Here is a 112017-nt window from a genome sequence, read left to right on the forward strand (position 1 = left end):
TACCCGCGCCCCCACCCGGGGCCGTGCGCGACGGCGTGCCCGACGGCATGACCGCGCCCTCGCCGTCGAGAGGTTCCCGCACCGCGCGAGTACGCAGGGACGCGAGGTCCGTTCCGGCCTCCGGCTCGGTGTAGCCGATCGCGAAGACCGTCTCGCCGCTGAGGATGCCGGGGAGGAACCGCTCCTTCTGCTCCGCGGTGCCGTACCGCATCAGCGTCGGCCCCACGGTGTTCAGGGTGACCATCGAGACCGGGGCGCCCGCGCGGTACGCCTCGTCGAAGAACACGAACTGCTCGTCCGGGCCGCGCCCCTGACCGCCGTACTCGACGGGCCAGCCCAGCCCGAGCCAGCCGTCGGTGCCGATGCGGCGCAGCAGCCGGCGCTGCTCGTCGGGGGCGAGGGCGCCGGGGGTGCGGGCGCCCGGGGGCATGACCGCGCGGAAGTAGGCGCGCAGCTCGGCGCGGAGCGCACGCTGGCGCTCGGTCGGTGCGAGACGCATTTCCTGACTGTCCGTCAGATTCCGAACGCCTGTCAAGGCACGGGAGCGACCCCGCGCACGGACAAGCGGCCGACTCCGCACGGATACGGAGGTGCCCGCGCACGCAAAAGCAGCCGCGCGTCCGCACCAGGTGCGGACGCGCGGCCTCAGCCCATCCCCATGAACGCCCGGCTCCTAAGGAGCCGTCAGTCGAACCCGTCGGTCTCAGTCGATGTTGCTGAAGACCACGGTGTAGGTGACCGTGTTGTTCGTGGTCTCGTTCGACTGGTCGACCACGGCACCGTTGCCGTTGACGGTCGCGTTGTTGGCGTTGTTGGTGTTGTTGCCCTTGCCCTCGGCGTTCTGCGCCTGAACGCTGGAGCTCGACTGCGAGTTCGAGGCAGAGCCGTCGTCCGCAAAGGAGCCGTTGTCAGCGTGCGCCACGCCGCCGAGGACAGCGAAGGCCAGCGGGACGGAAGCGGCCGCTGCGATGACGCGGGCGGTGCGGATGCTTGCCATGTTCATTCCTCCAGGAAGTAAGTGCTGTGTTGCGCAAGGCAGTTGGCCGTACTGCCTCGGTGTCGCTACGACGTCGCGGATCCAGAGTTGCCCACCGAATCCCCGGCGAACCACCCCGACCGGTGCGATTCGCTCGCAAGCATGACGACGTGTCGATAAACCTCCTACACGCCCGCGATCCCCCCACAGCACCCGTTTCACCACAGGCATCGCCCTTGCCCCGCAAGCGGTAAAGCGTTCCTGCATCTTTTCGGCCAAATTCACGTGCACGGCCGGTACGGGCCAATCCACCCCTCCCGGCCACTTTTCGACCCCGAACCCGCGTACGAAGCTGGCGTCATGAGCATCGCCGCTCTCGATCACGCGCTGGCCGCCGCCAGCCGCGGACTGCCCGTGCTGCCGCTCTCCCGCACCAAGCTTCCGGCCGTACGTTCGCCTCACCGCGCACGCGAGACCGCAAGCGCCCCTCCAGGCTCCCCCGCACCCCCCGCACCCCCCGCAGCCCCGGCGCCGCCCGAGGAACCGGTGTGCCAGGGCGAGTGCGGGCTGCCCGGGCACGGGGTCCACGACGCCACGACCGACCCCGACGCCATCCGTGCCCTCTTCGCCGCCGCCCCCTGGGCCACCGGCTACGGCATCGCCTGCGGCCGCTCCCCGCTCCATCTCGTCGGCCTCGACCTCGACGTGAAGAACGGGACCGACTCGCTCGCCGCGCTGGAACGCCTCGGGGCGGAGCACGGGTTCACCATCCCCGAGACGACGACCGTGCTCACGCCGAGCGGCGGGCGGCACCTGTGGCTGCGCGGCCCCGGCGACGTCACGATCCCCAACTCCGCGGGACGCCTGGCCCCCGGCATCGACGTCCGCGGCCTCGGCGGCTATCTCGTCGGCCCCGGCTCGGTGACCGTACGCGGCACGTACCGCCTCGCCCCCGGCTCCCGGACGCGCGCGCCCGCCGCCGTGCCCACCCGGCTGCTCCCCCTGCTGCTGCCCCCGCCGCCGGTGCCGGCGCCGCGGCCGTATCCGCACCCGTACGCGCGGGAAGACGAGGACGGCCGGGCGCGCGGCGGCACGGCGCTCGTCCACTTCGTACGCGGCGCCCGCGTCGGCCAGCGCAACGCCCGCCTCTTCTGGGCGGCCTGCCGCGCGTACGAGACGGGGCACGGCCCTGAGCTGGCGGACGCGCTGGTCGAGGCCGCCGTCGCGACGGGGCTGCCCGCGCGGGAGGCCCGCGCGACGCTCCTCTCGGCGTCCCACCGCGCGGCCCGGCTCAGCCCCCGCTCGGGCTGACCCCGTCCGGATCCACGTTCCAGGTCTCCGGCAGGTCCATGCCGCAGAAGACGCAGACGAAGTCGCCCTCGCGCACGATGGCCCGTTCCCGGCAGCGAGGACAGCGGCGGAAGACCACCTCGTACGTGAATCCGTTCGGCCGTCCGAGCCCGGCGCGGTCCAGGGCCTCGGCGACCGCGTGCCACGAACTCACGTCCGGGCAGTACCCGGTCGACTGGTTGCTGACCTCGTCCACCGTCCAGCGCCCCGCCTCGCGCGCGAACGCGATCTCCCCCGCGCCCCGCACCGGCCCGCCGTCCGCGCACGCCACGTGCTCGCTGCGGCGCGGGGCCAGCCGCAGCACCCCGTCCACGCCGACCACGAACGTGAACGACTCGGCCAGCTCGGCGTCCGTACGCTCGCCCGCCCAGGCGTCGAAGTCGGCCGGCGAGCCGATGCGGCGTCCGCCGCCGCCCTGGCCGGGCCGGACGGCGGCGCGCAGCAGTTCGGGCGGGCCCACGTACCGGTAGCTCCGTACCGCGCGCTCATCCCCCTCGTCCTTCTCGTGCCTCTCTTCCGTCATCCGGGAAAAGCTAGCCCGCCTTCGGGGGCTGCCAGTGGGGATCGCGGCCGCCGAGGCCCACGACCTGGTCCAGCAGAGGCGCGTCGGCGGCGACGGGTACGGGCGTCCCGAACAGCCCGGCGCCCTCCCCGCCCTCCGCACCGTCCTCCCCACCTTTCTCGCCGCCGTCTTCCGCGCCCTCCTGCGGGGAGAGCAGGCCGCGGACCGCGTGCAGGCTCGCCTCGTCGGGGGCGAAGTCCTGGCCCGTCGCGCGCGCGAGGTCCCAGCCGTGCAGCACCAGCTCGTCCAGGGCGATCAGCCCGGCGATCTCGCCGGGGAGGTCCACGCCGCCGGCCCGCGTCATGCCCGTCCACGCGTCCGGGGCGCGCCACGCCTCGGCGAGCGCGTCCAGCTCGCGCGGCAGCCGTTCGCGCCAGTCCGCTTCGAGCGGCCGGATGCCGCGCTCGTCCGGGCTGGTGTCCGTCGTCTCCCCGAGATCCTTGCGGGCCGCGTCACGGAACGCGACCGACAGATCGCTCACGTGCCGGAGCAGATGGCGCACCGCGTACTCCTCGCACGGCGTCGGCCCGTCCAGCGCCCCGTCCCGCACCCCGCGTACGAGGACGGCCATCGCGCCCGCCGCAGGTCCCAGGTCCACGGCCGGTACGGCCTGGGCGCCCTCCGCTCGCGTCGTCTCGCTCATGTCCCCACGCCTCCGATTCCGGTCCACGGGCCCTTCTCCCGTACTGACCGCATGGGCGTACGAAACTCATCGGTCGCCGGAGGCGGCTTCGGGCAGCGATCGCCGCAGATAGTCCGCCGTGTGCGAGTCCCCCTCGCGCGCCATCCGCTCCGGCGTCCCGGCGAAGACGATCCGCCCGCCGTGCCTGCCCGCCTCGGGGCCGATGTCGATGATCCAGTCCGCGCGCTTGACCACGTCGAGGTCGTGCTCGACGACGACCACCGTGCTGCCGCCGTCGACCAGCCGGTCGAGCAGCGCGAGCAGGGTGTCGATGTCGGCCATGTGCAGCCCGGTGGTGGGCTCGTCGAACACGTACACGCCGCCGCCGTGCGGGGCGTTCCTGCCGCCGTCCCTCAGGTGGTTCGCGAGCTTGATGCGCTGCCGTTCGCCGCCGGACAGCAGGGAGAGGGGGCGGCCGAGGGTGAGATAGCCGAGGCCGACGTCGTTCAGGGGTACGAGTCCGCGGCGGATGGCCGGATCCGTGCCCAGCGGCCCGTTCTCCACGACCGTCAGGGCCTCCTCGACGGTCAGCTCCAGCAGCTCCGCGACATCGAGCCCGCCGACGCGCAGTTCCAGCACCTCCGCGCGGTACCGGCGCCCCTCGCACACCTCGCACACGGTCGTCACCGGGTCCAGGAAGGCCATGTCCATGGTGATGACGCCCCGCCCCTGGCACGCGGGGCACCCGCCCGTGGAGTTGAAGCTGAACAGCCCCGGATCGACGCCGTGCTCCCGGGCGTACGCCCGCCGCACCGGGTCCCAGATCCGGGTGTACGAGGCCGGGGTCGAGCGCGGCGAGATCCCGACGGCCGACTGGTCGAGGACGATCGCCTCCGGGTACGCCTCGGCGAACACCCCCGACACGAGCGTGCTCTTGCCCGAGCCCGCCACCCCCGTGACCGCCGTGAGCACCCCGGCCGGGATGCCCACGGTGACGTCCCGCAGGTTGTGCCGCGTCGCGTTCCGTACGGGCAGCGTCCCCTTCGGCGTACGGACCTCCGCGTCCGACTTGAGCGGGGGCAGCGCGCGGTAGCGGCGTCCGGTCCCGCTGTCACCGGCGGCCAGCTCGGCGACCGTACCGGCGAACACGACGTCCCCTCCGTGCGCCCCCGCGCCCGGGCCCATGTCGATGACGTGGTCGGCGACGGCGATGACGTCCCGGTCGTGCTCGACGATCAGCACGGTGTTGCCCTTGTCTCGCAGGGCGAGCAGGAGTTCGGTGAGCCGGTCCACGTCGCGGGCGTGCAGCCCGACGCTGGGCTCGTCGAAGACGTACGTCATGCCCGTGAGGCTGCTGCCCAGGTGGCGCACGGTCTTGAGGCGCTGGCCCTCGCCCCCGGACAGCGTCCTGGTGGGCCGGTCCAGGGTGAGGTAGCCCAGCCCGACCGACTCGACGCGGCGCAGCGCGGTGAGCGCGGCGGCGAGCACGGGCCGGGCGGAGTCGGGAAGCACGAGCCCTTCCAGCACGCGGATCAACTCGCCGATCTCCAGGGCGCACAGCTCGGCGATGTTCGGCCCTTCCGGGCCTCCCAGGCGCGAGGCGAGGGCACGCTCATTGAGCCGCGCGCCCCCGCAACGGGCGCACACCTGCTCGGAGACGACGCGCTCGGCCTGCTCCCGCTCGCGGTCGTTCAACGATTCCAGCCCGGGCTTGAGGAAGCGGCGCGTGAAGCGCGGCACGATCCCCTCGAAGTCGTTGACGGCCACGGAACCGTCCCGGTGCGGCCGCCGGGTCCGGAACCCCTCGCCGTACAGCAGCAGTTGCCGCTCCTCGGCCGTGTAAGCGCGCAGCGGCTTGTCCGGGTCGAACACGAGCGGGCCCGCGGGCGCGTCCAGCGGTTCGCCCCTCCCGTAGCGGCTGATCTCGGCGTACCGCTTCCAGTAGTTGGTGCCGACGGCGAACGAGGGATGCTGGATCGCCCCCTCGTTCAGCGAGCGGTCCTCGTCCAGCAGCTTCTCCAGGTCGAGCTGGAGCATCCGCCCGAGGCCCTCGCAGTCCGGGCACATCCCCTGCGGATCGTTGAACGTGTAGACGTGGGAGAGCCCGGCGGCGGGCTGCCCGTACCGCGAGAACAGCACCCGCAGCACCGGGTTGACCTCCGTCATCGTCCCCACGGTCGAACGGGAGCCGCCCCCGACGGGCTTCTGGTCCACGATGATCGCCGGGGCCAGGTTCTCCATGAAGTCGAACTTCGGCCGCTCGTACTGCGGCATCCGGTTCCGTACGAACAGGGGGTACACCTCGTTCAACTGCCGCTGCGACTCCACCGCGAGGGTCCCGAACACCAGCGACGACTTCCCCGACCCCGACACCCCGGTCACGACCGTCATCCGCCCCACGGGGATCCGCACCGTGATCCCCTTCAGATTGTTCTCCCGCGCCCCACTGACCACGATGTACTCACCCGGCACCCGTCGCTCCCCTCTCTCACTGCGCACGGGCTCCACTTTTCCCGGAAATCCAGACACCAACTGTCGAGTTTTCCCATGACCACACACGGTCACACCGCCGCGCGCTCAGAAGGGCCCCGCAGCCCTTGCGACGTCCCTTCTCCTCCGCGGCGCTCATTGCGTACGCGGAGGCGGCAGGCTTTGAGCCCACGGTGACATCGCCGTCACGACGGCTTTCAAGAGGTACAGGATGCAGAGATCAACATCCGTGTGACCAGGAGCGGACGGCGACCGGTAGTTTCTCGGACTCCGGCGTGGGCCGGACATGGGCCGCAGAGGCTCTGCACGAGTCCGCCAGACCGTCGACGCCCCACACGCGGACACTCCTTGGACCTGCACGGAACGACCCATCAGCCGCACCGTAGCCACGAGCCTTATGCCCGGCTGCGTGGATCATGAACGACCGCGCCTCGTACTTCCGACTGCGTGCCCGAGACCAGGCCCCGAGGTACTTCCAGCTTCCCAACGGCCAGCTCCGACTTCGCCGCGCAGATGTCGACGCCTGGTTCGCAAAGTGCGAGCGGTCGGAGCCTGAGTGCTGAGCTATGACGTGACGGTCTATGAGATCCGCTCCCGTCCCGACAGCCACGGCCGCATCGGCCCAGGTGGATCGTCGGGGGTAGGGAGCACTCTCGAAGCTTCCGCCTCAAGCCACAAGCGGAAGGACGTCAGTCAGAGCTCCTGGCTGCGCTGCGCAACCGCGAGCCGTTCGACATCGAGAGCGGGCTACCGCTGTCAGAGTTCCACGAGCTGAACTCCCCGACCTGGTTCGAGCACGCGCGAGGCTACGTGCTCATGAAGTGGCCACAAGCGGCAGCGAAGCATCGCGCCAGCATTGCCGATTCTCTGGCCACAGTGACGCCGGTATTCGTCTCGTCAACGCGTGGCATGCCTGACCCGAAGGTCTTACGGCGGGCCCTCTACGCATGGGCCTTCCGCGTGGCCGTCAGCCCAGAGGGCAAGCTCATCACCGACTCCAACGGCGAGCCGATGACCCGTGCCGAAGCCAACTCACCGCCAGAACACCTCGCCTCCACCCTGGCCTGGCTGGCCAAGCACTCGCTGAAGGTCAGCGAAGCAGCTCAGCCGATTCACATGCGACGGGCAGTCACGGCTCTGTCGCTGAAGCTCAACGGCGAACCAGCCACCGAGAACACCGTGAAGCGCAAGGTGATGGTGCTGAGCAACGCCATGCGCTACGCCATCGAGACAGGGGTGATCACCCGCCACCCCTTGCTCGGCATTGACTGGACTCCCCGGGAGCCAGATGACGAGGTCGACTTCCGCTACGTCCTCGGGCCGCGGCTCGCTCGCACCCTCATCCAGGCGGTGCACGACCAAGGGCCGCGGGGCAAGCACCTGACGGCCTTCTTCGGCTGCATCTACTACGCTGCCACACGCCCCGGCGAGGCCGCGGCACTGAAAGACACCGACTGCGTCCTGCCGCCGGAGAGCCAGCCAGAAGAATGGTGGCGAGTTGCTCCTGGAGGAGAGCCAGCCAGAGGTCGGAGCTGACTGGACGACGGCGGCACGTCGTACGACAAGCGGGGCTTGAAGCACCGTGCCCGTCGCACTTTCCGCTCAGGCCCCATCCCGCCTGTACTGGTCCGCATGATCCGCACTCACCTCCGCACCTACGGCGCGGCCCCCGACGAGCGCCTCTTCTGGGCACCGCGCGGCGGACGTGTCCGATCGACCGAATACTCCGAACTGTAGGCAGCAGCGCGGGAGGCGGTGCTCACGCCACAAGAAGCAGAATCGCCGCTCGCTGAGGTCCCGTACTCGCTACGGCATGCGGGCATCTCCCTGTGGATCAAGGCCAGAGTCGCCCCAGCCGAAGTCGCCCGCCGCGCCGGCCACAGCCTCGCCGTCCTGTTCCGCTTCTACGCCAAGCTTCTGCGAGGAGGCCAAGCCCAGGACAACAAACGGATCAGCCTCGCGCTAGAGAACGAAGAGTAACGGCCCCCGAGACCGTGCCGGGTCCGTAGAGACTACGCATGCCAATCGCCCACTTCCCTGGGCCACCGGGGGCAGGCGAGGGTGGGGCATCGGTGGCCATGCACGTGGCGCGACTCTCGGCCGAGTGTCCATCCCCCGCCACACCGATGCCGAGCGGTCCACCGCAACCTTGACCGCTCGGCACAGTGGCAGGCCGTTTCGGCCCCCCTACTCCCACACCAGGCGCCCACTGAGTGAATAGTTACTCCACATCTTCAAGGTTCGCTGCACTCCCGTTCGCCTGGGCGGCCGAAAGCGCCTATCGTCCAGCGCTTCGAGAATTCAATCGGTGACACAGATAGGCCCGCGAGTCTCCCCCGCCAGGATCCGGCCTATGAGGGAAAATCCGGCAGCAGCCGTAGAATCACAGGGCACACGCGCACAGAACGCCCCTTCAGAGCCCCCGCATCCGGGCAGTTCGCAAAGGGATTGACCCGCAGGCGATGGCCGCACACGCGCGGCGGCCACGGGGACTGCCGCACCATAAGGTCACAGACACTTTGGGTCACCGAACAGGCCGGATCGTGTCGGCGAGGCTCGCGGACTCGCCCGCTACCTGGGCGACACCCTGGCGGCGACCGCCGCCGCTGACAACCACGCCCGACCTCAAGCCCCCTCGAACACTGGTGGCCGCAGGCCAACTTCACAGGCTCCAGGGTTGAAACATACCCACAAGCAATCTGCACTGTCACACAGACGACACGGAGCAGAGAAACAATTCCGTTAGCCGCGATATTCCAGGTGGGGCGCCATCGTGAAACTCCGCACTGGATTGCACGTGCGACTAAGCTAGCATTCGTCCGACAATCCAGGCATGCAAGGAATCAACAAGTTCCTTGTAATTGGCAACGTTCATCTTGCCTCCGCTGTAGCTACGCCCATGCGCAACTCTATTCCGCACAGCGAGTAGCAATCCGAGGTTGTTTCGACGTTCGTCATCATCCAAGACTTTTTTTAGAGATCCGCTTTCCACGACTCACCAAATCTTCCGATTAGAGCCACCAGGGCGTCCGGTGTCAGATTGGGAGATTTCTTGAACCATGACATAGCAAAGCTGCCGGCAGGACCACCGGATGCACTTGCTATGTAGCCCGTGACAGCCTCAAACATGAGCTGTTCCAAATACCCAGCTAGCCTGATACACATGTACTTGTGGAGATCTTCCTGAATCTCGATCTCCACGGCGCTCAAGCTTCGATTGTATCTGTCATACGTAGCATCCAGTTCCGACTTTATGGATTGAACCTGCTTCCTCGCGGCTTCACGACTCGTCGGCAAGAGGGTTCCCCTCGAAGGCTGCAATCGTATACCTGATGCGCGCCTTCACCTGATCCGCATGAGAAGTGCTCTCGGAAACCGCCTTGCGGTACTTTTCATTGCCCATCAGGGACTCAAGTGAGCCTCTTACTTTAGCCACATCAAGGTTTACCCCATTACTGATTGCCACCATCAACCCTACAAGCACCGCATCCGTATGGGCAGCGTTCACCTGTCGCCCGCCGAGTTTCAGCGCCCCTGGATTCGCTTCTTTCAGTAGTCGGCAACCTTCAGAAAAATCTTGCTTAATTTCATCCACATCAGAGGGAAGCGCATCTGAATGAACGGAAAGATATTCGTTTAGGAATTTAGCCATGGGCGGCTTGAAGATCCTATCCGTCCAAACTGTTTCAAGCAGTGCGAGCGCACGAAGGATGAGTTCATGGTCCTTCAGGTCGCGAGTATGCGGCCCGAACAGATCTCTCCAATCAGAGTTTGAGTTCAGCTCCCGTACGAAGTTCACCGCTTCACCGGCAAACAGTGCCACTCGGATCTGCTGGGGCCTGAGATTCGTGCCGCCACTATTGATGCGCTCAAAGAGCGCATACACAGCCTTCTTTCCGGCCTCACCTTTTGGCACTACGATAGTCGCCTGAATGAAGGTGTTATCGAATAGAAGCCGCAACTCCGAGGGGAGATCTGCGTAGGTGAGGCCCTTGTAAGCATCGCCGACATAGCGCAGCGAGAACTTACGAGTTCCCCCCTTGACAGGATATTTTCCATGCCGAAAACTGTGGAGTGTCGTCATGCGCTGCTGCCCGTCAAGCACCAAGTACCGTCGACTGGGCAGTTCAACGAGAAAGATTCCAGGAACTGGATAGCCCAGCAGGATAGATTCAACAAACCTGTCCATCTGCTTCTTTTTCCAGACCAGCCCACGCTGAAATCCTTCATATCCCTCTGTCTCGGCCTCAGCCAGCGGCTCGAATGTGGGGACTATGAATGTTTCATTCTCCAGACGACGCACAAGCCCGTCCACGTCGAAGTCCGCACCAAAATATCGGAGTGCTTCTTCGGCCCGAGCCGGATCGGCATCCACGTCGTCAGTTTCCGGATCAACAACATCCGACACCTCAGCGACGGTGCTCTCTTCGGGATCTTCAACATCATCCGGAGCTGGACCGGAGCCTTCTGATACCGCATCAGTCATGAGAAGAGCTTATAGGCGAAAGCCCCACAGGGAGCCCCGATTGGCAAGCAACACCAACGACAGCTTACGTTCAGTGGGTCCCGCTGGGTTCAGCGCAGTACCGCAACCGTCCCTGAGAGCCTGGGCGTCCAGCGCAGCAGACCTCGGGCCCCTACGCTTAGTTCGCATCTGGAGGAGCGGCCTGCGAGCGGCGAACTATCCATGGGCAAGGACTGACCTACAGCTCGCCCTTGCAGCCGTGATCTGTACATTTGTGCGGGACCGAAGCGTCCTCCGGGACCGTATGCGAGTAGCTGTCCTTGAAGTCGACTGACACCTCCGTGAGGTACCAACAGCGCACAGCCACTTTGAAACATGATCATGCGAGTGCACCGGAGTTTCCGGGAGGCACGCCTGCGCGGAGGCCGAGCGCAGGACAAGGAATGGACCAGCCTCGCGCCCCAAGACGGAGAGTGGCGCACCCCTCTGGACCGCACATGGCCCGTAGAGGCTGGTCAAACCTGGGGCACCGGCGAGAAATCGTGAGACAGTTCGAATGCAAGAGGGGTACCGCAGCCAGTGCGGTACCCCTTCTCATCTGCGGCTCTCTCACCAACGCGGAGGCGGTGGGATTTGAACCCACGGTGACATCGCTGCCACGACGGTTTTCAAGAGGGTGCGGGATGATCAAGGCTGCAAGGCTCTGGCCTGCCCACATCCGTCACTGTCGGCTCACGGGTGCGGACACTGGTCCACCGTGGGTCCATGCGCGCCGGTTCGAGTCCGTGCCCTCTCTGGGATGCTGGTCGCATCAGTCGAGAGGGGCAGCGTTTCATGGAATGGAAGACCTTCGGCGAGCGGTCGCTCTACAACAACCAGTGGCTGAACCTGTCCCTCATCGACGTCCAGCAGCCAGACGGCCGCCGCTGGGAACACCACGTCGTGCGCCTGCGGCACCTGGCCGTAGCCGCCGTGGTCAACAACCGCCGCGAAGTCCTGATGATCTGGCGCCACCGCTTCATCACGGACGCGTGGGCCTGGGAACTGCCAATGGGCCTCATCGAGGACGGGGAGGAACCGGAGCACGCGGCGGCCCGTGAGGTCGAGGAAGAGACCGGCTGGCGCCCCGGGGCCATGAAGCCGCTGATCTACGGGGAACCCGCGAACGGCATCACGGATTCGCAGCACCACGTGTTCCGGGCGGACGGGGCAACGCACATCGGCCCGCCGACGGAGAAGAACGAGGCAGCCCGCATCGAGTGGGTTCCACTCGACCGCGTACGCGGCATGATCGACCGCCGCGAGATCGTCAGTAGCGGCTCGCTGGTCGGACTGCTCTACGTACTCATGGACGAGGGGATCCGCTGAGGTCGGCGGACAACACTTCCCGCAGTCGGGCCTCGAAGGTCATGGCTGCGGGCTCCTGGCGGTGGGGCTCCAACTGAGCATGGAATTCACGCAGATGACCCGTGACGCGCTCTGAGGTGACAGCCGAAGCCGAGGTCAGGGCGCCCATCGCTGTGTGGCATGCCTCGTCCAGCTTGCCGCGCTGAAGCTGCGTACGGGCGAGCCAGAAGGAGTGGAAGGCACGCCCCCGGTGGTTCGCTCGGTCCTCGCGGTGCAATGCATCTGTGATCAGGGGCTCGGCAACTTCGGCCTCGCCGAGGCGGGCGTGTGCGATGCCGGTGTCCACGATCAGCTTGGGCTCATCGAAGTAGGCCACCCACTCCGGGTCCGGATCGTCGGCGGTGATCTGCTCGAACTGCCGTTGCGACTCCGCGAGTGCCGCGTGGGCCTCCCGCCTGCGGGTAAGGGTGGCGTGGGCGAACGCCTCACGCATGGACAGCATCGCCATCACGCGCGGCGTTCCGGCTGAGGCTCGGGCATGGTCCTGAGCGGCCGTCGCGAGTGCGACCGCATCACCTGGGCGGTCCTGGTACGTGGCCTGGAGGCTCATGCACGCCATGACGTTGGCCATGAATGCCTGGTCGTCCACGGTCTTCGCAAGCCGCAGCGCTTCGGTGAAGTAGGTCCGGGCCTGGCTGTACTGCCGCGCGTCGAAGTACGTCCAGCCCGTGAGGCGCGCAAGCTCGGCAGCGACCGCGTACAAGTCGCGCTTGGCCTCCTCGTGTCCTGCCTCGCGAAGAAGGCTCATGGTGTACCGGAACTGGCCGACCACGGCGGGCCTGAGCGCTTCGCCGCCGTGCTCGTCGTCGCGCTTCCAGTAGTCCTGGATGGACGAGCGGAGGGCCTGGAGGGTGGACGGGTTCGGGCTGCCCGTTGCGGCTGCCGCGAGGATGCGATCCACCTCTGTCCCCGGCAGGGTGCTGTCCTCGTCGGGAGGCTGCTCCTCCTGCTCCGGTTCCCTCTCGCGTGCCGCCAGCACCGGCGGTGTCTCCCAGTCCCGCCGCGCCAGTCCGAGCAGATGTCCGGGGATCCGCAGACCGTCAGCGATGCGCTCGATCACGTCCATGTGTCGCAACTCGCGTCGCCCCGCCATGACTTCACCGACACGGCTGGGCGTCAGCCCGCATCGCCGCGCGATCATCGACGGATAGACACCCGCGTGCCGCTGGACCAACCGGAAGACCCGCGCGAAGTCGCGGACACCGCAGGCGTCCACCATCTCCGGGTTGTTGAGCAGTCGCACGGGAAGTTCCGGCGGGCTGCTGGAGTGCTCGGGCATGAGGCACGCTCCGGGCTGCGCGGGATCGGGGTCAACTGATCGTCGCTGAGTCGCTGCGTTCCGTGATGTTACCCAAGTTGGGTAATCACCTGGGCCTTTCTGGGCTACTGCCCGTCCCGGGACGCTGCTGCACACGGGGCAAGCAACCAGAAGCCACCACTGGAGAGGTGCAGCGGCATGACGGCGAGAAAGGTGGGGACGGCAGCCCTCGACGACTGCCGGGGCGCACTTGTGGAGGACATCGCGACGGGATTCGTGGGCGTCCTGGTGGATGTGATCCACGAATTCGTGGATCCGGCCCAGCCGCGCACGGACCGACCCCGCGACATGGTCTTCATCCGCCCGCGCGGTGGCGGAAGGGAGCATACGACGGCCCCGGACATGGTCTGTCTGGTGGAGGTCGCCCAGGGCCGGTCGTGCTCTCACCCGCGCACGGAAGAGCGGGGCGGCAAGATCTACTGCTCGTCCTGCGGCGCACAGCTCTACCTCTGAGCCTCGCCCCCTCAGCCCTCCGCCCGTGTCCGAACCGGACTGGTCACCGGTTCCCCCCAGACACGTGCGGGGAAGGCGGTCCGGCTCGCCCCTGATGGTCGCTCAAGGGTCGGGGCAGCCGGGCCGCGCATCACCGAGACTCCCGCCCGGATCGGCGGATCGGTGCCGTGGACAGGTCGGGCGCCGGTCGGGGCGGGATTGTCCGTACGGCTGTCATGCGTGACGGCGGACAGCCGTACGGGCCTGCCACGCACACAACCGCGAAGGAGAGTGCAGCAGTGAACGCGACACTGGAGCGCCCGGCCCCGGAGAAGGCGGCGGAGCGCGCGAGGGAGATGCTGGCGACGCTGGAGGCGGACCCGGAGTTCGAGCGGTTGGCGAAGTCCTGCAAGTCCTACGACGAAGCCTGGACGGACTTCACCGGCTACGCCCTGCTGGACGGCTACGACGTCCGCAAGGACACGGACCCGCTGTTCCCCGAAGCCATCCGCGCGATGATCATCAAGTCGGCCGTGTACGAGCTGACGGACGGCAACGAGGATGCGGCCGAGGTCGCCGTACCGGTCCCGGTAGACGTGATGATTCACGCGCTGGCCGCGCAGTTCACCGTGCTGAGCCGGATCCAGGAGCGGACGGGGATCAAGTTCGTGCACGCCACGGACCGTGAATCCATCGGCGCATGGGAGCCGGGCGACTACACGCATCAGGTGTACCGCGCGGCCTGGGGCCCGGTGAACGACCGCTACTGGCTCGGCAAGGACGAGACGGAGCGACGGACAGCCATCGTCACCAAGAAGTACGAGCGACTGGGCATCTACGAAGCGGGACGACGCATTGCCCCGGGCTTCGCCACGGTCGCTGATGTGGCCGCTGCCTAGGCCATGAACGCACGGCGCAGCATCGCGGTGGAATCCACCTTCGGGAACCGCTCGTTGATCTCCCGGCTGGCCTGCTCAAGCAGCGATTCCAGCACCCCGGGCGCTGCGCCGTGCACCATGTCGCGGAGATACGTCTCCAACTCGGCCACATCGGCGGGCAACTCCAGATCCGCGACCAGCGGCACCCCATCCGACTTGTACCGCCCGGCCGGCACTCCCACCTTCTCCGGATGGACGCAGACCGGCACGCCCGCGGCCGTGTAGCGGTGCCCATCCTCCGGGCTGAAGGGGAATTCACGGCTCGGCCGCTCTGCGATGTCGAACTCGCCCAACGGCAAACGGCGCGACGGACAGATACCGCACGCCCAATGGTCCTCGCCCCTGACGAACGCCTCAGCCATGACCGAAGGCTAGGGCCTGGACAGCCCCGCCCGTGCACCATTGCCGCCCCTCAACACACGGGCGGGTGAGCGCCTGTCTGACGGCCTGGTGCTCCGCATCGATGCCGCTGTCCCGCCCGGTTGGAACGGTCACCACAGACAGCGCGCCACGGCGAGAGGGAGAGCCGTACGGGCTGGCGCGCGTGTGGCTCGCCGTACCACCGGTCACATCAGCCACGCCGTTTGATCGTCAAGAGGCGCGGTGCTGGATCGCGTGCCGTGGGAGTCTCGCGGGAAGTTCTGCGGGTGCGTGGAGCGGGGAGGGTGCGTGCTGCCGGTGGGATTCGGGCGTCCTGCCTGGGGCTGCTGGCCTTGCGGCGTGTGCTCGTTGTGGCCGGTGCCCTTGTCTGTGGTGCTGTGCGCGTTGCCAGCGGTCGCGTGCTGCCCGCTGTCTTGATTGTGCGGCGCGAGCGGCGGGGGCGTCGCGAAGTGGGGCGGCAGACAGGAACAAAGCGGCGACACAGCCGCCGCGCCGCGCGGCCCGCGCCAGCGGGCCGCCTTGATCCAGTAGGGAAACTTTGAACAGCCCCGATTGCGGGGCTTCGGCTCCTGTCGAGCATTGCTCCGGGATGCCTGCTCGCTTTGAAGCGACGCTCTGTGGCTCCCCCGCGTATCACGCCTGCCTGAATCCGACGCTATGCACCAGATTGAACCTCTCTGCTCCTGCGGTCGCAATACTTTATCCACAGGTTCATGATGCCAGAATCCTTCCATCTCACGTGATGAACCGTCAGAGCGGAGAAATGGGAGGAACGTGCGCAATGCGACCGGTGAAGTTCTGTGATCTGTGCAACTTTTCTCGGCGAGGGCGTTGTTGGCATGCCGAGCCCACGCGGCCGGAAACGGATCCAACAGGATGGAAACGGGGTCGAGAATGATCGAGCCCTATAAACGCGGGGTACCGATCGCCTCGGCATGCGTCTGCACCGAGATTCGCATTGGCTCCAACGTTCCCCGCAGGCTTGTCATGCGACGCCGGGGCAACCATCGGGGCAACTACTCGCGCGCGATTGCCCTTGCCTCGTTGTGGATTCGTGACCAGTGGCAACCCGCTGGGGCAAACATCCGGGCAACCCCGCTCTGCTCTGCTGGTGCTCACGGCACGGCTTCCGTGGCCGGAGAAGGAGAGTGAGCGACGTGGGTGGTCTCATCTGTCTGATGGCGGCGAAGCTGTGCCGTTTGGTGCGGCCGGGATTTCTCCGGATAGTGGCCCTCCGGCCAGTACCTACTCGGCGCTATATAACACGGGGTCGCCGGTTTTGCGAACCGGCCGTCAGACCACTAATGGAAGGCATGCCATCGCACGCACGAGAAATCTTCGCTGGCGCTGTCACACCGCGCCGACTGCACGCACCTGTAGCAGGTGAGCCCCGAGGGCCCGCTTCGAAGATTCCGGGCCTGGGGTCACATCCGAGGCTCGCGGGGGCCCTTGGGCCAGGTGTACGGGGAAGTCCGTGGAAGGGGAGAGCACATGCGCAGGAGCCAGTCGGGCAGCCGCCGCATGTTGGTCGGGCTCGTGGTCGCCCCGACCATGACCACGGTGACCGGAACGTGACCGTGGTCGGGGCTGCGTGGTCGCCGGTCTGGACGGGGCTGGCGGGTTGTGTCGAGGCGTGAAGACACGAAGCCGTGAGGAGTCGGGCCGATGATGCGCAGCGCATGCGAGCGAAGTACGGCCGCGAGGAAGAGGCGCTCCTCTCCAGCACCGGGCACGGACCACTTGACCGCAATTTCCCGCCTCGCGGGACCGGGGAGTGCAGCGCTGGCTCTCCACGCGGGACGGCCACCCGGCATTTCGGGGGGTGTCCGCTTCCGGGGGTGTACTTACCACCGCGCTTACCACCAGTGCCGTTGCCGAACCGTGCCCAGAAAAGCCGGATTTGGTGAGCGGCTTGGAAAGCGCGCACGGCATCACTGGAGCAACGACAGCGCGAGGCACCAGAACAAGGAGACGGGACAGTGAGCGAGGAATCAGGGCTCATGGCCGAGATCGCAGCCATGCTCGCCCGTATGCGGACCGAAGTTCGTGAGGTTCGGGAGGAGCTGACGGAGCTGACGGAGTCGGTTTCTACTCCGCCTGCGGCTTCGCCGCCTTCAGCTCGGCGACTTCCCTCTTGATGTCCTGGAGGTCGGCGCTCATGATTCTGAGCTGCTCGCGCAGAGCGCGTAGCTCGTCCGCGGAAACGCCACTGCCGGGGTCGGACTGGTCGCTCGTCTTCGAGCCCGGTTTGATCCCGGCAGCCGGGGCCGCGTCGGCGACATAGCTGCCGCGCCCCTGAACCGTGTAGATCAGCCCTTCGTCGCGCAGGACGCGAAGGGCACTGCGGGCGGTCATGTTGGCGATATCGAATCGCTCTTGCAGCTCCCGGTATGAGGGGACCTGCTCCCCCGGCTTGATCTTGCCGCTCTCGATCTCGCGCCGGATGAGGTCGGCTGCCTGCTGGTAGGGCGGGCGTGGATCACTGGTCGACAAGCTCATGCCTCAAGCGTAGCCCGCGTTAGCAGACCTAACCCACCCCACAGACCAAACGGCACAGCTAGCCCTAGTTGACACTGCTAGCTGGGCGAGGTACTAATTGATCTCCCGCCTCGGCTGGTCCCCAGCCGGGCAACGCAGAAAGGAATCCACCCATGGCTAAGCCGTTTGCCCGTGTCGACGTCAGCGCGTCCACGTTCATGGTGGCCACGATGCCTGTACCGAAGATCCGCAACATGGAGACCGGAGAGGCTGCCACGGACCGGGCCACCGGGGAGACCCTGCACACCGTGCAGTTGGTCGAGACCCTGGAGGAGCGCGTCCAGGTCATCAAGGTCACTGTTCCCGCGAACGGCCTCCCGGAAGGGCTGGCTCAGGGCGCGATGGTCAAGCCGGTGGCGTTGATCGCCAGCCCGTGGGCCAACAGCTTCGGTGACCAGATCAACTCCGGCCTGTCCTACCGGGCCGAGGGCATCAAGGTGGCCAAGTGAGCGTGCTGGAGGTCGGGGAGTTCGTCTCCCGAGACGGCCCCCGGGTCGTGGTCGCGGTGGGCGTCTTGGCGGCTGTGCTGCTGCTGGCCCGAGCTTCGGTATGGCTGGTGCGCTATGCGCGTGCCGCTGGTGAGGTCCGGGCGAGTATGCGGCAGGAGATCCGGATCAATCGCGGGTGGCGACGGTTGGCGCGGCTGTCGGGACTGTCGGTCACCGACCGCACGCCCACGCTGATGACGTCGCTGTCCACGGAGCAGGGCCGCGAGCCCAAACCGCGCGTGCTGGTGCCGAAGATTCACACGGTGCCGGATGAGTTCGGGGTGCAGGTCACGGTCAAGGCGTTGCCGAAGGTCGGTCTGGAGGAGTTCCAGCGAGCTGCGCCATATCTGGCGGACGCGTGGGGATGTACGCGGCTGTCGGTACGGCAGCAGTCTCCTGGCGTCCTGGTGCTGCGGGCTGTGCGACGAGACCCGTTGATCTCTCCGACGTTCCACAGCCCCACGGGGCAGGCGCCGCAGGAGGTGAGCATCTGGGACGTGGGGCTGGATGAGTACGCGGAAGCCATCCGCTGCGAGCTTGCCAACGTTCCCGGCATCACGGTCGCGGGGCTGCCCGGCTATGGGAAGACCTCGCTCATCAACCGCCTGATCTGTGACCTGGCGCCCTCGGGTGCGGTGCAGTTCGCAGTGGCGGACGGCAAGGTCAACGGGGCGCATGAGGGCGACTACGCGGACATGCAGGATCGCCTCTTCGCCTTCGCCGGGGATGATCTGGAGACCGCCAACACCCTGTTCAAGCGGCTGGTCGCGCTGATGCGCAGCCGGTCGGCCCTGGCTAGGGAGTATTTCGGCACGACGAACATGTGGCACAAGGGGCCGTCGCCGGATTGGCCGTTGGTGGTGCTCGTCATCGACGAAGCCCATACCTTCTTCCGTGACCACAAGGGCAGCGATCGGGAGACCAAGCGGCTCGCGGCGCTGGCGGCGGAGAACACCCGGCTGGTCGAAGCATTGGTCAAGATCGGCCGTAGCTTCGGGATGCTCACCATCGTGGCCACGCAGAAGGCGACCGGGGATGCCATTCCCACCTTCATCCGGGACGTGTGCCCGGTCGGGCTGTCCTTCGCGCAGAAGACCGCCGATGCGGCCGTGGCCGCCTTGGGGGACGACATCCGCGAGTACCCGGATGCCAGTCCGGTCGCGTTGCAGGACCCCCGCTATGTCGGTGTCGCGGTCATGTCCCAGTACGGCCGAGAGGGCTTCGTCCGGGTCCGCACCCCCTACGTGGAGCCCGAGGACGCCGCTCGCGTCGCGGCCTCTACGGCGCATCTGACCCGCGATCCGGCTGACCTGCTCAGCGCCGTGCGCGGGCCCAGCCTCCTCAAGCCGCCCCGCGCCGCGTGATCCCCGCGCCTGTCTCTCAGCGCTCGTCCGTGGAAGGAGGTGATTCCCCTTGATGGCCGGTGAACAGCTCACCCAGCGCACCGTCACCGCCGTGATGGCCGTGATCGCCACGCTCGCGTTCGTCTTCTCCTTCGGCAACGTGTGGGCCCTCGCCCTCCGCCTGGGCGTCCCCCGCCCCATCGCGCCCCTGATCGCGCCGATGGTCGACCTGTCCGTCCTCGGCCTCCTGGTCGGCCTGCGGCACCTGGCCCTGCGCGGCGTCCCCGCCAGCGAGCTGCGCGCGGCCGTGCGGCTGATGCACGCCTCCGGCCTGCTCACCCTTGCCCTGAACGTCGCCGAACCGCTGCTCGCCGGACACTACGGCAGAGCCGCCCTGGATGCGGTCGCCCCCGTGCTCCTGCTGGGCTGGGGCGCCGTCGGCCCCGGGCTCCTGCGCCACCTGCACGCTTCTCCGACCGCCGAACCCGCCCCGGCACCATCTCCCGAGCCCGCTGCGGCGCCTGCCGTAGAACCCGCTCCTGTGCCCGAACCACTCCTTCAGGCCGCGCGCAACATCGCTGCCGCTCATGAGAGCGAGCACGGAGCACCCATCACCCCCGACCGGCTCCGCGCACGCCTGGGCATCGCGCCCGCGTTGGCCGAGACGCTGCACGCGCGTCTGACCGTCTGAGCCGCCAACCCGTCACCCCTCTGCGCCGCCCCGGCCTGGCCTAGCCCTGCCCTCGTGCGGCATGCCCCGGCCGGAACGCCGATCGCCTGGCAGCTACCGCGTTCCGGTCCGGGGTGCCCCTACCGATCCACTCGGAAGGAGACTCCAGCGTGACAGCCACGCCGCCTCCGCGTCACAAGCTCAGCCCCGCTCTGCGGGATCTGCTCGCACTCGGACGTCATGACGGTGATCTCGACCGTGTACGCAACCAGGTTGAACGCGTCCGCGGCTGTACCCGACCCGTCCAGCTCACCGGCTACAGCGCCACCCTGGACGCCGAAACCGGCGAGCCCCTGCACGTCTTCACCACCCTGGACGAGCCCACCGGCCGCCTCCTCATCCCCTGCGGCAACCGCCGCGCAAGCCGCTGCCCGTCCTGCTCCCGCCTCTACGCCGCCGACACCTTCCATCTCATCCGCGCCGGACTCACGGGCGGCAAGGGCACCACGGAAGCGGTCCGCTCCCACCCGCGTGTCTTCGCCACCCTCACCGCGCCCTCCTTCGGTCCGGTCCACAACCGGCCCGCCACGCCCTCCGGCCGGCGCCTGCCCTGCCGCTGCGGAAGTCACCACCGCGAGGACGACCCGGCGCTTGGCACCCCCGTGCACCCGCCGACGTACGACTACGCCGGAGCGGTGCTGTGGAACGCGCACGCCTCTGCCCTGTGGGCCCGGTTCACCACCTACCTCCGCCGCGAACTGGCCGCCCTCCTCGGCCTGACACAGAAGGAGCTGCGCACCGTCCTGCGCGTCTCCTTCGCGAAGGTCGCCGAGTACCAAAAGCGCGGCCTGGTCCACTTCCACGCCGTTATCCGCCTCGACGGCCCGGACGGTTCCGGCACCCACCCGCCTGCCGGGGCGACTGCCGATGTGCTCACCTGCGCGCTGCGCCGCGCCCGCGAACGCGTCTCGCTCATCCTGGACTCCGATGTCCTGGGCCCGCGTGAACTGTGCTGGGGCGAGCAGCTAGACGTCCGCGAGATCGCAGCCTTCGCAGCGGGCTCGGACCTGACCGACGAAGCTGTAGCCGCGTACATCGCCAAGTACGCCACCAAGGGCGCCGAAGACGCGGGCGCCCTCGACGCGCCGCTTACCTGCGGCTCCTGCAAGGGCACCGGAGATCGCCACGGCACCGGCTGCGCCCACTGCGACGGCACCGGCTACCACCAGGACCCCGCACGCCTCCCCCTCGCCCAGCACGCCCGCCAGATGGTCCGTACTGCCTGGGACCTCGGCGCCCTGACCGAGCTGGCTCACCTCAAGCTCCGCAAGTGGGCCCACATGCTCGGCTTCCGGGGCCACTTCTCCACCAAGTCCCGCCGCTACTCCACCACCCTCGGCGCACTCCGCGACACCCGCCGCGCCTGGCGGGCCGACCAGTCCCGCGCTCGCCTCGGCCTGGCCGACCGCGACGAATCCACCCTCGTCCTCGAATCCGCCTGGACCTTCCACGGCACCGGCTACACCCCCGGCGAACGCCTCCTCGCCGAAACGGTCCGCCAACAACAGGCCCTCGCTCTCCAGCTCAAGCACGAAGGGGCGGAGGGCCGATGAAGACCACACCGACACAGGGAGGCACCCTCACCCTTCCCGAAGTCCTCGCCGAGCTGCGTATGTCCCGAGCCGCGTTCTACCGCCTCCGCGCCCGGGGTCTGGCACCTACATGCCTCAAGCTGCCCAACGGACAGATTCGGGTCCGCCGCTCGGACCTCGACGCCTGGTTCGAGGGCTGCGAGCAGGTGATCGCGTGCTGACCTACGACGTGAAGATCTGGAGCATCCGCAAGCGCGCGAACCGCGCACGCCCCTTCCAACTGCGCTGGCGCGTCGGCACGCAACCGCATTCCAAGAGCTACACCCTCAAGGCTCAGGCGGACGGCCGCCGTTCCGAGTTGATGACGGCGCTGCGCAACGGCGAGCAGTTCGACACGGAGACCGGGCTACCGGCGTCCGAGCTGCACGCCCAGCGTTCTCCCTCCTGGTTCGCGCACGCCTGCGCCTACGCCCGTATGAAGTGGCCTGATGCGTCTGCCAAGCACCGTGCGGGCATCGCTGACGCCCTGGCCACGGTCGCACCCTCCCTGGTGTCCGACACCCGTGGTGCCCCGCCGCTGCGGCTCCTGCGGCGTGCGCTGTATTCCTGGGCATTCAGCTTCCGCACCACCGAAGACGGCACACTCGTGCCCCGCCACGAACACGAAGAGGCCCCGGCCGAGATCGTCTCCGCGCTGGAGTGGATCGGCCGCAAGTCCGTCAACGTCAACGAGCTGGACACCCCGGCCGTGCTCCGCACCGCCCTGGACGCGCTCAAACTCAAGCTCGACGGAAAACCGGCCGCCGCGAACACGGTGCACCGCAAGCTGCCCGTCTTCACCAACTGCCTCCGGTACGCGGTCGAACGGGAACTGCTCCCCGCCCTCCCGCTCCACAAGGTGGACTGGAAGGCGCCGCAGACGGATGACGAGGTGGATTTCCGCTTCGTGCCCGGCCCCAAGCTGGCCCGAAAGCTGATCGCTGCGGTCCGCGCCCAGGGCAGGCGCGGCAGGCACCTGCACGCCTTCTACGGCTGCATGTACTACGCCGCCATGCGTCCGGCCGAGGTCACCGACCTGCGCCTGTCGGCCTGCCACCTCCCGGAATCCGGCTGGGGCGAACTCGTCCTCTCCGGCACCACACCCCGGGTCGGCTCCGCTTGGACCGACTCCGGCGAGTCCTACGACTCCCGGGGCCTGAAGAAGCGCGCCCGCAAGTCCACCCGCTCCATCCCCATCCCGCCCGTCCTGGTCCGCATGCTCCGCGCCCACATCGAGGAATTCGGAGTCGCCGAGGACGGCCGTCTCTTCCGCGCCGCCCGCGGCGGTCATGTCCTGTCCAAGGAGTACGGCGAGATCTGGCAGGCGGCCCGCCTGGCCGTGCTTCCCGAAGCTGACGCGTCCTCCCCGCTCGCCGAGGTCCCCTACTCACTGCGGCACGCGTGCGTCTCATTCTGGCTGACTTCCGGCGTAGCCCCCGCCGAGGTCGCCCGCCGTGCTGGCCACAGCATTGCCGTGCTCTTCCGCTTCTACGCGAAGGTCATCCACGGCAGCCAGGACAAGACCAACCAGCAGATCGAAGACGCCCTCAACGAAGCGGAGGACGCGGACACAGCCGAAGACTGACCCACGCGCATCGTGGCTCCTGGCCGCTGGCACCCGTTCCCAGGGCGTCAGCGGCCCTTATGCGCGGTAGTTATCTAATGGTGAATGACCTTCCCAAGGTCACGGCGTTGCAGGGCTTTCAGGCACGTGAGGAACGATCAGGCGCCCGCACCCGAAGTTGATGCCCCTGCTCCGCCGTTCAGACTGGGGGGCCAAATCATGTCAATCTTCCATGGTTCCACCAACGGCTCCAGCCGTTCGGCGAACGGGTCGCCTCCGCCTGCCGCCTTGTCGGCCGCCCACTGCCGCAAGGCGCCCGCCGCCCAATCGGCAAGCTGCAACTGCGGATGAGCCTTGCTGTCCGCGAAGTTGATCTGAGAGACCGGCAACTGCTGCATGAATCCACCGGGATTAGCCGGGTCGGGGAAAAGGTGCGCCGTACGCAGGGGCACGACCCACTGGTGAACCACCTTCGATGAGTCGTGCACAACCCGGAACCGGCCGATGGAAGCGCCGAAGTTCAGACACAGCCGGTAGAGCACGGGCACCGCAGGGTCCAGCACGTCCCGTGTCTCGCCCGAGGCGATCTCTGAGGCCATCTCGTCAGCGAACGGCCGACAGTGCTCCAGCATCTCGAAGAACCCAGCCATGCCCTCGTGCTTCACGGTCTGCCTGAATGCCTCGATGGCGCCGAACAGGTCGTCCGTGGAGGTCCGCTGCCTGACCCAATCCACGAACGTCAGGAGCATCCGGTCGTACGCCGCCTTGTCCCCGAGACCCGCCGTCCCACATACATGCATCATGTCGGCCAGCGCCAGGTGCTGCTGCCCCTCGTACAGGTTGAACCCGGTCACCGCCGCCAGCGGCTCCATCAGAAGGTCGACCATCTTGGTCATCACCATGAACGGCTTGTGCACCGGCATCGCCCGGACGCTGCCGACAGACAACTGCGCGAACGCCCACAGCAGTGCCTCACGGCCCCGCGTTGCCTTCGCTAGGGAGCCGTACTTCGGCTCGCCCTGCGTGGCTGGCAACCGGGAGCAGACCTCGGCCACGATGTCCGCCGCCGTCTCATCCTTGAGATGGACACCCGCCAGGGCGAAGATCGGCTGGCCTGGGTCGAGCAGGTTCTGGCCCGAGTTGCCGGTCTCGTCCATGTAGACCACGGGCTCTCCGAGAGCATGCATTCCCCAAGGATGCCGAAGCACAAGGCGACGCAGCGGAGGATTTTCACATGCCGAACATTCCTGGAGAACCAGCGGATACCTATGAGGCATGTGCTCCTGGTGCTACTTGCCTGACATACCTTCTCCGAATTATTGCGAGAGAGGCCATCTAACGTCCGATCTCCCTCCCTGTCAGTCCGTCTTCGGGGGCAAGGAACATCGGCGTCAGATCGTGCGCCTGTACTGTCCGGACGATGCGCGGCGCTCGCTATCCGAGGGCATCCGCATCTGCGATCACCACGATCCCCCCTAATCTGTCGGTCACCCCGGCCGGAGGGGTTCGCCCCGCCATGATGTCGCGTACATAGTCGGGAACCCTTGTACGCAGACCGCGCAGCACGTGGTCGAGGTACGGCACCGAGAAGTAGCCATGGTGGGCCGGGACGTCTCTCAAGAGGGCATCGGCCGTTGATGCCACATGCTCCAAGGTCTTCGCGCTGGAGAACACGCCACGCCTGACCCGCTCCAGCGGCCGAAGCAACTCCTTGGCCACACGCCGAGCCCCCCTCTGCGGCTGCCGGAGGAACATCGCGAGCTCCTCGTTCAGTTCCTTTACGGGGCGGACCGGCTCGTCCAGACCTTCGACAGGGCTCGCGATGTCCTCCACCGGGACCGCGTCGTGGAAGACCTCCACGCCAGACTGCGCCCTGTACGCCAGCAGAGCGCACGCCACCGACACTCCCACACGCTCACGATCGCGGCATAGGACACCGTCGTGGCTGCGGCTGCACTCCAGGGTTCTCCTGTACTCCCGATCGCCGCAGTACAGGACGTAGGCTGCGGGTACGGAGTACGGCTCGGCTGCCGCGATGAGTTTGGTGATCTGCGACCGGGAGTGACCTCTGGTTGTGTACCCGAAGTCGACAGTCCACCGACGGCCGCTTACCTTGAGGATCTTCGCCTGGGTCAGAAGGCCGAAGCAGGTGCCATCGCGGTCCACCCACCACCACATCCAGTCCGCCCCGGTCTTCGCTTCCTCGGCTGAGGTGAACTCCTCGAAGAGCACTCGCGGGCTTGCCCCTGCCAGCAAGACCTGGGTTGCGGTCACCTCGCGTAGGGTCCCGCCGCTGGCGGCGAGGTCTGCGGCCAAACGGTCCACAGCCTTGCGGCCTCTCTGCAAGGCTTCGTAGGGGCCGGTTCCGTGGCTGTGTAGGCCGCTCATGATCACCTTTCATGGAAAAACAGGCACGTAACTGGTCCACATCTGGTCCACACAGGCTGATCCATACGCGAGATCCGGGCGTCCAAAGTGAGACACGCGCCATGCAGAAGGGGCGCCCCTGTTGGGACGCCCCTTAGCTGACCTGCTGGCCTTCTGACCTCTGCGGAGGCGGTGGGATTTGAACCCACGGTGACATCGCTGCCACGACGGTTTTCAAGACCGTTCCCTTCGGCCGCTCGGGCACACCTCCCCGCGTCGTCCCTGGGGACGGCGCGGGGACAGCCTAGCGTGTGGTGGCCTGCGGAGACGAAGGACTACTGGTCGCCCTTGCGGGAGCCCAGGGTGACGTCGGTCGTGCGTTCCTTGCCGTCGCGCTCGTAGGTGATCTTGACCTTCTCGCCCGGCTTGTGGGTCCAGATCGTGCCGATGAGGGTCTGGCCGCTGTCGATCGCCGTGTCGTTCAGCTTGGTGATGACGTCGCCCGCCTTGAGGCCCGCCTTGTCGGCCGGGCCGTCGGGGGTGACGGCCGGTTCGCCCTCGCTCTGGCCGGTGCGGGAGATGGTGGCACCGTTCCCGTTGCCGCCGCCCGTCTCGACTGTGGCTCCTATCACCGGGTAGACCGGCTGGCCCGTCTTGATGAGCTGGCCCGCGACGCGCTTGGCCTGGTTGACGGGGATCGCGAAGCCGAGGCCGACGCTGCCGCCCTGGCCTCCGCCGCCGCCCATGCCGTCGCCGCCACCGCCGGGCTGGATGGCGGAGTTGACGCCGACGACCGCGCCCTGCGCGTTCAGCAGCGGGCCGCCGGAGTTGCCCGGGTTGATGGACGCGTCCGTCTGGAGCGCGCTCATGTACGAGGAGCTGGCGCCCTGGCCGTCGCTGGAGGCGACCGGACGGTTCTTGGCGCTGACGATGCCGGTGGTGACGGTGCCCGACAGGCCGTACGGGGCGCCGATGGCGATCGTGGCGTCGCCGACCTCGACGTCCTTGGAGTCGGCGAGAGGGATCGGGGTCAGCTTGCGGTCGTCCGCGCCCTTGAGCTTGAGGACGGCGATGTCGTACCCCTGGGCCTCGCCGACGACCTCCGCGTCGTACTTCTTGCCGTCGGAGAAGGTGGCCTTGAGCTGGCCTCCCCGCGCCCCGTTCGCCACGACGTGGTTGTTGGTGAGGATGTGGCCTTCCTTGTCGTAGACAAAGCCGGTGCCCGTGCCCTCCTCACCGCCTCCCGACGACTGGATGGTCACGACGCTGGGCAGCGCCTTCGCCGCTATCCCGGCCACCGATTTGGGCGAACGGTTCAACGTCTTGGGGTCGGCGGACGAGCTGATCGTCGTCGAGTCCCCGTTCGAGCTGCGGTCCGCGGCCCAGAAACCGAGACCACCGCCGACACCGCCCGCCACGAGCGCGGCGACGACGATCGCGGCGACGAGACCGCCCCGGCGCCCGCCGCCGTTCGGAGCCGGTACGGGCGCGGAGGGCATGGCCCACGGGTCGTGCGGCGGAGGCGTCCCCGGACCGCCGGGGCCAACCGGGCCGCCGGGGCCCGCCGGACCGCCGCCGTACGGGGGAGGCGGGGGAGGAGTGCCCGCGCCCCCTGCCGCGCCCGACGCGCCGTACCCCCAGCCGCCGCCGGAGGCGGGCGGGGGCGGCGGCTCCGCGGAGTGCTTGCTCAGATCCGCACCACCCTGCGGCTGGGACGGCTGGGACGGCTGCGTCGGCTGGGCTGACTGAGCCGACTGGGGCGGCTGCGTCGGCGGGGACGGCTGCGTGGGCTCGGGAGCCCGCTCCGTCGCCGTCGGAGCCGGAGCCGGAGCCGGGGCCGGGGCCGACGCCGGAGCCTTGTCGGACGGTGCGGCGTCAGCCGGAGCCGCGTCGGACGCGTCCGGTGAGGCCAGCGAGAAGTCTTCGTCCTCCGCGCGCGTCGAGGCGCCGGCCGACGGCGCTTCGTCGGCCGCCGGGGGCGTGGGATTCGGCCCCGCCGCAGGCGTCACGGCAGCGCCCTCGTTCTCGGTGCTCACAACTTACTCCTCATCAGGTGCACGACATCGCAAGGACGGGGTGTTCATATATTTGGGTATCCACGCACAGCCTTTCCCATGACGCGTCAGACGGACGTAAGCCGCCGCACGCATCCACCGGCCCGGCGCTTACGCCCCGCCGACGGACGGCCGGCGTGCGTCCGCTCCGGGCGGCCGGAAGACACCGCTCGCTCCGGATCAAGAGTAGGCCGGGCCCCCGCGAGCCGCCCCCGGGCGGGGGCCAGTGGCACGATGACCCGGTGAGCTCTGAGATCGACACCGGTCCGCGCCCGTCCCCCGCGCGCCCCCTGTCCGTCATCGCCCACCGGGGCGCCTCCGTCGCGGCCCCCGAGCACACGCTGGCCGCGTACCGCAGGGCCATCGAGGAGGGGGCCGACGGCCTGGAGTGCGACGTACGGCTCACCGCCGACGGGCACCTCGTCTGCGTGCACGACCGCCGGGTCAACCGCACGTCCAACGGCCGCGGGGCCGTCTCCGCACTGGAGCTGGCCGATCTGGCGGCCCTCGACTTCGGCTCCTGGAAGGACCGCGACGCGGATCCGTACGAGTCGCCGGACACCGTCACCGACGTGGACGCCCGCGCCGACGACCCGGAACGGACCTCCGTGCTCACCCTCGAACGGCTGCTCCAGCTCGTCGCCGAGGCCCCGCGCCCCGTCGAGCTGGCCATCGAGACCAAGCACCCCACCCGCTGGGCCGGCCAGGTCGAGCAGAGGCTGCTGGAGCTGCTCGACCGCCACAGGCCCACGACACCCGTCCGGGTCATGAGCTTCTCCGCGCGCTCCCTGCACCGCGTACGGGCCGCGGCGCCGCACCTGCCCACCGTCTACCTGATGCAGCTCCTCCTGCCCCGCCACCGCGACGGACGGCTCCCGCCCGGCGTACGGATCGCGGGGCCCAGCATGCGCATCCTGCGGGCCCACCCCGACTACGTGGACCGGGCCCACCAGGCGGGGAACCAGGTGCACGTATGGACGGTGGACGACCCGGCCGACGTCGAGCTGTGCGCCCGGCTCGGCGTGGACGCCGTGATCACCAACCGGCCCCGCCAGGTGCGCGCCCAGCTCGACGAGCTGGGCTGATCGTCCTCCGTCCGCCCCCCGTCGCCCCTACCGGGTGTGCACCGGCGCATTCACCGCGTAGGGGAAGGTTGCGAATGCGTCAAGACAGGAGGGGCGGCCGGTTTCCTGCCCGCTCACTTGGGGCATTCATCCCGTGGCGTGGGGCAAAGGAGGTCTCGGGGGTGGCGTTGGTGGTGGCACAGGAGGTGCCTACTTCGTCGACCATGACCGTGCCCCATGGGCCGGCGGGCGTGGGCGTCGCACGGCGCAGGATGCGCGAGGAGCTTCTCGCGAGCGGGGCGCCGGAATCCGTGGTCGATGACGCGGTTCTCATTCTTTCCGAGCTGCTCAGCAACGCGTACCGGCATGCCCGGCCGTTGCCGAACAGCCAGTCCGTCAGAGCGTCCTGGAGCCGGGACGGCCAGGGCGAGCTGACCATCGCCGTCACGGACGGCGGCGGTCCCACCCGTCCCCTTCCGGCCACGCCCTCCGTGAGCGCGAGGGGCGGGCGCGGGCTCTCCATCATCTCGGCGCTCGCGCGCGACTGGGGCGTCAGGTCCGGCCCGCCGTGCGAGGACGTGACCGTATGGGCGGTGCTCCCGGCGGCCAGCGGTTTCAGCGACAGACTCGCCGCGAGCCTGGCCCTGGACCTCGCCGGGATCGACGAGCTGGCGTAACCACGAGGGCGTGACCCCGGGGGCATCACCACGAGGGCGTGACCACGGGTGACCACGGGGCTCCGTCGTCACAGGGCGCGTCATCACGGGGCGCGCGCGGCGCGTCCCCGGGCGCGCAGCTCCGGGACCGCGCCCGTGCGGCCCCGGACAGCGACTAGGATCGCGGCCCCAACCACTGCCGCAGACCTGGAGTACCGCTCGTCATGGCAAAGAAGCGCCGACCTCAGACCCCGGCCGCGACGGCGAAGGAAAGCGAGGGAAGCTACCCCGTCGTCGGCGCGCGCCAGCCGTGCCCGTGCGGCTCGGGCCGCCGCTACAAGGCGTGTCACGGGCGGGCCGCCGCCCACGCCGTCACCGAGCTGGTGCGCCGCCCCTTCGAGGGCCTGCCCGGCGAGAGCGACTGGGTCGCGCTGCGCGAGCTGGTGCCCGCCGCCACGGCGCGGCTGACCCTCAAGGACGGCCTGCCGGACGACGTGCCGTCCGTGACGCTCGCGACAGTGCTCCCCATGGCCTGGCCCGCGCTGCGCCGCGACAACGGCGAGGTGCTGCTCGGCCTCCAGAACGACACCGCGTCCGGCGACCTCAGCCGTGACCTCGCGAGCACCCTCCAGCGGGCGCTCACCGCGCGGCCCGGCTCGCCGGTCGAGGGGCAGCGCCCGGAGCCGGAGGGTCCGCGTCTCCAGGACCTGCTCGACCTCGACGCGCCGTTCGTCCCCGAGGTCCACAGCGGGTTCGAGTTCTGGCTCGACGGTACGGACAGCGCGGAGCAGCCCTCGGGGGAGGTCGCGGCGTCGCTGGAGCGTGCCAATTCAGCCGCCATCCCGACGGCCCGTCTGGCGGGCGTCGAGGGTGCCTACTGGTGCGACGCGGGCGACAAGAACCATTTGCGCTGGGTCATGACGCACCCCGAGGAGCAGCTCCTCGACGCCCTCGCGCGGCTTCACGCGGCCGGGGGCTCTTCGCTCGGCGACGGCCCGTCCGCCGCCGAGGGGGAGGGGTCGCGCCTTGTCGGATCCTTCCGCGCGCACGGTCTGACGGTGCCGGTGTGGGACCTTCCGGTCGGTATGACCTCGGAGGACTGCGAGAAGCCCGCCGCGGCCTTCGCCGAGCGGCTGGCCGAGGCGCTGGCCGTCACGGCACCGCTCACCGCCGACGAGCGCCGGGCGCGCAGCGGTCTCACCAACCGTCAGGTGACGCTGAGCTAGCGGACGTCGAGGAGGACGCCGGGGGATTCGGCAACGGCCTTGCGAAGAAATCGTGACCGTGACTCGCGTCACACTGGGCGCCCAACTACCCGTACTCACAGGTAAATCCGCGTCCGGATCTGCGCGATCGAATTTGCGAACAGCCGATCTCTTGTTACCGTTCTAGGAGCCCGGTCGCTGGTGCATCCCCCGTCGCCAGCGACCGGGTTCTTCTATGTCCGGCTCAGGGGGCGCGAGTTGCCGCCCCCGGGACCGCCGGGAGCGCTCCCGGCCCGCAGCAGGAGCCGCTCCCCGTCCGCCGAGGCGACCTCCGCCACCGCCGTGGCCTCCTCACCTTCCGCCGCCGGTACGCGCGGCGTCTCGCACAGCCCCGGCTCGCTCGCCGCGGGCATCGCGCACCGCACCCGCATCGCACGGCCGTCGGGCCGCATCAGGGTGAGGACGGTCGCCAACTCGCTGTTCGTCGCGTTCCTGTAGTACGTCCTGGCCCAGGTGGAGTCACCCTGGGTCAACACGCAGGTCTGGGCCTCCACCCCTTCGGGTGAAGTGATTTCGGGTCCGCAGACGGAGTCCGGGCGCCCTTCGTCCGCGAGTCGACGCGAGAGCGTGCCACCCGCGCCGCCTGTTTCCGGCCCCGATTCCGACGCCGACCCCGGCGCCGCCCCCGGCTGCCGCCCCGGTCCCGCCTCACGTCCCGCCTCGCGCCCCGCTCCGGGCTCCTGGCCTGCTCCGGGCTCCTGGCTCGCTCCGCCGCCCGGCGCGGGCGGGGACCCGGGCCGTACGGGCGCGTCCTGGCCGGCCGTGGCGGCGGCGAGCGGCAGCGCGACGGCGAGCGCGACCGTACTGGCGAGCGCGACCACGCGGAGACGGGAAGCGCGCTGCGACTGTTGCATGGAGGGGCACACCTGCGAATCGCTGGGGAGAGACGGGGGAGAGGGGAGAGAGCGGAAGAGGCCGGACCGGCCGGTGAGGTGAACATATCGGGGGAAAGGGGCCGGTGGGAGCCGCCTGGCCGTCCGTTCCCGTACTCGCCCGGCAGCTCCTACCCGTACGAGTGAAGCCCCGAGGACGTGCGGCCTTCAGCCCTCCGGGGAAGGGAGGCCGCGGGGAGACCCGGGCGCGGGGCCCGGGGTCTCAGTACGCGAGCCTGCTGCCGCTGCCCGGCGTCGCCGCGCTCTCCTCGACGAGCACGTCCAGCAGGGTCTCCATACGCGGCAGCCAGGGCGCGTCCTCCCCCATGCGGGCCCCGCCGCGGGCCCCGTCACGGGCACCGTCGGACTCGGGCTGGCGCTCCCAGCGGACCTTGCCCGCACCGGTCTCGGAGGGGGGCAGCGCGACATAGCCGCCCTCCCCGTGGAAGCGCAGCGAACTGGGCACCCAGTCCTGGGCGTAGAGCAACTCGCCCAGCTCCTCCAGTCCGTACGGCTCGACCAGAACGGAGAAGCGGGTCGGGGTCGCGACCACGGGGCCCAGGCGGACACCCGTCCTGTCGAACGTCGCCAGGGCACGCGCGCCCGCGACAGCCGGGAGGCTGATCGCGCAGGGTGCGCGGCCGCCGGTGGCCAGGATCACGGGAGCGCCCGGGCGGTTCGTCCACCACCAGCGGACCATGGACTCGTCGGTCGTCGCCGCGAGCAGGACCGGGTCGAAGGGGTGCGCGCCCGGGACCACGCAGTCCGGGTCCGGGCAGGAGCACACCGCCGCGGCGGCCTTCCCCGACGCCTTGCCGGAGACGGCGGCGCCCGGGACCACGGGCCAGTGCCATCGGGTGGCACAGGCGAGCGCCGCGTTCCGCAGCGATGACCTGTGGGGAGACCTCCGAGAAGTCCCCCACAGCCTTCGGCCCGAGAGGTGCTCCCAGGCCCAGGTGAAGCGTCGCCTTCCGAGGATCTCGCGCATGAGCGCTCGTTCCTTTCCGTCAAACGCCAACTGACCGTCTCGTCGGAGATCTAGCCCTACACACCGAGTGGATCGTTCGTGACCGCGCGTACAGGACAGCGCATCATGCCGCGGGCCGAGCGTGGAACGTGGCGGGGGGTGGCGCGCGCCTGGCGCTTGCGTGACGAACTGCCGTGCGGCCACCTGTGCCGGTACTGCTCTGACTGCGCCCGTTCGTACAGCGACTGTGCCGCCTGGTGCATTCCCGCCGAGGAAGAGGGCGGGACGCGCTCGCTGGTTCCTAAGACGCTGTGGTTCCCCACTGGGTTCCGTACCCGCAGCAGCCATGCCAACGCGCTGCCGGATGGCCTCAGTCGACAGCAATATGCACTCCGGGAGGGCTGTTTTCCGCCATTCTTCACCAACCCCGGCCAGCCCCCGTGAAATCAGCATGCCACCACGGACACCATCAACCCTGCTGGCACAGTGCTGGACATCACGTCAACGGTGTGTGTACATGTAGTGCCATTGATAGCGGAGCAGCATGACATGGGGGTTTGCGATGCTATTGAGAGAGTTCCTCCGCAGTCAGAGCCGCCTCCCATGACGGCCCCGCGCTCGCCGAAAGTGGCTGGAATCCAACCGGCGATTTCGCCACCGTCGCAAACTCCGCCCTCCGAGTCCCGAGCTGCCTCCTCGACCGACACGGCGGACCAGGCGGACGCGTCGGAGCGGCTCTCCGACCTCACCGCCCTTCACGAACTCACCGCTGAACTCGCACGTACGGAATCCCTCGACGCCGCCCTGCGCGAGACCCTGCGCGCCGGTGCCGCGCTCCTGGGCGCCCGGCGCGGACTGATCGCGCTCGAACCCGGGGCGGCGCCCGGCACCGCGCCGGAGCGCACCATCGGGCTGGGTCTCGGGCACGCCGATCTCGGCCAGATCGAGACGGTGCCGCGTGCCTCGGCCGCGTACGCCCGCATCCTCGACGGAACGGCCGACACCGAGCAGTCCGCCGGTCCGTCCGTGGGGCAGCCCGCCGGACCGTCCGTGGCCCCCGCCGTCGCCCCGCCCGCGCCATCCGGCCCGTCCGCCCCGTCGTCCGCCCCGTCCCCCGGGCACTCCCGCGCGGCCGAGCACGAGGAGGAGGCAGCCGAGCATCCGCACCCGGAGTCCCCGGACGCCGATCCGGCCGGGATCACGTACCCGGACATCGCCGCCGACGAGGCCCTCGACCCGCGGCACCGCGAGGTCGCGGCCCGGCTCGGCTTCGCCGCGAGCTACGCGGTGCCGCTCGACACCCGCGACGGCACCCGCCTCGGCGCCGCCGTCTGGCTCTACGACGACCCCTCCGAGCCCAGCGCCCGCCAGCGCCATCTGCTGTGCCAGTACCTGCGGTACGCGACCGAGCACGCGGCCCGTATCGGCGAACTCGCACGGGCGCGCGCCGAGATGACGGCGCTCCGCGAGGAGCTGCTGCCTCCGGCGCTGCCCCGCGTCCCCGGCGTCCGGCTCGCCGCGCGGCACCGGACCGGGCCGCGCGGCGGCGGCGACTGGTACGACGCGCTGCCGCTGCCCGACCGCGCGCTGGGCCTCGCCGTCGGCGGGGTGACCGGGAGCGGTCCCACGGCCGTCGCCGCGATGGGCAGGCTGCGGGCCTCGCTGCGCGCGTACGCCGTGATGGAGGGCGAGGACCCCGTCGCCGTCCTCTCCGACCTGGAGCTGCTGCTGCGGCTGACGGAGCCCGCGCGCTCCGCGACGGCCCTGTTCGCGTACGCCGAGCCCGCGAGCCGTCGTGTCCTGATCGCCGGGGCCGGGCACTGTCCGCCGCTCGTGGTCGGGCCCGAGCGTGTCGAGCCCGTCGAGACCACGCTCTCGGCGCCGCTGGGCATGCTCGCGTGCTGGGAGGCGCCCAGCGTCGAGGTGACCCTGCGGGAAGGCGAAACGCTCCTCTTCTACAGCGACGGGCTGCTGCACCGCACCGGCGATCCCATGGACCGCGCCTTCGCGCGGCTGCACGGGGCCGCTGCGGGGGCGCCGCCCCAGGCGCGCGACGATCCGGACGCGCTCGTCGAGCACGTCCTGCACACCCTGCTCCCCGGCCCTCTCGCCGACCAGACCGACCATCCCGAGGACGTCGTCCTCCTCGCCGCCCGTTTCTGACGTCTTCGTTCGACGACGTCAGAAACGGCTCCGGCCCCGCCACCGGATTCAGCTCCGGGTCCAGGCCTCCGAATTCGGCTCCGACTTCGTTCGACGACGGCTTCCGGCGTCCGTTCCCGACGCTCGCCGTCGCCCGGAGGGTTGCCTCCGCGGCGGGGGCCGAAGGTCACATCCGCACGCCTCTGGACCACGCCTGCCCCGGCCATACGATGGAAGACGGTCTTATCCATCCAAGAGGAGGCACACGTGGCAGACGCCGCTGAGGAGCAGCCGATCAAGCAGCGGAAGAACGGCCTGTACGCGGGCGTCTCCGACGAACTGGCCGCGAACATGAAGTCCGGCTGGGCCGACACCGAACTGCGCGATCTGGAGCCGATACCGCAGGCCGCCGAGACGGCGGCCCGTCGCGCCCGGCTCTCCGAGCGCTTCCCCGGCGAGCGGCTCGTCGTCCCGGCGGGCAACCTCAAGACGCGGTCGAACGACACGGAGTACCCCTTCCGCGCCTCCGTCGAGTACGCGTACCTCACCGGCAACCTCGTCGAGGACGGCGTGCTCGTCCTGGAGCCCACGGGCGAGACCGGCCACCGGGCCACGCTCCACCTCCTCCCCCGCTCCGACCGCGAGAACGGCGAGTTCTGGCTCGACGGGCAGGGCGAGCTGTGGGTCGGCCGCCGCAACAGCCTCGCCGAGAGCGAGCAGCTCTACGGACTGCCCTGCGCGGACGTCCGTACGGTCGCCGACGACCTGCGCAAGGCCACAGGCCCGGTGCGCGTGGTGCGCGGGTACGACGCGGGGATCGAGGCGGCGCTCGCCGACAAGGTCACCCTGGAGCGCGACGAGGAGCTGCGCGGCTTCCTCTCGGAGATGCGCCTGGTGAAGGACGACTTCGAGGTCGGCGAGCTGCAGAAGGCGTGCGACTCGACCGTGCGCGGCTTCGAGGACGTCGTGCGCGTCCTGGACAAGGCCGAGGCGACCTCCGAGCGGTACATCGAGGGCACGTTCTTCCTCCGCGCCCGCGTGGAGGGCAACGACGTCGGTTACGGCTCGATCTGCGCCGCCGGCCCCGACGCCACCCATCTGCACTGGATGCGCAACGACGGCCCGGTCCGCTCCGGCGAGCTGCTCCTGCTGGACGCGGGCGTGGAGACCCACACGCTCTACACGGCCGACGTCACCCGCACCCTCCCGGTCAGCGGCCGCTTCACCGATCTCCAGCGGAAGATCTACGACGCGGTGTACGAGGCGCAGGAGGCCGGCATCGCGGCCGTCAGGCCCGGCGCGAAGTACCTCGACTTCCACGAGGCCGCGCAGCGCGTGCTGGCCGCCAAGCTGGTCGAGTGGGGCCTCATCGAGGGCCCGGTCGAGCGCGTGCTGGAGCTGGGCCTCCAGCGCCGCTTCACGCTGCACGGCACCGGCCACATGCTCGGCATGGACGTGCACGACTGCGCCGTCGCCCGCCGCGAGACCTACGCCGAGGGCACCCTGGAGCCCGGCATGTGCCTCACCGTCGAGCCGGGGCTGTACTTCCAGGCGGACGACACGACCGTGCCCGAGGAGTACCGCGGCATCGGCGTCCGTATCGAGGACGACATCCTGGTCACCGAGGACGGTAACCGGAACCTGTCCGGCGCCCTGCCCCGGACCAGCCAGGACGTCGAGCTGTGGATGGCGAAGCTGAAGGCGTGAGCCGCAGCACACGGTAGAGGGGGCGCCGAGGCGCCGTACCCGACGAGGAAGAGAGCACGCTTTGGTATCCCGGTTGCGCACCGGACTGCTGTCCGCGTTCCCCTTCCTCGCCATGGGCTGCGTCACCCTCGTCGACCTGATGGGCGGTCCGGGGATCGGGCTGCTGCCCATGATGGCCCTGGGGCCCGCCTTCGCGGGCCTCATCGGCGGCATGCGGCGCACCGCCTTCGTGGGGGCGCTCGCGGTGGCGCTCTCCATCGCCCTGAGCATCTACAACGGGCAGTTCGGCGAGCGGCGCGGCGACGCGACGCTGATCTCGGTCGGCGGCGTCGCCGTCGCGGCGCTGCTGGCCACCTCCATGCGGCAGCGCCGCGAGGCCGAGCTGGCCAGCGTCCGTTCCATCGCCGAGGCGGCACAGCGCGTGCTGCTGCGCCCCGTTCCGCGCGGCGCGGGACGGCTGCGCGTCGCCGTCTCGTACACGTCGGCGGTGGCCGAGGCGCGCATCGGGGGCGACCTGTACGAGGTCGTCACCTCCCCGCACGGGGTCCGCGTCATCGTCGGCGACGTGCAGGGCAAAGGGCTGGAGGCGGTCGAGACGGCGGCCGTGGTGCTGGGCGCGTTCCGCGAGGCGGCGTACGACGAGCCGGACCTCGTGGCCGTGGGGGAGCGCCTGGAGCGGGCCCTGGACCGGCATCTGCTGGGCGAGAAGTTCGTCACCGCCGTCCTCGCCGAGGTCCGCCAGGCGTACCCGGGGAACGCGGGGACGGAGGGCGGCGACCGCGCCGTCCTGCTCAACTACGGGCATCCCGCGCCCCTCGCCATACGGCACGACGGCACCGTGCGCTACGCCGAGCCCCCCGAGCGCACGCTCCCGCTCGGCCTGGGGCTGCACGGGACGGAGCCGCCCCGGCCGCACGAGGTGCCGTTCGCGCCGGGCGACCAGATGCTCTTCTACACGGACGGCGTCACCGAGGCCCGGGACAGCTCGAACACCTTCTATCCCCTGGACGAGCGGTCCCATCTGCTCAAGGACACCGATCCGGACGCCGCGCTGGAGGCCGTCCGCCAGGACATCGAGGAGCATGTGCGCTCCCCGCTCAACGACGACGCGGCGATGCTGCTGCTCCGCTACCGCGACTGCGCCGAGCCGGTCACCGCGTCATGACGCCGAGGCGAGTTCGTCCGCGGGGACCGGTTTGAGGAGCTTGTCGAAGCTGACTACGGCGCCGCCCCGCCCCGGGCGGTTCCGGAACCGGACGTGGTCGGCGAGGGACTCGATGAGGAAGAGCCCCCGTCCCGTCTCCGGCACCGCGCCGCCCCGCCCGGCGCCCTCCTCCGGCTGCTCCCCCGCGGCGTCCGCGCAGCACCCGGCGGGGAAGCCCGGGCCCGAGTCGGCGACCTCGATACGACAGCGGTCGCCCTCCAGATAGGCCGTGACGCGGTACGCGCCGCTGCCGTGCTCGACCGCGTTGGCGCACGCCTCCGTCAGCGCGAGCGACAGTTCGAAGGAAATCTCCGGATCGGCCCCCGCCGCCTCCATCGCCCCCAGCAGCAGCCGCCGCGCGAGGGGCACACTGGCGGCCTCGCGCCGCAGCCGCAGAGACCACCACAGGCTGCTCATGCTCACCCTCCACCCGGCTCGACGGGGCCTACAGGGCCTGGCCACACGGGTTACGTATTGCCTCACCGGCCACGCCCTACGCGGCGCCGGGACGATGACGCCCGTACGGCGGATGCGCGCGCCGCCAGGTGTGTGTAGTGCGACCCCCACACGCGTACCGCGCGTCACACACGGACCCGGGGCGGACGACAGGGACGCAGAGCGGACCAGAGGGGACCAGAGGGGCACCCTGCCCGGAATCGTCGGGGAGGGCCAGTGCGACAATGAGGCCGCCATGACTGCCGGGCTGGATCTCAGAGCGCTGCGGGCCGCGGTGTTCGCCGCGGTCTGCGTCTCGGTGTCCGCCGCCGGTCACATCCTCGCCGCCGGTACGGGCGTGCCCGCGGTGACCCTGGTCCTCGGCTTCGCCGCCGCCTTCGCCGTCGCGCTGCCGCTCGCCGGGCGCGAGCGGACCCTCCCCGGCATCGCCTCGCTGCTCGCCCTCGGCCAGCTCGGGCTGCATCTGCTCTTCTCCTGCGGCCAGGGCGCACAGGGCCACATGTCCGCCGCGGGCGGCCATAGGCCGGGCGGCTCCGGCGGGGGCGGGAACGTGCGGGACCTCGCCCGCTCGCTGCTGTGCGGCGACGCGGCGAGCGGGATGACCGACGCGCAGGCCCACCGCGTCGTCACGCAGGCCGGGCTCCCGGCCGACGGCGCGGGGCACGCGGCGCACGCGTCCGGGCAGGCGGCCGGGGCCGGCGCGCTGCCCGACACCCCGCTCGACTGCCTGCGCGACGCCGCGCGTGCCGCGCTCGGCCTGCTCGACGCCCCCATGCTCCTCGGCCACCTGCTCGCGGCCCTCCTGCTCGGCTGGACGCTGCGCCGGGGCGAGGCCGCGCTGTGGCGCCTGGTGCGGCTCTCCGCGGAGCTGGCGGCCTCGGCCGACGAGGTCGTCGCCGCCCGCGCGCTGCGCGCCGCGCTGGCGTACGTACGGGCGCTGCACGCCGGGCTGCTGCCCCACGCGCCGGTGTCCGTGGCCTTCACAGCGGAGCGGGACGCGCGTACGCCCTGTTCCGTGACGCTCCAGCACTCCGTGCACCGCAGGGGTCCGCCCGCGGTCCGGGCGGATTCGCTCACTCTCGCGGCCTGACGTACACGAACCGCGCGTACGGGGCCGCCGACCGCGTGTGCGCGCGTGCCTCGGCGCACGCCCCGCGCGGGTCTCCACGTCCCATGCCACTCCGTCCTGTCCGCACAGGAGCCCACACTCATGAAGAACGCACACCGCCGCGCCGCACTCGTCGGCGCCGTCGCCGTCGCCTCGGTCCTCACGCTGGCCGGTCCGGCCTCCGCGCACGTCAGCGTGGACCCGCAGGAGGCCCCCAAGGGCGGCTTCGCCACGGTCAACTTCAAGGTCCCCAACGAGCAGGACGACGCCTCGACCGTCAAGCTCGAAGTCACCTTCCCGACCGACCATCCGCTGGCCTCGGTCATGCCGCAGCCCGTCCCCGGCTGGGACATCAAGGTCACCAAGAGCAAGCTCGACAAGCCGATCGAGATGCACGGCGAGAAGATCACCGAGGCCGTCTCGAAGGTCACCTGGAGCGGCGGCAAGGTGAACCCGGGCGAGTTCCAGCAGTTCCCCGTCTCCATGGGCCAACTGCCCGAGAAGGGGGACCAGCTCGTCTTCAAGGCCCTCCAGACCTACGACAACAAGGACGTCGTACGGTGGATCGAGGAGCCGGAGGAGGGCCAGGAAGAGCCCGAGAACCCGGCGCCCGTCCTGAAGCTCACCGCCGCCGAGGGCGAGCACGGCGACGCCGAGAACGGCGCGGAGAGCGCCGCGAGCAAGGCGGACTCCGGCTCCGGTGACGGTTCCGGCGGCTCCGACAGCTCCGACACCACCGCCCGCGTGCTCGGCGTCGTCGGCATCGTCGTCGGCATCGCCGGTGTGGCCTTCGGCGTGCTCGCCGGACGCCGCCGCTCCGCCTGACCCTGCCCCATGGCGGCGCGGCCCCCGGGCCGCGCCGCCCGCACCCACGGGAACGCACTATGCGCACTACCAGAACCGTCACCACGGCCGCCGCCTTCGCCGCCGCGGCCGCCCTCACGCTCACCGCCTGCGGCGGCTCGGGCGACTCGGACGACGACGCGGGCGCCACCAAGCCCGCGACCATCGAGAAGGAGCAGAAGAAGGGCGGCTCCGTACTCGACTCGCCGTTCGAGAAGCCGGACCTCACGCTCACGGACACGCGGGGCAAGCAGTACGACATGATCGAGGAGACCAAGGGCCACCCGACCCTGCTCTACTTCGGCTACACGAACTGCCCGGACATCTGCCCGCTGACGATGAGCAACATCGCGGTCGCCAAGTCCAAGCTCCCCAAGGACCAGCAGAAGAAGCTCCGGGTCGTCTTCGTCACGTCCGACCCCAAGCGGGACACCCCCAAGCAGCTCGGCAAGTGGCTGAAGGGGCAGGACCCGTCGTTCATCGGGCTCACCGGCGACTTCGAGACCATCCAGGCGGGGGCCCGCAGCGTCGGCGTCTCCATCGAGCCCTCGTACAAGAAGAAGAACGGCGACATCGTCTCCACCCACGGGGCGCAGCTTCTGGCCTTCTCCCCGAAGGACGACAAGGCGCACGTCCTCTACACGGAGCGCAACACCACGCCGGAGGTCCTGGAGAAGGAGCTTCCGAGCATCATCAAGGGGGAGAAGCCGTGAGCCCCGCCCGCCGCAGTGCTGTGGTCCTTCCGGTCGCCGCGTCCGTCGTGACCACCCTGGCGCTCTCCCTGGTCGCCTGTTCCTCCGACGGGGAGGGCGCGAAGGACGGGAAGGGCGAGGAGAAGAAGGCCGCCGCCGCGGGGTCCGTACCGAAGCTGAAGATCGAGGGCGCGTACGTCCCCCAGCCCGTGGACGACAAGATGGCCGGCGGTTTCCTCACCGTCCGCAACTCCGGCGGTACGGCGGACAAGCTGACCTCCGTCACGAGCGACATCGCCGCGGACGTGACCATGCACAAGACGGTCAAGCAGCAGATGAGCGCGGTCAAGTCGTTCCCCGTTCCCGCCGACGGCGCCCTGAAGCTGGAGCGGGGCGGCAACCATCTGATGCTCATGGAGCTGAAGCGGAAGCCGAAGAAGGGTGACAAGGTCACCTTCACGCTGCACTTCGCCAAGTCGGGCGCCGTCACCGTGAAGGCACCGGTCGAGGCGACGAACCACACACCGGACAAGTGAGGTGCGCAGGCGTGCTGCCCACCACCGCCGCTGAACGGTCCGCGATACCCCGCGTGCTGCTCGCCGTCCTCCTCGCCGCTCTGTGCGCCCTGGGAGTCGTCGGTACGGCCACTCCGGCCTCGGCCCACGCCGCGCTGACCGGCAGCGATCCGGCCGAGGGCGCGGTGGTGGACAGTGCGCCCCGTCAGGTCACCCTGACGTTCTCCGAGGGCGTCGCCATGTCCGACGGCTCCATCCGTGTCCTCGACCCGGACGGCAAGCGGGCCGACAAGGGCACCGTCAAGGACGTCGGAAAGGGCGGCTCCGTCCGCCGCGCCGCGGCCCTCAAGTCCGGCCTGGCGGAGGGCACCTACACGGTGGCCTGGCAGGCCGTCTCCGCGGACAGCCATCCCGTGGCGGGCGCGTTCACGTTCTCCATCGGCAAGCCCTCCAAGACGACGGCGAGCGTGCCGGGGCAGGACACCGAGGCGGGCGGCGGCACGGTCGGGGTGCTCTACGACATCGGGCGGTACGCCGCGTACGCGGGCTTCGTGCTGCTCGTCGGCGCCGCCGCCTTCGTGCTGGCCTGCTGGCCGCGCGCCGCCGCCGCGCGCTCCGTGCAGCGCCTGACCGTCGCGGGCTGGACGACGCTCGCCGCCTCGACCCTCGCCATGCTGCTGCTCCGCAATCCGTACACGAATTCGGGCGAGCTGGCCGACGCGTTCGACCTGGGCGGGCTGAAGTCCGTCGTGGAGACCAAGCCGGGCGCGGCGCTCGTCTCGCGGCTGCTGCTGCTCGCCGCCGCGGCGCTCTTCGTCTCCGTGCTGTTCGGCACGTACGCCAAGCAGCGCGAGGACGACGACCCGAAGGGCGCCCGGGACCTGCGTTTCGGGCTCGCCCTGGGCGGCACGGTCGTCGCGGCCGGGCTGGGCGCCACCTGGGCCATGGCCGAGCACGCCTCGACCGGCATCCAGACGGCGCTCGCCATGCCCGTCGACGTGCTGCACCTGCTGGCCGTCGCGCTCTGGCTCGGCGGGCTGGCGGCCCTGCTCACCACGCTGCGCTGGGGCCCGGTGCCCACCCGCGCGGCCGTGGACCGCTTCTCCCGTACGGCGCTCGTCTGCGTGACCGTCCTGGCGGCCACCGGGCTCTACCAGTCCTGGCGCCAGGTCGGCTCCTGGAACGCGCTGGGCAGCACCTCCTACGGGCAGCTCCTGATCGTCAAGGTCGGGCTGGTCGCGCTGCTCGTGTCCATCGGCTGGATCTCGCGACGCTGGACGCGCCGCCTGGCGGACGTGCCGGAGGAGCGCGCCCGGCGGGAAGCGGAGGCGGAACCGGAGGAGGAGCCGGAGAAGGAGCCGGAGGAAGCACGCGTCACCGTGGGCGCCGGGAGCGGCGATCCCGTACGTGCCGCGCAGCTCGCCCGGCAGCGGGCCGCCGCCAACGCCGCGCGCCGCAGGAAGGAGCGCGACGCCGACCCCGACCGGGGCGGACTGCGCCGTTCCGTGACGGCCGAGACCGCGATCGCCGTCGTCCTCCTCGCCGTCACGACCGTGCTCACCAGTACGGAGCCGGGGCGCACGGAGGAGCAGGCCCGCGCCGCCGGGTCCGGCGGGGAGCAGCGCGGGAAGGCGAGCGGGCCCGTGAGGCTGACGGTCCCGTTCGACACCGGAGGACCCAAGGGCAAGGGCACGGCGAAGCTGCGCATCAGCCCGGGGCGCAGCGGCGACAACACCCTGGACCTGCGCACGACCGCGCCCGGCGGCGAGCCGCTGGACGCGCCCGAGGTGAAGGTCTCGCTCACCCTGCCCGCCAAAGACGTGGGCCCGCTGCCGGTGAAGCCCGCGCCCGTCGAGGGCGAGAAGGGACACTGGAAGGCCACGTCGGTGCAGCTCCCGATGGCCGGGAAGTGGAAGATCGCGATCACCATCCGCACCTCGGACATCGACCAGACCACGGAGACGAAGACCGCGAGAGTCGGCTGAACCACCATGACGCAGCACACACCAGAGAAGACGTCGGAGAACGCACGCGACGAGGAGCGGGAGGGGACCGGCGTCTCGCGGCGCCGCCTCCTCGGCACCGCGTCGGCCGCCGGTGTCGCCGGGCTCGCGCTCGGCGGCGCGGGCGGCGCCTACGCGCACGCGGCCACCCGCGAGGATCCCCCCACCGCGCTGAGCACGCTCGGCTCGCGGAGCGTCCCGTTCCACGGCGCCCACCAGGCGGGCATCACCACGCCCGCGCAGGCCCACGGCCATCTCGTCGCGTTCGACCTGGCGCCGGGCGCGGGCCGCAAGGAGGCCGCCGCGCTGCTGCGCCGCTGGTCGGACGCCGCGCGCCGGATGATGGCGGGCGAGCCGGTGAAGGGCGGCCGCGGCGGCGCCGACACGGGCATCGCCCTGGACGCGGGCCCGTCGTCGTTGACGGTCACCTTCGGATTCGGCCGTACGTTCTTCGGACGTACGGGCCTCAAGGACCGGCTCCCCCGCGAGCTGGCGCCGCTGCCCGACTTCTCCGCGGACGTGCTCGACAAGAAGCGCTCGGACGGCGACCTCTGGGTCCAGGTAGGCGCCGACGACGCGCTGGTCGCCTTCCACGCCCTGCGCGCCCTCCAGCGCGAGGCGGGGAAGACCGCGAAGCCGCGCTGGCAGATGAACGGGTTCAACCGCTCGCCCGGCGCGACCTCGCACCCCATGACCGTCCGCAATCTGATGGGCCAGGTCGACGGCACCAACAACCCCAAGCAGTCCGAGAAGGACTTCGCCGAGAAGGTGTTCGTCCCCGAGGGCGGCTCCCCCGAGTGGATGGCCGGAGGCTCGTACGTCGTGCTGCGACGCATCCGGATGCTGCTCGACGACTGGGACGAGCGCTCCCTGGCCGAGCAGGAGAAGGTCATAGGGCGCCGCAAGTCCGACGGCGCTCCCCTGTCGGGCGGCAAGGAGCACACGAAGCCCGATCTGGAGAAGCGCGCCAAGGGCACGCTGGCCATCGCCGCCAACGCGCACATCCGGGTGGCCGCGCCGGAGACGAACGGGGACGCGGCGATGCTGCGCCGCCCCTTCTCCTTCCACGACGGCTTCCGCGACGACGGCGCGCCGGACGCCGGGCTGCTCTTCCTCGCCTGGCAGGCCGACCCGCTGCGCGGCTTCGTCCCTGTGCAGCGGAAGCTCGACAGGGGGGACGCGCTGTCGCCGTTCCTGCGGCACGAGGCGAGCGGCCTGTTCGCGGTGCCGGGCGGTCCGCGCGAGGGCGAGTACGTGGGGCAGCGGCTGCTCGAAGGGTGAGATCGCGCCGACGCGCCGTCCCGCCCGCGACTACCGTGGCGGCATGTCACCAGCGAGCCGCTATACGTATCTCGGTCCCGAAGGGACCTTCACCGAAGCCGCCCTGCACACCCTTCCCGAGGCCGCCACCCGCCAGCTCACGCCCATGGTCTCGGTGCCCGCCGCGCTCGACGCCGTGCGCAGCGGCGAGGCGCAGGCCGCGTTCGTCCCGATCGAGAACTCGGTGGAGGGCGGGGTGACCGCGACCCTCGACGAGCTGGCGAGCGGCACCCCGCTGATGATCTACCGCGAGGTCCTGCTGCCGATCGCCTTCGCGCTGCTGGTCCGCCCCGGCACCGCGCTGGGCGACGTCAAGACGGTGACGGGCCACCCGGTGGCGCAGCCGCAGGTGCGCGGATGGCTGGGAGCGAACCTGCCGGACGCGCTGTGGGAGTCGGCGGCCTCGAACGCGGACGGGGCGCGGCTGGTGCAGGAGGGGCGGTACGACGCGGCGTTCGCGGGCGAGTTCGCGGCGGCCACCTACGGCCTTGAGCCGCTGGTGACGGACATCCACGACGCGGAGAACGCGGTGACGCGGTTCGTGCTGGTGGGCCGCCCCGCGCGCCCGGCGGCGCCGACGGGCGCGGACAAGACCTCGGCGGTGTTCTGGCTGCGTACGGACCATCCCGGTGCGCTGCTGGAGGTGCTCCAGGAGTTCGCGGCGCGCGGGGTCAACATGATGCGGATCGAGTCGCGGCCGACCGGCGAGGGCATCGGCCGCTACTGCTTCTCCGTCGACTGCGAGGGCCATGTGCAGGACCGCCGCGTCGGCGACGTCCTGATGGGCCTCAAGCGCGCCTGCCGCGAGGTGCGGTTCCTCGGCTCGTACCCGCGCGCGGACGAGCAGGCGCCGACGCTGCGCGAGGGCACGGCGGACGGCGACTTCGTGGCGGCGGCCGACTGGCTGACGCGGTGCCTGGACGGGCGGGGCTGAGGACAACCTCCGAGTTATCCACAGGCCTGGGGGTGCGGCTGTGGATTAGTCGACAGGCAAAGCGGACGTTGTCGACAAAGAGGCATGCAGACCGCATCTCCATCCACAGCGGCTCACGTCACCCCCGTCAGCACAATTCCCTTGATCGACACCATGGAGTGAGCAAATCCCGCTCGATTGAGTGTGTATTTCGGGTTTGGGGCGGGAATTCTGCGCCAGCCGAACAGACGGCGGAACGATCACGTCCAATTTCCACAGCCGGAGGAAAGAGCCTGTGGACAACTCCGTGGGCAACTCTCCGGCTGTGGATAAGTTGGTGGATGACGCGTCCTCAACTCGCCCCGTGCGACGCGCAGATCGGCGCGCGGTCCCGTCAACGCGCGACAGCGGAATTCCCCGAAAGTGGCCCGGGGATAAACAACCCGCAATACGGACAAAGTGCCACTAAAGCCATATCGAGTCGAGCGCCCTCCCCGCCCACCGGTAGGCTGGCCGCGTGATTGACCTTCGCCTGCTTCGTGAGGACCCCGACCGTGCGCGCGCCTCGCAGCGCGCCCGTGGAGAGGACGTCGGCCTTGTCGACGCGGTGCTCTCCGCCGACGAGCGGCGCAGGTCCTCCAGCGTCCGCTTCGACGAGCTGCGCTCCGAGCAGAAGCAGCTCGGCAAGCTGATCCCCAAGGCCGAGGGAGACGAGAAGGCCGAGCTGCTGCGCCGCGCGGGCGAGCTGTCCGCCGCCGTGAAGGCCGCCGGCGCCGAGCAGGACGAGGCCGCGGAGGAGACGCGCCGCCTGCTGCTCCAGCTCGGCAATCTGGTCCACCCCGAGGTGCCGGTCGGCGGCGAGGAGGACTTCACCGTCCGCGAGACCATCGGCACCCCGCGCGACTTCGCGGCCGAGGGCTTCGAGCCGAAGGACCACCTGGAGCTGGGCCAGATGCTCGGCGCCATCGACGTCGAGCGCGGCGCCAAGGTCTCCGGCTCGCGTTTCTACTACCTGACGGGGGTCGGCGCGCTCCTGGAGCTCGCGCTGGTCAACGCCGCCGTCGCGCAGGCCACCGCGGCGGGCTTCACACCGATGCTCACGCCCGCGCTGGTCAAGCCGCAGGCCATGGAGGGCACCGGCTTCCTCGGCCAGGCCGCGCAGGACGTCTATCACCTGGAGAAGGACGACTTCTATCTCGTCGGCACCTCCGAGGTCGCCCTCGCCGGGTATCACATGGACGAGATCCTCGAAGCCGACCGGCTGCCGCTGCGGTACGCCGCGTTCTCCCCCTGCTTCCGCCGCGAGGCGGGCTCGTACGGGAAGGACACCCGGGGCATCTTCCGCGTCCACCAGTTCGACAAGGTCGAGATGTTCTCGTACGTCGCACCGGAGGACTCCGAGGCCGAGCACCTGCGGCTCCTGGAGTGGGAGAAGGAGTGGCTCCAGGGCCTGGAGCTGCCGTTCCAGGTGATCGACGTGGCCACCGGCGACCTGGGCTCCTCCGCCGCGCGGAAGTACGACTGCGAGGCGTGGATCCCCACCCAGGGCAAGTACCGCGAGCTGACCTCCACCTCCGACTGCACCGAGTTCCAGGCCCGGCGCCTGTCGATCCGGATGCGCGACGGCAAGCAGGTGCGGCCGCTGGCGACGCTGAACGGGACGCTGTGCGCCGTGCCGCGCACGATCGTCGCGCTCCTGGAGAACCACCAGCGCGAGGACGGCTCTGTGTGGGTGCCGCCGGTCCTGCGGCCGTATCTCGGGGGCCGGGAGCTGCTGGAGCCGGTCTCCAAGTGAGCGACGCACGCGCGGCTGCCGGGCCGCAGACCGCCACGAAGGCCGCACGCAGCCGCGCGGGCGGAGAAGCGAACGGACAAGCACAGTGAGCGACGCACGCGCGGCTGCCGGGCCGCAGACCGCCACGAAGGCCGCACGCAGCCGCGCGGGCGGAGAAGCGAACGGACAAGCGCAGTGAGCGACGCGTTCCCCTACAGGCTGGTCGCCACCGACCTCGACGGCACGCTCCTGCGCCCCGACGGTTCGGTGTCGGCGCGTACGCGGGGCGCGCTGGACGAGGCGTGCGCGCGGGGCGCGGCGCACATCGTCGTCACCGGCCGTGCCGTGCCCTGGACCCGGGACATCCTGGACGACCTGGGCTATCGCGGCCTCGCGGTGTGCGGACAGGGCTCGCAGGTCTACGACGCGGGGGCCGGGCGGCTGCTGACGTCCGTCACGCTCGACCGGCGGCTCGCCGGGACGGCGCTGGAGCGGATCGAGGCCGAGATCGGCCCCCTCGCCGTGGCCGCCTCGCGGGACGGCGTGGACGGCGAGGTGCTGGTCGGCCCCGGTTACGACATGGGGGACGGCGGGCTCGCCTCCACGCCCTTCACCGACCCCGCGGCGCTGTGGGCGGAGCCGCTCAACAAGCTCTACGTCCAGCATCCCGGCGGCCTGGCGGACGACACGCTCGCGGAGGCCGCGCGGCTGGCAGCGGGCGACCTGGTGGGCGTCACGGTGTCGGGGCCCGGGATCGTCGAGCTGCTGCCGCTGGGGCTGAACAAGGCCAGGGGCCTCTCGCTGGCGGCCCGTCGGCTGGGCGTGCACGCGTCGGACACGGTCGCCTTCGGGGACATGCCGAACGACATCCCGATGTTCGCCTGGGCCGAGCGCGGCATCGCGATGCGGAACGCGCACCCCGAACTGCTGTCGGTGGCCGACGAGGTGACCGGGTCGAACGAGGACGACGGCATCGCCCAGGTGCTTGAGCGACTGCTCAACGACCAGTCACGCCCGTAGGCACCCGACAGACGCGCTGACAGGCACTCGATAGGCACGTGATGTGCGGCCTGTCCTATACGGGCGGAAGAAAAGGCCCCGGGCCCTTGATGGAGCGGATCATCGGATACGTCTCCACCTGCCGGACGGCGGGCAGTTCGGCGATGGGGCCCGTCAGGTACGTGTAGAGCGCGGCCGTGTCGCGGACGACGACCGCGAGGAAGAGGTTCGCGGGGCCCGTCATCGCGCAGGCGAAGCCGACCTCCGGGTGCTGGGCCACCGCCTTGCCCGCGGCCTCCAGTTCGGCCGGCGGGACGGAGAGCCAGAGGGCGGCGCGGACGCGCAGGCCGAACAGGTCGTGCCCGTAGTCCACGTCGAAGTAGAGCGCGCCGCACTCGCGCAGTTCGGCCACCCTGCGGCGGGCCGTGGTGAGCGACCACCCCGCGGCGTCGGCGAGTTCGACGTAGGACGCCCTGCCGTCCCTGGCGAGGACTTCGAGCATCCCGTGGTCGTCGGCGGCGAGCCGGACGGGCTCCTCCGGCCGTACGGGCTCGGGCGGCGCGAGCGCGGCCACCTGCTCGGCGGTGAGCATCCCGGTCTTGAGGACGAGCCCCTGGGCCCCGCCGAAGTACGAACGGAGCTGGAGGTGCGCCGTCACCCCCAGGACGCCGGGCGTGCGGGGAAGCTGGCTCAGCAGCACGTTGTCGGCTTCCAGATCGCTGTACGGACGTCCCTCCGGCGGCGGCCGCACGCCGGAGCGGACGACGGCGCTGACCTCCGTGCCGCCCGCCAGGAGGGCGACCCAGGAGGTGTCGGTCCTGCGCGCCAGGGCCTGCGCGAGGGGCACGGCCGCGTCGGGGGTGGTCTGGACGCGCATGCACCAGATGGTCTCGCCCAGCACCTCGGGCTCCGTCAGGCCCAGCACCCGCATGGTGCCGCTGGAGCGGAGCTTGGCCCAGCGGCGCGCGACCGTCTGGTCGGAGACGCCCAGCACCTCGGCGACGCGCGAGAAGGGCGCCCTCCCGTCGAGCTGGAGCGCGTGTCCGATCTTCCGGTCGAGGTCGTCGAGCGGCGGCCCTTCCCGGCGCACCCTCCGTTCCCGCGCTCTCATGCCTCCCGTGCCTCCCGTGCCCCGCATTCCTCCCGTGTCGGATCCCATTTCTCCGAGGCTACTCGGCGTCGGAAAACGCCGCCCTTCCGGAGCTGGCTGGGGAATCCCACGGGGCGGCTCGCAGCCTGACGGGCATGAGGAACAAGTGGTGGCCCCTTACGGCCATATGTCTCGGCGGCTTCATGCTGCTGATCGACGTGACGATCGTGACCACGGCCCTTCCGGACATGGCGCGGTCCCTGGACGCCTCGTTCACCGCGCTCCAGTGGGTCGTCGACATCTACGCGGTCGCCCTGGCGGCGCTGCTGATGGCCGCCGGTTCGGTGGCCGATCTGTACGGCAGGCGGCGGGTGTTCGTGTGGGGGCTGGCGCTTTTCGCGCTGTCCTCGCTCGCCTGCGGCCTGGCGCCCGGGGAGAGCGCGCTGATCGCGGCCCGCGCGGTGCAGGGGATCGGCGCCGCGGCAGTGTTCGCGGCCAACGCGCCGCTGATCACCGCGACGTACCACGGGAAGGACCGCGGGGTCGCCTTCGGCGTGTGGGGGGCCGTGATCGGCGCGGCGACCGGCTTCGGGCTGGCCCTGGGCGGGCTGCTGACCGAGTACGTGAGCTGGCGCGCGATCTTCTTCGTCAACCTGCCGCTGTGCGCCGTGGCCCTGTGGATCACGCTGCGCACGGTCCCGGAGTCCAAGGCGCCCGCGCCGGCCTCGGGGCGTGCGCGGATCGACTGGCCGGGTGCGGCCCTGTTCACCCTGGCCGCGGGCGCGCTGACCTACGGGCTGGTGCGCGGCGGGGACGCGGGCTGGACGGACCCGCTCGCGCTGGTGTCGCTGACGGCCGCCGCCGTCGCGGCCGTTGCCTTCGTCCTGGCCGAACGGAACCGACCGGTGCCGTTGTTGGACCTGGCGCTGCTGCGGCGCCCGTCGTTCGCGGTGCTCATGGGGGCGGCCCTGCTGGTCCAGGCGGCGGCGTTCGCGCACTTCGTCTACAGCTCGCTGTGGGTGCAGTCGGTGCTGGGCATGAGCCCGCTGGAGGCCGGTACGGCCATGCTGCCGATGGCCGCCGCCTCGTTCCTGGTGTCGGGCCTGGGCGGACGGTACTTCCTCCGGATGCGGCCGCAACTGCCGCTGGGCGTAGGGGTGATGGTGATCGGCGCCGGAGTGTTGGCGATGACGCTGGTCGGGCCCGGCTCGTCCTGGACGGCGCTGCTGCCGGGCTGCGTGCTCACGGGGTGCGGCGTCGGGCTGGCGATGACGGTGCTGGTGTCGGCCGCGCTGGGGGCCGCTCCGCCGGAGCGCGCCGGGATGGCCAGCGGCGCCGTCAACACCTTCCGGCAGCTCGGGTACGCGCTGGGCATCGCCGTGCTGGGCACGGTCTTCGCCTCGCGGGTGAAGGACTCGCTGGGCGCGCACGGGGTGCCGGAGGAGACGGCCGACGCGGTCGGCAGCGGCCGGGCGATGGGCTCGGGTGTCCCGATGGGCCAGGTGCGCGAGGCGTTCGCCTCGGGGCTCGACCTGATCTTCGTGATCAGCGGGGTGACGGCGCTGCTGGTGGGCCTCGTGGTGCTGCTCGTCGTACGCGAGCGGGCGCCCGGCGCGGACCACGGCCCGCGCCCCCCTCCGGCACCGCTCCCGAGGGGCCTCAGGGCGCCTCTGCGGCTCCGGGAGGCGTCGTGGGGGCCACCGCCGGGGATGCGGGCGGTGCCGGGGACACGGGCGGCGCGGGGCCCACGGACGGCGCCGGGTCTGTCGGGGCCGGAGTGGCGTCGTAGAGGGCCTGGACGGCGGCGGCCCGGCGTGCCAGTTCGGCCCGGGCCTCCGGCGGGTCCAGGACCTCGACCGAGGTGGAGAACTGGAGGAGCTGGTTGACGGCGGCGAGCAGGGGAAAGGCCAGCCGGACGGGGACCCACTCACCCGGCTCCTCCTCGGACACGTCCGTCACGTTGGAGCCGAGGACCCGCAGGAACATGTCCAGGCGGACGCGCCGCACCCGCGCGGTGACGTGCACCGGGTCGGGCCACTCCTCGACCCAGCGGCGCAGTTCCTCCCACACCTGCGCCAGTTCCACGCCCTCGCGGCGCCTCACGGGCGTGTCCGTGACCGTCGCCGCGGCGACACGGTCCGCGCGGAACGGATAGGGCTTCCCTCGGCGGTCGGCGACCAGGTACCAGGAGTCGGCCTTGTGCACCAGGCCGTACGGATCGACCGTGTACGTCCTGTGCTCCGTCGTCCCTCCGTGCCGGTAACGGATGCGCAGCCTGCGATCCGCGAAGACGCCGGTGTGCAGCACCTCCAGATCGACGGCGCGCTTCGAGCCGGACCGCCAGGCGCCGGGGTCGACGAGGATGCGCCGGCTGGTCAGCTCGGCGGCGGGCCTGTGGGGCGCGGGCAGGGCGGCCATCACCTTGCGCAGGGCCGAACCGAGCGCGCCCTCCAGGCCGAGCGCCGTATGGGCGCCCTCGGCGGCCAGCACGAACAGGGCACGCGCCTCGTCGGCGGTCAGCCCGGTGACGTCCGTACGGAAGCCGGGGAGCAGGGAGATGCCGCCGTTCCGGCCGCGCTCGGCGTAGACGGGCACTCCGGCGGTCGAGAGGGCCTCGACGTCGCGGTAGATCGTGCGGGCGGACACCTCCAGGCGCTCGGCCAGTTCGGCGGCGGAAACGCGGCCCCGGGTCTGGAGAAGCAGCAGGATCGACAGGAGACGGTCGGATTTCACGTTCTCCAGGGTGCCGCGAAAACTTGACGGCCGGTGTCCAGTTATCCGGTGAGACTTCTTCCTGTCCGGGCCCGTGGGCGGCCCGGACGGACCGAAGGAGTGAGACAGCGTGAGCGAGACATCCGTGGTGACGGACCAGCAGGACCCGCGCCCCCGTCTGGCCCGGGCGACAGCGCGGTTCGGCGCGCTGGTCGAGCGGGTGCGTCCCGGGCAGCTCGGGCGGCCGACGCCGTGTGCGGAGTTCGACGTACAGGCCCTGGTGGGGCACATGGTCGGCGTGACGCGCCGGATCGCCCACGTCGGCGAGGGCGGCGCCTTCGCCGACGCGCCCCCGTCGGCGGACGACGTCCGGGACGGTGACTGGGCGCGGGCGTACCGCGAGGCCAGGGAGCGTGCCCTCGCCGCCTGGGAGGACGACGCCAAGCTGACGGAGGCCGTCGGGGTGCCGTGGGGAACGGTACCGGGCAGTTCCGCGCTGGAAGGCTGGACGATGGAGGTCGTCACGCACACCTGGGACCTGGCGCGCGCCCTGGGCCTGGACGGTGAACTGGAGGGCGAGCCGGAAGGGACGGACGGGTCGGACGGCGCGGGCGTCGGGGGCGTCGGGGATGCCGGGGCTGCCGAACTGGGCGCGTTCGCCCTGGAACGCGCCCGGACGGTGCCCCGCGAGGGGCGGGGCGGCCCGGTCCCGTTCGGGGAGGTGCGCGAGGCCCCGGAGGGCGCGGACGCGCACACGCGGCTGGCCGCCTGGCTGGGCCGCGACCCGGAGTGGCGCCCGGCGCGCGGACCGGTCCTCACGCCCGACGACGAGGGGTACGACGAGGAGCGCACCGGCTTCCAGGCGGGCGACGCGCACCGCCCCGACCGCCTGGTCGTCGCCGAGACCGCGCAGGACGTTCAGGAGGCCGTGACGTACGCCCGTGAGCGCGGCCTTCCCGTGGCCGTGCAGGCGACGGGGCACGGGCTGTCACAAGCGTCCCGGGAGGGCGTCCTGATCAGCACCCGCCGGATGACGGGGATCCGGGTGGATCCGCAGGCCCGTACGGCGTGGGTCGAGGCGGGCGTCCTGGCGGGCGATCTGGTGGCGGAGACGGCCCGGCACGGCCTGGCCCCGGTCAACGGCTCGTTCCCCGGCGTGGGGGTCGTCTCGTACACCCTCGGGGGCGGCGTGGGCATCCTGGGACGCCGGTTCGGCTACACGACGGACCATGTGCGCCGTGTCGACGTCGTGACGGCCGACGGACGGCTGCGGAGGGTCACGGCGGAGAGCGACCCCGAGCTGTTCCGGGGGCTGCGCGGCGGCGCCGCGCACCTGGGCGTCGTCACGGGGCTGGAGCTGGCCCTGGTGCCCGTGGAGCGGATCTACGGCGGCATGCTGATCTTCGACGGTGCGGGCGTCGGGGGCGTGGGGACCGCCGAGGACGTGGTGAACGCCTGGCGGGCGTGGACGGAGACCGTTCCGGAGGAGATGGCGTCGGCCGTCTCGCTGCTGCCGATGCCGGACGTGCCCGGCGTCCCCGAACCGCTGCGCGGGCGCTATCTGGCGCAACTGCACTTCGCGTTCACCGGCAGCCCCGAGGAGGGCGAACGGCTGATCGCACCGCTGCGCGAGGTGGGGCCCGTACTGGTGGACCGTGTACGGGAGATGCCGTACACGGAGTGCGCCTCGGTCTTCAGCGAGCCGGAGGCACCGCACGCGTACCGGAGCGTCAACTCACTCGTGGACGGGCGGGGGCTCGGCCCCGCCGAGGTGCGGTCCCTGGTGAAGCGGACGGGCCCGGAGACCCCCGCGATGTGCGTCGTGGGCATCCGGCACATGGGCGGCGCCCTCGCCCGCGATCCGGAGGTGCCGGACACGGTGGGGCACAGGGGCGCCGCCTATCTGGTCGGGGTGCTCTCCCCGCTGGGCGGGACGGGCGAGGCGACGGTGCGCGAGCTGCACGCCCAGGCGCTGGACGCGGTGGGCCCGCACACGGTGGGGCGGCGGATGAACTTCCTGTACGGGCCGCAGGAACCGGAGACCGTACGTGCCGCCTACGAGCCGGAGGACCTGGCCCGGCTGCGTGCCCTCAAGGAGGCCCTCGACCCCGCGGACATGTTCCGCTTCGCTCCGGGCCCCGGACTGCCGGGCGAAGGCGGCACGCCGCTTCGTTAGACCTTATAACTATAGCGAGGTAGTCTTACGGCAGGGCGGCCGAGGGGCCGTCACCGTGCCGAAGGGAAGTGCGTCATGCCTCAGCAGATCCACGCCGTCCTGGGTGCCGGCCCCGCCGGCCGGACCCTCGCCGCCACGCTCGTCGCACGCGGCCACCGGGTCCGTACGGTCGACCGGGGCACGGGCGGCGCGCCCTCCGTGCCCGGCACCGAGCACGTCGTCGCCGACCTGTCCGACACCGCCGCGGCGCGCGGGGCCCTCGACGGCGCGGCCGTCGCGTACCACTGCGTGAACGTCGCCTATCACCTCCAGACCGAGGCCATGCCCGGCATCCAGGAGGCCGTACTGGAGGGCGCGGCGGCGGCCGGGGCACGCCTCGTGGTGCTCGACACGCTCTACCCGTACGGGCCGACCGGCGGGGCCGTCATGACCGAGGACACGCCCTGGAACGCGACCACCCGCAAGGGGCGGATGCGCGCGGCGCTGGACGAGCGCTATCTGGAGGCCCACCGTTCGGGCCGGGTGCCGGTGAGCCTCGGGCGCGCCGCCGACTTCTACGGGCCGGGCGTCCTCAACTCCACGCTCGGCGGCGCCGTCTTCCCCGGCGCACTCTCCGGTAGCACGGTCCTGGGCATGGGCGACCTGGACCTGCCGCACAGCTACTCGTACATCGGGGACGTCGCCCTGGGACTCGCCCTGCTGGGCGAGACGCCCGCCACGGACGGCCGGGTCTGGCACCTGCCCACGGCCCCGGCCCGTACGACGCGCGAGGTGCACGCGCTGATAGCCGGGCTGGTCGGCGCGCCGCTGAAGGTGGAGGTGCTGGAGGAGGCGCGCGCCTGGGGGCCGTTCGACGAGGTGTTCATGGGCGCCTACGCCGAGCTGTTCTACCAGCACACCGAGCCCCAGGTGATGGACTCCTCCGCCTTCGAACGGCGCTTCGGAACCGGCCCGACGCCGCTGGAGGAGGGGCTGGCCAGGACGGTGGCCTGGTACCGCGAGCAGGGCTGAGCCCCTCGCCGTGTGAGCGAACCCATACCGTGACCCCGCCTCGTGCGGGGTCGCGGTATTTGTAGGATGACTGGGCAACCGGGCGAACCCATGACTCACACACGCGGGAGAAGCGCGCATGGCCCTGCAAGCGGCGGGACGGCAGTCCCTGGTAGACACCGTGGTCGCCGAGCTGCGCGCGCAGCTCACGGCGGGCGAGTGGCCCGTGGGCGAGCGCATCCCCACCGAGCACGCGCTGGCCGAGCAGCTCCAGGTCGGGCGGAACACGGTCCGCGAGGCCGTCCGCGTCCTCGTGCACTCCGGGATGCTCCGCTCGCGCCAGGGCGAGGGCACCTTCGTGGTGTCCCACACCGACCCCGGCGAGGTCATGCGCGGCGTGCGGCTCGCCGACGTGCGCGACGTGCTGGAGCTGCGCATCGCGCTGGAGGCCGAGGGCGCCCGTCTCGCGGCCCTGCGGCACACCGCCGAGGATCTGGAGCGGATGCGGGCCGCGCTCGCCGCACAGGCCGCCTTCAAGGACGAGGAGGGCTTCCCCTCGCTCGGCCAGGTCGAGCTGTACGCGGAGCACGACATCGAGTTCCACATCGCCGTCGTGGACGCCGCGCACAACTCGGCGCTGAGCGCCACGTACGGCTGGTTCAGCACCTCCGTGCGCGAGGCCCTCGTCACCTCGCTGCACGACACGCAGATGCCGCGCATCCACGCCGACGACCACCACGAACTGGTGGACACCATCGCCGGCGGCGACCCGGACGCAGCGGAACGGGCGGCCAGGGCGCTGCTCGCCAGGCCCAAGCAGGCCGTCGACGCCCTGCTGTCGCACGACGACTGAACGCACCACACACGCACCACAACTGAAAGAGAGCACCATCCCGTATGCCGTCGCACCGCACCGAAGGGCGCACCGCTCACGAACTGGCTGAGGCCGAACTGATCGACGCCGAGGAGGACCTGGCGCCCGCGCCGCCCGTCGCGGCTGCGCGCGCCCGGCTGCGCGCGCACCCGCTGCTCCTGCTGCTCGGCATCGTGCTGGCCTCGCTCAACATGAGGGCCGCGCTCGCCGGGGTCTCCCCCGTTCTGGGGGACATCAGCGACGACTTCGGGATGACCTCGACCACCAGCAGCCTGGTGACGACCATTCCGCTCGTCTTCATGGGCCTCGCCTCGCCCGTCGCGCCCCGGCTGGCGCGGCGCTGGGGCACCGAGACGGTCCTCTTCGGCGCCCTCGTGCTGCTCGCGGGCGGCATAGCCCTGCGGGTGGCGCCGCCCGTGGTCACGCTGTTCGCCGGGTGCGCCGTGGTCGGCACGGGCATCGCGCTGCTCAACGTGCTGATGCCGGGCCTGATCAAGCGGGACTTCCCGGAGAAGGCCGCCGGGATGACGGCCCTCTACTCGACGGCGATGATCCTCGGCGCGACCGTCTCCGCCGCGGCCGCCGTGCCGCTGGAGCACGCGCTGGGCGGCTGGCGGGGCTCGCTGGTCTCCTGGGCACTGCTCGCCGCCCTCGCGGCCCTCGTCTGGCTGCCGCAGGCCGTGCTCGCCCGGCGCGGCACCCACCACGGCGAGTCCGCGGCAGTGGCGGCGCACCGTACGGACGACACGGCGGAGGCCCGTCTGACGCGCTCCGGACTCGCCTGGCAGGTCACGCTGTTCATGGGCTCGCAGTCCCTCGTCGCGTACGTGACGATCGCCTGGATGCCGACCATCTTCACCGACAACGGCATGAGCAGGGCCACCGCCGGGCTGGTCTTCGCGTTCAGCACCCTTGTCCAGATGGCCGGTTCGTTCGTCGTGCCGACCCTCGCGGGACGGATGCGCGGTCAGCGGCTGCTCGCCGCGGGCGTCGCGGTCCTCATGGCCGCGGGTATCGCCGGACTGCTCGTCGCCCCGGTGGCCGGGGCGTGGGTGTGGGCGGCGCTCCTGGGCGTCGGCCAGGGCGGCGCGCTCGGTCTGGCCCTCACGATGATGGTCCTGCGCTCGGGCGACGCGCACACGGCCGCGCGGCTGTCCGGCATGGCACAGACCTGGGGCTATCTGCTGGCCGCCGCCGGCCCGTTGGCGCTGGGCGCCGTGCACCAGGCGACGGACGGCTGGACCGCGCCGATCGTGCTCCTGCTGTGCGTGTGCGCGGGCCTCGTCCTGCTGGGGCTCGGCGCCGGGCGCGACCGGAAGATCGGCCCGACGCCGTAGGACGCGTAGGACGCCGTAGGACACGTAGGACGCCGTAGGACACGTAGGACGCCGTCGTCAGGAGGGCAGGGGCTACTCGTCCCCCGCCAGCGTGAGGGTGCGCAGCTTCTGGCCCGCCAGCCATGTGCCGCCCACGGTGACGACGACCAGCAGCACCAGGGCGACGGGCAGTCCCACCGACGAGGTGACGTCGGCGCCGTTGCCCGCGACCTTCTCGCCCAGGGCGAGCGCCCACTGCTGCACGCTGAGCGTCTTCGCGCCCTCCACCAGGCTGCCGAAGAGGGCCTCCCAGATGAGCGAGTAGATGAGGCCGATGACGACCGCGTGCCTGCTGACCGTGCCGAGCAGCAGGAACAGCGCGCTGTACGCGACGGAGGCGACGGCGGCGGCGAGTGCGTAGGCCACCGCGATCTGCTGGCTGTTGCCGTTCAGGATGATGCCCGCGACGAGGACCGGTACGGCCGTGAAGACGGCGGTCACACCGGTGGCCACGATGAGCTTGGTGACGATGATGCTGGGCCGCTTGACCGGCTTGGACAGCAGATAGACCACCGAGCCGTCGTCGATCTCGGGCCCGATCGCGCCCGTACCGGCGATGACGCCGACCAGGGGGACCATCGTCGCCAGGGCGAAGCCGCCCAGGAGCTGCGTGGTGACCTCGTCGTCGGCGCCGACCATGGCCCGTACGGCGGCCGCCACGACCAGCAGCAGGGCGGGCAGCGCGCACAGGATGAGCGCGCGGCGGCGGCCCAGGAGGGCCCGGTAGGTGAGCCGGGCGACTGTGGGATTGAACATCGGAAAGAGGCTCCCTTCGGGCCGCTAGGCAGCGACGAGGTACGAGAAGACGCTCTCCAGGGACTCGTCGGAGGGCGAGACCGTGTAGAGCCTGATGCCGTGCTCGCGGGCGACGCGCGGGAGCAGCTCGGTGAAGCGGGCGAAATCGATGGCCTGGATGCGCAGGGCCTTCTCGGTCCAGTCCAGCTCGATACCGGCCGTGGAGGCGTCCGCGATGAGCGCGGCCGCGAGCCGGCGGTCGTCGCTGGAGCGGACCAGGTAGCGGTGCGGCCTGTCCGTCATCAGGCGGCGGATCTTGCGGAAGTCGCCGCTGGCCGCGTGCCGCCCGGCGACGATCACCTCGATGTGCGAGGCCAGTTGCTCGACCTCCTCCAGGATGTGCGAGGAGAACAGCACGGTGCGGCCCTCTTCGCCCATCCTGCGCAGCAGGTCCATGAGCTGCATGCGCTGCCGTGGGTCCATCCCGTTGAACGGTTCGTCCAGAAGCAGCACGGACGGCTCGTGCACCAGCGCGGAGGCCATCTTCACGCGCTGCCGCATGCCCTTGCTGTACGTCGAGATCTTGCGGTCCTGGGCGTACTCCATCTCGACCGTGGCGAGCGCCTTCTGGGCCGCCGCCTTCGGGTCGGGGAGCTGGTGCAGCTCGGCGTTGGCCAGCACGAACTCGGAGCCCGTGAGGAAGTCGTACATCCCCTCGCGCTCGGGGACGAGCCCGATCTCCCGGTAGGCCTGCTCGTTGCGCCAGATCGGCGCGCCGTCCAGGGTCACGCTGCCATTGGAGGGGGCGAGGAAGCCGCCCATCATGTGGATGAGGGTGGACTTGCCCGCGCCGTTGGGGCCCAACAGGCCCGTGACTCCGGGGCCGATCTCCATGGTGATGTCGTTGACGGCGACGACGTTCCCGAACCAGCGGGAGGTGCGGTCGATGTGGATCGTTGTCACAGTCCGGCCTTTCGGTAGCGGCGGAGCAGGAGCGCGTACGCGCCGGCGGTGAGCGCCGCGATGACGACGAGGTAGAGCGGTCCCTGCGCGTTGGTGAGGGCCTCACCGCCCGGGAACTGGGAGGTGCCGCCCAGGAACTTGCTCTGGAGGCCGTCCATGAGCGAGCCGGGCGAGCCGAGACCGAGCCAGCCGATGGACGAGTCGGCGTCCTGCTCCATGGCGATGCCCTGCAGCGCGCTGATGAGGAAGAACGGGATGGTCAGCACCACGATGATCGCGGCGATGCCGAAGCCGCGGCGCGGGGTGAGCGCCGCCATGCACGCGCCGAGGGCCGCGTGCAGCAGGGCGAACACCGCGCAGAACACCAGGCCCTGGAGGAAGCCCTTGGTGGACTCGCCGAAGTCGAGCTTGGCCAGCAGCGCCCCCACGTACATGATCACGACGGGGAAGGCGGTGAAGACGAAGAGGGCCGCGGAGAGCGCCGCGTACTTCGCCGCGACGTAGTCGCCGCGCTCGATGGGGCGCGAGAAATAGAGCGGCGTGATCTTGAACCGCAGGTCGAGCGAGACCAGTTGGGGCGCGACGGCGGCGATGAAGATCCCGATGACGGGCTGGAGCATCAGGATGTACTCGGAGTACCCGACGGGCAGTTCGTCGGCCTTGGTCGCGACGGCCACGGCCACGATGATCGCGGCGGGCAGGCAGATCACCGCGAAGAGGATCATCGGCAGGACCTTGGACTTGGCCGAGCGCCCGAGACCGTACGCGCCGCGCAGGGACTGCGAGAAGAGCGAGCGTCGGGCGTACGCGCGGCCGAGCCGGGCGCCCTCGTACTCGCGGTAGCCGATGTTGTGGATGACGTCCTGGCCGCGCTGGGGCGGGGCGGGCGCCGTGGGGGTGGGCGTGGGGTCAGGCGACATCGGCGCCGCTCCTCTCCTGCTGTCCCTGCTGCTGGCCCTGCTGACCTTGTTGGTGGTCCTGGTGCGGTCGCGCGGCGCGGGCGCCCTCGTCGTCCGAGGTGAAGACCTCGGAGATCTGGTGCCTGCGCTGCTCCATCCGCACGAGGCCCACGCCGAGTTCGGCCGCGGCGTCGCGGACCGCGTCGTACACGGACTCGTCGTCGGCGTCCACGTACAGCAGGTGGCCCGTCCCCGGGGCCGCGTGCCCGGCCTCGGGGGTGTGGACGGCGAGCCCGGCGCGGTCGAGCGCGGTGCGCAGCGCGGCGGTGCCGTCGGGGTGCAGGTCGGTGTCGGTGACCTCGACGGCGAGGACCGCCGTGGTCTGCGTGAAGTCGGCGGTGGAGGAGGCCCGCAGCAGCTTGCCGCCGTCGATGACGACGACGTGGTCACAGGTGCGCTCCAGCTCGCCGAGCAGGTGCGAGGTGACGAGGACCGAGATGCCGAAGTCCGTGTGGACGCGCCGGATCAGCGCGAGCATGTCGTCACGGCCGACGGGGTCGAGGCCGTTGGTGGGCTCGTCGAGGAGGACCAGCCGGGGGTCGTGCACCAGCGCCTGGGCGAGCTTGACGCGCTGCTTCATGCCCGTCGAGTAGCCGCCCATCGGGCGGTACCGCTCCTCGTAGAGGCCGACGTGGCGCAGCGTGTCGGCGGTGCGCTCGCGGGCCGCCGTCGGGGGCAGCCCCGACATCCGGGCCATGTGCACCACGAACTCGGTCGCCGAGACGTCGGGCGGCAGGCAGTCGTGCTCCGGCATGTAGCCGACGCGCTCCCTGATGGCCCCGCCGTGGGTCCGTACGTCCATGCCGAGGACGGTGGCGTTGCCCTCGGTGGCGGGTTCGAGCCCGAGCAGGATCTTGATCAGGGTCGATTTGCCGGCGCCGTTGGCACCCACCAGGCCAGTGACGCCCGGTGTGATGCCGACGGTCAGCCGGTCGAGCGCGGTCACCCGCGGGAACCGCTTGCTGAGGCTTTCGGTCGCGATCACAGTCACGTCCTCGACGCTAGTGGCGCAGCTCACGCTCCGCGTCCGTCGGGGCGTCGGTTTCTCCCTACCTCTCAGGTCGGAGAAACCCGTAAGGGCTCGGTCCTGAGGGGGCTGACGAAAGTCGCCGAGGGGAGCTGACGAAAGTTATCCACAGGCCGGGGAGGGGCTCTTGCCCGCGCCATGGATCGATGTCACATTCGTTGATGTCAAGTTGCGGAGCGGCGCCGGGCGGGGTGCGGCCCGGCGGATCCGCGCGTCGTGTTCGGGAGAGGGGCGGTGGGCGATGCCTGCGAGGGGTCACGGCTGTTCCCCCGCTGATCTGCGGGGCTTCAGAGAAGTGCAGCAGCTCAGCTATGAGTGCGCCGAGTCGGTCGCCGCCCGGCTCCGGCCGGGGGTGACCGAGCGCGAGGCGGCGCGCATGCAGCGCGAGTGGCTGCGGGAGAGAGGGGTGCGGGACTGGTTCCATCTCCCCTTCGCGTGGTTCGGTGACCGCACGGCGTTCGCCGGGTTCAAGGTCCCGCTGCAGTTCTTCCCGACGAACCGGAAGCTGGAGCCCGGGATGCCCTTCATCCTCGACATGGCTCCGATCCACCGCGGCTTCACCGCGGACATCGGCTATTCCGGCTGCCTCGGGCTCAATCCGCTGCACGAGCGGCTGATGTCCGACCTGCGGGAGCACCGAGAGCTGCTGCTCCGCGAGGTCCGCGAGCGCCGCCCGCTCCGGGAGATCTATGAGGACGTGGAGCGGCTCATGATCCGCCAGGGCCACGCGAACCGGCACCGGGTCTATCCGTTCGGCGTGATCGCGCACAAGGTCGGCCGGGTCAAGGACCGCCGCTGGTCCCCCACCGTCTTCGGCTTCGGCACCAACGCCCTGCGGGGCCTGGCGAGCGACGCCCTGCACGGCCATCGGGACGGCTGGTCCCCGCTGTGGAGTCCGTACCGCTTCTCGGACCACCCGCCCGAGCCCGGCCTGTGGGCGGTCGAGCCGCACCTCGGATTCCGGGGCACGGGCGCGAAGTTCGAGGAGATCCTCGTCGTCACCGACTCCAGGGACCCGGAGGAGAGCGCCTTCTGGCTCGACGACGACCTGCCGCATGTGCGCCGCTGGCAGGAGGAGGCGGTCGCGCGATGACGGCGGAGGACGGCGCACGGAAGCCGGAGACGGCGCGCGGGACGGAGACAGCCCGCGAGATGGCGCGGAAGACGGAGACGGCGCGGAGGACCGGGAGGACGCGGGAGATGGCCGACGTGGAAAAGGGCGGGGAGGGCGTGCCGCGCGGAGAGCGCGAGCGCCGGGTCCGCACCGGCGGGGTCGAGCTGTGCGTCGTGGAGCGGGGCGACCCCGAGAGGCCCACGGTGGTGCTGGTGCACGGCTATCCGGACAGTAAGGAGGTCTGGTCCGACGTCGCCGACCGCCTGGAGGCCAGCTTCCACGTGGTGATGTACGACGTGCGGGGCTGCGGCCGTTCCTCCGCCCCCAAGCCCCTGCGCGGCGGCTTCACCCTGGAGAAGCTGACCGACGACTTCCTGGCCGTGGCCGACGCGGTCAGCCCCGGCAGCCCCGTGCACCTCGTCGGACACGACTGGGGTTCGGTGCAGGGCTGGGAGTTCGCGACGGTCAGGAGGACCGAGGGTCGCATCGCGTCGTTCACGACGATGTCGGGCCCCTCGCTCGACCACTTCGGGCACTGGATCAAGAAGCGGATGACCCGCCCAACCCCGCGCCGCGCGGCACAACTCCTCGGCCAGGGCGCCAAGTCCTGGTATGTGTACATGCTGCATACGCCGGTCCTCCCCGAGCTGACCTGGAAGGGCCCCCTCGGCAAGAAGTGGCCGAAGATCCTGGAGATGATGGAGAAGGTCCCCGCCTCCCCCGGGGACGACCGCCCGGCGTATCCGACTCCCTCCCTGCCCACGGACGCCGCACACGGCGCCTGGCTCTACCGGGACAATGTCCGCGCGAGGCTCCGCCGCCCCCGCCCCGACTGCTACGCCCATGTACCGGTCCAGCTCATCACCCCCACCGGCGACGCCTTCCTCAGCCAGCGGCTCTACGACGACCTGGAGCTGTGGGCCCCGAAGCTGACGCGGCGCACGCTGCCCGCCAAGCACTGGGTGCCCCGCACCCGGCCCGACCAGCTCGCCGCCTGGATCGGCGAGTTCGTCTCCGCCGCCGAGTCCGAGACCCCGCGCGAGCCGGCCGCCACCGGGCCGTACGTGGACCGGTTCGCGGGCCAGCTCGTGCTGGTCACGGGCGCGGGCAGCGGGATCGGGAGGGCGACGGCGTTCTCGTTCGCCGAGGCGGGCGCGCGGATCGTCGCCGTCGACCGGGACGCGGAGAGCGCGGCCCGCACGGCCGACATGGCGCGGCTCGTCGGTGCCCCGGAAGCCTGGGACGAGACGGTGGACGTGGCCGACGAGCAGCAGATGGAGAAGCTCGCCCAGAAGGTCGCCGAGGAGTACGGGGTGGTGGACGTCCTGGTGAACAACGCCGGGGTGGGCGTCTCCGGCTCCTTCCTGGAGACCTCCTCCGAGGACTGGAAGCGCGTTCTGGACATCAATCTGTGGGGGGTCATCCACGGCTGCCGTCTCTTCGGCCGTCAGATGGCCGAGCGCGGCCAGGGCGGCCATATCGTCAACACGGCCTCGGCCGCCGCCTATCAGCCCTCCCGCGCCCTCCCGGCCTACAGCACCTCGAAGGCCGCCGTGCTGATGCTCAGCGAGTGCCTGCGGGCCGAGCTGGCGGGTCAGGGCATCGGCGTCACCGCGGTCTGCCCCGGCGTGGTGAACACCAACATCACCGCGACCACCCGCTTCACCGGGGTCGACGAGGAGGAGCAGCAGCGCCGCCGCCGACGCACCTCCCGGCTCTACGGGATGCGGAACTATCCCCCGGAGAAGGTCGCCGACGCCGTGCTCCGCGCGGTCGTGCGCAACCAGGCGGTGGTGCCGGTGACCCCGGAGGCACGCGGCGCCCATGTGCTCTCCCGCCTCGCCCCGCGTACGCTCCGCGCGATAGCCCGCCTGAAGCCCCCGATGTAGCAGCCCCATGCGCCCCGCCCCCGCCCGCGGGCGGCGCGGCGAGCGAGGAGACCGACCATGTCCCTGTCCGACGCCGAGTACCGGATCGAGGATCTCGCCCACCACAGCGGCGCCACGGTGCGCACGATCCGCGCGTACCAGGACAGGGGCCTGCTGCCCAAGCCCGAGCGCCGCGGCAGGGCCAATGTGTACGACGACTCGCACCTGGCCCGGCTGCGTCAGATCGCGGACCTCCTGGAGCGGGGTTACACCCTGGCGTCCATCAAGGAGCTGCTCCAGGCATGGGACGAAGGCCGGGGTCTGGGCGGGGTGCTGGGGCTGGTCGCGGAGGTCGAGGGGCCGTGGACCGACGAGGAGTCGGGGCGCGTGACCCGTGCGGAGCTGGACGAGCTGTTCGCCGGCGAGCACAACGACACGGCGGTCGCCGAGGCCGTCTCCCTGGGTGTGCTGGTGCCGCTGCCCGACAGGCCGGACGAGTTCCTGGTCCCGAGCCCGCAGGAGCTGGCCGTGGCAGCGGAGCTGCACAAGGCGGGCGTCCCGCTGCTCGCGATCACCGGCCATCTGCGGGAGCTGCGGGGGCAGATGGAGCACATCGCGGCCCGTTTCCTGGACTTCACGAACGAGCACGTGTTCATCCGCTATCTCGGCATGCGCCCCTCGGACAGCGACGCGTCCGAGGCGGCCGACCTGGTCCGCAGACTGCGCCCGCTCGCCCAGCAGACCGTGGAGGCGGAGCTGGCACGGGCCATGGGAAAGCTGGCGTCGCGCAATCTGCGGGACCACCTGCGCTCGGCCGCCGCCGCGCCCCCGCCGCCCCCCTCGGGCCCCCGCGCCGAGGCGGTGCCGCTGCCGTCCGCCACGGTGGAGTCGGTACGAACCCTGGTCGGCGAGGAGCGCACCCCCGCGTTCATCACGGCCGCCACGGAACGAGAGGTCCAGGCCCGCACGATGGACCGCCTCGCGACGGAGGGGGGGTAAGGGCTGAAGGAGCCGAGCCCGTGCTCCTCTGGGGCCCCGGGCCGCGCGGGCCCCGGGCCGGTGCGGGGTCTCAGGGCATTCGGGCCCCGGGGCAGTTGTGGGTCAGGTCAGACCTGGTCAGCCCACAGGCCTGGCCAGCCCAGACCAGGTCAGCCCCAGGTGGGGTCAGCCCCAGGTTGGGCAGGTCAGGTCAGGCCTGCTCGGGAGAGGCCCTCTGTGGCGATGCGTTCGAAGAGGGGGGTGTGCAGGGCGAAGCGGGTGTCGGGGAGGGGCCAGTGGAGGACGAGTTCGTCGAAGCCGAGTTCGGCGTGGCGGGCCGCGAAGTCGGCGAAGGCGTCCAGTGAGTCCAGGGCGCCCAGCGAGGAGTCCGGGGTGAAGCCGGTGAGCAGGATGCGGTCCAGCTCGGCCGGGTCGCGGCCCTCCTCCGCGCAGGCCTTCTCCAGGCGCGTGGCCTGGCGGGCGAGGGCGGCGTGGGAGTCGGTGGCGGAGCCGGAGGAGTTGGCGGCGGGGTCGCCCGTCGTCAGCCAGGCCTGGCCGTGGCGGGCGGCGAGCCGCAGCCCCCGGGGCCCCGTGGCGGCGACGGCGAACGGGAGGCGGGGGCGCTGGACGCAGCCGGGGAGGTTGCGCGCCTCGTGGGCGGAGTAGTGGGTGCCCTCGTGGGTGACCTCGTCCTCGGTCAGGAGGCGGTCGAGGAGGGGGACGAACTCGCCGAAGCGGTCGGCGCGTTCGCGCGCGGTCCACGCCTCCTGGCCGAGGGTCGTCGCGTCGAAGCCGGAGCCTCCGGCGCCGATGCCGAGGGTCATCCGGCCGCCGCTGAGGTCGTCGAGGGAGACGAGTTCCTTGGCGAGGGTGACGGGGTGGCGGAAGTTGGGGGAGCCGAATCCCTGTTCGTACCATCGGTCGCATGCAACGCACCAAGCCCCACAAGCCGACGATAGCCCCAGGTGAACCGGCGGCCCTGTACTGCCGAATATCGCAGGCAGACGATGACGACCAGACCGGCGTCGACCGTCAGGAGCGCATCTGCCGGGAGATCGCCGAGCGCCGGGGCTTGGTCATCGACCCCGCCCACGTCTTCGTCGACAACAGCCGTTCCGCCTGGAGCCGGGGCCGCAAGCGGCCGGGCTGGGACCAGCTCCTCGAACGCGCCGAGCGCCGCGAATTCCGGCACATCATCGCGTACCACCCGGACCGGCTGATGCGGCAGCCGAGGGACCTTGAGGAGCTGCTTCAGGTCTCCGACGAGCATGCGATCACCCTGCACGGCGAGGCGAACCGGCGGGACCTGTCGGACCCCGACGACCGCTTCATCCTGCGGATCGAGGTCGCGCACGCCTGCCGGTCGTCGGACGACACCTCGCGACGGCTGAAATCCGCTTTGAAGGAGCGCGCCGAGACCGGTCTGCCGCACTCGGGCAAGCGCCGCTTCGGGTACGAGAAGGACGGCATGACCATCAGGAAGGACGAGGCGGAGATCGTGCGGGAGATCTTCGACCGCTACCTCAAAGGGGAGAGCCCGAGCGCGATCGGGCTCAATCTGCACAAGCGGGGCATCAAGACCGTGTACGGCAAGGAGTGGACGCAGGGGACCGTGCGGGCCCTCCTCGATTCGCGGCACGTCGCCGGCATCCGGATGCACCAGGGCGAGGAGGTCGGCCAGGGGAAGTGGCCCGCGATCATCGAGCCCGGAATCTGGGAGGAGACTCGCACCCGGCGCGAGTACCGCTCCGCCGTCCACCAGACCAACCTGGAACTGCGCCGCTTCTACCTGCTGCGCGGCCTGGTCATGTGCAAGCGCTGCGGCACCCTCATGTCCGGTACCAAGGTCGGTGCCGTTCCCTCGTATCTGTGCACGCGCAAGAGCCGCAACGACGAGAAGAAGTGCGTCCGCCGCATCACCGCCGTAAAGCTGGAGGAGTTCGTCACCGAGGCGGCGATCAACCTGCTCGGCAAGCTCGCCGTGTCCGGGAAGCTCGCGTCCACGAACCTGCCGGACGCCGCTACGGAGTCCGTCGAGGCCGACCAGCGGCAGCTCGACGAGCTGAACGAGATGTGGACCGGGAAGGAGATCACGACAGCGGAATACCGCAAGATGCGGAAGGAGATCACCGACCGCATCGCCAAGACCCAGCGCCGCCTGGTCGTCCGTCCGATGAAGCTGCTCGACGGCCTGACCGGCGAGGGCGCGAAGGCCGCCTGGTACGCCGACGACATGACGGACGAGCGACGCAATGCGGTGCTGCGGTTCCTCTTCTCAGGCGTGGTCATCGACGCGTCCAGCAAGCCGAGCGGCGTCTTCGACTGGGACCGGATCGCCATCGAGCAGAACCCGCTGTAGACGGCTGCCCGCCACTGCAGAACCCCAGTGGCTGGAGTGGGGGAAGGCGGAATGTAGCAGTGGATCGCCGGTTTCCCAAACCGGCGATTCTCCGGACAGTGGGTCGGGCCGCGCGGGGCTGACCTGCCAGTCCGCTGCGTGCGGTGGACGCCGCCCTGGGCGTTGGAGCGCCCAGGGGCCGGTGTGCCCGACCGACCGCCCATGGACACCGGTGGTGCCGAACCTGCCAGTTCGGCACCACCAGCAAGGACCCGCGCATGCAACCGCTGCCCGACCGCCCTCCCTCTTCACGCCCCGCCCCTGCCCCCGCCCAGAGCCGCCGCCAGGCCCAGGAGGCGGCCCGCGAGCAAGCCCTGGCCCGCGTCTGTGAGGGCTTCCGGACGACGATCAGCCCGCACAGTGCGGAGCGGCTGGCCGACTTGATGACGACAGCCACGACGTACGCGAAGGCCGCGTAGGCGCCACCGCAGATATGGGAGTGGCCCCCGGTGTTGGAGCACCAAGGGGCCGCACGACTCCCATTCGACCGCCCATAAACGATCTTTTCCCGGCGCCAGGGCCTGCCAGCCCGTTACGGCACCGAGTGAGGAAGTTCTGTGTTTCAGAGTACGGTCACCCGCCCCCAAGCCGCATCCCCGCAGTCCGCCGCCGAGCGGTACACGCTTGTCGCGGCGGGCCTCGTCATCGCCGCCCTCACCGCCGGTGGATTCTGGCTCTCGTATGCGCACCTCTCCGAGGTCGCCGGAGCACACGGGCTCGGCGGCTCGCCAATCCGCCAGTGGGCCTGGCCCGCGACCCTGGACGCATTCATCGTCGCGGGCGAGTTGCTCATGCTCCGCGCGGGCCTGCGCCAGGTCACCGACGGCTGGGCCATCGGTCTGACCGCCACTGGCTCGGTCGGCTCCATCGCGCTGAACGCCGCCGGGGTCATCGGCACCCGTGACGCCGCCGACGTACCGCTGCTCGACTACGTGGTCGCCGCAGTGCCCCCGACTGCCGCGATGCTCGCCTTCGCTGCCCTGATGCGCCAGATCCACCAGCTCGTCGACCGGACCGCCGACCGACCGCAACCCGCCCCTGGCCAAGTGCCGGAATCCTCGCTGACCGCGTCCACCGGTCCCGGCGGTCTGCCCTCGGCCGCATCCGGAACACCGCACGAGCCGGCGCCCGATACCGCTGCGCGTTCTCACGACCGCGGTCATCCGACGCGTGACGCCCGTGAACAAGGAGACGATCACACCACAGCCGAGGAACCCCGCGACTCGTCCGAGTCAGTGCCCGCTGCGAAGGAGGAGTCGACTCCTCAGCGCACCGGACGGCCACCGAACGCTTCGCTAGACGAGCTTCTGGCCATCGCCCGCCCTGTGGTCGCGCGGACGGGCGGAGACGTCGACCGCGAGAAGATCGCGAAGGAGATCCGGGACGTCCACAGCCGGAAGGTATCCAATGACCGGCTGAAGAAGATCGTCGAGATTCTGGAGAACGACCAAGAACGTCTGTGGGACGCCGCCGACGACATCGCAAACCGCGAATGAGCCGGACCACCGGAAGTACCGGAACGACTTCCGGTACTTCCGGTGGTCCCCACCGTCCGCTCCTCCCCACGGCCGATCGGCAAGCCCTCACCGGACCGCGTCCGGCAGGTCCTGGGCCCTGGGACGACACACCCACCACACACGTGGCAGTCCTTCGCCCCATTCGTCACGGAGACACGTTCCATGCACGATCAGCAGCCTGAACCCTCCTCGCTCCAGGAGCAGATGACGACCACCTCTGCCCCAGGCGGAGCAAGCAATAGCGTTGGACCGTCCACGGGCCGGTCCAACGCGGACTCCTCCGCCCCGGGGGTGGCGGAGGAGCGGCTCTGGCACGAGGGCGTGCCAGAGCAGGAGCCGGGGGTGGGCGAAGGTGTTGCCGCCGAGCGGCAGCCGTCTGCCGTTGTACGCGCTGCCGACGAAGCCGCGCTCTATCGCGTCGCCAAGCGCCGCGAGCGAGACGACGAGCAGCGCACCGCTCGTGTCGACGTGCGCTACAGCTTCGACGAGAAGTCCAGGATCCTGGCCAAGGCGAAGCAGTTGGGCCTCGCCGGCGCGCACCTGGTCGGCGCGGTCGTCATGGCCTTCGTCAACGGTGACCAGCATCTGCCTGCCCAGCGCACCGTCTACGACGATGCGATCGACGAGTTCGCCGCTCTCCGCACGCAGATCGCCCGGCTCGGTACCAACGTCAACCAGATCGCCCGCCGCCTCAACAGCGACGGCGACCCACACCCTGTGGACGCCGCGATACTCGACCGGACAGAGCGCCTTCTGGCCACCGCTCGGGACACGGTCAAGGCAGTGGACGAGGCCGCATTCCGGGCCGCAGGGCAGAAGACCGGCCGGGCGTGATCGCGAACATCGTCAAACCCGGGAGCAAGACCCGAGGTGTCCTGGCGTATCTCTTCGGGCCAGGCAGGGCGACCGTGCACACCAACCCGCACATCGTGGCCTCCTGGGACGGTTTCGCCCCCGACCCCGGCCCCGAAGTCAGCCCTGGCCACAAACAGCGCATGGCCCAGCTCACCCAGGCCCTCGACCTGCGCGTCAAGCAGGCAGGCGACCGCGCCCCCGAGGGCCACGTGTGGCACTGCTCGGTGCGCGCCGCACCCGAGGACCGCACCCTCGCCGACGCCGACTGGGCCACCATCGCCCATCGCATAGTGCACGCGACCGGCATCGCGCCCGAGGGCGATCAGGATGGCTGCCGCTGGATCGCGGTGCGCCACGCGGATGACCATATTCACATCGTCGCCACCAAAATGCGTGGCGATCTGCGCCCGCCACGCAACTGGAACGACTACCACCGCGCCATGACCGAACTCACCCAGATCGAGGAGGACTTCGGCCTCACCCAAGTTCCCCGCGGCCCCGAGGCCGCCGTCGGCACCCCGGCCGCGAAGCGCCCCACCCGCGCCGAGCAGGAGAAGGCCAAGCGCCTCGGCCACGACAAGACTGCACGCGAACGACTGCGGCACACCGTGCGCACCGCGCTCTCCCACGCCCAGAACCTGGACGAGTTCTTCAACCTGCTCGCCGACACCGGCCTCCAGGTCGAAACCCGCGCCCTGCCCTCCGGCGACCTGAACGGCTACAAGGTCGCCCTACCCGACGACGCCACGGGCGGAAAACTGATCTGGTACTCCGGCTCCAGCCTCGCCACCGACCTGTCCCTGCCCAGCATCACCAAACGTCTGGCCGCCACTGACCCCGCCGCCCCTGAACCATCACCGACCGGGCAACGGCGGCAGAACCCGTGGCATCAGGCCACCGCCGCCGCCGAACACATTCCGCACCATCTCGACCACGCCGACGACACCCTCGCCCAGGACCACCTGACCGTCTTCGGCGAAGTCCTCTACGCCCTGCCCGCCCACGCCTCTACTTCTCACCTGCGCACCGAGCTTCACCGCGCTGCCGCTGCCTTCGAGCACGCCGCCCACACCTGTGCCCGCACCGGGTACGAGCACGCCCGCGCCCTGCGCGGCGCTCTGAAGGCCATGCGCTACCAGCCCGCTGACGGCACCGGCCTGGCCATGCTCCTGGACGCCGCCATCCTCGTCGTCCTCGCCGCCCAACGGCGCAGCGCTCTGCGCCACCACAACCACCAGGTCGCCGCAGCCCGCCAGACCCTCATCCACCTCCAGGCCGCCTACGACCAGACCGCACCCACGACCCTCGCCGCCCTGACCCGGCACCGCCCGCCCATCACCGCCGTCCACAAATACGCCCGCCACATTCACGAGGTCCTGCCCACATATGCCGAGCAGATCCTCGCCGAGGACGCCTGGCCCGCACTGACCGCCGCCCTCGCCGCCGCCGAGCACGCTGGCCACGATCCCGCCGCTGTCCTCCACCATGCAGCCCACAAACGCCCCCTGAACGACGCGAAGTCCGCCTCCGAAGTCCTCGTCTGGCGCATCCAACGCCTCGGCGCACGCCACGCCCCCGGCAACGAAGCGCGCGCCCGCGCCGCACGAGCCAGCAGCACCCGCCTCCCCCGCACCCGGCCCACCCCACAGGCCGCTGCAGGTCCTCCTCACGCCCCCGCACCGCAGGCGCCTCGACCGCACCGTTCGCGATAGATGCCTGGCCCCTTAGCGTTCTTTCACATGAGCGAGCCCTGCAGAGAGATCAATCACGTGGATGACTACGCGGCTGCGTACGGGCAGCCCTGGCCGGGCCGGGATGGCCTGGAGGCCATCCCGGCGGCCTATCCCTCGATCGTGGTCGATGAGTGGAGGCAGGAAGGCTGGGTCTACTTCCTGCCGGGAGGTCAGGACGGCCCACGCGACGAAGTCGGACGGATCGTTGTAGTGGGGGCGAGCAGGTCGCTTCCGGCGCGCGTGTGTCGGGACGGGGTAACGCGAGCGGAATGGGACGTCATCCAGAAGCCGTTCAAATACGGCCAGGAGATGGACTTCGACCAGTTCATGCGTGTGGTCAACGCAGCCTGATCCCCCCTGTGCGAGGTGTGGGCCTTTGCCCGACTGGTGGTGGGGCATCGACGGGCCGTAGCCCCACCACCATGGGGATCGCTACTGCTCCGGGATGTCGCGCAGTCGCCATCCGGCGGGCTGGTAGACGGATTCATCGGTGTCGGTGCGTTCGAAGTCGGTGTGGTAGTCGGCGATGGTGGGTTGGTCGAGGTTGATCCATTTGTGCACGCTGGCAGCGAGGTCGTCGGCGACACTCGGGTTGCCGACATGGTGAAGGTGGCCGGTGCGCTGGATCCAGGCCGTGCCGTGGCCAGGCTGGTGGAGGCAAGCCATGCCTTGGGCGGGGTCGAGGCCCTCGACGTAAGCGCGAGTGGTGCGGCCGGTCTCGGTGCCGAGGTGGAACCACAGGTCGAAGTACTCGTCGCCGGGAAGGGCCGGGCCGACGTCGCTGCGGGTCGTGAGCGGTTGGGTGGGCAGGGGTTCGGTCAGCGCGGGGGTCTGGCCTTCGGGCCAGGCGTACAGCGGCCCGGCGGCGTGCATGAAGTCGCTGGACATGACGCCCTGGCCGGTGATGCGGTGGCCGTCGCGGCGCACGGCGACGGTGGGGTGGAAGCCACCATGGGCGGTGGGCGCGAGGATGAGGCCGTCGTCGGTGAGCTGGTCGAGCCAGTGCGGGGAGATGCCGGTGACGCCGCAGGTAACGATGATGCGGTCGTACGGGCCGCCCTGCGGGTGGCCAAGGTAGCCGTCGCCGGTCACCGCGGTGATGTTCTTCTCCCCGGCCCGCTCGGCTGCCTGCGCGGCTTCGGTGACGATGATCTCGGAGACGTCCAGTGTGACGACCTCGGTGCCGGTGATGGCGGCGATGAGGGCAGCGTTGTAGCCGGTGCCCGCGCCGATCTCTAGGACCTTCGTGCCGGGTGAGAGGTGAAGGGCTTCGAGCATGGCCGCGATGACGCGGGGCTGTGACGTGGAGCTGTAACGTCCGGCGGCGTCCTCGTCCTTGGGGACGTGGGTCATCAGCGCGGTGTCGGCGTAGATCCGCTCCAGCAGGTCCTCGCCGGGGTCTTGGGAGACAGGAGTGAAGGTGCCGCCGGTGTAGTAGCCGCCGGGCAGGAACAGGTGGCGGGGCACGGTGGCGAAGGCCCGTTGGACAGCGGGGGTGCGGATCGCGCCGCGCTCGTTGAGGGCTGCCGCGTAGGCGGTCATGCGCTGGGTGAGGGACGGGTCGGTGGTCATCGGCTTCCTCCGGCGGGGATGGTGATGGTGGCGGTGAAGGTGCGGATGTGGGCGGTGTCTTCGCCGATCGGGATGCCGTCAGCTTCGTTCCAGGCGTGGGAGGCCAGGGGCGGGAAGCGCACGCCGGTCTTCCAGGTCGGCCATCTTCCGTGCAGGCGGCACAACAGGGCGGTGGCGAGCGAGCGGGGCAGGCACCCGTAGCCGCTGCCGCAGCGGGGGCTGAGGGTGCATACGACATCTCTCGCGTGGGCGGTTTGGGCTGCGGTGGCGGGGACGGCCCGGCGGGCGAGCAGTCTCAGGGCGGCGTCAAGGCGGCGGGGGCGGGGGCCGAGTGCGGTGGCGATCAGGTGGGCGGCGGTGACCGCGAGGTGGCCTGTGAGGCGGTCGGTGATGGTCAGGGGGACGGGCTCGGGCAGCGCGACGAGGGTGCTCACCGGCCCTCCAGCAAGTGGTATCGGGCCAGGGCGGCGGTGAGCGCGGCGACGTCCGCCGCGGCCCGGTCCGGGGTGATGCCGTACGCCTTGACCAGGGCGGAGGTGGCTGCCTGGGCGCCGCCATCGTCAGCCAGCGCGTCCAGCACTGTGTCGGCGGAGGTGTTGAGGGCGTAGTAGCTGCCGCTGCGGGTGTCGAACAGCAGGAGCGATCCGCTGGCGTTCACGCGTTGCACGTCGGGATGGAGCCGCAGTGGCATGGTCTTCCTCTCCTTCTGCGGAAGGGTGGGTGTTCAGGGCGGTCCGGTGCTGCGTAAGTAGAGCTCCAGGGCGAGGGTTTCGGTGAAGAAGCCCAGCGGAATGCGAGCCGTGGCCGCTTGGGCCAGAGCCGAACGCAGGGCCGTCTCGTCGATCAGTCCGGCCTGGGCGAGGGCGGAGTCAGTGAACAGGTCGGCCAGTTCGGGGCCGTGGGCGGCCAGGCCGGTGTGGATCTCGGCGTTGTAGTGGCCCTTGTCCCGGCGTATCAGCAGGCCGGGCGGAGTGAGCGGAGCGAGGGCCGCGGTCAACAGCGGCTTGGGTGCCCAGGGGTCGGTGCGCTGGTCGGGCCGGGTGGCCAAGGCCGCCTCGATCACGGTGCGGTCCAGGTAGGGGAAGTGGCCGGGAACACCGGCCGCTTCCATCGCGTCCCGGTAGAGGCCGGCGCGGCGGGCGACCGAGCGGATGCGCATCAGGGCACCGTGCGTGGTGATGTCGTCGTCCAGGGGCTGGGCCTGGTCGGCGGTCTGGTACAGCAGCGCTTGCAGGTGGTGGGCGGCCTCGTCGCTGATCCAGGGTGCGAGCCGGGGTGGGGCCTGCCATCCGGCCAGTTCCTCGGCCGGACCTGCAGGCCGGGTCAGCCGGCTCGCTGCCCGCCGCAGCCAAGCGTCGTAGGGGCCCGCAGCGGCGGCCCGAGCGAGAGCGAGAGGACTGGTGTGGTGCAAGGCGGCGTGGCCGCGCAGGTGGCGCCAGGCGAGGTGAGGACGGCGGCGGGCTGCGGCGGCCAGGTACGAGAGCGGAGCGGTGAGGGACTCGTCGCCACCCTGTCCGTTGAGATGGGCGCCGCTGTCGTGTTCGGCAAGGACGCGCAGGGTGTGCCGCAGACGAGCGGCCGAGGCGGCGAACGGAGCGGGCTCGTCTAGGTCGAACTGCGAGGTCGTCAGGTCCTGGAAGATGCGCGGGTACCGCTCGGGGCCGAGAACATGATGGTCCGCGCCGGGCAGCATGTCTGCTGCGCGGGCGGCCCAGCGCGCGTCGGGGTTGTCAGAGGTGGACGAACCGACGGTGATCAGCAGTGTGGTCGACGCGGGGCGGGAGCGGGCGGCGAGGGCGGCCAGGGCCTGGGAGTCCAGGCCGCCGGAGAGCTGGACGCTGGCGTGCGGCGGTACGGCGACCCGTGCGTCCACGGCCTCCGCCAGGGCCTCGCGCAGCCTGGCGGCCCCCTGTTCCAGCGAGAGTTCAGCCGTAGGAGGCGTCCAATACCGCCGCACGGTGAGCCCTGTCACCCCAAAGTGAGCCTGGTGGCCAGGGGGTAGGGGACATACGCGCTCGTAGAGGCCGTGCTGCCACAGCAGTGGGGCAGGTGGCTGCGGAGCCAGTAGATGCAGCAGGAGCCACCGCTCGTCTGTCCCGGCGCCCAGCAGGTGGGCCAGCAGGCGGGGGCGGTTGGAGACCACCGGCACGGTGCCGACGCGGGTGGTGAACAGCCGGTGCAGCCCCGCCACGTCCCCGGCGGCCGTGGTGGTGCGAGGGCAGGAGACGAGCAGCGCGTAGCTGCCCGGCAGCCGCATCAGCGGCTCCTGATCGCCGGTCTCGGCGGCCCGGTGGGCGACCTGCCGCAGCCGGGCCGTGCCGACGAGGCAATCTCCAACCACGGCAGCCGTGAGCGGTCCGGCCGTCACCGTGCGCAGACGCTGCCCCCATCCGCCCCCGATGAGCCAAGGGCGGCCGGAAGCGTGCGGGAGCACACGTCCACCGGGTTCGGCGGCGAGCCGCCGGGCCAGCGGCCCGGCGGCATCGTCGTCGGGCAAAACGCACCACCACGGCAGGCGCGTCGTGCCGGTCGGCTGATTCACTGTGCGTAGTACTGGCCCGCGTCGGAGTCGTCGCTCTGACCAACGCTCACGTCTCCGCGTGTGTCGGTGGCGAACGAACCGACCGGCGTCACCGCGGGCGCCTGATAGGAAGACTCACGTCCGTCGGCGGGCTGGTCCGGGCAGGCGGTGGGCTGTTCCTGGGGGTGTTCCATGCGGATGATTCCCCTTTCCTGTTGTGCCCGGACGGATGTCCGGGCGCTTCGCCGCCGGGCGGGAGTCCTGGCGGTGTGGTGCGGGCGGTGCGGACCTGCCCGGCCGGGTTGTGCGTCACACCCGGCCGGGCAGGGGCCTTGGCAGCGGTCCGGGAGGGAGGTCACGGATGTTGTCTGTGCTCCGCCGGTCCGCCGTCCGTCTCCACGGCCAGCCGGGAGGTATGCGGCTCCTCGGCGGGTGGGATGTCTGGAGCGACGGCCGTGGGCGCGTCGGAGAGTTGGTCGAGGGCGCCGAGTCCGAGCCCCAGGCCGAGTACGTTCGCGGTGGCCAGAACGATCCCGGCGACGGTGCCGTCCGCTGCGGGGCGACGCAGCCGGTGGCGGGCGCTCACTCGCTCACCTGACCGGCCTCGACGGGCTCCAGCAGCTCCGTCTCGCGTGCCAGGGACTGGCGCTCAGTGTGATCAGCCAGGCGGCACCACACAAGGGTCAGCTCGGCGTCCACGCCGGCATATCCGCTGCCGACCTGAACGATGACGCCCTCGAACTCCTCCGGCGCCTCACACCGACGCCGCTCGGGCGGCACATAGGAGATGCCGCGCACCCGGTCACCGATGCGGAAGGGCGGCTGCACGGGCGTGTTCACGCGGCCTCGCCTCCCCGCAATTCGGCGGGGACGCGTTCGAGATCCAGGTAGACCTCGAACTCCTCCGCACTCCACGTGGCCGGGGCACCGTGCGCGGCACGGAAGGCGGCGGCCTCAGCGGCTATGGGGGCCTGCATGAGAGCGGATGCAAGGACTGGGCCGCCGGGTACAACGGCGGTGGGTGCTGGCGTGTGCGCAGTGGTCGTCATGGCGCCACCTCGGGTCGCAGTTCACGGTTGCGTGCCGCCCGCGCCATGGCCGGTGATCACCGCCGCCAGGCGTCGCGAGGCATCCGCGCAGGCACGGTTCGGGGGTCGCACTGCAGTTGCTGCTACCGGCCAGGAGGCTGCCGGTAGCCCAACCAGCTTGAGATCCGGGAGACTTGCTGTGCAAGACGGCAAGAAAATTTCACGAGAGATGGCATATGCAATGGTGCGGGCTATGGGCTGCGCAAGCCGAACTGCAAGTGTCAGACTCGCGGCACGCACCGCGCCATAGACCGGCTCGACCCTGGCGGAGGCAGACTCGTGGCAGCACCCACCGGACCCACAGTCCGGCGCATGCAACTGGGCTGGGAACTCAAGCGATTGCGGGAGAAGAGCGGATTCACCCTCGCGGAGGCGGTCGACGGGTTGACGTTCTCCACCTCCAAGCTCTACCGCGTGGAGAACGGGCTGACGGCCCTGCCTAAGGCCGCCGACCTGCGCGTCCTGTGCGACCGCTACGGCGTCATCGACGAGGAGGACGTCGAGTTCCTCATCGAGATCCACCGCGACTCCCTGCGCCGGGGCTGGTGGGCGCACTACCGCGCCACCATGCCCTCGGGCATGGCCATGTACGTCGGGCTGGAAAGCGGTGCGCGCACCATCCGGGCCTGGCAGCCCAACGTCGTCCTGGGCCTGCTGCAGACCGAGCGCTACGCCCGCGAGATGCTGCTGGCGGCCAAGCTGGTCGAAGAGACCACCACCGAATTCGTCGAACGGACAGTCCAGTTGCGCATGGAACGCAAGGACCGGATGACCCGCGCCGACAGCGGCCTGGAACTGTGGGTGATCCTCGATGAGGCTGCGCTGCGGCGGGTGATCGGCGGGACGGAGGTGATGCGTGAGCAGTACGAGGAAATCGGCCAACTCGCGCAGCTCGACAACGTGACCGTGCAGATCCTTCCGCTGAGCACGGCCACCTACCGATCCAGTTCCAACTTCACGCTGCTGGAGTTCGCCACCCCGCTGCCCACCGTGGTGCAAACCGACGCGGCGGAAGGGGCGAACGTCAGCGACAAGGACACAACAGTCTGGGCGTTCTCCCGCAGGTTCGACGCCCTGCGGGCGGGCGCCTTGGCTCCGGCCGAGACGTCCACCTTCCTGCAACGACTAGCACGAGAGATCTGACCGCCATGACACAGCACACGGCGCCCGAACTCGCACCCGAAAGCGCCTGGTTCAAGTCCTCCTACAGCCAGGAGAACGGAACGGCCTGCGTCGAGGTCGCCGACCTCACCGCCGCGGGCCTTGTCGGCATCCGCGACTCGAAGGACGAGACCGGCCCCGCCCTGATGGTGCCGGCCACGCAGTTCACCGCGCTCATCGCCGCAATCCGCACCCGGCACTTCGACGCCTGAGCCGCAGCCCCTCACATACCGGCCGGGCCGAGCAGTTCAAGCACTTGGTCCGGCCAGCACATCATCCCTCTTACCCCGCAAAGGCAGCGGTTCCCCGCTGATCAGGCTCGGCCTGTAGCGGCTGCCGCCGAGCTCGTAGCATCGTCCGCAGAAGCGCCACACGATCGGACACCGTGTCCGTGACTGGCGCTGCCTCGGCGGCAGGTGATGCCGATCCCACACAGATCGCACAGATCCCGGCTTTTTGGCCGCGTGGCAGAGGATCGCGGCATTCGGCGCACTCCAGCAGCGGTGCTGCCGGTGCGGCCTCGTCGCGATGAGCAGGTGGCACGGGCAGCTTGCGCACCAGGCGGTCCGCGAGGAATGCCCGTGGGCTGTGCACCACCCGGGGCAGTCCGGCGGTGAGGAGCGAGCGGGCCTCCAGCTCGGGCACCCCGGCTTCCAGCCACCGAGTGGCCAGCGGAGCCAGCGCAAGTGCGTCAGCGGCGCTCAGAGCCAGTCTCGGCTCGAAACTGCCCAGGCGGGACAGCAGCGCGGCGCCGCGCCCTGTGGCCTCCGGCATGGGGGCAGGAGGGCTGGTCGTGGGGGGTGCCGTTCCCTCCGCCCACTCACCGGACGGCTCGGCGTCCGTCGCTGTAGGCACGGGGTGGGTGGTTTCTTCTTCTGGGTTCTTGTTCCCCCTGGGGGACGCTCCCGCGTCCCCGGTCTCCGCTTGGCCGGTTCCCGCTCGTGTGGGAAGCGGAGCCTCGGCGGTGTGAGGGGCGTCGAAGACGTAGGTCTCTGTGCGGACCTGGCCGCTGTCGGGGTTCCGGACCGTACGGCGCACGTAGTAGCCGAACTCGATCAGCTCGTCGAGGGCCTTGGCAACGCCACGTCGACCCAGGCCAGGGTTCTTGTCGGCGAGGGTGCGGACGTCCTCGCGGGCGCCATCTGGCAGGGACAGCAGGTAGGCCAGGAGTCCGCGGGCGGTGAAGCTCAGGCGGCGGTCCCGTAGGACCTCGTTGCCCAGGACAGTGAAGCAGCGCGTGCGCGCGCTACGATTGATGCGCATCGAAGACTAGTCCTCTTCGGTGTCGGACCCCGGGGTGCTGTAACACCGCCGGGGTCACCTGCGTTTATGGGGTTGTGAGCGTACGAGCGTAGCTTGCGCTCAGCGTCAACCGCCAGCTTTGGGTGGAGCATTGATGGCTCGTTCGCCCTGAGCTCGTGTCCTCCGGTTTGGCTCGGCGACTGGACGTGGGGAACGGTGCCCCCAGTCCTCGGAAAACGATCGACGACTCGATTCTCAGCGCTCCTGCGTCGCCATCGGCCTCGACCGAGGCGCTATCGCTTGACGTGTCCGCATCACTCTGGCCTCATGCGCCACCGTAGGCTCAGAGGCATGAGTCTGCGCCTGAGCACCGTGAACCTTCCCGTACGCCGCTGGCACGAGGGCGGCCGTGACCAGTGGCTGCGCGCCGAGGAATTCGGCTTCCACACCGCGTACACGTACGACCACCTCTCGTGGCGGGTTCCGTTCCGCGACGGCCCCTGGTTCGGCGCGGTGCCTACCCTGACCGCCGCCGCGACGGCCACCGAGCGGCTGCGATTGGGAACGCTCGTAACGTCGCCAAACTTCCGGCACCCCGTGACGCTCGCCAAGGAGCTGATCTCGCTGGACGACATCTCCGGTGGGCGGATCACCCTCGGCATCGGCGCCGGCGGCAACGGCTTCGACGCCACGACGCTGCTCAAGGGGGACGAGGAGCCCTGGTCGCCGCGCGAGCGCGCAGACCGGTTCGGGGAGTTCGTGCCGCTGCTCGACCGGCTGCTGACCGAGGACTCGGTGACGCACGAGGGGACCTTCTACTCGGCGAACGAGGCACGGAACATCCCGGGGTGCGTGCAGCGACCGAGGCTGCCCTTCGCCGTCGCGGCCACCGGCCCGCGCGGCCTGACGCTCGCGGCCCGGCACGGGCAGGCGTGGGTGACCACCGGGGACCCGAAGGTCTCCGCGACGGGTACGCCCGAGCAGTCCCGCGAGGCGCTCCGGGGCCAGGTCGAGAAGCTCGGCAAGGCGTGTGCGGACATCGGCCGTGATGTGGCCGAGCTGGACAAGATCTTTCTCACTGGCTTCACGCCGGACGGCACCCGCCCGCTGGAGTCGGTCGACGCCTTCGTGGACTTCGCCGGGCGCCACCAGGAGCTGCTGGGCTTCACCGAGATCGTGATCCACTGGCCCATCCCGGACTCGCGCTTCGCAGCCAACCAAAAGGTCTTCGAGCGCATCGCCGATGAGGCCGTCGCCCAGCTCGGTTGAACGATGCGGCCTGCGTGTTGTGGCGAAACCTCACTGGGCACCATGAGGGACTCGTGCCCCGCCACGAGGAAGCCTGACCGGCGGCCGGACCACATGCGGTGACGACTGTCGTAGGCCGCGGGGCGAAACCACACGAAGCCCTACAGAACGGCGTCCGCCGCGTACTCCACGACGAGTGGACTCGCCACTACGCACCGAGAGGTGGCATCGGTGTGCGGAAGAATCCCGCTGACACGTGCGTAACCGGTCATCAGCGCCGACATGTTGAAGCTGCCGTCCTCATCGTCCAGCGCGTGGAGCAAATCCTGCACACCTCTGTCAGGCAGGCGCATGGCCACCTGGCGCGCGGCCTGCTCCGTTGACAGCCGGTCACGATTCCTGGTGAGTGTCTCGACGACTTGCCCCGCCCTGGTGGCGAATGCTGTGCCCAGGCTGGAGAGGGAGTTCGCGCCTTCAGGCTCAGGACCGTCCACCGGTATCGGAGTCCAGCCCCGCAGATGCCGAACCGACCCGTGCATCAGCAGACGACAGTCCTGAGCTGATGGGCGGCCCCCGTCCCTTCCTCGCGCCCGGTCCACGAACAGTACGAGGTCCTGGTGGGCATCACTGAGTGTCACGCACCGCAGCGGCACCTCGAACTGCACCCACTGCCCGGGACGCAGGTCAGGCGCTGCGTACCAGTCCGCTGCGAGCTGCACCTGCTCACAGACCTTGTGTAGGTGCCGCAGTTGATCCTTTTCCCCGTCCTTGACGGGCGCGTCCATATCGACCCCGCCGAACGGCGTGGTCACACGAAGAGCAGCCATCCGCGGTATACGCCGTGGTACGGGCACGAACTGCCGTAGCTTGCTCTCCGACAAGTAAACGATCTCGCGCAAGGGATACCTCATCCGGTCTGCTCGTCACGTGGCACGACATATTGCCATCCCGCACTGACACCGGCCGTCGTCGGACAAAGCCGCCGAGAATCAAGCCAGTTGACAGCAAGGCAGGCACGCGAGCTCGATAATGGAGCGGGCCCGAACCGCACGCCGCGATCATTTCGGGGGGATGTCTTGGACGACCCACTGGAGACGAGATCAGCACTGGACCGGCTCACCGAGCGGGTTGACGACATAGAAGCAGGACAAGCACGCCACGAGGGGGGACTGCACGGCGTGCGTACCGATGTCAGCAGGTTGAGCGGCGATGTCACCGACGTACGCCATGAGGTTGCAGGGCTGAAGAGTGAGGTCACCGACACGCGTCAGACCCTCGACACCTTCATCGAGCAGTACGGTCGCGACCGGGAGGTCGCAAAGGCGCAAGCCGAACTGAACCGCCTGACCACCGAGTGGCACGCGGACTTCGCACAACGCAAGCACACTCGCGCCCTGGCTCGCGGGCTGGTCCACACCCTCACCGCACAGGCCGTCCACAGGAACGTGGTCAACACGGCCACCGTGCGCGCCTGTACTGAAGAACGGTTGCTCCTCGAACCGACATACTGGCTTGCGCCAGCCACGATGGCCGTCGCGGTCAGGTTCCGCGCCGAGGAGGATCGAGGCGAGAGCGCTCGTGCACACGCCACCGCTCTGGACGCTGCTAAAGCAAATCTCTTCTTTTCACTCACCTGTTCCCGCCTCGGAAACGAGACCGAAGCAGCTGCATGGATGGACCTTTACCTCCAATCGCTCGACCCCGACGAGCTCGGTCAAGAGTTCTTCGTCGTCCTGGATGCGATCGCGAGCAAGGAACTAGGTGACGAGGCGCTCGGCTACACCCGGCAGGCTATGTCGCGATGGAACCAGGAAAGACTCACCTTCTCGACCGGCGCGAGGAGAGTCGCAGGAAAGAGCGGTGGCACTCAACTTGAATCCCGGCTGCTGAACCTGCGCAGCCGCATTGCCGAGAACCAGTACATGGCGCTTCGCGAGACATGCGGAGATGATTGGGAAGCGCTCCGGGACGGTTGGGAACTCGCGACCGTGCCCGAGGGCACTCTGAACTTCCTCAGGCGCACGTTTCCAGACGGCCCGGACGGAGTTGACTCGCCGGTCAGCTACAGTGGCCACGTCGAAAGCGCCCTGGAGCGTCTCATCAATCAGCAAGAACCCGATGAGGCGGATATGCGCGAGAGGATGCGCCGACTTGAGCGTGTCATCGAGCATGGCGGAGACCTTGAGGCTGCCAACAGAGCACACGAGTCGTCACTCGGCCCCGATGCGGGCCCGGTGACCTTCATGGCGCTTCTTGACCGGGCTGTCTTCGAACCGGGCGAAGCACAGCTCAGCCAGCCGGCCCGACGTATGGCTTTTCGCGCAATCTGGCCAAGCATGGAGGGCGTTGCCAAACGCTTCACTGAATCCTCCCGACTTCGTCTTCCGCGTCATATCACCTTGGTTGTCGCAGACTGGTCCTGCGCTGTTCCCACAGATCCAAAGGCGATGGCCAAAACGAATACACTCGTCGATGAACTCGCCACGCAGATCGAGCAACGGACCCAGGTTCAGTCGGACGCTGTCGTGCGCAGGTGGCCGCGTGTATGTGCCGCCCTGGGGGTCGGCTGCCTCACCGGATCGCTCATAGTGCCGTTCATCGATGGCGTGGCGAGGTGGTTCTTCGCCACGCTCACGGTCTGCATGTTCGCGTGGGCAATCTGGGAGATATTGAGTGTTCCTCACCGCAAGAAGCGCGTGCGTCAGCACGGGAATCAATTGCGGTACAACTCCGTCACGACATTGTCGATGGCGTTGGACGAGTGCGAGGAATTCTTCGAGGAATGGCGTGAAGCAATGGAACAGATGCCCTCCCTCACTCTATGGGGAGGGAATCATAAAATGGACTGAACACTGGGTGAGGTGAAGCGATTCGAGAGAGGAAAAGAAAAGAGACCGGTGGACACCTCCAAGCTGATCGGCGGACGCTACAAACCTCAGGGTGACCCTGTCAGTGGCGCTATGGGCGATGTGTGGGCCGCCGAGGATATGAGACTGGGCCGCACCGTGGCTCTGAAACTCCTCGCACGGAGCCGCCTCACCCAGCAGGGAGTCCCCACGGAGTTCAGCGAGTGGACAGTGAAAAGGTTCAAGCGTGAGGGGCCTGCTATGGCCCGGGTCAACCACCCCCACGTCGCACACATCTATGACACCGGCGAACACGACGGCGAGCTCTATATCGTGATGGAATACATCACGGGCCGGTCGCTGACCGAGTATCTAAAGACGGGTCCGACCCTCACCTTGGAGCGAACCGTGCGATGGACGCGCGAGATCTGCGAGGGCCTCGAAGCCGCGCACTCCTGTGGTGTGCTTCACCACGACATCAAGCCCGACAACATCATGATCACGCGCCAGGGTGAAGTGAAGATCGTGGACTTCGGACTGGCTTCCTTCGCTGACGCCACCCAGTCCCATACAGGCGCGGGAACCCCGCTGTACAAGGCACCAGAGCGCTGGAACGACGACCTGGGCAGCGTGCGCAGCGACTTGTACTCCGTGGGCTGCGTCCTGCACGAGATGCTGACCGGGCGCACTCCCTTCGGCAGTGCTCAGGACGCCCCCATGGCCGTAGGCAGGATGCATCAGGACGACATCCCAGCACCTCCTAGCGCGCATCGCCCGGGCGTACCCGACCAACTCGACGCCATCGTCCAAACTCTCCTGGCCAAGGATCCGGCGCATCGCCCGAAGAGCGCCGAGATGGTTGCAGAGACGATGAGGGAGATCCAGAACACTCTGGGCGCAGAAGAGCTGACCGGTGCCGACAGACAAGCCGATCTGCCTGATGCTCCGGGCAGCGACACTCGCCTGTCACGGCGGATCCGGGAACTGGATCGCCGTATCTTCGATTTGGAAATCCGATGCGGAGAGAGTGACCAGTCAGTGATCGAAGCACGCATGGAGCATGCCGAGCTCACCGGCCAATCTGGTGACGCACGAGGAGCCGCAGCCCTGTACAACAGGCTTGGCCACGACTGTCAAAACTTCTTCGACCCCTATGACGTGCGAGTGCTGAACGCCTTCGAGGGCGTCGCACGGTGGATCGCAAGGTCGAACAAACAGTAACTAGTACTCCAGTGGGGCTTCACCATTCCCGCTGGAGTACTAGGTTCCACCTCGAAGACTTCGTGCAGTGCTTCAAGCCGGGCGAGGATCGTGCAAAGCGGGTCAAGAGTGAGCGTTTCAAGCCGTTCACCTACGACGAGCTGGTTGCCCGCGACAAGGCGAACCTCGACATCACCTGGCTGCGTGATCCGAGCCTCGACGATGTTGACAGTCTTCCTGCTCCTGAGGTTCTGGCGGCCGAGATCATCGAGGACCTCCAGGCTGCCCTCTCGGAGTTCGCTGCGATTGCCGAGACGCTGGAGCAGGCCAAGGCAGATCGCCAGACTGTCTGACGAAGCGGAACCAGGCGGCAGAGACAACGGGTAACTCGTAGGGGAGGTCACCCTTGGCAGGGTGACCACGGGGTGCAGGAGACTCTCCAACTGTGCGCAACCCCAGAGCCCTTGTCAGTGCTCCGGTTTAGCCTTCGTCCATGCGACCGCCTCTCGAAAACGTTCTCCGCAATGCGCTCGTACAAAACCTGGAGCTGATCGAGCCGGGGCTCCGACCGGTTCAGTTCGAGGAGTACCCGCTGCCCAACGCACACGGCACCAGGGGCAGCATCGACATCCTGGCCCGTGATCGCCATCAGATGTGGGTGGTCATCGAGCTTAAGCGGTCCCGGTCCAGCGCGCGGCAAGCCCTGCACGAGGTCAACAAGTACACCGAGCTCCTCTGCCGGGAGAAGAACCTCGCGCCGGACCGCATCCGCGCGGTGATTCTCGCCATGCCGGACGACTGGGAAGAACTCCTGATCGCTGTCAGCCACGCCGCGCGTGACTGGAGTCATGATCTTCGCGGGTACCAACTGCTCTTGGACAGCGACGGCACCCCCATCGGGACCGAACGGGTGGAGTTTCTGCCTCGGGCGTTCGAACCCCGCATCACCCCCATCCACAACCTGTTCTTCTTCACCACGGAGGAACAGCGTGAGCAGGGCTGGAGGATCATCTGCAAGGTCGCGGACGAGTTGGGGGCGCTCGACCTGCTGGCGGCGGATCTAGACCGCGTAGCGGACAAGCACTCCTTCCCTGCGCCTTTCGGCCTGTACCTAGCGGTAGGCCGAGTGAACGAGGAGCTCGCCGCAACGGATCTCCTGGGTGGTTATGACGGACCGGAGCCGTTCGCCGAAGAGCACCAGGCCGAGTACCTGGCCCTCTGCGAGCTCTGTAACCGCCTTGCGCGCAGCAAGCTGCGTGGAATGAAGATGGGGTCTGCACAGCCAGGGCAGTTGAAGAATCTCCGTGACGACCCCAACTGGGCCATCCAAGGCTTCCGAGGTACCGGCGCCTACGACGACACAGCCGCGTTCGAGCAGCAAGACCTGTTCCGCTTCCTGACCGGGGATGAACGAGGCGACAGTCAGATCCTGTACACAGGCACCGCCAGCCCGCAGGTTGCCAGCCGTTGGAACACATTTAGGCAGGAGGCCCGGCAGAGCTTCGCCGGCAACCACGAGTGGGAGTCACTCGTGGACGGCTGGCTCGACGAGGTGGGCCCGAAGGTCGGTGAGGGAGACGTCGGACTGCACGTCTACAACCCCTGTGACCTCCTGCAAACAATCATCCATGGGTGGCCGGACGGCCTGGACAATCTCCTACCCATGGTCATGGGCGAGGCCGTACCCCGCCACGGGCTGCGGCACTCGGTGCGTGGCGCCCTGTGCTGGAACGGCCGAGGCATGTCATTGCGGGATGCGGTACGGTTCGTGTACCGCGATCCGCTGTTCTTGATGAGCAACATGTACGCGGGAACCGTGTGGGAACGTGACCGAGAGCTCTTGGATCTCCTCGGGCTGCACTACGTGCTCCTGGAGAAGATCGGACCCGTTGGGTCCGAGGCGACGGTAGTCGACGAGCACCGCATCTGGACACATCACGATCAGGGTCCCCGCGTCTACTCCTCAGAAACGGACCCTCGCGGGTACGCGCAGGCGTACGCAAGCATTGCGGCTGATGGCGAGATCGTCTCGATTGGGCAGTACCTCAACAGGCATTCCCACGAGGTGGAGCTGGTGGCCCGGGAGTACCGTGCCCTCACTCATGGCTTCTAGCGCTCGCCGGATTCGGTAGGGGATCAGTCCCAGGGCGCCACGAATGAGCAGGTCAGCATGCGATAGGTGAAAAAGGCTTGACTGAGGTGACCATCGTGCCGAGGCGGATACGTTCGGTGACACCGGCAGCCGCGGTCAGGGTCGGCACGGCGCCGAACCACGGACCGTCGCGGAAGGGGACGCGCCACGTCAGGTGGTCGTAGGTGTACGCGGCGTGGAAGCCCAGCTCCTCCGCTCGTCGCCAGGTGTCGCGCCCGCCCTCGTGCCAGCGCTGTACGGGCAGGATGCACGTGCTCAGTCTCATGCTGCGAGGGTATGCCGGGCGAGTGGGTGAGCGCGTTCACCTGGCATGATGCAGTGGTATGGACCACTCGCGCGATCCCGAAGCCTTCCCGAGCACCGAGGCGGCCGTCCGGGCGATCCGGGCCGTCGCCGAGCGGCACGGCCTCCCGGTGACCGTCGAGCACGCGATCGGGGCGGACGAGTCGTCGCGGCGCACCGCCGCCGGGGCGTTCGCCGTGACCGACGAGGACGGTTCGCTGCCGCACGAGGCGTGGCTGGAGATCCCCGCGACCGAGGGCCCGCTCACCCCGCACATCACCGTGCAGGTCTTCGAGGAGGGGGACGCGCACCTCACGCTGGACGGGATCACGTTCCACGACGTCCCGCGCGAGCAGGCCCCCGCGTTCCTGGAGACGGTCCTCGACGGGCGGGCGCGGGTGAAGATGACGTGGTGGCCGCCGTACTGCCGGCTGATCGTGGCGCTGCCGGGCGACCGTACGTACAAGGAGGTCGTGCCGATGGTGCACGGCGGGCTGTCCCGCTGGATGAACGCGCTCGCGCGGTAGGACGCGGGCGCCGCGTGCCGCGTGCCGCCTACGCTCGTCCCATGACGGACGATCTCTCCCGCGCGACGGGGCAAGTGTCGCTCGGCGACCCCGCGTTCACCTATCCGCTGTGGCCGCCGATGACGGCCGGGTGTCCGAGGACGAGCACCGAGGCGCTCTCCTACCCGGTGGAGGTCGACTACGCGTACGAGGAGGTGGACGGCCCGGCGCTGTTCGCCCGCTCCGCCTCCGGCCGTTCCGACGGGATCGGGCGGTGGGCGCCGTTGATGCCGCCGCTCGTCGGGGCGGGGCTCGCGGAGGGCGGGACACCGCTCGTACCGCTGGAGGACGGCGTCTACGTCAAGGACGAGTCCCGTAATCCCACGTGGAGCCACAAGGACCGGCTCAACCGCGTCGCCGTGAGCGCGGCCGCGCGCATGGGCGCACCGGGCGTCGTCGTCGCCTCGTCCGGGAACCACGGTGCCTCGGCCGCCGCCTACGCCGCCCGCGCCGGGCTGCGCTGCGTCGTCATCGCGTCCTCGCACGTGCCCCCGGCCGTGCTGTCGTTCCTGCGTGCGTACGGCGCCGAGGTGCTGCCCGTGCCCGAGGACGCCCGCTGGCCGCTGCTGCGCCTGCTCGTCGAACGGTGCGCGCTGCACCCCGTCAGCAACCTCACCCCCACCCACACCGGCCACGCCTTCGGGCCCGAGGGCTACAAGACGGTGGCCTACGAGCTGTTCGCGGACCTCGGCACCGTGCCCTCGGCCGTTTACGTGCCCGTCGGGTACGGGGAGCTGCTGTTCGGCGTCGGCAAGGGCTTCGAGGAGCTGCGCCGCCTCGGCGTGACCGACCGGGTGCCGCGCCTGTTCAGTGCCGAGCCGGACGCGGGCGGGCCGCTCGCCGCCGCCGTCCGTACGGGCGTGCCCGCCACGCACGTCGAGGTCGGCCCCACGGACGCGTACGCCATCGACTCCTCCGCAGGCGGCTACCGCGCCCGGCACGCGCTGCTGCGCAGCGGGGGAGAGCCGCTGCTGGTCAGCGACGCGCAGATGCGGGACGCGCAGCGGGAGCTGGCGGGCCAGGGGATGTGGGCCGAGCTGTCGAGCGCGGCGGGGCTCGCGGCGTACCGCGCGCGCTCCGGGGCGACGCCCGCCAAGGATGCCGGGGCTGCCGGGGATTCCGGGGACGCCGGGGACGGGCCTGTCGTGTGCGTGTCCACGTCGAGCGGCTTCAAGGATCTCGGCGTCGGGACCGAACCCGTCGAGCCCGTCTCGCCCGAGTGGGACGCGCTCGTGCCCCGGCTGCGCGCGGCCGGCCTCCTCGACTGAGGCTGGTCCGTGGCCGTGGGCTGGGGCGCGGTGGGCTTTGACTTCCGCTCCCCGCCCTAAAGGGCGGGGATTCCTACCACGGTCGGCTGACCGTCTCGGTGGGTTCCTGCTTCTTCGCGCTGTGCCGGGACAGGTCCCGGTCTTACCCGCGCTCGACAGGCAGATACCGCAAGTCCTGCGGTCTTGGCGACGTTGAGCGCCGCATTGATGTCCCGGTCCAGCCACGCGGCGCACGCCCGGCACTGCCAGACGCGAACACCGAGAGGCTTGGGGCCGTCCTTGACGCCGCACTGCGAGCACACCTGAGACGTGGGCTCGAAGCGGCCGATGCGTACGAAGGTGCGCCCGTACCGGGCGGCCTTGTACTCCAGCATCGTTAGAAACGCCGACCATCCGGCGTCGTGGACGGACTTGGCCAGGCGCGTACGGGCGAGTCCCTTGACCGACAGGTCTTCCACTGCGACCGCTTGGTTTTCGCGGATCAGCTTCGTGGAGAGCCGGTGGTGGAACTCGCGCCGCGCGTCGGCAACCCGTGCGTGAGCGCGGGCGACCTTGATACGGGCCTTGGTCCGGTTGCTGCTGCCCTTTGCCTTCCGGCTGAGGCGCTGCTGTTCGCGCTTGAGCTTCTTCTCGGCCCGTCGAAGGAAACGGGGGCTGTCGATCTTCGTGCCGTCTGAGAGGATCGCGAAGTGGGACAGCCCCAGGTCGATGCCGACCACGGCCTCGGTCTCGGGCAGTGCCTCGTCCGCTTCGGTCTCGACCACGAACGAGCAGAAGTACCGCCCGGCGGCGTCCTTGATCACTGTCACCGTGGACGGTGTGGACGGCAGGAGACGGGACCACTTCACCCGGACATCGCCGATCTTCGGCAACGACAGGTCCCCGCCCATGGTGATCTTCCACCGGGCGTTCGCGGTGAAGCGGACGGCCTGCCGGTTGTCCTTGCGGCTCTTGAACCGGGGTGCGCCCATACGCGGGCGCTTGCCCTTGAGGCCGTCAAAGAAGTTCCAGTATGCGGTGTCCAGGTCTCGAAGGGACTGCTGGAGCACGACGGCGGACACCTCGCCGAGCCATGCGCGTTCCTCGGTCTTCTTCGCCTCAGTGATCAGCAGCTTCGACAGGTCCCCGGTCTTCGGGAACGCCTCACCGGCCGCACGGGCGGTCTCACGAGCGCGGAGCGCATCGTTATAGACCACCCGCGAGCACCCGAACGCCCTGGCCAGCGCCGAGCGCTGCGGACCGTTCGGGTACATCCGGAAGGAGTACCTAAGCTGCATTTCGACCATCGTACGACAGTTGGTTTATGACTGACATGCAGAACATCCGTACAGGCAGGCACTGCGCCTCGCGCTTCACGCGCATTTGGTTTTCGTGACGAAGTACCGGCACAAGGTCTTCACCGACGCACACCTCAAGCGCACGGAAGAGATCATGCGCGACGTCTGCGAAGACTTCGAGTGCGAGCTGATCGAGCTCAACGGCGAGAACAGCCACGTCCACCTGCTGGTGAACTTTCCGCCGAAGGTCGCCCTGTCCAAGCTCGTCAACTCCCTGAAGGGAATCAGCTCCCGCCGGCTCCGCCAGGAGTACCCAGAACTGGTCCGGCGCTACTGGCGAGCACAACGACTGTGGTCCGGCTCGTACTTCGCCGGATCGGTCGGCGGGGCTCCCCTGTCGATCGTGAAGCAGTACATAGAGCAGCAGAACCGGCCCGTCTGAGCTGAAGTCAACAGTGCAGGTCCGTGCCCCCGGCGCGGGTCAGAGCACTTCTCAGAACCGCTTCACCACCGGGCTAAAGCCCGATGCACTGCGGTTAGACCCGGTAGCGCAACAGGACGTTGCCCGAGCGGAACGTCGTCACCGCGCCGGGCGTCAGCTCGACGCGCTCCTTCAGCCCCGCGAACAGGCTGCGGCCGCCGCCCAGCAGCACCGGGTGCACCAGGATCCGCAGCTCGTCCACCAGTCCCTGCTCCAGCAGGGACACGGTGAGGTCCGAGCTGCCGAAGACCGCGACGTCACCGCCGCTCCCAGGGGCCCCGGCGGTTGACTCGCGGCGGAGCCGGGCGATCTCGGCGGGCAGGTCGGAGCCGTCGACGCTGCGGGAGCCCTCCCAGGGGGTGAGGGGGTGACCGCCGCTCGTGACCACGGTCTTGGGCACGGCGTTCATGAAGGCCGCCACCTCGGGGAGGCGCTCGGCGGCCTCGCCGCCGTCCCAGACCTCGGCGAAGTGCTCGTACGTACGCCGCCCCAGCAGCAGGGCGCCCACCTCGCGGCTCTGGCGCAGGTTCCACTCGAAGAACTCCTCGTCGTACACCCCCCAGCCCAGTGATCCGCCGGGCCCCTCGTGGTATCCGTCGAGGGAAGTGAACAGGAACGCGAACACCTTCGCGCCGCTCATCTCGTCTCCTTTCGACCGTTCCGACCGTTCCAACTGTTCCGGCCGTTCCAACTGTTTCGAAAGATCCGACCCGCTCCGGCTGCGGACCTCATCGGTCGGTCAGACCATGCCGTGCCGGTACGCGTAGGCGACGGCCTGGGCGCGGTCGCGGGCGTCGATCTTCGCCAGCAGCCGGTTGATGTGGCTCTTGACCGTCCCCTCGCTGACGACGAGGCGCTCGGCTATCTCTCCGTTGGACAGCCCGCCCGCGATGAGGGTCAGCACCTCCGCCTCCCGGGGCGTGAGTCCGGCAGGGGAGCGGGGCGGCGTGCCCCCGCCCGGGCCGGTCGGATCCGTGAGCGCGTCGATCAGGTGGTGCTGCACCGCCGGGTCGATCACCGCCTGCTCGTCCAGCACGCGCCGCAGCGCCTGGTGGATCTCCTCGCCGCCCGAGTCCTTGGTGAGATAGCCGCGCGCACCGGCCCGCAGCGCGTCCAGCACGGAGCGGTCGTCCGAGTACGTCGTCAGCACCACGACCTTGCTGTCCGGGACGCGCTCCCGCAGCAGCCGGGTGGCCTCGACCCCGTCGCAGCGCGGCATCCGCAGGTCCATGAGCACGACGTCGGGGGCGAGTTCGGCGGCGAGGCCGACGGCCTCCGTCCCGTCCCCGGCGACGCCCACGACCTCGACGTCCGGCAGCAGCCCGAGCACCATCGTCAGCCCCTCCCGGACGACGCGCTGGTCGTCGGCGACGAGGACACGGATCGGCGATCCGCTCATACGGGCACCTCCAGATCTACGCGGAAGCCGGTGGGCGTCGGTCCGGTGACGAGTCTGCCGCCCAGCAGTTCGGCACGCTCGCGCATCCCCGTGAGGCCGTAACCTCCGCCGTCTCCGTCACCCCCGCCCTCTCCACCGCCGTTCATGGGCTCTCCGGGCTCCCCCTCGCCCGCGCCCCCGTTCCCTGCCGCGAAGTCCTCGATCGTCAGGTGGGCGCCGGACGGTGCGTACGTCAGGCGGACCTCTACGCGGTCGGCGTGGCGGGCGTGCTTGGCGACGTTGGTCAGCGCCTCCTGCGCGACCCGGTACAGGGCGAGGCGGGACTCGGTGCCCAGCTCGTGCGGCTCGCCGCCGGATATGAGGCGGCAAGGCGTGCCGCGGTCCCGCTCGAACCGCTCCACCAGCGCGGACAGCCCCTCGGGACCGGGCAGTTCGTCGTCGCGGAGCGTGCCGATCGCGCGGCGGGCCTCGGCGAGGCCGGAGCGGCCCAGGCGGTGCGCGCGGTCGATGACCTCGGGGATCCGGGGGTCGGCCGGGTCGGCGGCGGCGAGCATCCGGGCGCCTTCGAGCTGGAGCATCAGCCCGGAGAGCGAGTGCGCGAGCACGTCGTGCATCTCGCGGGCCAGGCGCTGGCGCTCCGCCAGGCCCGCCGCCTCCGCCTCGGCGGCACGGCTCTGCTCCAGCTCCGCGAGGAGGCGCTCGGCCAGCCGGTTGGCCTCGGCGAGGCGCATGGCGAGGAACATCGCCCCGTAAAAGGCGCCGACCATCACCGCGTTGAGCAGCGCGGAGGTGAGGGAGCCGCGCTGGGCGACCGCCATCACCGTCGCCAGCAGCACCAGGGCGCCGACCGTCAGCGGCACGGAGAGGTGACCGCGCAGGCGGGGCGCGAGGAGGGAGAGGCCGACGAATATCCCGGCCACCGCCGCGCCGTCCGGCTGGAGCCACACCAGCGCCGCCGAACCGGCCATCAGCACCGTGACGCACGCAGCGTGCGCCCAGCGGGGGACGCGGGCCCAGCTCAGCACGTGGTCCCAGCCCGGGACATGGTCCCGGCCCGGCAGCCGGGCCCGGCCGGGTCCCCGGAGCGTGACCAGGGCCCCCAGCCCTCCGACGGCCACCGCGCCCAGGGCGCACGAGACCGCCAGCCCGCGGCCCGCCGCTCCCGGACCCGGACGCGCGTGCAGCGCGGACCAGACCACGACGGCCAGGACGAGCGGAGCCAGCGGGCGCAGCCAGCGCACGACCGCCTCCTCCTGCCGCACCCGCGACGCCCGCAGCCCCGACGGCGAGGACGGCGAGGACGGGCGGGACGACGGAGTCGAGGTCGGGAGCGGTGCGGGGTCCGAGGCGGTGCTGGTCACTCAGAAAACGGTACGGCTCCCCTCCCGTCCCGGCATCGGCTCACGGGTGGAGGCCGATCCCTCCGCCCACGGGTGGAGGCCGCTCAACCCCTGGTCAGAGAGGCGCCGTGCGGTGAAGTTCTGCCCAGGGGCAGACGCGTCGGGGCCCCTCGCCGCCGCACTCTGGTGCGCCATGAACACCCTTGATCCCAAAACCGGCCCCGCCCTCACCGACCCCCGCACCCGTGCCGCGTTCCGTGGTGTGAAACGGCTCGTCGGGGCGTACGCGGCGCTCAGCGTGGCCACCGTCGCGGTCGCCGTCCTGCTGCGCGACCACCACGACCTCGTCACCGACGCGGTCTGGATACGGGGCGTCGCCGTCGCCGTCAGCTCGCTCGCGATGTGTCTGTTCGTCGCCCGCGCCGCGCGCGGATCGCGCCCGGCGTTCCGACGGATGCGGATCATCTGCGTCGCGATGGTCGTCGCCATCGCCGTGATCGTCGCGCTGCCCGGCGCCTTTCCGGTGTGGATGAGGGTCGAGCAGGCCGTCTGCGGGCTGTTCCTGCTGCCCGTCCTGGTGCTGACCGGGCGGGGACGGCTGGCCGAGCTGTTCGCCGACCGGAGGTAGCCCGCTCAGCCCTGTACGCCGACCGGGAGCAGCCCGCTCAGCCCGCCGCCGTCGTGATCACCTCGTCCAGGACCGCCCGCGTACGCCGCAGGTCCCGGATCGAGCAGTCGATCCGGGCGCGTTCCGCCTCCAACTGCTCGACCAGCCAGGGCGTCGCCGTCTCCGCGGGGCCGCCGTCGTGGTCGCGCATGCAGGGGAGGATGTTCGCGATCTTGTCGCCGCTCAGCCCGGCGGCCAGCAACTGCTGGATGAGGATCACGCGGTCGACGGCCGCCTCCGGGTACTCCCGGTGACCGCCGGGGGTGCGTTCGGAGGCGAGCATGTGCTTCTGCTCGTAGTAGCGCAGGGAGCGTACGCTCACGCCCGTACGCTGCGAGAGTTCGCCGATACGCATGGGATCCGGCCTCCTCGTCCGCCGTCCGCCCTCGCGGCGCCCGGGGTTGAATCTGACACCGGTGTCAGATCATACGGTCCCGGCATGACGAACACAGCCCCCGCGTCCGACGCCCCCGCATCCGGCCTCCTCTCCCCTTACTCCCCCGGTCACCTCGGCCTCTCCCTCCCCAACCGGATCGTCCTGGCGCCCATGACCCGCTTCCGGGCCCGGGAGGACGGGACGCCGCTCCCGGTCGTCGCCGACTTCTACGCGCAGCGCGCGACGGCCGGGCTCCTCGTCACCGAGGGCATCTGGCCGCACCGCCGGGGCCAGAGCGGCTGGCGCATCCCCGGCCTGGAGACCGAGGAGCACGTCGCCGGGTGGCGCGCGGTCACCGAGGCCGTGCACGCGCGCGGCGGGCGGATCTTCGCGCAGCTCATGCACGGCGGGCGGCAGGGCCACCCGCGTTCGCGGCTGCTCGGCGACGTGCCGGCCGGGCCCTCCGCCGTGCCGACGCCGGGCCCGCTGCATGTGAAGGACGGCAAGGCCGAGCCGCCCGTTCCGCGGGAGATGAGTGTCGACGACATCCGTACCGCGATAGACGATCACGTCGCCGCCGCGCGCAACGCCCTCCGGGCGGGCTTCGACGGCGTCGAGATCCACGGGGCCAACAGCTATCTGACCCACCAGTTCCTCGCCGACAACACCAACCTCCGCACCGACGCGTACGGACGCGACAAGACCCTCTTCGCGCGGGAGCTGGTCACCGCCGTCGCCGACGCGATCGGCGCCGGCCGGCTCGGGCTGCGGCTCTCCCCCGGGAACCCGCAGTTCGGCATGGCCGAGGCCGACCCGGCGCCCGTCTACCGCGCGCTGCTCGACGCGCTCGACCCGCTGGGCCTGGCCTATCTCCACCTCACCGACAACGACGACTACCCGGCGCTGGCCGACCTCCGTCCGCGCTGGAGCGGCGCGCTGATCGCCAACGTCGGCGAGAACCACGGGCCGACCACCCGGGAGCAGGGCGAGCGGACGCTCGCGGCGGGCGTCGCGGACCTGGTCTCGTACGGGCGCGCGTTCCTCACGCACCCCGACCTGCCCGCGCGCATCGCCGCGAAGGACCCGCTCGCCACCCCGATCGACATGGAGCACCTCTACACGCACGGCGCGAAGGGGTACACCGACTACCCGACGATGGAGGAAGAGGCGGAGGCGGCGAAGACCGCGGAGGCCGCGAAGCCGGAAGGCGCGGCCCGGGTCCTCAGCGGTGCAGCGGCACGGTGAACTCCTTCAGCCAGGTGCGCCGGGCGAAGTCGCGGGCCTTGATCACGACCTCGTGGCGGCGCACCTCGACCTGGAGGCCCTGGTTGAACGGCCCCTCGACGCCCTCTTCTCCTCCGGAACCGTTGTCGCGGTAACCCTTCTCGATCGCACCGGTGTTGACGACCGTGAACCCGGCGAGGTTCGCCGTGCCGGGCACCACGCGGCGCACGACCCAGTCGGACAGGTCCAGGTCCCAGTGGGTGTGGCCGCAGAAGAGGAAGACGTCCGGGTGCCGGCCCAGGATCTCCAGCAGACGATCCGGTTGCAGATAGTCGCTCATGTAGAGCTTGTTGCGGGTGCCGGAGACCGTGTTGGGAAGCGGGTGGTGGGTCAGCACCATCACCGGCCTGCGCCGCCGCGACCAGTACCGCAGCCGGTCCTCCAGCCAGGCGAACTGCCGGTCGCTGAGCCACACCTCGTCCCACAGCTTCGGGTCGTGGTACTTCGCGTACCGCTCCGTGCCGAGCGTCAGCACGGGTATGCCGCCGAACGAGAACTCGTCGTAGACGCGGCCCCGTTCGGAGAACCGGTAGAAGCTGCGGAAGAGCGAGTCCTCCGTCGTGCCGTTCGGCCAGGTCTCCTGGGAGAGGGTGTCGGGGTCGCGCCACTTCGGCACGTAGAACTCGTGGTTGCCGATCGCCCAGGCGACGGTCCTCGGGTGCGGGTGCTTCTTGAGGCGCTCGCGCACCTGGGCGTACTCGAAGTCGTAGCCGCGCGGGGTGATGTCGCCCGCGACGCCGAGCCCGGCGCTGTGCGGGTTGACGGCGGCCATGTCGTCGAGGGCCTTGCCGAAGTCGTTCAGGTCGCCCTGGATGTCGCTGATGATGTTGAAGCGGACGGTCCCGTGGCCGGACCGTCCCCGAGCGGATCGTCCCGTAGCGGACTGTCCCGTACGGTCCGCACCCGCGGAAGCGGACCCGGAAGCGGCCTCGGCCGCCCCCGTCCCGGCCCCCGTCAGCAGCACCCCGGCCGACGCCGCGCCCGCGGCGCCCACGAAAGCTCTGCGTTCCATCGTTCGTTCTCCTCCTTCGCCCCCCGCCCGCCCCAAGATCGGCGCACGCGGTGACTATTCGATGTCGCCCCGGTGGATTCGGAACTACCGTGTCCTGACATGCCACCGATTCCCACCGGCTCCGCCGAGCCCGCCGACCCCCGGGACATCGTGCGGCGCGGGTACGACGCGCTCGCCGAGCGTTACGACGAGGCGTTCGGCTCCGCGGCCAAGTACGGGCCCTGGCTCGACGAGCTGCGCGGACACCTCGCACCCGGCAGCGACGTGCTGGACCTCGGCTGCGGCGGTGGCGTCCCCGTGGCCCGCGAACTGGCGGCCGCCGGGCACCGCGTGACCGGCGTCGACATCAGCCCCCGGCAGATCGCGCGCGCCCGCGAGCGCGTGCCCGGCGCGGTGTTCGTGGAGGCCGACCTCACCGATCCCGCCGCGTTCGGTCCGACGCCCCGCTCGTTCGACGCCGTCGTCTGCCTCTACGCGCTCATCCACGTCCCCGAGGCCGAACACCCGGCCCTCCTCCGCCGGATCGCCGCCTGGCTCCGTCCCGGCGGCCGTCTCCTGTGCACCACCGGGCAGGACGCGCTCACGGGCTCCGACCCCGACTGGCTCGGCGGTGGCGTGCCCATGTGGTGGAGCCATCCCGACGCCGCGACCAGCAGGGCGTGGCTGACGGAGGCCGGACTCGACGTCGTACGCCAGGAGTTCGTGCCGGAGGGCGACGGCGGGCACGCGCTCTTCTGGGCGCGGAAGGCCGCGACAGCATGAACGGCAACGCCGACGGCAACAGGAACAGCAACAGCCGTATGCACGGCGACGAGCGCGAGATCACGCCCGCCCTCGTACGTCACCTCGTCGCCCGCCAGTTCCCGCACTGGGCGGACCAGCCCGTGACGCGCGTGCCGTCCACGGGGACCGTGAACGCGATGTTCCGGCTCGGGGACGACATGGCCGTACGGCTGCCGCGCGTTCCGGGCGGCGTCGAGGACGTGGCGCTGGAGCACGACTGGCTCCCGTATCTCGCGCCCCGCCTGCCCGTTCCGGTCCCCCAGGTGCTCGGCAAGGGCCTCCCTGCACCGGAGGACGGCTATCCCTGGCCCTGGACCGTGCTGCGCTGGCTCGACGGCGCGAATCCGGTCGTCGGCCGCCTCACCGACCCCGGCCGGCTGGCGCGCGGCCTCGCGGAGTTCGTCGCCGCGCTCCGCCGCGTCGACGCCACGGGCGGGCCCCCGGCGTACCGGGGCGGCCCGCTCGCCGGACTCGACGCGGCAACCCGCGAGGCGCTCGCGCAGCTCGGCGCGCTGCGCGAGCGAGGGCTCGTGGACCTCGGCGCGGACGCGGTGCCCGCGCTGACGGAGGCGTGGGAACGCGCCCTGGCCGCGCCCCTCTGGCCGGGCCCGCCCGTGTGGGTCCACTCGGATCTGATGCCGGGCAACCTGCTGGTGGGCGAGGACGGCGGGCTCGCCGCGGTGATCGACTTCGGGACGCTGGGCGTGGGCGACCCGGCGTGCGACCTGGTCGCCGCCTGGTACGTGCTGCCTCCGGAGGCGCGCGAGACCTTCCGCGAGGCGCTCGGCGACGGGCCCGCGCGCCGGGACGAGCGCGCACGCTGGAACGAGCCCGCGGGCCGGGACGAGCGCGCGCTCTGGGAGCGGGGCCGGGGCTGGGCCCTGTCCATGGCCGCCCTCCAGTACCCGTACTACCGCGAGACGAACCCGCCCTTCGCCGCCGACGCGCTCCGCACCCTGCGCGCGCTCCTCGCCCCGGAAGCGGCGGGCCTCACTTCTCCTCGAACACCAGGTCCGTCGGCGGGCGGTTCATCCTGACCGTGCTGTCCGTGACGTCCACGACGGAACCGAAGCCGGTGGACTGGCCGTTGGAGATGACGAAGAGCCGGTCCTCCCGCTGCTCCAGGTAGTCGGGGAAGCCGGTCAGCTCGACGTCGCCGTCGTTCAGCGCGAAGTAGTCGGCCAGCCGCCGGAAGAGCTTGGGCAGGATGACGACGTCCTCGGTGAGCGAGTCGATGCCCTGGATCTTGGCGCCGGTCTGCGTCTCGTCCGAGGGCCACAGCCCCTTGCCCGCCTCGCGCGCGGCGTCGGCCTCCTCGGTCAGCGCCTCGCGCAGGTCCCAGAACAGCTTGCGGTAGTACGTCGGATAGGCCATGCCCTCCGCTATCTGGTGGTGGTTGGCGGTCTGCCGCAGCAGCTCCGCGTCCACCCGTACGCCGCTGCCGCTGCGCCCCGGCGCCTCGCCGCGCCCGGCGAGCGCCACGCACCGGCCGTAGATGTCGGCGCCGCGCGTGAACACGTAGCCCGCGGCGCGTTCCGGCTCCGCGCGGGTGACGACGCCGTGCTCGTCCCGCTCCACGGAGGTGAAGCCGAGCCAGGCCAGCAGCGAGGCGCTCGCCCGGTCGCCCAGCTCGCGCGGCTGGTGCAGCTCCCGCCCGTTGCGCGGCCGGTAGTGCGTCTCCAGCGCGTCGACCGCGTCGAGCCGGAGCTGGGCGCCGCCGAGCCTGTTGTGCCGGACGCGCCCCGGCACCCGCTTCCACAGCTCCGGATTGTCCGGGTAGAAGCGCACCGAGTCCCCGTCCGGACCGGCCCCGTGGACGCGGTAGTCCCCCTTGATCACGAGCATGCTCATGGCCACCCCCTGGTATGCCATCCCAGTGCCGTGCGTACCGGTCCCGTACCGGTCCACCGATTGCAGCACCGCCGACGGCCCCTGGGAACCGGGACGACGGCCCTCCTCGTACGTCCCGCCGAACCAGGGGTAAGAGTCACCTGACACCATTGGGCATTACACTCCTCGTATGCACCAGGTCATGCTCACGCGCGCCACCGCCCAGGACGCCCCCGCCCTGACGGCCATGGTCCGTACGTCCCGCGCCTACGAGGGCGTCTACGCGCCCATGGTCGAGGGCTACGAGGTCGGCGCGTCGTACATCGAGCACCACGAGGTCTTCAAGGCCACCGACACCACCACCGGCGCCCTCCTCGGCTTCTACGCGCTGCTCCTCGAACCCCCCGAGCTGGACCTCGCGTTCGTGGCCGACGAGGCGCAGGGCCGGGGCGTCGGCCGCGCCCTGCTCTCCCACATGTGCGAGCGGGCGCGCGCCGCCGGGCTGAAGAACGTCCGCGTCGTCTCGCACCCGCCCGCCGAGCGGTTCTACCTGCGCATGGGCGCCGAGCGCGTCGGCACGGTCCCGGCCAAGCCCCCCGCCGTCGCCTGGCCACGCCCGGACCTGCGCTTCCGCCTCACCGGGTGACGGCCCCGTCGGCCGACGGCCTCATGCGGTGACGGCCTCTGCGGGCGTCGGGAAGACGTGGCGGGTCTCCCCGCCCGACCACCACACCCCGATCGCGAACGCACCGGTCGCCTCCAGGTAGGCGGCGCGCGCGAGCCCGCCGCAGGCGAGCGGCGCGCAGCCCATCGACGTGATCAGCTCGGCCGTACGCGCGCCCGCGTCCGCGTCGTCCGCGCAGTACGGGACGGCCAGCGGCGCGCCCTCGTACACCAGCTCCTCCCGTGTCCACACGCTCTCGTGGCACAGGTTGAACGCCTTGACGACGTGCGCGTGCGGCGCCGCCTCCGCCATGCGCCGCGCGACGGACGTCACGCCGCCCGTCGAGAGCATCAGCCCCTCGCCCTCCACCGGCACGATCGGGTTGGTGCAGTCGAGCACCGTGCGCCCCGCGAGCGCCTCGCCGAGCCCCTTCACCACCTCGGGCGCGACGTCCGCGGGGAGCGCGGCGAGGACCACGTCCCCGTACGCCGCCGCCTCCCGGTGCCGGTCGCGCCCCGCGACCAGCACCTCGTGCCCCGCCCGCCGCCACGCGCCGCCCAGCGCCGTCGCCATGGCCCCGTTTCCCAGAATTCCGATTCGCATGGCCCGACCGTAGGAGTTCCGACGCACACCATCCGGTGTCCGTCGGTCCGGGCACACTGGTCGTATGCGCCCGACGCCCACGCCGTACCCCCAGGTCGAGTTCACCTCCGACTGCGAGGCCCGCCTCGCCTTCGACGTGCTGGCCAACCGCTGGGACAGCGTCGTCGTCTTCACCCTCGGCGCCGCCGGTACGCCCCTGCGCCCGCACGTCCTGCGCACCCGCATCGGCGGCATCAGCCCCAAGGTCCTCAACGAGGCCCTCCGCCGCCTCGAACGCAACGGCCTGATCGAGCGCCGTGCCTACGCCGAGGCCCCGCCCCGCGTCGACTACGCCCTCACGGAGGCGGGCACGGCCCTCCTCGTCCCCATGCGCGCGATGGGCGCGTGGGCCAAGCGCCACGGTCCCGCCGTCCTGGCCTCCCAGGACCGCTTCGACGCCCAGGGCGCCGACCTCCCCGCGTGACCGCGTGACCGCATGACCGCATGACCGCGTGACGGAGGGGGAGAGGGCCGGTGCCCTCTCCCCCTTGTCACGCCCCCCTGTTCACACCCCCCTTGTCACGCCCCGCGCGTCACTCCGAGCGGAGGCCGTCCGGGCGCATCATGCGGTAGAGCGCGGGGAGGCTGGCCAGGGTCACGACGGCGATGACGGCGAGGCCCGTTCCCGCGATGGGGAGGAGCGCGGTCAGGTCGGTGACCTTCTCGCCCGTCATCCGCAGCAGCGCCCAGCCGAGTCCGCCGCCGGTGATCACCGCGAGGCCGAGGCCGAGGACCACGGGGATGGCGGTCTGCCACAGGACGGAGACGGCCAGGAGGCTGCGCGGGGTGCCGAAGGCGACGAGGACGGCGAGCTGCCGCTTGCGCTCCCGGAGCTGTTCGAGGATCGCGAGGATCATGCTGGCGCCGATGAGGACCAGCACGGCGGCCGCCGCCGCGAGGATGCCGCGCCGGATCCCGTCGAACACCCCGGACGTCCGCTCCTCGTCCATCTCGATGACCCCGTAGCCGGGGTTCTGGTGGAACGCGGTGGTGCGGACGTTCTCCAGCGCCTCGGGGTCCTTCGCGTCGAGGTCCATCCAGGCCGTGAAGTTACGGGCGTTGAGCTGGGAGAGCGGGATCGAGGAGGGGGTGGCGAGGACGCCGCTGACCGTGTTGCCGTCGGCGAGCTTCCTGGGCGTGGCCTTCCCCGCGTCGGCCGGGACCTTCCACTCCTTCGCCTTGTGGTGCGCGCGCTCGTCGCCGAGCAGCAGGGAGCCGCCGCGCTTCGGGGTGACGTCGTACTCGTCGTCCGCTTCGGACGGCACGAGGAAGGTGTCGCCCTCGCGGCAGTCGCGGATGTGGGCGACCTCGCGGAGGGTGGGGCAGGTGCCGACGACGACGGTGGTGCTGTCGTCCTTGTCCCCGCCCTTCACGGACTCGTACGACTCGACGTATCCGCTGGAGGAGCGGACGCCGGGGGTCTGCTTGAGCCTCTTCGCGAAGGCCTCGCCCTCGGGGACGCTCTTCATGGACTGGCCCATGACCAGGACCTGCGCCTTGTCGGGGTCCTCGCCGGTCGCCTTGGTCTCGCCGGACTCGACGCTGGAGAAGAGCATCTGCAGGGCGATGGCCCCGGCGACGGCGATCGTGATGCCGTTGACGGCGCGGGTCGCGGTGCCGCTGGTGAGCTGGAGGCGGCGGACGGCGAACTGCCAGGCGAGCGGGCCGCCCTTGAGCCTGCCGACGATGCGCTCGACGACCCAGGGCAGCAGCAGCACGACGCCGCTGAGCAGCAGGACGACGCCGCTGATGACCTGGACCTCGTTCAGCGTGGAGCCCGCGCCGGTGAGGGAGCCGCCCATCGGGAGAAGCAGCAGCAGTCCGAGGGCGGGAGGGGCCACGCGCCACCACAGGCGGCGCTTGCGCGGCTGGGTCTGGCGCATGACGCCCAGCGGTTCGATGACGAGGTTGCGCATCGCCAGGAGGGACACGGCGACGCCGGCGGCGGGCACGCCCAGGGCGATCAGCGCGCCGATGAGGGGGCTCGGCGCGATGTCCTCCGGGAAGATGCTGAGGCCGAACGCGCTGATGCCGCCCGCGCTCTCGCGGCCCAGCACGAAGAGCCCGGTGCCCACGACCAGTCCGAGGACGGCGGCGACGAGGGATTCCCCGGCGGCCATCCGCCGGGCCATGGCGCCGTCGGCGCCGACGAGGCGCAGCGCGGCGAGGCGCCTGTCGCGCTGTTCGCCGCCGAAGCGGGTGGCCGTGGCGATGAAGACGGCGACGGGCATGATCAGCACGGCGCAGGCCACGACGATCAGCAGCATCAGGATGGGCCCGAGGGGTTCGGACTGGCCCTTGACCTGGAAGGTGTCGAAGCGCTCCGCGCCGCCGTCGAGGGTGAGCCCCTCGCCGCCCACGTAGAAGGCGAGTTCCTTGGGCCCGGAGAGCCCGTCGTCGCCGATGGTGCCGACGATGCGGTCGTCGAGCCGGTCGCGCAGCCCCTTGCCCTCGGGGGAGTCGAGCAGCTCGCGCAGCTCGGGCGAGACGAGCATCTCGCCGGGGGCGGGGAGCCGTTCGACGCCGGCGGGCTTGGCCGGGTGCTCGCCCTCGGGCTGGAGGGCGCGGCCGTAGAGGCGCTCGCCGTGGTATTCGGTCGAGGCGTCGACGACCAGCACCGTGTTGTCGCCGCGCTTCACCTCGCTGGGCATGACCCAGCCGTAGCCGCGGTCGTGCTGACGGGCCTCGCGCTGTTCGATGACGCCCGGGATCGACGCGGCGAGCAGCAGCACGGCGACGCCGAGCGCGACGCCGAAGCCGGTGAGGACCGTGCGGGTCCAGCCCTGCCTGCCGCCGGAGAGGGCGAAGCGGGCGCCCATCGCGAGGTCCCTGGCCCAGAGCCGGAGCCCGGAGGGGACGGTGCGTGCCGCGCCCGTCCGTGGACCGCCCCCGGAACCGGAGCCCGAACCCGCCCCCGCGTCCGTACCCGCGTCCGTACCCGTGTCCGTCCCGGTGCGGGACTCGGTGCCCGCGCTCACGCGGCGCCCGCCATGTCGCGGACCTTGCCGTCGCGGACGACGATCTCGCGGTCGGCGAAGGCGGCGACGCGGGCCTCATGGGTGACGAGGACGACGGCGGCGCCGGTCTGCCGGGCGGCGTCGGTGAGGAGCTGCATCACGCGGTCGCCGTTGACGGAGTCGAGAGCGCCGGTCGGTTCGTCGGCGAAGACGACGCGGGGGTCGCCCGCGAGCGCGCGGGCGACGGCCACACGCTGGCCCTGGCCGCCGGAGACCTGTCCGGGGCGGTGGTGGCGGATGTCGTCGACCTCCAGTTGCTGGAGCCGGTTACGGGCGGCCGCCTCGGCCTCCTTGCGCTGGGCGCCCGCGAGGCGCAGCGGCAGCGCCGCGTTCTCCAGGCAGGTCAGCTCGGGCACGAGCTGGCCGAACTGGAAGACGAACCCGAAGTCCGCGCGGCGCAGGGCGCTGCGGTCGGCGTCCGAGAGGGAGGACATCTCCTTGCCCTGGTAGAGGACCGTGCCCGCGTCGGGCGGGACGATCCCGGCGAGGCAGTGGAGAAGAGTGGACTTGCCCGATCCGGAGGGGCCCATGACCGCGACGACCTCGCCTGCCATGAGGGCGAAGTCGGCACCGTCGAGGGCGTCCGTCGAGCCGTATGTCTTCCGCAGCCCCTGAGCTGACAGGAGTGCGCGCGAGGTGTCACTGGTGAACATGCGGAGCACTCTACATGAGGTGTATACACATGATGTATACCCGGGGTGTGCAGTTCTCGTAACAGGCCTTGTCAGTGGTGGGTGGGACGCTGGGGGCATGGTCGAAGTCGAAGAGGTCATCCCCATCCTCCGCGTCGCGGACGCCGCCCGGGCGGTCGGCTGGTACGGGCGGCTGGGGTTCGAGAAGCGCTGGGAGCACCGCTTCGAGCCGGGCTTCCCCGCCTTCGTGGAGATCGCCCGCGGCGGCGTCCGGATCTTCCTCTCGGAGCACGAGGGCGACGCCCGCCCGGACACCCTGCTGTATCTGCGCGTGACGGACGTGGACGCCGTGGCCGCCGAGTTCGGCACGGAGATACGGGACGAGGAGTGGGCCCGCGAGACCGAGGTCACCGATCCGGACGGCAACCGGCTGCGGCTCGCGGGCCCCGAGAAGGAGTGAGGGCGCCCCCCCCGCCCCGTGCGCGTCAGGCGGCGTGCGCCCCGTGCGCGTCAGGCGGCGTGCCGCTCCAGCAGCACGCGCAGTACGTCACCGGCGTGCGTCCACAGCAGCGCGCCCCCGGCGCCGGGCACCAGGTGGTGGACGGCGCCGGGCACGCGCCCGGTCAGCGTGACGCCCTGGTCGGGCGAGTGGCTGGTGTCCTCGTCGCCGTACCAGAGGTCGACGGGGACGTCGATGTCCGCCAGGTCGATCTCCCAGCGCCCCATCGCGAGGACGGTGTCCCGCGCGTATCCCTCGGGCCCGCGCGCGAAGGCCCGTTCCATGGCTGCCCGGTACGCGACGGCGAAGCCCGGCTCCTGGTAGACGGCGAGATCGCGGGCGGGACTGTGGGCGGTGACCATGTCCCACATGGCCTGCGGGGTGAACCCGGCGAACTCCTTCTCGGCCGCGTCCGGGTCCTCCGCCGACAGCCGCACCAGCCGCGCGAGCCCCTCCGGCAGCCCCGCGGCGAAGGCCGGGTGCGCGATCTCGTCGGCGCCGGAGACGACCGCGAGCGCCCCGACGACCCCCTGTGCGGCGGCGCACGCGAGGGCGAAGGGCGCCCCCTGCGAGTTCCCCACCATCGCGGGCCGGCCCAGCCCGCGCCGCGCCGCGAACTCCCGTACGTCCTCGGCGAAGTCCGCGAACGTACGCCCCGGCGCGGGCGTCGAGGCGCCGAGCCCCGGCCGGTCGAGGGCGATCAGCCGGACCCCCAGCGCGGCCACGGCGTCCGGCCCGAAGCCGAGGTCCCGCGAGGTCGCGGCCCCGGGCGAGAACAGCACGGGCGTGCCGTCCCGCGGACCCCACTCGGCCCACCCCAGCACCCGCCCACCGGCCAGCGGCTGCTCGCCGGTGCGCGCGGCGGGGGTGATCCATCCACGTGTGCTCATGCCCCTGATCATGCCGCGCCCGGGCCGTGATCACGTCACCGGAGGACCTCGATCACGCTGGCGAAACTGTCGTCCCCGTGACCGGCGTCGCGCGCGCGGACCATGACGTCCTTGAGCAGCGCGGGCAGCGCGGTGTCCACCCCGCGCCGCCCGGCGGCGTGCAGCAGGTGGTCGACGGTCGCGATCTGCACATCGACGGTGGCGTCGTCGCCGGGGTACGCGCCCGCGTCGACCTGGGCGGCGTAGCGCGTGACGAACGTGGAGACCGCGCCCGACAGCCAGCGCAGGGCGACCGGCGTGTACGCCGCCGCGTCCACCTTCTCGGCGCCGACGAGGGCCGTGCCGTGCAGCCATCCGGCGAAGACGGACCACATCAGGCCGAGCAGCGCGGCGTCGTAGAGCGAGGCGAGACCGGGCGCGGAGCCGAGGTGGACGGGGTCGCCGAGGGCGGCGAGCGTGGCACGGTGCTCGTCGAAGGCGGCGGCGTCGCCGCTGTAGAGGAACATCATCGCGGCGTCGCCGACGCCCTCCGGGGTCGTCATGATCGCCCCGTCGAGGTAACGGGCGCCGTGCGCGGCGGCCCACTCGGCCGTCTCCTCGGCCTGCTCGGGCGAGCCGGACGTGAGGTTGACCAGCGTCACCCCGTCGAGCGCGGCCGTGTGCGGCGCGAGGGCCGAACGCAACGCGTCGTGGTCGAGCACGCAGGCGACGACGAGCGGGCTCGCGGCGACGGCCGCGCCGGGGTCGGCGGCGGCGCGGGCGCCGCGCGCGGCGAGCGCGTCGGCCTTGCCGGGGGTGCGGTTCCACACGGTCGTCGGGTGGCCCGCCGCCAGCAGCGTGGCGGCGAGCGCGGACCCCATCCGGCCCAGGCCGAGGACGGTGACGGGCGGCAGGGAAAGGGAAGGGGAAGACGAAGAAGACGAAGAGGAAGGGGAGTTGGTGGAGTCGGTGGCGTTCATGGGGCTCACGCTCGCAGCGCGCCCGTGCCGCCGACAGTGACACCGGTGACGGCGACCGCCAAATTCGTGCCATACGCTGCGGCCGTATGAGCGCGGGCACCGTCGCCGTGGTGGCGACCGAGGAGATCGGCGTCCCGTCCTGGGACCTGTACGAACTGAGCATTCCCTGCACGGTGTTCGGCAAGCCGCAGCCCGATCTCGCCGACCCCTGGTACGAGCTGTGGCTGTGCGGCAGCGGGGAGGGCGGCACCACCGCTTCCGGTTTCTCGCTGCGGACCCCGCACACCCTGGACGACCTGGCGCGCGCGGACACGGTCGTCGTGCCGTCCGTGCCGGACGCCTGCGTGGAGGAGGGCGCTCCGCTGCCGTCCGCGCTGGTGGAGGCGTTGCGGCGGGCGCACGCTGCGGGCGCGCGAATGGTGTCGCTGTGCACGGGCGCGTTCGCGCTCGCCGAGGCGGGCCTGCTGGACGGCCGCCGGGCGACGGCGCACTGGATGCACACCGGGCAGCTCGCCACCCGTTACCCGGCGGTGGAGGTGGACGACTCGGTGCTGTACGTGGACGAGGGCGACGTCCTCACCAGCGCGGGCCTGACCGCCGGGCTCGACCTGTGCCTGCACCTGGTCCGCCGCGACCTGGGCGCGCACATCGCCAACCAGCTCGCGCGGCGGATGGTGGTGCCCGCGCACCGGCCGGGCGGGCAGGCCCAGTTCATCGACCAGTCGGTGCCCGCGGCGGACGACGCGGGGCTCGCGCCCGTCCTGGAGTGGGCGCGGGCCCGGCTGGAGGAGCCGCTGACCGTCCGCGACCTGGCCCACCGCGCCGCCGTCAGCCCCCGTACGTTCTACCGCCGTCTCCAGGCGGCCACCGGCACGACGCCGGTCCAGTGGCTGCTGGCCCAGCGGCTCCAACGGGCGCGCGAGCTGCTGGAGTCGACGGACCTGCCGGTGGAGCGGGTCGCCGCGCGCAGCGGCCTGGGCACGGCGAACAACCTGCGCCACCACTTCCTCAACCACCTCGGCGTCTCCCCCGCCGCGTACCGCCGCGCGTTCCCCGGCGGACCCCCGGCTCAGGCCGGTGCGGCGGGGCGCGAGGAGTCGGTCGCGAGCCGGAACGCGAGCAGGCCGAGGACGGTGCCCATCACGTAGCGCTGGGCGCGCAGCCAGCCGGGGCGGCGGGAGAGGAAGACGGCGATGGCCCCGGCGGCGACGACGAACAGGCCGTTCACGAGGGTGCCTATCAGCACCTGCACGCCGCCCAGCACGAAGCCCTGGACCACCACATGGCCCCGGTCCAGGTCCACGAACTGGGGGATCAGGGAGAGGTACATGATGGCGATCTTCGGGTTGAGCAGGCAGGTCATCAGGCCCATCGTGAAGAGGCGGCGCGTGGAGTCGCGGGGGAGTTCCTGCGCGGCGAACACCGAGATCCCGCCCGGCTTCAGCGCCTTCCAGGCCAGCCAGCCCAGGTACGCGGCGCCCGCGAGCTTCACCGTCAGATAGACCTCGGGGACCAGCGTGAAGACGGCGGACAGGCCGAGGTTGGCGGCGGTGAGGTAGAGCAGGAAGCCGAGGGCCACGCCGGAGAGCGAGACGAGCCCGGCCGCGCGGCCCTGGGCGATGCTGCGCGACACGAGGTAGATCATGTTCGGCCCCGGGGACAGCGCCATCCCCAGCGCGACCGCCGCGACACCCGCCAACGCACCTGTTGTGATCATGAGTTCCAGGATGCGCGCGGGAACCGCCCCGCACCAGCGACGATCGCTTCACCGTACTGTTCAGTGACGGTTCAGGGACGGTGGACGAGGGAGGAGCGCCATGACGGGAACGGCTGCCGAGGCGCTGGTCATCGTGGACATGCAACGGGCGTTCGTGTCCGGGAACGGGGACGGGACCGCTGAGGGCGGGGCCGTGCCGGACGCCGGGCGGGTCGTGGCCCGCGCCCGCGACCTGCTCGAACGGGCGCGCGCGGCGGGCGCGTTCGTCGCGCACCTCCAGAACGACGGCGAGCCCGGCGCCCCCGACGAGCCAGGCACGCCCGGCTGGGAGCTGCATCTGGCGGCGGAGCCCGGCGAGGCGGTCGTGCGCAAGACCGTCGACGACGGCTTCGAGGAGACGGACCTGGAGGATCTGCTGCGCGCTCGCGGCGTGAAGACCCTGGCCGTGTGCGGCGTCCAGTCCGAGATGTGCGTACGGGCGACGGCCGAGACCGCGCTGTACCTGGGCTTCCGCGTGGTCCTCCCGCACGACGCGCACGCCACGTACGACATCCCGCCCGCGCCCGGGGACAGCGAGGGCGTCCCGGCAGCGCAGGCCTCCCGCGTCGCGGAGTGGTCGCTGGGCGACGAGGTCGAGATCGTGGCCCGTGCGGCGGAGGTCGCGTTCGCGCGGGCTTGACTTCAACTTCCCTTCAACTTCTACGGTCGTTCCGTACCCGGCCGTGCGAGGGAAGTACGAGGGAAGGACGAGCCATGATCTTCTCCGAGATCGAGCGGACGTATCTGGAGGGGCAGCCGCTGGGCCGGCTCTCCACCGTCGGCTCCGACGGAGCGCCCCAGGTCCGCCCGCTGGGCTTCCGGCTCAACGCCGACGGCACGATCGACATCGGCGGCCCCGCTGTCACCCGGACCCAGCGCTACCGCAACGTCCTCGCGAACCCCCGCGTCGCGTTCGTGGTCGACGACCTGACGGCGCCCGACGACCCCGACGCGATCAAGCCCGGGATGGGCCGCGGGGTCGAGATCCGGGGCCGCGCGGAGACGCTGGCCGTGGAGGTGCCGCCGGTCGCCCCGGAATGGTTCGGCAAGGACATCATCCGCATCCACCCGACCCGCGTCATGAGCTGGCACCTGGACCCCGAGCACCCGGACGGGCAGGCCAGGAACGTCAGCCCGTGAGCCCCGGCGCGCCCCAGACGGGGAACCAGCGCGAGAGGTCCTGCTCGACGGTCAGATCCCCGGAGAGCAGCCCGCGGACCTGCAGCTCCAGCCCGTTGTCCCGCTTCTCGCCCTGGCCCGGGAGCGGGGCGAAGGGGTAGAACGTGCCGCGCTTGTAGAGGTAGATCAGGGCGAGGGGGCGCTGTTCCGCGTCCGCGAAGGTCACCAGCGAGCAGAGGAGCTGGGGGCCGAAACCGGCCTCCTCCAGCAGCGTGTTGACGGCGTGCAGATCGTTGACCAGGGCCGGCATGGCCCCGTCCTCGTCCGGCGCGTGGCGCACGAGGAGCCAGGTGTAGCCGTAGGAGTCCTGGCTGAACCCGACGGGGATGCCGCCGCGTTCGGTGTCGGCGTCGAGCAGCGCCCGGACGTCCTGCTGGAGCCGCGCGAAGGCCCCGCCCTCGACGCTCGCGAAGCAGACGGCCCCGGTGCCGGTGGGCGTGAACCCGGCACCGGCCTGGAGCGTGATCGCGGCGGAGGGCAGGGCGAAGAGCTGGTCGAGGTCGGGCCGCTTCGGCTTGCTGCGCCCGAGGAGCGCGTCCCAGAAGCCCACGGAGGTCCGCTCCTTACTGCCCGAGCTGCGCGGAGATGCGGCCGAGCTGGTCGAGCCGCTTCTGGAGCGGCGGGTGCGAGGAGAAGAGGTTCGCGAGGCTCTGCCCGGAGAAGGCGGGCACGAAGTAGAAGGCGTTGTACGGCTCGGCCTGGCGCAGGTCCCGGGTGGGGATGCGGGACATCTCGCCGCTGATCTTGGTGAGCGCCGAGGCGAGCGAGGAGGGGCGGCCGGTCAGCAGCGCGCCCGCGCGGTCGGCGGACAGCTCGCGGTAGCGGGACAGCAGCCGGGTGAGCAGGAAGCTGATCACGTAGACGAGGGCGCTGACCAGGGGGATCAGCAGGGCGAGGACGGCCGCGCCGCCGTTGTTGTCGCTCCCCCGCGCCCGGCCGAAGCCGCCCCAGAGCGCGACGCGGGTCATCATCCCGGCCAGCACGCCGAGGAACGAGGCGATCGTCATCACCGCCACGTCGCGGTGCGCGACGTGCGACAGCTCGTGCGAGAGGACGCCCTCCAGCTCGTCGGGGCCGAGGCGGCGCAGCAGGCCGGTGGTCGCGCAGACCATGGAGTTCTTCTGGTTGCGCCCGGTGGCGAAGGCGTTCGGCACGTCGGTGTCGGCGATGGCGACGCGGGGCTTGGGCATGTCCGCGAGGGCGCACAGCCGGTCGACGGCGCCGTGCAGCTCCGGCGCCTGCTCGGGGGTGACCTCGCGCGCGCCCATGCTGAAGGCGGCGATGCGGTCGCTGAACCAGAACTGCGCGATGAAGAGCCCGCCCGCGATCAGCAGCACCATGGGCCACGCGCGCCCCAGCAGGACGATCAGGACGCCGACGAAGACGACGTAGAGCAGCCCGATGAAGAACATCGTGGTGACCATGCGCGTGGTCAGCCCGCGATCGGGGGCGTAGCGAGTCATAGGTGCGACTCCTCTCGAACGTTCCCCTTCGATTGTGCCCGTTTTGCTGTATTAGCAGCGTAATGCCGGGGGGACCCTCTGGTTCCGTTTGCCCCCGAGGTACTCATCTGTGCGGACTCCCGCACGCATGTTCAGGCATATGCGCCAAGATGGTGCCCGTGACTTTTCCGCCTGCTCCCCGCCGCCCCCGTCCCCGCCCCGGCCCCCGCACCCGTCCCCGGCTGATCGCGACCGACCTCGACGGCACCCTGCTGCGTGACGACAAAACCGTTTCTGCACGCACCGTCGCCGCGCTCGCCGCCGCCGAGGCCGCCGGGGTCGAGGTGTTCTTCGTCACGGGCCGCCCGGCCCGCTGGATGGGCGTCGTCAGCGACCACGTCCACGGCCACGGCCTGGCCATCTGCGCGAACGGCGCGGTCATCGCCGATCTGCGCGACGGCCACCGCATCGTGCGGGTGCGGCCCCTGGAGCGCGACGACGCCCTCGCGACCGTCCACGCCCTGCGTGCCGCGGCCCCCGGCGTCAGCTTCGCCGTCGAGCGGACGGAGGGCATCCACTACGAGCCGGACTACCCGCCCTTCCACCACGACCCGGGCGCGACCTTCGCCCCCGCGGAGAAGCTGCTGACCGACCACAACGAGAGCTTCTACGACCAGCCGGTGCTCAAGCTCCTCGCGTACCACCCCGACCAGGACCCCGACGCGTTCCTCGCGCTCGGCCGCGGCGCGGCGGGGGCGCACGCGGAGTTCACCCGCTCCAGCCCGAGCGCGCTGCTGGAGGTCAGCGGCCGGGGCGTCAGCAAGGCCAGCACCCTCGCGCACGCCTGCGAGGAGCGGGGCATCGCGCCCGAGGAGGTCGTCGCCTTCGGCGACATGCCGAACGACCTGGAGATGCTCGGCTGGTCCGGCACCTCCTACGCCATGGCCAACGCCCACCCCGCCGTCCTCGCCGCGACGACCCACCGGACGTGGACGAACGAGGAGGACGGCGTGGCGCGGATCATCGAGGAGCTGCTCAGCCGCTGACGGCTCCGGAGCCGGGCGGCTCCGGAGCCGACGGCCCGGGCGGTTCACTCCGCGCGTTTCACTCCGGCTTGCGGCACTCGAAGAGCGTCCGCGCCGAGTGGGCGACGAAGAGGCCCTCGGCCAGGATCAGCTCGTGCAGCTCGCGGAGGCGTACGGCGTACGCCTCCGTCGTGAAGCCGGGCACCATCCAGATCACCTTGCGCAGGAAATAGACGACGGCGCCGATGTCGTGGAA

108 protein-coding genes, 1 tRNA gene and 3 pseudogenes (2 of these 112 running past the window's edge) are annotated in these 112017 nt (G+C 70.7%); 61 read left to right on the forward strand and 51 right to left on the reverse strand.

The annotated features are described in order from the left end of the window. Positions 1 to 499, reverse strand: the 5' end (the start) of a protein-coding gene (locus ABD343_RS04155) for an acyl-CoA dehydrogenase family protein (RefSeq protein WP_344524022.1). The gene continues 740 nt to the left of window position 1, outside the view; 499 of the gene's 1239 nt are visible here — the first part of the coding sequence; its start codon is at positions 497 to 499; its stop codon lies beyond the left edge, outside the window. 204 nt (positions 500 to 703) lie between these two features. Beyond that, on the reverse strand, positions 704 to 997 hold the full coding sequence (locus tag ABD343_RS04160) for a hypothetical protein (protein ID WP_344524024.1): 294 nt from the start codon (positions 995 to 997) through the stop codon (positions 704 to 706). A 339-nt stretch (positions 998 to 1336) separates the two neighbouring features. Here ABD343_RS04160 and ABD343_RS04165 point away from each other — a divergent pair, with 339 nt between their 5' ends. After that, complete coding sequence (locus tag ABD343_RS04165) at positions 1337 to 2287, forward strand: bifunctional DNA primase/polymerase (protein WP_344524026.1); 951 nt, start codon at positions 1337 to 1339, stop codon at positions 2285 to 2287. Here ABD343_RS04165 and ABD343_RS04170 read toward each other — a convergent pair. From ABD343_RS04170 to ABD343_RS04180, 3 genes are all read right to left on the reverse strand, one after another. Further along, positions 2268 to 2849 (reverse strand): hypothetical protein, encoded by a 582-nt coding sequence (locus ABD343_RS04170; RefSeq protein ID WP_344524028.1) that lies wholly within the window; start codon positions 2847 to 2849, stop codon positions 2268 to 2270. The two genes, ABD343_RS04165 and ABD343_RS04170, sit on opposite strands and share 20 nt — an antisense overlap. A 10-nt stretch (positions 2850 to 2859) precedes the next feature. Next, on the reverse strand, positions 2860 to 3531 hold the full coding sequence (locus tag ABD343_RS04175) for a TIGR03086 family metal-binding protein (RefSeq protein ID WP_344524030.1): 672 nt from the start codon (positions 3529 to 3531) through the stop codon (positions 2860 to 2862). A gap of 66 nt (positions 3532 to 3597) precedes the next feature. Then, positions 3598 to 6009 carry an excinuclease ABC subunit UvrA gene (locus tag ABD343_RS04180; RefSeq protein WP_344524032.1) on the reverse strand — a complete coding sequence of 804 codons (2412 nt, stop codon included), beginning with the start codon at positions 6007 to 6009 and terminating at the stop codon, positions 3598 to 3600. Positions 6010 to 6816: 807 nt separating this feature from the next. On the opposite strand from ABD343_RS04180, the gene ABD343_RS04185 reads away from it, so the two are divergent. Next, the gene (locus tag ABD343_RS04185) at positions 6817 to 7536 is read left to right on the forward strand and encodes a hypothetical protein (protein ID WP_344524034.1); all 720 of its coding nucleotides are present in this window, start codon (positions 6817 to 6819) and stop codon (positions 7534 to 7536) included. 1437 nt (positions 7537 to 8973) lie between these two features. On the opposite strand, the gene ABD343_RS04190 is transcribed toward ABD343_RS04185, so the two are convergent. Together ABD343_RS04190 and ABD343_RS04195 are read right to left on the reverse strand one after the other, a co-directional pair. Beyond that, positions 8974 to 9210: a hypothetical protein gene (locus tag ABD343_RS04190; RefSeq protein WP_344524036.1), complete on the reverse strand. Its 237-nt coding sequence runs from the start codon at positions 9208 to 9210 to the stop codon at positions 8974 to 8976. Positions 9211 to 9280: 70 nt separating this feature from the next. Next, complete coding sequence (locus ABD343_RS04195) at positions 9281 to 10486, reverse strand: GmrSD restriction endonuclease domain-containing protein (RefSeq protein ID WP_344524038.1); 1206 nt, start codon at positions 10484 to 10486, stop codon at positions 9281 to 9283. An 813-nt stretch (positions 10487 to 11299) separates the two neighbouring features. On the opposite strand from ABD343_RS04195, the gene ABD343_RS04200 reads away from it, so the two are divergent. After that, positions 11300 to 11833 (forward strand): NUDIX hydrolase, encoded by a 534-nt coding sequence (locus ABD343_RS04200; RefSeq protein WP_344524040.1) that lies wholly within the window; start codon positions 11300 to 11302, stop codon positions 11831 to 11833. Here the strand turns inward: ABD343_RS04200 and ABD343_RS04205 are convergent. Further along, positions 11811 to 13151, reverse strand: coding sequence for a helix-turn-helix domain-containing protein (locus ABD343_RS04205; protein WP_344524042.1), 1341 nt, complete (start codon positions 13149 to 13151; stop codon positions 11811 to 11813). The genes ABD343_RS04200 and ABD343_RS04205 overlap by 23 nt on opposite strands. 177 nt (positions 13152 to 13328) lie before the next feature. On the opposite strand from ABD343_RS04205, the gene ABD343_RS04210 reads away from it, so the two are divergent. Then, positions 13329 to 13643 (forward strand): hypothetical protein, encoded by a 315-nt coding sequence (locus ABD343_RS04210; protein ID WP_344524044.1) that lies wholly within the window; start codon positions 13329 to 13331, stop codon positions 13641 to 13643. A 278-nt stretch (positions 13644 to 13921) separates the two neighbouring features. Continuing rightward, positions 13922 to 14521: a hypothetical protein gene (locus ABD343_RS04215; RefSeq protein ID WP_344524046.1), complete on the forward strand. Its 600-nt coding sequence runs from the start codon at positions 13922 to 13924 to the stop codon at positions 14519 to 14521. On the opposite strand, the gene ABD343_RS04220 is transcribed toward ABD343_RS04215, so the two are convergent. Beyond that, entirely contained in the window at positions 14518 to 14922 is a 405-nt protein-coding gene (locus tag ABD343_RS04220; RefSeq protein ID WP_344524048.1) for a hypothetical protein, read from the reverse strand. The two genes, ABD343_RS04215 and ABD343_RS04220, sit on opposite strands and share 4 nt — an antisense overlap. 2107 nt (positions 14923 to 17029) lie before the next feature. Further along, positions 17030 to 17440, reverse strand: a complete 411-nt coding sequence (locus ABD343_RS04225) for a GntR family transcriptional regulator (protein WP_344524050.1) — start codon at positions 17438 to 17440, stop codon at positions 17030 to 17032. Positions 17441 to 17592: 152 nt separating this feature from the next. On the opposite strand from ABD343_RS04225, the gene ABD343_RS04230 reads away from it, so the two are divergent. The 6 genes from ABD343_RS04230 (at position 17593) to ABD343_RS04255 (ending at position 23196) form a co-directional block, all read left to right on the forward strand. After that, complete coding sequence (locus tag ABD343_RS04230) at positions 17593 to 17928, forward strand: SCO3933 family regulatory protein (protein ID WP_344524052.1); 336 nt, start codon at positions 17593 to 17595, stop codon at positions 17926 to 17928. Further along, on the forward strand, positions 17925 to 19331 hold the full coding sequence (locus tag ABD343_RS04235; protein WP_344524054.1) for an FtsK/SpoIIIE domain-containing protein: 1407 nt from the start codon (positions 17925 to 17927) through the stop codon (positions 19329 to 19331). The genes ABD343_RS04230 and ABD343_RS04235 overlap by 4 nt, the downstream gene beginning before the upstream one ends. 52 nt (positions 19332 to 19383) lie before the next feature. Further along, the gene (locus ABD343_RS04240) at positions 19384 to 20001 is read left to right on the forward strand and encodes a DUF2637 domain-containing protein (protein WP_344524056.1); all 618 of its coding nucleotides are present in this window, start codon (positions 19384 to 19386) and stop codon (positions 19999 to 20001) included. Between the two features lie 149 nt (positions 20002 to 20150). Next, a complete protein-coding gene (locus ABD343_RS04245; protein WP_344524058.1) occupies positions 20151 to 21593 on the forward strand; it encodes a replication initiator in 1443 nt (480 codons plus the stop codon). After that, positions 21590 to 21793 carry a helix-turn-helix transcriptional regulator gene (locus ABD343_RS04250; RefSeq protein ID WP_344524060.1) on the forward strand — a complete coding sequence of 68 codons (204 nt, stop codon included), beginning with the start codon at positions 21590 to 21592 and terminating at the stop codon, positions 21791 to 21793. Before ABD343_RS04245 ends, ABD343_RS04250 begins: the two co-directional genes overlap by 4 nt. Then, positions 21787 to 23196: a tyrosine-type recombinase/integrase gene (locus ABD343_RS04255; protein WP_344524061.1), complete on the forward strand. Its 1410-nt coding sequence runs from the start codon at positions 21787 to 21789 to the stop codon at positions 23194 to 23196. Before ABD343_RS04250 ends, ABD343_RS04255 begins: the two co-directional genes overlap by 7 nt. A 137-nt stretch (positions 23197 to 23333) precedes the next feature. On the opposite strand, the gene ABD343_RS04260 is transcribed toward ABD343_RS04255, so the two are convergent. The 4 genes from ABD343_RS04260 to ABD343_RS04275 form a co-directional block, all read right to left on the reverse strand. Further along, positions 23334 to 24332: a DUF3800 domain-containing protein gene (locus tag ABD343_RS04260; protein ID WP_344524385.1), complete on the reverse strand. Its 999-nt coding sequence runs from the start codon at positions 24330 to 24332 to the stop codon at positions 23334 to 23336. Between the two features lie 277 nt (positions 24333 to 24609). Beyond that, positions 24610 to 25563: a hypothetical protein gene (locus ABD343_RS04265; protein ID WP_344524062.1), complete on the reverse strand. Its 954-nt coding sequence runs from the start codon at positions 25561 to 25563 to the stop codon at positions 24610 to 24612. Between the two features lie 163 nt (positions 25564 to 25726). Next, positions 25727 to 25813 (reverse strand) — tRNA-Ser (locus ABD343_RS04270). A 64-nt stretch (positions 25814 to 25877) separates the two neighbouring features. After that, positions 25878 to 27578 (reverse strand): S1C family serine protease, encoded by a 1701-nt coding sequence (locus ABD343_RS04275; RefSeq protein ID WP_344524064.1) that lies wholly within the window; start codon positions 27576 to 27578, stop codon positions 25878 to 25880. 260 nt (positions 27579 to 27838) lie between these two features. Here ABD343_RS04275 and ABD343_RS04280 point away from each other — a divergent pair, with 260 nt between their 5' ends. From ABD343_RS04280 to ABD343_RS04290, 3 genes are all read left to right on the forward strand, one after another. Then, complete coding sequence (locus tag ABD343_RS04280; protein WP_344524066.1) at positions 27839 to 28681, forward strand: glycerophosphodiester phosphodiesterase family protein; 843 nt, start codon at positions 27839 to 27841, stop codon at positions 28679 to 28681. A 161-nt stretch (positions 28682 to 28842) separates the two neighbouring features. Next, entirely contained in the window at positions 28843 to 29337 is a 495-nt protein-coding gene (locus ABD343_RS04285; protein WP_344524067.1) for an ATP-binding protein, read from the forward strand. Positions 29338 to 29540: 203 nt separating this feature from the next. Continuing rightward, positions 29541 to 30542 carry a DUF5926 family protein gene (locus tag ABD343_RS04290; RefSeq protein WP_344524069.1) on the forward strand — a complete coding sequence of 334 codons (1002 nt, stop codon included), beginning with the start codon at positions 29541 to 29543 and terminating at the stop codon, positions 30540 to 30542. Positions 30543 to 30754: 212 nt separating this feature from the next. On the opposite strand, the gene ABD343_RS04295 is transcribed toward ABD343_RS04290, so the two are convergent. Together ABD343_RS04295 and ABD343_RS04300 are read right to left on the reverse strand one after the other, a co-directional pair. Next, on the reverse strand, positions 30755 to 31435 hold the full coding sequence (locus ABD343_RS04295) for a hypothetical protein (RefSeq protein WP_344524071.1): 681 nt from the start codon (positions 31433 to 31435) through the stop codon (positions 30755 to 30757). A gap of 241 nt (positions 31436 to 31676) precedes the next feature. Further along, a complete protein-coding gene (locus tag ABD343_RS04300; protein WP_344524073.1) occupies positions 31677 to 32441 on the reverse strand; it encodes a bifunctional DNA primase/polymerase in 765 nt (254 codons plus the stop codon). Positions 32442 to 33047: 606 nt separating this feature from the next. Here ABD343_RS04300 and ABD343_RS04305 point away from each other — a divergent pair. The 3 genes from ABD343_RS04305 to ABD343_RS04315 all read left to right on the forward strand — a co-directional run bounded on the left by ABD343_RS04305 (position 33048) and on the right by ABD343_RS04315 (position 37434). After that, positions 33048 to 34583, forward strand: a complete 1536-nt coding sequence (locus ABD343_RS04305; protein WP_425578090.1) for a PP2C family protein-serine/threonine phosphatase — start codon at positions 33048 to 33050, stop codon at positions 34581 to 34583. 246 nt (positions 34584 to 34829) lie between these two features. Then, positions 34830 to 36269: an aminopeptidase P family protein gene (locus ABD343_RS04310; RefSeq protein ID WP_344524077.1), complete on the forward strand. Its 1440-nt coding sequence runs from the start codon at positions 34830 to 34832 to the stop codon at positions 36267 to 36269. 112 nt (positions 36270 to 36381) lie between these two features. Continuing rightward, a complete protein-coding gene (locus ABD343_RS04315) occupies positions 36382 to 37434 on the forward strand; it encodes a PP2C family protein-serine/threonine phosphatase (protein ID WP_344524387.1) in 1053 nt (350 codons plus the stop codon). Here the strand turns inward: ABD343_RS04315 and ABD343_RS04320 are convergent. Continuing rightward, positions 37429 to 37890 (reverse strand): ATP-binding protein, encoded by a 462-nt coding sequence (locus tag ABD343_RS04320; RefSeq protein ID WP_344524079.1) that lies wholly within the window; start codon positions 37888 to 37890, stop codon positions 37429 to 37431. The two genes, ABD343_RS04315 and ABD343_RS04320, sit on opposite strands and share 6 nt — an antisense overlap. Positions 37891 to 38164: 274 nt before the next feature. Between ABD343_RS04320 and ABD343_RS04325 the strand changes: the two genes are divergently transcribed. The 9 genes from ABD343_RS04325 (at position 38165) to ABD343_RS04365 (ending at position 48117) form a co-directional block, all read left to right on the forward strand. Beyond that, on the forward strand, positions 38165 to 39019 hold the full coding sequence (locus ABD343_RS04325) for a hypothetical protein (RefSeq protein WP_344524081.1): 855 nt from the start codon (positions 38165 to 38167) through the stop codon (positions 39017 to 39019). 120 nt (positions 39020 to 39139) lie between these two features. Beyond that, complete coding sequence (locus ABD343_RS04330; RefSeq protein ID WP_344524083.1) at positions 39140 to 39862, forward strand: YcnI family copper-binding membrane protein; 723 nt, start codon at positions 39140 to 39142, stop codon at positions 39860 to 39862. A 59-nt stretch (positions 39863 to 39921) separates the two neighbouring features. Next, complete coding sequence (locus ABD343_RS04335) at positions 39922 to 40593, forward strand: SCO family protein (RefSeq protein WP_344524085.1); 672 nt, start codon at positions 39922 to 39924, stop codon at positions 40591 to 40593. Then, positions 40590 to 41108: a copper chaperone PCu(A)C gene (locus ABD343_RS04340; protein ID WP_344524087.1), complete on the forward strand. Its 519-nt coding sequence runs from the start codon at positions 40590 to 40592 to the stop codon at positions 41106 to 41108. The genes ABD343_RS04335 and ABD343_RS04340 overlap by 4 nt, the downstream gene beginning before the upstream one ends. 11 nt (positions 41109 to 41119) lie before the next feature. Then, positions 41120 to 43072 carry a copper resistance protein CopC gene (locus tag ABD343_RS04345; protein ID WP_344524089.1) on the forward strand — a complete coding sequence of 651 codons (1953 nt, stop codon included), beginning with the start codon at positions 41120 to 41122 and terminating at the stop codon, positions 43070 to 43072. Between the two features lie 6 nt (positions 43073 to 43078). Further along, positions 43079 to 44371, forward strand: a complete 1293-nt coding sequence (gene efeB, locus ABD343_RS04350; protein ID WP_344524091.1) for an iron uptake transporter deferrochelatase/peroxidase subunit — start codon at positions 43079 to 43081, stop codon at positions 44369 to 44371. Between the two features lie 43 nt (positions 44372 to 44414). Next, positions 44415 to 45344 (forward strand): prephenate dehydratase, encoded by a 930-nt coding sequence (gene pheA, locus ABD343_RS04355; protein ID WP_344524093.1) that lies wholly within the window; start codon positions 44415 to 44417, stop codon positions 45342 to 45344. 496 nt (positions 45345 to 45840) lie between these two features. Then, positions 45841 to 47118, forward strand: coding sequence for a serine--tRNA ligase (gene serS, locus ABD343_RS04360; RefSeq protein ID WP_344524095.1), 1278 nt, complete (start codon positions 45841 to 45843; stop codon positions 47116 to 47118). 174 nt (positions 47119 to 47292) lie between these two features. After that, a complete protein-coding gene (locus tag ABD343_RS04365; RefSeq protein WP_344524097.1) occupies positions 47293 to 48117 on the forward strand; it encodes an HAD family hydrolase in 825 nt (274 codons plus the stop codon). A 55-nt stretch (positions 48118 to 48172) separates the two neighbouring features. Here the strand turns inward: ABD343_RS04365 and ABD343_RS04370 are convergent, their stop codons facing one another. Continuing rightward, on the reverse strand, positions 48173 to 49207 hold the full coding sequence (locus ABD343_RS04370; protein WP_344524099.1) for an Lrp/AsnC family transcriptional regulator: 1035 nt from the start codon (positions 49205 to 49207) through the stop codon (positions 48173 to 48175). Between the two features lie 182 nt (positions 49208 to 49389). On the opposite strand from ABD343_RS04370, the pseudogene ABD343_RS04375 reads away from it, so the two are divergent. Next, positions 49390 to 50499 (forward strand): annotated as a pseudogene (locus ABD343_RS04375) (MFS transporter); the annotation flags it as partial. A 346-nt stretch (positions 50500 to 50845) separates the two neighbouring features. Here the strand turns inward: ABD343_RS04375 and ABD343_RS04380 are convergent. Next, positions 50846 to 51919, reverse strand: a complete 1074-nt coding sequence (locus ABD343_RS04380) for a helix-turn-helix transcriptional regulator (RefSeq protein ID WP_344524101.1) — start codon at positions 51917 to 51919, stop codon at positions 50846 to 50848. Positions 51920 to 52028: 109 nt separating this feature from the next. Between ABD343_RS04380 and ABD343_RS04385 the strand changes: the two genes are divergently transcribed. The 4 genes from ABD343_RS04385 to ABD343_RS04400 all read left to right on the forward strand — a co-directional run bounded on the left by ABD343_RS04385 (position 52029) and on the right by ABD343_RS04400 (position 57275). Then, the gene (locus tag ABD343_RS04385) at positions 52029 to 54074 is read left to right on the forward strand and encodes a TIGR03086 family metal-binding protein (RefSeq protein ID WP_344524103.1); all 2046 of its coding nucleotides are present in this window, start codon (positions 52029 to 52031) and stop codon (positions 54072 to 54074) included. A gap of 75 nt (positions 54075 to 54149) precedes the next feature. Next, positions 54150 to 55085: an NAD-dependent epimerase/dehydratase family protein gene (locus ABD343_RS04390; protein WP_344524105.1), complete on the forward strand. Its 936-nt coding sequence runs from the start codon at positions 54150 to 54152 to the stop codon at positions 55083 to 55085. A 118-nt stretch (positions 55086 to 55203) separates the two neighbouring features. Further along, the gene (locus ABD343_RS04395) at positions 55204 to 55917 is read left to right on the forward strand and encodes a FadR/GntR family transcriptional regulator (protein ID WP_344524107.1); all 714 of its coding nucleotides are present in this window, start codon (positions 55204 to 55206) and stop codon (positions 55915 to 55917) included. A 44-nt stretch (positions 55918 to 55961) separates the two neighbouring features. Then, the gene (locus ABD343_RS04400; RefSeq protein ID WP_344524109.1) at positions 55962 to 57275 is read left to right on the forward strand and encodes a CynX/NimT family MFS transporter; all 1314 of its coding nucleotides are present in this window, start codon (positions 55962 to 55964) and stop codon (positions 57273 to 57275) included. 72 nt (positions 57276 to 57347) lie between these two features. Here the strand turns inward: ABD343_RS04400 and ABD343_RS04405 are convergent, their stop codons facing one another. The 4 genes from ABD343_RS04405 to ABD343_RS04420 are packed head-to-tail and all read right to left on the reverse strand — an operon-like array spanning position 57348 to position 60956. Next, positions 57348 to 58070 (reverse strand): ABC transporter permease subunit, encoded by a 723-nt coding sequence (locus ABD343_RS04405; protein WP_344524111.1) that lies wholly within the window; start codon positions 58068 to 58070, stop codon positions 57348 to 57350. Between the two features lie 24 nt (positions 58071 to 58094). Then, on the reverse strand, positions 58095 to 59012 hold the full coding sequence (locus tag ABD343_RS04410; RefSeq protein ID WP_344524113.1) for an ABC transporter ATP-binding protein: 918 nt from the start codon (positions 59010 to 59012) through the stop codon (positions 58095 to 58097). Continuing rightward, on the reverse strand, positions 59009 to 59932 hold the full coding sequence (locus ABD343_RS04415; protein WP_344524115.1) for an ABC transporter permease: 924 nt from the start codon (positions 59930 to 59932) through the stop codon (positions 59009 to 59011). The genes ABD343_RS04410 and ABD343_RS04415 overlap by 4 nt, the downstream gene beginning before the upstream one ends. Then, on the reverse strand, positions 59922 to 60956 hold the full coding sequence (locus ABD343_RS04420) for an ABC transporter ATP-binding protein (RefSeq protein WP_344524389.1): 1035 nt from the start codon (positions 60954 to 60956) through the stop codon (positions 59922 to 59924). Before ABD343_RS04420 ends, ABD343_RS04415 begins: the two co-directional genes overlap by 11 nt. 283 nt (positions 60957 to 61239) lie before the next feature. Here ABD343_RS04420 and ABD343_RS04425 point away from each other — a divergent pair, with 283 nt between their 5' ends. From ABD343_RS04425 to ABD343_RS04435, 3 genes are all read left to right on the forward strand, one after another. Next, positions 61240 to 62091: a M24 family metallopeptidase gene (locus tag ABD343_RS04425; RefSeq protein WP_344524117.1), complete on the forward strand. Its 852-nt coding sequence runs from the start codon at positions 61240 to 61242 to the stop codon at positions 62089 to 62091. Positions 62092 to 62198: 107 nt separating this feature from the next. Continuing rightward, complete coding sequence (locus ABD343_RS04430) at positions 62199 to 64001, forward strand: SDR family oxidoreductase (RefSeq protein ID WP_344524391.1); 1803 nt, start codon at positions 62199 to 62201, stop codon at positions 63999 to 64001. Between the two features lie 57 nt (positions 64002 to 64058). Continuing rightward, positions 64059 to 64979, forward strand: a complete 921-nt coding sequence (locus tag ABD343_RS04435) for a MerR family transcriptional regulator (RefSeq protein ID WP_344524119.1) — start codon at positions 64059 to 64061, stop codon at positions 64977 to 64979. 185 nt (positions 64980 to 65164) lie between these two features. Here the strand turns inward: ABD343_RS04435 and ABD343_RS04440 are convergent. Continuing rightward, positions 65165 to 65854: pseudogene (locus ABD343_RS04440) on the reverse strand (LLM class flavin-dependent oxidoreductase); the annotation flags it as partial. A 29-nt stretch (positions 65855 to 65883) separates the two neighbouring features. Here ABD343_RS04440 and ABD343_RS04445 point away from each other — a divergent pair. The 6 genes from ABD343_RS04445 (at position 65884) to ABD343_RS04470 (ending at position 71812) form a co-directional block, all read left to right on the forward strand. Further along, positions 65884 to 67317: a recombinase family protein gene (locus ABD343_RS04445; RefSeq protein ID WP_344524121.1), complete on the forward strand. Its 1434-nt coding sequence runs from the start codon at positions 65884 to 65886 to the stop codon at positions 67315 to 67317. A gap of 257 nt (positions 67318 to 67574) precedes the next feature. Beyond that, on the forward strand, positions 67575 to 67775 hold the full coding sequence (locus ABD343_RS04450) for a hypothetical protein (protein ID WP_344524123.1): 201 nt from the start codon (positions 67575 to 67577) through the stop codon (positions 67773 to 67775). A 138-nt stretch (positions 67776 to 67913) separates the two neighbouring features. Further along, positions 67914 to 68852, forward strand: coding sequence for a DUF2637 domain-containing protein (locus ABD343_RS04455; RefSeq protein ID WP_344524125.1), 939 nt, complete (start codon positions 67914 to 67916; stop codon positions 68850 to 68852). 363 nt (positions 68853 to 69215) lie between these two features. Further along, the gene (gene mobC / locus ABD343_RS04460; protein ID WP_344524127.1) at positions 69216 to 69707 is read left to right on the forward strand and encodes a plasmid mobilization relaxosome protein MobC; all 492 of its coding nucleotides are present in this window, start codon (positions 69216 to 69218) and stop codon (positions 69705 to 69707) included. Next, positions 69704 to 71440: a relaxase/mobilization nuclease domain-containing protein gene (locus tag ABD343_RS04465; RefSeq protein ID WP_344524129.1), complete on the forward strand. Its 1737-nt coding sequence runs from the start codon at positions 69704 to 69706 to the stop codon at positions 71438 to 71440. Before mobC ends, ABD343_RS04465 begins: the two co-directional genes overlap by 4 nt. Positions 71441 to 71467: 27 nt before the next feature. Continuing rightward, entirely contained in the window at positions 71468 to 71812 is a 345-nt protein-coding gene (locus tag ABD343_RS04470) for a hypothetical protein (protein WP_344524131.1), read from the forward strand. Positions 71813 to 71893: 81 nt separating this feature from the next. Here ABD343_RS04470 and ABD343_RS04475 read toward each other — a convergent pair whose 3' ends face one another. The 8 genes from ABD343_RS04475 to ABD343_RS04510 all read right to left on the reverse strand — a co-directional run bounded on the left by ABD343_RS04475 (position 71894) and on the right by ABD343_RS04510 (position 76531). Next, a complete protein-coding gene (locus ABD343_RS04475; protein ID WP_344524133.1) occupies positions 71894 to 73033 on the reverse strand; it encodes a protein-L-isoaspartate O-methyltransferase family protein in 1140 nt (379 codons plus the stop codon). Then, positions 73030 to 73467: a lasso peptide biosynthesis B2 protein gene (locus ABD343_RS04480; RefSeq protein WP_344524135.1), complete on the reverse strand. Its 438-nt coding sequence runs from the start codon at positions 73465 to 73467 to the stop codon at positions 73030 to 73032. Before ABD343_RS04480 ends, ABD343_RS04475 begins: the two co-directional genes overlap by 4 nt. Beyond that, positions 73464 to 73691, reverse strand: coding sequence for a PqqD family peptide modification chaperone (locus tag ABD343_RS04485; protein WP_344524137.1), 228 nt, complete (start codon positions 73689 to 73691; stop codon positions 73464 to 73466). Before ABD343_RS04485 ends, ABD343_RS04480 begins: the two co-directional genes overlap by 4 nt. 66 nt (positions 73692 to 73757) lie before the next feature. Continuing rightward, positions 73758 to 75374 carry an asparagine synthase-related protein gene (locus ABD343_RS04490; RefSeq protein WP_344524139.1) on the reverse strand — a complete coding sequence of 539 codons (1617 nt, stop codon included), beginning with the start codon at positions 75372 to 75374 and terminating at the stop codon, positions 73758 to 73760. A gap of 197 nt (positions 75375 to 75571) precedes the next feature. Then, a complete protein-coding gene (locus tag ABD343_RS04495) occupies positions 75572 to 75748 on the reverse strand; it encodes a lasso RiPP family leader peptide-containing protein (RefSeq protein ID WP_344524141.1) in 177 nt (58 codons plus the stop codon). 161 nt (positions 75749 to 75909) lie between these two features. Next, on the reverse strand, positions 75910 to 76140 hold the full coding sequence (locus ABD343_RS04500) for a hypothetical protein (RefSeq protein ID WP_344524143.1): 231 nt from the start codon (positions 76138 to 76140) through the stop codon (positions 75910 to 75912). Next, complete coding sequence (locus ABD343_RS04505; protein WP_344524145.1) at positions 76137 to 76394, reverse strand: hypothetical protein; 258 nt, start codon at positions 76392 to 76394, stop codon at positions 76137 to 76139. Before ABD343_RS04505 ends, ABD343_RS04500 begins: the two co-directional genes overlap by 4 nt. Further along, complete coding sequence (locus ABD343_RS04510) at positions 76391 to 76531, reverse strand: hypothetical protein (protein ID WP_344524147.1); 141 nt, start codon at positions 76529 to 76531, stop codon at positions 76391 to 76393. The genes ABD343_RS04505 and ABD343_RS04510 overlap by 4 nt, the downstream gene beginning before the upstream one ends. 423 nt (positions 76532 to 76954) lie before the next feature. Between ABD343_RS04510 and ABD343_RS04515 the strand changes: the two genes are divergently transcribed. After that, positions 76955 to 77785 (forward strand): helix-turn-helix domain-containing protein, encoded by an 831-nt coding sequence (locus ABD343_RS04515; protein WP_344524149.1) that lies wholly within the window; start codon positions 76955 to 76957, stop codon positions 77783 to 77785. A 5-nt stretch (positions 77786 to 77790) separates the two neighbouring features. Next, a complete protein-coding gene (locus ABD343_RS04520; RefSeq protein ID WP_344524151.1) occupies positions 77791 to 78015 on the forward strand; it encodes a DUF397 domain-containing protein in 225 nt (74 codons plus the stop codon). Positions 78016 to 78085: 70 nt separating this feature from the next. Here ABD343_RS04520 and ABD343_RS04525 read toward each other — a convergent pair whose 3' ends face one another. Continuing rightward, positions 78086 to 79066, reverse strand: coding sequence for a helix-turn-helix domain-containing protein (locus ABD343_RS04525; RefSeq protein WP_344524153.1), 981 nt, complete (start codon positions 79064 to 79066; stop codon positions 78086 to 78088). Between the two features lie 330 nt (positions 79067 to 79396). On the opposite strand from ABD343_RS04525, the gene ABD343_RS04530 reads away from it, so the two are divergent. Next, entirely contained in the window at positions 79397 to 80314 is a 918-nt protein-coding gene (locus ABD343_RS04530; protein WP_344524155.1) for an LLM class flavin-dependent oxidoreductase, read from the forward strand. A 140-nt stretch (positions 80315 to 80454) separates the two neighbouring features. Here ABD343_RS04530 and ABD343_RS04535 read toward each other — a convergent pair whose 3' ends face one another. Continuing rightward, entirely contained in the window at positions 80455 to 81192 is a 738-nt protein-coding gene (locus ABD343_RS04535) for an SAVMC3_10250 family protein (RefSeq protein WP_344524157.1), read from the reverse strand. A gap of 177 nt (positions 81193 to 81369) precedes the next feature. On the opposite strand from ABD343_RS04535, the gene ABD343_RS04540 reads away from it, so the two are divergent. The 4 genes from ABD343_RS04540 to ABD343_RS04555 all read left to right on the forward strand — a co-directional run bounded on the left by ABD343_RS04540 (position 81370) and on the right by ABD343_RS04555 (position 86452). Next, a complete protein-coding gene (locus tag ABD343_RS04540; protein ID WP_344524159.1) occupies positions 81370 to 83142 on the forward strand; it encodes a hypothetical protein in 1773 nt (590 codons plus the stop codon). Positions 83143 to 83154: 12 nt separating this feature from the next. After that, positions 83155 to 84360 carry a serine/threonine-protein kinase gene (locus ABD343_RS04545; protein WP_344524161.1) on the forward strand — a complete coding sequence of 402 codons (1206 nt, stop codon included), beginning with the start codon at positions 83155 to 83157 and terminating at the stop codon, positions 84358 to 84360. A gap of 62 nt (positions 84361 to 84422) precedes the next feature. Continuing rightward, positions 84423 to 84692 (forward strand): methyltransferase, encoded by a 270-nt coding sequence (locus tag ABD343_RS04550; protein ID WP_344524163.1) that lies wholly within the window; start codon positions 84423 to 84425, stop codon positions 84690 to 84692. Positions 84693 to 84832: 140 nt separating this feature from the next. Then, positions 84833 to 86452, forward strand: a complete 1620-nt coding sequence (locus ABD343_RS04555) for an endonuclease NucS domain-containing protein (protein ID WP_344524165.1) — start codon at positions 84833 to 84835, stop codon at positions 86450 to 86452. 52 nt (positions 86453 to 86504) lie between these two features. On the opposite strand, the gene ABD343_RS04560 is transcribed toward ABD343_RS04555, so the two are convergent. Beyond that, positions 86505 to 86756 (reverse strand): LLM class flavin-dependent oxidoreductase, encoded by a 252-nt coding sequence (locus tag ABD343_RS04560; protein ID WP_344524167.1) that lies wholly within the window; start codon positions 86754 to 86756, stop codon positions 86505 to 86507. Between the two features lie 58 nt (positions 86757 to 86814). Here ABD343_RS04560 and ABD343_RS04565 point away from each other — a divergent pair, with 58 nt between their 5' ends. Continuing rightward, positions 86815 to 87300: a hypothetical protein gene (locus ABD343_RS04565; RefSeq protein ID WP_344524169.1), complete on the forward strand. Its 486-nt coding sequence runs from the start codon at positions 86815 to 86817 to the stop codon at positions 87298 to 87300. 41 nt (positions 87301 to 87341) lie between these two features. Beyond that, positions 87342 to 88607 carry a threonine synthase gene (locus ABD343_RS04570; RefSeq protein ID WP_344524171.1) on the forward strand — a complete coding sequence of 422 codons (1266 nt, stop codon included), beginning with the start codon at positions 87342 to 87344 and terminating at the stop codon, positions 88605 to 88607. Positions 88608 to 88663: 56 nt separating this feature from the next. Here ABD343_RS04570 and ABD343_RS04575 read toward each other — a convergent pair whose 3' ends face one another. Continuing rightward, positions 88664 to 89884: an RNA-guided endonuclease InsQ/TnpB family protein gene (locus ABD343_RS04575; RefSeq protein ID WP_344524393.1), complete on the reverse strand. Its 1221-nt coding sequence runs from the start codon at positions 89882 to 89884 to the stop codon at positions 88664 to 88666. A gap of 26 nt (positions 89885 to 89910) precedes the next feature. Here ABD343_RS04575 and tnpA point away from each other — a divergent pair. Further along, a pseudogene (tnpA, locus tag ABD343_RS04580) lies at positions 89911 to 90326 on the forward strand (IS200/IS605 family transposase). A gap of 94 nt (positions 90327 to 90420) precedes the next feature. On the opposite strand, the gene ABD343_RS04585 reads toward tnpA, so the two are convergent. The 3 genes from ABD343_RS04585 to ABD343_RS04595 all read right to left on the reverse strand — a co-directional run bounded on the left by ABD343_RS04585 (position 90421) and on the right by ABD343_RS04595 (position 93125). Then, on the reverse strand, positions 90421 to 91005 hold the full coding sequence (locus tag ABD343_RS04585; protein ID WP_344524173.1) for a dihydrofolate reductase family protein: 585 nt from the start codon (positions 91003 to 91005) through the stop codon (positions 90421 to 90423). A gap of 99 nt (positions 91006 to 91104) precedes the next feature. Further along, positions 91105 to 91764, reverse strand: a complete 660-nt coding sequence (locus ABD343_RS04590) for a response regulator (RefSeq protein ID WP_344524175.1) — start codon at positions 91762 to 91764, stop codon at positions 91105 to 91107. Beyond that, a complete protein-coding gene (locus tag ABD343_RS04595) occupies positions 91761 to 93125 on the reverse strand; it encodes a sensor histidine kinase (protein WP_344524177.1) in 1365 nt (454 codons plus the stop codon). The genes ABD343_RS04590 and ABD343_RS04595 overlap by 4 nt, the downstream gene beginning before the upstream one ends. A 172-nt stretch (positions 93126 to 93297) precedes the next feature. Between ABD343_RS04595 and ABD343_RS04600 the strand changes: the two genes are divergently transcribed. Further along, on the forward strand, positions 93298 to 93732 hold the full coding sequence (locus ABD343_RS04600; RefSeq protein ID WP_344524179.1) for a hypothetical protein: 435 nt from the start codon (positions 93298 to 93300) through the stop codon (positions 93730 to 93732). Between the two features lie 37 nt (positions 93733 to 93769). Here ABD343_RS04600 and ABD343_RS04605 read toward each other — a convergent pair whose 3' ends face one another. Next, complete coding sequence (locus ABD343_RS04605; RefSeq protein ID WP_344524180.1) at positions 93770 to 94126, reverse strand: MerR family transcriptional regulator; 357 nt, start codon at positions 94124 to 94126, stop codon at positions 93770 to 93772. Positions 94127 to 94210: 84 nt separating this feature from the next. Between ABD343_RS04605 and ABD343_RS04610 the strand changes: the two genes are divergently transcribed. Beyond that, positions 94211 to 95392: an alkene reductase gene (locus tag ABD343_RS04610; protein ID WP_344524181.1), complete on the forward strand. Its 1182-nt coding sequence runs from the start codon at positions 94211 to 94213 to the stop codon at positions 95390 to 95392. Here the strand turns inward: ABD343_RS04610 and ABD343_RS04615 are convergent. Further along, positions 95370 to 96443, reverse strand: a complete 1074-nt coding sequence (locus ABD343_RS04615; protein WP_344524183.1) for a metallophosphoesterase family protein — start codon at positions 96441 to 96443, stop codon at positions 95370 to 95372. The two genes, ABD343_RS04610 and ABD343_RS04615, sit on opposite strands and share 23 nt — an antisense overlap. Before the next feature lie 99 nt (positions 96444 to 96542). Here ABD343_RS04615 and ABD343_RS04620 point away from each other — a divergent pair, with 99 nt between their 5' ends. Beyond that, a complete protein-coding gene (locus ABD343_RS04620) occupies positions 96543 to 97205 on the forward strand; it encodes a class I SAM-dependent methyltransferase (RefSeq protein ID WP_344524185.1) in 663 nt (220 codons plus the stop codon). Then, positions 97202 to 98263: an aminoglycoside phosphotransferase family protein gene (locus ABD343_RS04625; RefSeq protein ID WP_425578091.1), complete on the forward strand. Its 1062-nt coding sequence runs from the start codon at positions 97202 to 97204 to the stop codon at positions 98261 to 98263. The genes ABD343_RS04620 and ABD343_RS04625 overlap by 4 nt, the downstream gene beginning before the upstream one ends. Here ABD343_RS04625 and ABD343_RS04630 read toward each other — a convergent pair. Then, complete coding sequence (locus ABD343_RS04630; RefSeq protein ID WP_344524186.1) at positions 98217 to 99077, reverse strand: nuclease; 861 nt, start codon at positions 99075 to 99077, stop codon at positions 98217 to 98219. The genes ABD343_RS04625 and ABD343_RS04630 overlap by 47 nt on opposite strands. A gap of 169 nt (positions 99078 to 99246) precedes the next feature. Here ABD343_RS04630 and ABD343_RS04635 point away from each other — a divergent pair, with 169 nt between their 5' ends. Next, the gene (locus ABD343_RS04635; protein WP_344524188.1) at positions 99247 to 99702 is read left to right on the forward strand and encodes a GNAT family N-acetyltransferase; all 456 of its coding nucleotides are present in this window, start codon (positions 99247 to 99249) and stop codon (positions 99700 to 99702) included. Positions 99703 to 99723: 21 nt separating this feature from the next. Here ABD343_RS04635 and ABD343_RS04640 read toward each other — a convergent pair whose 3' ends face one another. Beyond that, positions 99724 to 100323, reverse strand: a complete 600-nt coding sequence (locus ABD343_RS04640) for an NADPH-dependent F420 reductase (protein WP_344524190.1) — start codon at positions 100321 to 100323, stop codon at positions 99724 to 99726. Between the two features lie 64 nt (positions 100324 to 100387). Here ABD343_RS04640 and ABD343_RS04645 point away from each other — a divergent pair, with 64 nt between their 5' ends. Further along, entirely contained in the window at positions 100388 to 100786 is a 399-nt protein-coding gene (locus tag ABD343_RS04645) for a winged helix-turn-helix transcriptional regulator (RefSeq protein WP_344524192.1), read from the forward strand. A 109-nt stretch (positions 100787 to 100895) separates the two neighbouring features. Here ABD343_RS04645 and ABD343_RS04650 read toward each other — a convergent pair whose 3' ends face one another. Beyond that, entirely contained in the window at positions 100896 to 103340 is a 2445-nt protein-coding gene (locus ABD343_RS04650; protein ID WP_344524194.1) for an FtsX-like permease family protein, read from the reverse strand. Next, a complete protein-coding gene (locus tag ABD343_RS04655) occupies positions 103337 to 104032 on the reverse strand; it encodes an ABC transporter ATP-binding protein (RefSeq protein WP_344524196.1) in 696 nt (231 codons plus the stop codon). Before ABD343_RS04655 ends, ABD343_RS04650 begins: the two co-directional genes overlap by 4 nt. A gap of 97 nt (positions 104033 to 104129) precedes the next feature. Here ABD343_RS04655 and ABD343_RS04660 point away from each other — a divergent pair, with 97 nt between their 5' ends. Continuing rightward, a complete protein-coding gene (locus tag ABD343_RS04660) occupies positions 104130 to 104471 on the forward strand; it encodes a glyoxalase superfamily protein (protein WP_344524198.1) in 342 nt (113 codons plus the stop codon). A gap of 50 nt (positions 104472 to 104521) precedes the next feature. Here the strand turns inward: ABD343_RS04660 and ABD343_RS04665 are convergent, their stop codons facing one another. Next, a complete protein-coding gene (locus tag ABD343_RS04665) occupies positions 104522 to 105400 on the reverse strand; it encodes an alpha/beta fold hydrolase (protein ID WP_344524200.1) in 879 nt (292 codons plus the stop codon). Positions 105401 to 105435: 35 nt separating this feature from the next. After that, positions 105436 to 106359, reverse strand: a complete 924-nt coding sequence (locus ABD343_RS04670; RefSeq protein WP_344524202.1) for an NAD(P)-dependent oxidoreductase — start codon at positions 106357 to 106359, stop codon at positions 105436 to 105438. A 107-nt stretch (positions 106360 to 106466) separates the two neighbouring features. Here ABD343_RS04670 and ABD343_RS04675 point away from each other — a divergent pair, with 107 nt between their 5' ends. Further along, the gene (locus tag ABD343_RS04675; protein ID WP_425578100.1) at positions 106467 to 107507 is read left to right on the forward strand and encodes a GlxA family transcriptional regulator; all 1041 of its coding nucleotides are present in this window, start codon (positions 106467 to 106469) and stop codon (positions 107505 to 107507) included. Here the strand turns inward: ABD343_RS04675 and ABD343_RS04680 are convergent. Beyond that, positions 107429 to 108076 (reverse strand): LysE family translocator, encoded by a 648-nt coding sequence (locus ABD343_RS04680; protein ID WP_344524206.1) that lies wholly within the window; start codon positions 108074 to 108076, stop codon positions 107429 to 107431. The two genes, ABD343_RS04675 and ABD343_RS04680, sit on opposite strands and share 79 nt — an antisense overlap. A gap of 100 nt (positions 108077 to 108176) precedes the next feature. Between ABD343_RS04680 and ABD343_RS04685 the strand changes: the two genes are divergently transcribed. Together ABD343_RS04685 and ABD343_RS04690 are read left to right on the forward strand one after the other, a co-directional pair. After that, on the forward strand, positions 108177 to 108755 hold the full coding sequence (locus ABD343_RS04685; protein WP_344524208.1) for an isochorismatase family protein: 579 nt from the start codon (positions 108177 to 108179) through the stop codon (positions 108753 to 108755). A gap of 74 nt (positions 108756 to 108829) precedes the next feature. After that, complete coding sequence (locus ABD343_RS04690; RefSeq protein ID WP_344524210.1) at positions 108830 to 109255, forward strand: PPOX class F420-dependent oxidoreductase; 426 nt, start codon at positions 108830 to 108832, stop codon at positions 109253 to 109255. Here the strand turns inward: ABD343_RS04690 and pspAB are convergent. Together pspAB and htpX are read right to left on the reverse strand one after the other, a co-directional pair. Next, the gene (gene pspAB / locus ABD343_RS04695) at positions 109245 to 109844 is read right to left on the reverse strand and encodes a PspA-associated protein PspAB (protein ID WP_344524212.1); all 600 of its coding nucleotides are present in this window, start codon (positions 109842 to 109844) and stop codon (positions 109245 to 109247) included. The two genes, ABD343_RS04690 and pspAB, sit on opposite strands and share 11 nt — an antisense overlap. A 13-nt stretch (positions 109845 to 109857) precedes the next feature. Then, a complete protein-coding gene (htpX, locus tag ABD343_RS04700; RefSeq protein WP_344524214.1) occupies positions 109858 to 110757 on the reverse strand; it encodes a zinc metalloprotease HtpX in 900 nt (299 codons plus the stop codon). A gap of 149 nt (positions 110758 to 110906) precedes the next feature. Here htpX and ABD343_RS04705 point away from each other — a divergent pair, with 149 nt between their 5' ends. Continuing rightward, positions 110907 to 111782, forward strand: coding sequence for a Cof-type HAD-IIB family hydrolase (locus tag ABD343_RS04705; RefSeq protein ID WP_344524216.1), 876 nt, complete (start codon positions 110907 to 110909; stop codon positions 111780 to 111782). A 58-nt stretch (positions 111783 to 111840) separates the two neighbouring features. On the opposite strand, the gene ABD343_RS04710 is transcribed toward ABD343_RS04705, so the two are convergent. Then, positions 111841 to 112017: the final stretch of a class I SAM-dependent methyltransferase gene (locus ABD343_RS04710; RefSeq protein ID WP_344524218.1), read on the reverse strand. Its footprint extends 579 nt past the window's final position; only the last 177 of its 756 coding nucleotides appear in the window; the start codon falls outside the window, past its right edge; the stop codon is at positions 111841 to 111843.

Source organism: Streptomyces albiaxialis, from assembly GCF_039530985.1.
Classification (GTDB): domain Bacteria; phylum Actinomycetota; class Actinomycetes; order Streptomycetales; family Streptomycetaceae; genus Streptomyces; species Streptomyces albiaxialis.

Excerpts from the sequence above, each read along its gene's own strand:
- ABD343_RS04645 (WP_344524192.1), top strand. The coding sequence starts at position 100,388 with ATGCGCCCGACGCCCACGCCGTACCCCCAGGTCGAGTTCACCTCCGAC.
- ABD343_RS04405 (WP_344524111.1), bottom strand. The coding sequence starts at position 58,070 with ATGTTCAATCCCACAGTCGCCCGGCTCACCTACCGGGCCCTCCTGGGC.
- ABD343_RS04315 (WP_344524387.1), top strand. The coding sequence starts at position 36,382 with ATGGGCTGCGTCACCCTCGTCGACCTGATGGGCGGTCCGGGGATCGGG.
- ABD343_RS04335 (WP_344524085.1), top strand. The coding sequence starts at position 39,922 with ATGCGCACTACCAGAACCGTCACCACGGCCGCCGCCTTCGCCGCCGCG.
- ABD343_RS04230 (WP_344524052.1), top strand. The coding sequence starts at position 17,593 with ATGGCTAAGCCGTTTGCCCGTGTCGACGTCAGCGCGTCCACGTTCATG.
- ABD343_RS04395 (WP_344524107.1), top strand. The coding sequence starts at position 55,204 with ATGGCCCTGCAAGCGGCGGGACGGCAGTCCCTGGTAGACACCGTGGTC.
- ABD343_RS04200 (WP_344524040.1), top strand. The coding sequence starts at position 11,300 with ATGGAATGGAAGACCTTCGGCGAGCGGTCGCTCTACAACAACCAGTGG.
- ABD343_RS04565 (WP_344524169.1), top strand. The coding sequence starts at position 86,815 with ATGGACCACTCGCGCGATCCCGAAGCCTTCCCGAGCACCGAGGCGGCC.
- ABD343_RS04400 (WP_344524109.1), top strand. The coding sequence starts at position 55,962 with ATGCCGTCGCACCGCACCGAAGGGCGCACCGCTCACGAACTGGCTGAG.
- ABD343_RS04555 (WP_344524165.1), top strand. The coding sequence starts at position 84,833 with ATGCGACCGCCTCTCGAAAACGTTCTCCGCAATGCGCTCGTACAAAAC.
- htpX (WP_344524214.1), bottom strand. The coding sequence starts at position 110,757 with ATGACTCGCTACGCCCCCGATCGCGGGCTGACCACGCGCATGGTCACC.
- ABD343_RS04220 (WP_344524048.1), bottom strand. The coding sequence starts at position 14,922 with ATGGCTGAGGCGTTCGTCAGGGGCGAGGACCATTGGGCGTGCGGTATC.
- ABD343_RS04625 (WP_425578091.1), top strand. The coding sequence starts at position 97,202 with ATGAACGGCAACGCCGACGGCAACAGGAACAGCAACAGCCGTATGCAC.
- ABD343_RS04250 (WP_344524060.1), top strand. The coding sequence starts at position 21,590 with ATGAAGACCACACCGACACAGGGAGGCACCCTCACCCTTCCCGAAGTC.
- ABD343_RS04435 (WP_344524119.1), top strand. The coding sequence starts at position 64,059 with ATGTCCCTGTCCGACGCCGAGTACCGGATCGAGGATCTCGCCCACCAC.
- ABD343_RS04630 (WP_344524186.1), bottom strand. The coding sequence starts at position 99,077 with ATGAGCATGCTCGTGATCAAGGGGGACTACCGCGTCCACGGGGCCGGT.
- ABD343_RS04370 (WP_344524099.1), bottom strand. The coding sequence starts at position 49,207 with ATGAGAGCGCGGGAACGGAGGGTGCGCCGGGAAGGGCCGCCGCTCGAC.
- ABD343_RS04680 (WP_344524206.1), bottom strand. The coding sequence starts at position 108,076 with ATGATCACAACAGGTGCGTTGGCGGGTGTCGCGGCGGTCGCGCTGGGG.
- ABD343_RS04640 (WP_344524190.1), bottom strand. The coding sequence starts at position 100,323 with ATGCGAATCGGAATTCTGGGAAACGGGGCCATGGCGACGGCGCTGGGC.
- ABD343_RS04590 (WP_344524175.1), bottom strand. The coding sequence starts at position 91,764 with ATGAGCGGATCGCCGATCCGTGTCCTCGTCGCCGACGACCAGCGCGTC.
- ABD343_RS04445 (WP_344524121.1), top strand. The coding sequence starts at position 65,884 with ATGCAACGCACCAAGCCCCACAAGCCGACGATAGCCCCAGGTGAACCG.
- ABD343_RS04210 (WP_344524044.1), top strand. The coding sequence starts at position 13,329 with ATGACGGCGAGAAAGGTGGGGACGGCAGCCCTCGACGACTGCCGGGGC.
- ABD343_RS04165 (WP_344524026.1), top strand. The coding sequence starts at position 1,337 with ATGAGCATCGCCGCTCTCGATCACGCGCTGGCCGCCGCCAGCCGCGGA.
- ABD343_RS04450 (WP_344524123.1), top strand. The coding sequence starts at position 67,575 with ATGCAACCGCTGCCCGACCGCCCTCCCTCTTCACGCCCCGCCCCTGCC.
- ABD343_RS04295 (WP_344524071.1), bottom strand. The coding sequence starts at position 31,435 with ATGCAACAGTCGCAGCGCGCTTCCCGTCTCCGCGTGGTCGCGCTCGCC.
- ABD343_RS04600 (WP_344524179.1), top strand. The coding sequence starts at position 93,298 with ATGAACACCCTTGATCCCAAAACCGGCCCCGCCCTCACCGACCCCCGC.
- ABD343_RS04430 (WP_344524391.1), top strand. The coding sequence starts at position 62,199 with ATGGCCGACGTGGAAAAGGGCGGGGAGGGCGTGCCGCGCGGAGAGCGC.
- efeB (WP_344524091.1), top strand. The coding sequence starts at position 43,079 with ATGACGCAGCACACACCAGAGAAGACGTCGGAGAACGCACGCGACGAG.
- ABD343_RS04615 (WP_344524183.1), bottom strand. The coding sequence starts at position 96,443 with ATGGAACGCAGAGCTTTCGTGGGCGCCGCGGGCGCGGCGTCGGCCGGG.
- ABD343_RS04390 (WP_344524105.1), top strand. The coding sequence starts at position 54,150 with ATGCCTCAGCAGATCCACGCCGTCCTGGGTGCCGGCCCCGCCGGCCGG.
- ABD343_RS04185 (WP_344524034.1), top strand. The coding sequence starts at position 6,817 with ATGAAGTGGCCACAAGCGGCAGCGAAGCATCGCGCCAGCATTGCCGAT.
- ABD343_RS04470 (WP_344524131.1), top strand. The coding sequence starts at position 71,468 with ATGAGCGAGCCCTGCAGAGAGATCAATCACGTGGATGACTACGCGGCT.
- ABD343_RS04205 (WP_344524042.1), bottom strand. The coding sequence starts at position 13,151 with ATGCCCGAGCACTCCAGCAGCCCGCCGGAACTTCCCGTGCGACTGCTC.
- ABD343_RS04530 (WP_344524155.1), top strand. The coding sequence starts at position 79,397 with ATGAGTCTGCGCCTGAGCACCGTGAACCTTCCCGTACGCCGCTGGCAC.
- ABD343_RS04610 (WP_344524181.1), top strand. The coding sequence starts at position 94,211 with ATGACGAACACAGCCCCCGCGTCCGACGCCCCCGCATCCGGCCTCCTC.
- pheA (WP_344524093.1), top strand. The coding sequence starts at position 44,415 with ATGTCACCAGCGAGCCGCTATACGTATCTCGGTCCCGAAGGGACCTTC.
- ABD343_RS04660 (WP_344524198.1), top strand. The coding sequence starts at position 104,130 with ATGGTCGAAGTCGAAGAGGTCATCCCCATCCTCCGCGTCGCGGACGCC.
- ABD343_RS04300 (WP_344524073.1), bottom strand. The coding sequence starts at position 32,441 with ATGCGCGAGATCCTCGGAAGGCGACGCTTCACCTGGGCCTGGGAGCAC.
- ABD343_RS04225 (WP_344524050.1), bottom strand. The coding sequence starts at position 17,440 with ATGAGCTTGTCGACCAGTGATCCACGCCCGCCCTACCAGCAGGCAGCC.
- ABD343_RS04525 (WP_344524153.1), bottom strand. The coding sequence starts at position 79,066 with ATGCGCATCAATCGTAGCGCGCGCACGCGCTGCTTCACTGTCCTGGGC.
- ABD343_RS04425 (WP_344524117.1), top strand. The coding sequence starts at position 61,240 with ATGCCTGCGAGGGGTCACGGCTGTTCCCCCGCTGATCTGCGGGGCTTC.
- ABD343_RS04560 (WP_344524167.1), bottom strand. The coding sequence starts at position 86,756 with ATGAGACTGAGCACGTGCATCCTGCCCGTACAGCGCTGGCACGAGGGC.
- ABD343_RS04620 (WP_344524185.1), top strand. The coding sequence starts at position 96,543 with ATGCCACCGATTCCCACCGGCTCCGCCGAGCCCGCCGACCCCCGGGAC.
- ABD343_RS04520 (WP_344524151.1), top strand. The coding sequence starts at position 77,791 with ATGACACAGCACACGGCGCCCGAACTCGCACCCGAAAGCGCCTGGTTC.
- ABD343_RS04325 (WP_344524081.1), top strand. The coding sequence starts at position 38,165 with ATGACTGCCGGGCTGGATCTCAGAGCGCTGCGGGCCGCGGTGTTCGCC.
- ABD343_RS04690 (WP_344524210.1), top strand. The coding sequence starts at position 108,830 with ATGATCTTCTCCGAGATCGAGCGGACGTATCTGGAGGGGCAGCCGCTG.
- ABD343_RS04655 (WP_344524196.1), bottom strand. The coding sequence starts at position 104,032 with ATGTTCACCAGTGACACCTCGCGCGCACTCCTGTCAGCTCAGGGGCTG.
- ABD343_RS04575 (WP_344524393.1), bottom strand. The coding sequence starts at position 89,884 with ATGCAGCTTAGGTACTCCTTCCGGATGTACCCGAACGGTCCGCAGCGC.
- ABD343_RS04570 (WP_344524171.1), top strand. The coding sequence starts at position 87,342 with ATGACGGACGATCTCTCCCGCGCGACGGGGCAAGTGTCGCTCGGCGAC.
- ABD343_RS04330 (WP_344524083.1), top strand. The coding sequence starts at position 39,140 with ATGAAGAACGCACACCGCCGCGCCGCACTCGTCGGCGCCGTCGCCGTC.
- ABD343_RS04685 (WP_344524208.1), top strand. The coding sequence starts at position 108,177 with ATGACGGGAACGGCTGCCGAGGCGCTGGTCATCGTGGACATGCAACGG.
- ABD343_RS04510 (WP_344524147.1), bottom strand. The coding sequence starts at position 76,531 with ATGCAGGCCCCCATAGCCGCTGAGGCCGCCGCCTTCCGTGCCGCGCAC.
- ABD343_RS04265 (WP_344524062.1), bottom strand. The coding sequence starts at position 25,563 with ATGAGCGGCCTACACAGCCACGGAACCGGCCCCTACGAAGCCTTGCAG.
- ABD343_RS04320 (WP_344524079.1), bottom strand. The coding sequence starts at position 37,890 with ATGAGCAGCCTGTGGTGGTCTCTGCGGCTGCGGCGCGAGGCCGCCAGT.
- ABD343_RS04605 (WP_344524180.1), bottom strand. The coding sequence starts at position 94,126 with ATGCGTATCGGCGAACTCTCGCAGCGTACGGGCGTGAGCGTACGCTCC.
- ABD343_RS04665 (WP_344524200.1), bottom strand. The coding sequence starts at position 105,400 with ATGAGCACACGTGGATGGATCACCCCCGCCGCGCGCACCGGCGAGCAG.
- ABD343_RS04515 (WP_344524149.1), top strand. The coding sequence starts at position 76,955 with ATGCAACTGGGCTGGGAACTCAAGCGATTGCGGGAGAAGAGCGGATTC.
- ABD343_RS04475 (WP_344524133.1), bottom strand. The coding sequence starts at position 73,033 with ATGACCACCGACCCGTCCCTCACCCAGCGCATGACCGCCTACGCGGCA.
- ABD343_RS04670 (WP_344524202.1), bottom strand. The coding sequence starts at position 106,359 with ATGAACGCCACCGACTCCACCAACTCCCCTTCCTCTTCGTCTTCTTCG.
- ABD343_RS04240 (WP_344524056.1), top strand. The coding sequence starts at position 19,384 with ATGGCCGGTGAACAGCTCACCCAGCGCACCGTCACCGCCGTGATGGCC.
- ABD343_RS04635 (WP_344524188.1), top strand. The coding sequence starts at position 99,247 with ATGCACCAGGTCATGCTCACGCGCGCCACCGCCCAGGACGCCCCCGCC.
- ABD343_RS04290 (WP_344524069.1), top strand. The coding sequence starts at position 29,541 with ATGGCAAAGAAGCGCCGACCTCAGACCCCGGCCGCGACGGCGAAGGAA.
- ABD343_RS04495 (WP_344524141.1), bottom strand. The coding sequence starts at position 75,748 with ATGGAACACCCCCAGGAACAGCCCACCGCCTGCCCGGACCAGCCCGCC.
- ABD343_RS04195 (WP_344524038.1), bottom strand. The coding sequence starts at position 10,486 with ATGACTGATGCGGTATCAGAAGGCTCCGGTCCAGCTCCGGATGATGTT.
- ABD343_RS04705 (WP_344524216.1), top strand. The coding sequence starts at position 110,907 with ATGGTGCCCGTGACTTTTCCGCCTGCTCCCCGCCGCCCCCGTCCCCGC.
- ABD343_RS04585 (WP_344524173.1), bottom strand. The coding sequence starts at position 91,005 with ATGAGCGGCGCGAAGGTGTTCGCGTTCCTGTTCACTTCCCTCGACGGA.
- ABD343_RS04260 (WP_344524385.1), bottom strand. The coding sequence starts at position 24,332 with ATGGACGAGACCGGCAACTCGGGCCAGAACCTGCTCGACCCAGGCCAG.
- ABD343_RS04175 (WP_344524030.1), bottom strand. The coding sequence starts at position 3,531 with ATGAGCGAGACGACGCGAGCGGAGGGCGCCCAGGCCGTACCGGCCGTG.
- ABD343_RS04170 (WP_344524028.1), bottom strand. The coding sequence starts at position 2,849 with ATGACGGAAGAGAGGCACGAGAAGGACGAGGGGGATGAGCGCGCGGTA.
- ABD343_RS04160 (WP_344524024.1), bottom strand. The coding sequence starts at position 997 with ATGGCAAGCATCCGCACCGCCCGCGTCATCGCAGCGGCCGCTTCCGTC.
- ABD343_RS04415 (WP_344524115.1), bottom strand. The coding sequence starts at position 59,932 with ATGTCGCCTGACCCCACGCCCACCCCCACGGCGCCCGCCCCGCCCCAG.